This is a genomic window from Kribbella solani (assembly GCF_014205295.1).
GTDB lineage: Bacteria > Actinomycetota > Actinomycetes > Propionibacteriales > Kribbellaceae > Kribbella > Kribbella solani.
The window spans coordinates 4,180,670-4,294,541 of record NZ_JACHNF010000001.1; the positions used below are offsets into that span (position 1 = coordinate 4,180,670).

The window sequence follows — 113,872 nt, forward strand, 5'->3', positions numbered from 1 at the left end:
ACGAACGCCTCGATCAGGCCGGTGACCAGCAGCACTGCCGCGAGGCCGATCGCCATCCCGATCGTGGCGCGTCCGGTCTGGGCAAGCGCCTGCATACGCGTACGCGCGCCAGGTACCACCCAGGACCAGCCCAGCCGCAGACCGGCCGCGGTAGCGATGAAGACCGCGGTCAGTTCGAGCAGACCGTGTGGAGTGATCAGGCTGAAGAACAGACCGCCCTTGTCGTGACTGATCATCAGACCGGCACTCAGACCGAGGTTGAGCGCGTTGTCCCACAGGATGAGGATGGACGGGATGATCAGGATGCCCAGCGCGAGTACCGCGGCGCTGATCGTCGCATTGTTGATCCAGACGCGCAGTGCGAAGTCCTGCGCCGGGTTGTCGGAGTAGTACGACTCGAAGTCGTGGTTGACGAGCTGCTTCACCTGGTCCGGCGTGGCGATCGAGTCGACCACCTCTGGATGCGCCAGCACCCGCCAGGCGGTCCAGGCGGCGACCAGGTAGAACAGCAGGCCGATGGCGAGCCACCAGCGTCTGGACACGTACAGCGCGGCCGGGAAGCTGACCAGGAAGTACTTGGAGATGTCCCGCCAGACCGGCGCCTGCGCACCCGTCACCGCGCCCCGGGCGTCAGCGATCAGTCCGGAGAGCCGACCGATCGACACCGGGTCCGCTCCGGCCGCCCTGAGCGCGGCCAGGTGCGTACCGACGCGCTGGTACAGCGTGACGAGCTCATCGGCCTCCGCACCGGACAGACGGCGCTGGCGACGCGTCAGGTACGCCAGGCGATCCCACTGCGGCTGGTGCACGGAAACGAACGCTTCGACGTCCACTGGTACACCTCCGCTGCCCGGCTGGCTCCTTGCGCTGGCAGACTAGCCGGACCGAGTGTCTGCGCAGGAGGGGGGCGACGTCGTGTCTCAGCTGGTCACCGGTGAAGCAGTCGTTCTCCAGGTACGGATCGCCCGGATGCCGACGCGGGCGCTGGCGTGTGCGATCGACATGATCCTGCAGGGAATCGTACTGGTCGTACTGATCTCGCTACTGGCCGGATTCCTGCTCGGTGGCGAGTCCAGTGAGGCACTGGCGTTCGCGTTGATCTTCATCGTCGTGCTGGTCGTGGTGATCGGCTACCGGGTAGTGATGGAGACACTGACGCGTGGGCGGACGCTGGGGAAGATGGTGCTCGGGCTGAAGGTCGTACGGGACGACGGCAGCTCGATCCGGTTCCGGCACGCGCTGGTGCGTACGCTGCTGTGGTTCTTTGTGGACTTCGCGCCGTGGTTCGCGGCTAGCCCTGGGATCGTGGCCAGCCTGATGAACAAGCAAGGGAAGCGGATCGGGGACATGGTCGCCGGTACGGTCGTCATCCGCGAACGGCATCAGGCGATGGCGTCGCCGCCGCTGTTCGTACCTGGTCACCTGGTGCAGTGGGCGCAGTCGCTTGAGCTGTCGCGGCTGTCGGATGAGTTGGCGAACGCGACACGTGACTACCTGGCGCGGTACACCGAGCTGCTGCCGGGCGCGCAGATCGCGCTCGGTGAGGCGCTGGCGGCGCGGGTCGCTGCTGTAACCGCACCAGCGCCGCCGGCGCAGCTGATCGCGCCGGCCTACCTGTCCGCGGTCCTGGCCGAACGCCGCCGCCGCGAACTCCACCGCCTCTCCACCCAACGCCCCCTCCACACCGGCCCCTTCGCCCCACCCGCCACCTTCACGCCGTACGCCCCGCCGCCCAACGCACCCGCAGCGCCGTACGCCCCGCCCAACGCCCTCGCCGCGCCGTACACGATCCCCGCCGGCCCGTTCGCCCCGCCCAGCCCGTACGGGGCGCAGCTGCCCCCTCCGCCCGCTCCAGCCCCCTTCCCGCCGCCCGCTACGCCCGGGCAGCAGAGCCGGCCTGTCACCGTGAACGCGCAAGGCTGGGCTGCCCCGGGCAGCGGTGACTCCGGCCAGTGGTGACTCCGGCCAGTGGTCCTAGCGCCCACCACCTGAACTATTCTTGCGACCATGTCGCAGATAGCGTGGAGTGACTGGCTGAACCGGTGGGATGACCAGCAGGCCGGTTACCTGCCGGACCGGGACGAGCAGTTCGAGCTGATGCTCACGATCGTCGAGAAGCTCACCGGCGTACCCAACAGATTCGTCGACCTCGCCTGCGGCCCAGGCTCGATCTCCGCGCGCACCCTGCGGCGATTCCCCGGCACCGAGGTGATCGGCGTCGACCTGGACCCGTTCCTGCTGGAGATCGCGCGCAACGCCGTGCCCGGCGCCTGGTTCGCCGAAGCAGACCTGCGCACCGCCGACTGGGACGCGGTACTAGGCGACGCCCCGGTGGACGCGGTCTGCTCCGCGACGGCACTGCACTGGCTGGACCCCGCCGACCTCGAAAACCTGGCGCGTACGCTCGCGCGCCGCATCCGCCCAGGTGGCGTCTTCCTCAACGCGGACACCATGCGCCTGGGCCCGGCCGAGGTACCACGCCTGGACGCGCTCGCCGTCGACCTGCGCAATCAGATCTGGTCGGACTCGCACGCGAACGGCGTCGAGGACTGGGAAACCTGGTGGTCCGCGGCCGCCGCCGAGCCCGCGTTCACGGACCTCCTGGCCGTACGCGCCGAGCGCTTCGCCGACCGCGCGACCACCCGCGACATCACCCTCACCGACACCCTGGAGTCCTTCCGCAAGGCAGGCTTCCAAGAGGTCGCGGTCCTGGGCCAGGTAGCCGACAAACACCTGATCGCCGCCATCCGCTGACGCCAGCGCCCCGGCAACCCGTCGTAAGGCCAACCCGCCGCAACGCGAAACCGCCCCACCAACGGGTGGGGCGCCAGGTCGCGAGTACTCAGTAGCGGTAGTGCTCAGCCTTGTACGGGCCCTCAACCGGCACGCCCAGGTAGTTGGCCTGCTCCTTCGTCAGCTCCGTCAGCTTCACGCCGAGCGAGTCGAGGTGCAGCCGGGCGACCATCTCGTCCAGGTGCTTCGGCAGGACGTACACCTCGGTCGGGTACTCCGCCGTGCGCACGAACAGTTCGATCTGCGCGAGTACCTGGTTGGTGAACGAGTTCGACATCACGAACGACGGGTGCCCGGTCGCGTTGCCGAGGTTCAGCAGTCGCCCCTCGGACAGAATGATGATCGTGTGACCGTCGGCGCTCTGCGATTTGCTCGCCTCCGGCGGAAAGCGGAACTCGTCGACCTGCGGCTTGATGTTGATCCGCTCGATCCCCGGCGTCTTGTACAGCCCGGCCATGTCGATCTCGTTGTCGAAGTGGCCGATGTTGCCGACGATCGCCTGGTGCTTCATCGCGGCCATGTGGTCGGCGGTGATGACGTCCTTGTTGCCGGTGGTGGTGACGAAGATGTCGGCGATCCCGACCACGTCGTCCACGGTCGACACCTGGTACCCGTCCATCGCCGCCTGCAGCGCGCAGATCGGGTCGATCTCGGTGACGATCACCCGGGCGCCCTGACCGCGCAGCGACTCGGCGCAGCCCTTGCCGACGTCGCCGTACCCGCAGACGACCGCGACCTTGCCACCGATCAGTACGTCGGTGGCGCGGTTGATGCCGTCGATCAGCGAGTGCCGGCAGCCGTACTTGTTGTCGAACTTCGACTTGGTCACCGAGTCGTTGACGTTGATCGCCGGGAACAGCAGCGCGCCGGCCTTGTGCATCTCGTACAGCCGGTGCACGCCGGTGGTGGTCTCCTCGGTGACACCCTTGATGCCCTGACCGATGGTGGTCCACTTCGACGACGACTCCGCCAGCGAGCGGGTGAGCAGCTTGAGGACGACGCCGTACTCCTCGGAGTCAGCGGTCGACGGGTCCGGTACGGCGCCCGCCTTCTCGAACTCGGTGCCCTTGTGGACGAGCATGGTCGCGTCGCCACCGTCGTCCAGGATCATGTTCGGGCCTTCGCCCGGCCAGGTCAGCGCCTGCTCGGTGCACCACCAGTACTCCTCCAGCGTCTCGCCCTTCCAGGCGAACACAGGGACACCGGCCGGCGACTCGGCGGTACCCTCCGGGCCGACGACGACCGCGGCGGCCGCGTGGTCCTGGGTGGAGAAGATGTTGCAGGACACCCAGCGCACCTCGGCGCCGAGTGCCACCAGGGTCTCGATCAGTACCGCGGTCTGGATCGTCATGTGCAGCGAACCCATGATCCGGGCGCCGGCCAGCGGCTTGCTCTCGCCGTACTGCGCACGCATCGCCATCAGGCCGGGCATCTCGTGCTCGGCCAGCCGGATCTCCTTGCGCCCGAACTCGGCCAGGCCGAGATCCGCCACCTTGTAGTCGAACGTCATGCCGCTCCCCTGAAGACTTTGCCTGAAACTGTGATTGACACGCACCTGAGCGTAGAGGGCCGAGCCACGCGGTTTGATCGCTCCAGGCGCGTTTTTGACACCGAAATGTCAAGATTGATGCTATGCGCATCACCGAGGCCGCTCGCCAGCTGGGTACCACTCCGCGCATGCTGCGCTACCGGGAGGCGCTCGGGCTGCTGCCACGGTCCCGGTCGGAGCACACCGCCCAGCGCCAGTACGACGAGCGCGACCTGGCCGCGGTCCAGCTCGCGCTCGATCTGGAACGCCGGTACGACGTGACGCCGGCCGCGCTCGCCTTCGCCCTGCGCGCGCTCGCCGAGCCGTCGGTCGCGGCCGATATCCGCAACCTCGGCTACCGCACCGGACGGCTGTCCGCACCGCCGACTCAGTCGGAGATCGACCGCGAGCGCGCCCTCAGGTGGCTGGGGCGCTCGGGTGTACTGCCGCCGAAACCGCGCTGATCCGAAGAGGGAAAGGAAAGCAGGGGCAGCGCGTTGGTGCGCCGGGGGCCGTAGGCGAGCCGGGGGCGTCAGTGGGACGGGGCCTCGGGGACGGCTGGGCGGTCTTCGCGGACGTAGTTCTCCACGTAGATGTCCGGCTCGAGGTAGATGTGCTGACTCATCGGCTCGGCCTCGCGGATCGCGTGCTCGGCGTCGTTGATGATCCGGGCCACGACGGCAGCATCCGAGGTCGGCTCGACCGCGACCTTGGCCGCGACCAGTACCTCTTCCGGGCCGAGGTGGAGGGTCCGGATGTGGATCATCCGCTGCACGCCGACGGTGTTCTCGATCGCCGCCACGATCCGCTGCTGCGACTCGCGGGTCGCGGACTCGCCGAGCAGCAGCGACTTCATCTCGATCGCCAGGAAGATCGCCACGCAGACCAGCAGCGCGCCGATCGCCATCGAGCCCAGGCCGTCGAACACACCGTTGCCGGTAGCAAGGGTCAGGACGACGCCGATCAGCGCCAGCACCAGACCGGTGAGCGCCGCGAAGTCCTCCAGCAGGATCACCGGCAGCTCCGGGGCGCGGGCGTTCCGGACGAACTTCACCCACGGAACCTTGCCGCGGACCTTGTTCGCCTCGACGATCGCGGTCCGGAACGAGAAGCTCTCCATCACGATGGCGAGCACCAGCACCACGACCGGTACCCATTTCCAGCTGTCGATCCCGTGCGGGTCGTGCACCTTGTGATAGCCCTCGTACAGCGCGAACAGACCGCCGACGCTGAACAGCACGATCGACACGATGAACGAGTACACGTACCGTTCCCGGCCGAAACCGAACTGGTGCAGCTCGTCGGCCGCGCGCTTGGCCCGCTTGCCGCCGACCAGCAGCAGCACCTGGTTGCCCGCGTCGGCGAGCGAGTGGATCGCCTCGGCCAGCATCGAGGCCGACAGCGTCAGTCCCCAGGCGGCGAACTTGGTGATCGCGATCCCGGTGTTCGCCAGCAAAGCCGCGACTACGGCCTTGTTCCCGCCACCAGCCATGGTGTTCTGTTCCTCCGGTAATCAGCGTGCGGACACGACGAACGCCGTGCCGGAACCACGCAAGATACAGGGTCCTTCGGGTCCGGAAGCGAACCCGGACTGGCCCGCGGACAAGCTCTCAGCAGATTCTTGGCCGAGCACCTCGACAGCCCCGTCGACGCAGGCGATGATCCGCGGCCCGGCGCCGTCGACCGCCCGCTCGGCACCCGCCAGATCCACCCGCTGAACGGCGAAGTACTCGCACCCGGTCTCGTAGAAACCGGCGTCCGTCGCGGTCAGTACCGGGTCCTCGAGCGGCTCGAAATCCACCACCGAGACCAGCTCGGGTACGTCGACGTGCTTGCTGGTCAGTCCACCACGCAACACGTTGTCCGAGTTGGCCATGACTTCGAAACCGAGCCCGTGCAAGTACGCGTGCACGTTCCCGGCCGGCAGGTACACCGCGTCGAACCGCTCCAGGCGGACGCGGTTCAGCAACAGCGCGGCGAGTACGCCGGGATCGTCCGGGAAGTCCGCGCACAGCTTCGCGAGCGTCTCGCGCTCCAGGGCGAACGCATCCCCGGTGTACTGCGCGACCGCCTCGCCGAGCGCGCCGACCAATGGCCGGATGGTGTCCCGGTCGGTGCTCATGAAGTCCGTGAACGCCTGACGGAGCTTCCCGTCGCGGAGCTGGTTCGTCAGCTCGGTGAACCCGGTCGGTGCCAGCGCGTCGAGCAGCGCCACCGTACGCTCCAGCGGCCGGAAACCGACCAGTGCGTCGAACGGCTCGAGCGCGATCAGGATCTCCGGCTTCGGCCAGGCGTCCTTGTAGTTGCGGTCCGCCGCGTTCCGGGGAATCCCGTCCGCCTCGTCCCGCGCGTACCCGTCGATCGCCTGGTCGCGGGACGGGTGCGCCTGGATCGACAACGGCTGCCCGGCCGCCAGCAGCTTCGCGAGGAACGGGAACCGGCCGTCGAACCGCTCGGCGGTCTCCTCCCCCAGCACCGCGGCCGGGTCGGCGGACACCACGTCGTACAGCGTGTCACCGTTCGGCAGCACCGACGGCGCCGACTCGTGCGCGCCCATCCACAGCTCGGCCTGCGGCTTGCCGTCCGGCTCCACCCCGAGCAGCTCAGGTAACGCGGTCCGCGATCCCCAGGCGTAGTCGCGGAGGGTGTTCTGCAGCCGGACTACCACGCTGGGTCCTCCGACGGGTTCCCCTGCTCGAACGGGTCGCTGTCGGTCGCCGTACCGTACCGGCCGAGTCCCAGACCCAGGTACGCCGCGGCGTACCGGCCGTGCTGCGTCAACGCCGCGTACCGCGCGATGTCAGTGCCATTGGCCTGCGTCACGGTGTGTACGCGGACGTCATGCGCTTGTGCCTTCGACTCCAGCTTCCGGCGCTGCTCGGCCACCTCCTCCACGCCGTCGTCCAGGATGACCAGAGCGGGCCGCAGCTCCTCCGGCTTGTCGAACGGGTCGGCGAACAGGTCACGAGGCGGCTGGTTCAGTACGGGCAGCAGGTGGCCGGCGTCCGCGGCCAGAGCCGGACGGCCACTGGCCAACCGGATTGCCTCGACCACCCGGCGTGCTGCACGCGCGGCCAGCACCGAACCGCCCCAGACCAAAGGCAGTGCGTCAGCCAATACCAGAGCCAGGTCCTTGGCCGGGTTGGACGCTACGTCGTTGTTGGGCGAGCACTCGATGGCTACGTCGTCCAGCACCGCGGCGACCGACTTGTGGTCCACCTCCGGCCCCAGCTCCATCTGGTGCAGTGCCTGGAGCACGGCTACTGCTGCGGCGAGCTGGTCGTCGGACTGGGACGGCAGCCGGATAGCGTGCCGCAGACCGGCCGAGGCGATCACTACCGGCGAGTCAGGTGGTGCAGCCACCATCAGGCCACAACCACGTCGCACCGCTTCGCCGGTCGCGGAGATCGCGTCCAAGTCCTCGGACGCGCCACCGAGTACGACAACCAGGTCCAGCGGCCCGGTCCAGCCGGGCAGCCCCGGACCGGGCCAGGCGAGGAACGGAACCGGACAGACCGGCTCCAGCACCGCCCGGACCAGCCGGGCGTCACGGCCAACGGCCACCACCGCGCGCGGACGGAAGCCGTCCGACGTCAGCCCGGACAGTACGTCCGCGGATGCTTCCAGCTCGGCCCGCACCCGCGCACCGGCCATCGCCAGCCGCCGGAGCAGGTGATCCGCCGCCTGCAGTGCGCCCGGGTCATCCAACCGCGTGTCGTCGAACAAACTCATCAGTTCTCCGTCGCGGCGGGTTCCCTGGTGTCCCGGGCCTCGTCGATCAGCAGCACCGGGATGTCGTCACGCACCGGATACGCCAGCGCGCAGGCGGCGTTCGTACAGATCAGCTCGTTCGCCTCGTTGTCCACCCGGAACTCCGAGCGGCACTTCGGGCAGACCAGGATGCTCAGCAGGTCCGGGTCCAGATTGACTGCCATTCAGTTCTCCTCCACCGATGCACCGGTGATCAGGGCCAGTACTTCGTCGCGGACACGTTCCATCGTGGCCCGGTCCGCGGCCTCGACGTTCAGTCGCAGCAGCGGTTCGGTGTTCGACGCACGGACGTTGAACCACCACTGTCCCGCCGAGACGGTCAGACCGTCCAGGTGGTCGACGCTGATTCCGTCGCCGCCAGCGTAAGTGTCCTCGATCGCCGCGACCGTAGCGGCCTGGTCGGCGACCGTGTTGTTGAGCTCGCCGGACGCCACGTACCGCTCGTACTCGGCGAACCGCTCGCTGGCCGGGCGGTCCTGTTCACCCAGTGCGGCCAGCACGTGCAGCGCGGCCAGCATGCCGGTGTCGGCCCGCCAGAAGTCGCGGAAGTAGTAGTGCGCCGAGTGCTCGCCGCCGAACACCGCGTCGGTCTCGGCCATCTTCTGCTTGATGTTGGAGTGCCCGACCCGGGTCCGGACCGGGACGCCACCGTGCTCGCTGACCAGCTCCGGCACTGCCTTGGAGGTGATCAGGTTGTGCAGGATGGTCGAGCCGGGGTGCTTGGCCAGCTCGCGGACCGCGACCGCGCCGGTGATCGCGCTCGGCGAGATCGGCTCGCCCTGCTCGTCGACCACGAAACAGCGATCGGCGTCACCGTCGAAGGCGAGGCCGAGATCGGCGCCGGTCTCGCGGACCTTCGCCTGCAGGTCGACCAGGTTCTTCGGGTCCAGCGGGTTCGCCTCGTGGTTCGGGAAGTTGCCGTCCAGCTCGAAGTACAGCGGGATGATCGTCACCGGGCCGTCCGCGAAGACCGCCGGAACGGTGTGACCGCCCATCCCGTTGCCGGCATCCACGACCACGGTGAGCGGCCGGATGCCGCTCAGGTCCACCAGGTCGTGCAGGTGGTCGGCGTACGCCGTGAGCAGGTCCTTGCGGGTCACGTGCCCGGAGGCGGAGCCGGTCGCCGGGCCTTCGGTCAGCGCCTTGGCGACCAGGTCGGCGATGTCCCGCAGCCCCGAGTCGGCGCCGACCGGGGCAGCCGCCGCGCGGCACAGCTTGATCCCGTTGTACTTGGCCGGGTTGTGGCTGGCGGTGAACATCGCGCCGGGCAGGTCGAGCCGCCCGGACGCGAAGTACAGCTGGTCGGTGGAGGCCAGACCGATGTCGATCACATCGGCACCGGTACTGGTCACTCCCTCGGCGAAGGCGGCTGCCAGCGCGGGGCTGGACGGCCGCATGTCGTACCCGACCACGACCGCCCCAGGTCCGGCGAGCACGTCCAGGACCTCGACGAACGCGGCACCGGTCGCCCGGGCCACCGACTCGTCCAGCTGGTCCGGGACTACCCCCCGTACGTCATACGCCTTGAAGATCGCCGCAACGTCAACCATGCGTGGACCCTATCCGGCCCACCCCAGCCACTGTGTTGCAGACACCCTCCTTAGGCCCTTTCGAACCAGCCGGTGTCCTTGCGGTGGTGGACCGTCGGCAGCTGGCGCGGGACGACCGGCGCGGCCCAGCGGGTCGCGTTGGCGAGCACCTGCTGGATCTCCGGCTGGTGGTACGTCGGGTACTCCTGGTCGCCCGGGCGGAAGTAGAAGACCCGGCCCTGACCGCGGCGGTAGCAGCAGCCGGAGCGGAACACCTCGCCGCCGGAGAACGAGCTGACGAAGACCAGCTCGTCCGGCTGCGGGATGTCGAACAGCTCGCCGTACATCTCCTCCCGTTCGATCACCAGCGGGTGCGGGATGCCCTGGGCGATCGGGTGCCCGGCGGCGACCGTCCAGATCAGCTCCCGGTCGTTCTCGGCGCGCCAGTCGAGCGAGCAGGTAGTACCCATCAGCTTGATGAAGATCTTGCTGAAGTGCGCCGAGTGCAGCGCGATCAGGCCCATCCCGGAGAGCACATGCTGCTGTACGCGCTCGACCACCGCGTCGTCGACGTCACCGTGCGCGGCGTGACCCCACCAGGTGAGTACGTCGGTGTCGGCCAGCACCTCCTCGGTCAGACCGTGCTCCGGGTCCTGCAGCGTGGCGGTCCGGACCACCACGTCGGCGCCGAGCTTGTCCCGGAGCGCGGCCGCGATGGTGCCGTGCATGGTGTCCGGGTAGACCTTGCGGACGGTCTCGTCGCGACCCTCGTGGACGTTTTCGCCCCAGACCGTGACGCGGATCGGTTCAGTCATGGAGTACAACCTCTCGTCCCGCCTTCGCCGAGGCGTAGCAGGCGTCGATGATCTCGGTCCGGAGCAGCGCCTCGGACCCGTTCTGGCCTTCCCACTCACCGCTGCGGACGATCCGGACGAACTCCCGGACCACCGCGCGGTGACCGAGCCCGGCGCCGGTCGCGGGCTTCACCTCGGCCGGTACGCCGGCCACGTCGGTGAAGATCCGCAGTGTGTCCTCGGTGGTGTAGTTCTGGACGTCGATCTTGGCGCCGCCCTCAGTACCGAACAGTTCGATCCCGAAGTTGTCGCCCGGCGCCCGGTACGTGGCCCAGCTGGTCTCCAGCTGCAGAGCGCCGCCACCCTTCAGGCGCAGGTACGCGGTGGCCAGGTCCTCCACCTCGAACTTCGACCCGAGCGTGTCGACGGTCGGTCGATCCGGCGTGGTCGCGCTGCCCTTGCCCTGCGGCCCGAGCTCCGCGAACGTGTCCGCGGACACCGTACTGATCCGCGGCTCACCCATCAGGTGCAGTGCCATGTCCAGGATGTGTACGCCCAGGTCGATCAGCGGACCGCCACCGGACAGCTCCCGGTTGGTGAACCAGCCACCCATGCCCGGGATGCCGTTGCGACGCATCCAGTGCGCCTTCGCGTAGTAGATCCGGCCCAGCCGGCCCTCGTCGATCTGGTGCTTCAGCGCCGCGACGTCACCGCGCTCCCGGTGGTTGAACACCACCTTGAGCACCCGGCCGGCCTGCTTCGACGCCTCGACCATCGCGGTGCCTTCCGCCACCGTACGGGCCAGCGGCTTCTCGGACAGGACGTGCAGCCCCTTCGCCAGCGCCGCCAGCGCGATCGGGGCGTGCAGCTGCGTCGGCGTACCGATGCTGACCGCGTCCAGCCCCGGCGTCGCGAGCAGGTCCTCCCACTTCTCGTACAGATGCGGTACGCCGTGCTTCTCGCCCAGGCTGGTGAGCGTGTCCTTCTCCAGCCCGGCCAGCGCGATCACCTCGACGTCCGGCAGCTCGGAGAACGCCTCCAGCGCGGTCCGCCCGGCGAACCCCAGACCGACAACTCCGACCCGCAGTTTTTGATCGTTCACAGACACGATCCTCTCCCGATGACAACGAAGGTCACAAACCTGTTCCCACACTACGGAACACGTTCGGACACAGGATTGCCCGAGTTATAACAGATCGGTCACGGCGACCGCCGAGGCGCGAGCTCAGTCGTCGTCGGTGTCGAAGTCCGGGTCGATCTGCTCCGGGGAGAGCGCCAGCACGTCGGCCAGCTCGAGCACGAGCGCGGAGCGGACCAGCCACGCGAGGGCGGCGCCGGAGCGTTCGGCGCGGAGCTCGATCGGGCGGCGGAAGACGACGATCCGGTACGGCTCGTGCGACGTGCCGCCGGTGGCATGGGTGAGCGGGATCTCGGTGGCGTCCAGGTCCAGGTTGGGGACGTCCTCGATCGCGAACTCGACCCGGGCGACCACCTGCGGCAGCCGCTTCTCCAGCCGGGTCACCTCGATCGCGACCACCTCGTCGAACTGGGCAGCGGCCGAGCGCTGCAGCGGCAGACCCCGCGGCGCGAACTTGCTCGGCCGGCTGATCGGGCCGAGCATGCCGCGGCCGTGGCGGTCGATGTGCCTGCGATGACGGCGAGCCTCGGTCACGCGCTCAGCCTAGTGGGGGTAACGTCTGTGCGTGAGCATCGCCAGGACCTGTTCGCGCGCCGGATGTCAGAAGCCGGCTGTTTCGACGCTCACCTACGTCTATGCGGACTCGACTTGTGTACTCGGTCCACTCGCGACGTACGCCGAGCCGCACTGCTACGACCTGTGCGCCGACCATGCCGACCGCCTGACCGCGCCGAACGGATGGGAAGTCATCCGGCTCGCTCCGGACCCCGCCGCGGCCGGACCGTCCTCGGACGATCTGGAAGCGCTGGCGAACGCGGTGCGCGAGGCCGCTCGCCCGCTGCCACCCCGCGAACCGCGGGCCGGCACTCCGGGCGCACCGGTCGAGGTAGCTCGCCGGGGCCATCTGCGCATGTTGCAGGACCCCGGCGCCAACACCTCCGAAGGCTGAACCAACTACTCAGCTAGCTAGCGCAGTGCGGCGCTGACGTCCGGCTGGGCGCCCAGCTGCGCGCGGAACACCAGTGAGGTGTTCAACGGCCACGCCGCGACCTCTGCCGTACTGTCCGAGTCAGGCTTCGCGGCAGGCATCAGCGTGACACCGGCCACCACGGTCCCCCGCGTCTGCTGCACCATCAGGTACGTCGCACGCGGCTGCGACGCGAACGCGATCTGCGTCGTCGCTCCACCCACTACGTCCAGCGCCCGCGTACTAAGCACCCGTCCGACCGCGTCCCGCAGCTCGAACTTCACGCTGCCGGTCTTCCCCGGTGCGGTCACCTGCAGTACGGCCGGCTGCTGATGCGCCGGCAGCACCAGGTACGCCGGCCCGGTCAGTGCCTCGGCCGAGCCGATGGACGCGAAGTCGGTCTTCTTCGCATCGGACATCCGCATCGAGGCGGTGACCGGCTGGTCCGACGTGATGGTGACGGCACTGGCGTCGCCGTGCAGGGTCGGGTCCATCACGAACGTACGCACCGAACCGGCTTCGATCAGCTCGGTCTCCAGGCCGGCGGGCTTGAACGACCCGTTCGGCCCGTTCACCGTCAGGCTGACCGTTGCCTGCAGGTCGCTGGGGTTCGCCACGGACAGAATGCGCAGCCCGGCGCCCGGTGCGGCCGCAGGTACGAACACCTTGGTCGCGGGCGGTGCGGACGGGTTCAGCCAGTCCACACCGGCCGGCTGAGTCCCGTTCGAAGCGTTGGAGCGTACTGCGGCTGCCACTCGTCCACCGGTCGACACCACGTGCAGGGCGACGTCCCGCAGGTTCGGCGTGACCTCCTTGAGGAACACCTCCGCGGTCCCGCGGGCAGGCACGACGATGCCGCGCGTCGCGGGCAGGTCCTGCGCACCGGTGCGCGCGTACACACTGACGTTGACCTCGGCGTTGATGCTGTCCAGGTTGGTCAGCACCAGTACGTCGCGCCGGTCACTCGCACCGGACGCACCGACAAACCAGAAGTCCGCACCGGGCATCTGGCACGGGACGCTGGCCATACCGGCGTTCACCCCGTCCTTGGCGGTCGTCGTGGCCGTACCGACCGTGCCCGCGGCCAGCGGACCAGCACCTTGGATGGAGAGCGGTAGTGGCGCCTGGGTCGGCGTAGTCGAACCGATCTTGCCGCGTACGAGTAACGAGCCGGCTGGGGCGGAGGTGGTGGGCAGTGGCGTGATGGACAACGGCTGCGAGGTACCGGAGGCACTTGGCGTGTCGTCGGGCAGCGTCGGCGACACCGCGTTCACCACGCTGGCCATCTTGCCGCCGGGAGCGAGCACTGGGCAGGCCAGCGCGGTCCGGTTCACGACAGTGCGCGATGGCTCGGTCACCGCGGCCTGGGCACGAGTGTCGGGTGACGCCGGGTCAGTGACTACGCCGAGGCCGGCCAGCGCGGCCATGGCGACGACAACGGCTCCGATGCGGAGCCGCGGGTCGGACAGCAACCGGCTCACCGCGGGTCCCTCCTAGCGTGCGTGCCTTGCGGTACGGCGACGGTACGGCGGACTGTCGGCAGGCAGAACACCAGCGCGATGATCCACGCGAGCAGCCCGAAGAAGCGCCAGACCGAATGCGTCTGATCGACCAGTGGGGTCTTGCCCTCGATCTTCGACCGGTCCACCAGCCAGGACGCGTCACCGTCGTCGGCGCTGGCCCTGGTCAGACCGGGCAGTGAGTCGAGCGTGGCCTGCAGCGTCGGGTCCACCGGACCGGGCAGGTACACGTAGTCGATGGCCAGACCGGCCAGCTGCCGGCCCTCCTCACCACTACCGCCACCACCGAGGGTTGCCAGTACGTCAGTGATCGGCTTGCTCTGGGCCGAGGTCGGCGCCGCCTCGAGTGACCCCATCCGCGGTCCGCCGTCCTTGACCAGCGAGAACCGCATCTGCCCACCTGGCGACTTGCGCACCACCAGGATGGACTGGTCGTCCGGTGGGTCCTGCGCGGACACCAGGTACGCGGGGAGGTCCTGCGCGGGACCACGCCACAGCGGACCGTCCGTGCCACGCACCAGCCAGAACCCAGCTGTCACCACACTGGTCAGCAGCACGATCCCCAGCACGCCCTGGACGATGATCTCGGTGGACTTGCCTACCGAGTCCCAGGCAACTGCCACCGCGATGACCCAGCCGGCTGTCATCAGGAACATCAACGGACCGCTGCCGCCACCCAGCCGGCTGGAGATCAGCGTCCCGGTCAGACCGGCCAGTGCGGCGAACCAACCCAGCAGCTCGTACCGCTGCCGCGACGAGCGCAACAGACTCAGCAGAGCGACCAGGATCAGCGGTACGGCGAACCACCACGGCGTCGGCGCACCGATCGGCGTACCGGTCAGCAGGTGCGGCAGGCTGTCGCCCGGCCCGATCGCGGTGGTCGGCGGACCACCCGCCTCCCGCCCCAGCTTCCACGGATGCCGTGCCAGGTCGATCGTCCACGGCAGAACCAGCAGCAGACCCAGCACGACGGAGAACACCAGCTGGCGCCCTTGCCGGCGCCACCCGAGCCCGAAGACGCCACCAACAGCCAGGATGACCGCAACCAGCAGCCCGAGCGCCGGAGTGAATGCAATCAGCACGGCTAGGCAGATCCCGGCGAACCACGCGGCCCGCCAGCTGCCCTGCACGACCACGCGCCGCCGCCTTGCCACGGTATGCACGGCCGCACCGAGCAGCGGCAGCACAATCGCCGCCACACACGTCCCGAGCCGCCCCTGCGTGATCGCACCGTTCGTGAAGACAGCGAGCCCGTACGCCGTGGCGCCCCATGCCCGTGCCATCCGGTCGACGACGAAGGCACGGAGCAACGCCCAAGCAGCCAGCCCGGCCAGTGGAACCGCTCCGAGCAGGAGGATGTTCGTTGCACCGGTCGGTCCGAACAGCACGGCGGAGAACGCCCAGAACTGCGCCAGCCAAGCAGGCGGCGTCACACCGGGCGGAGCGGCCGCCGCGGCATGCCAGAGCGCAGACAGGTTCTCGTGTGCCGGTAGCAGCAGCTGCGACCGCAGCACGCCGCCACCGATCAGGTCGCGAGCCGAGATGACCGCACCGATCGCCAGCACGACCCACGCGACCAGGAACGGCCGACGGATCAGCTGACGCCGCCAGCGTGGCTGGTCGACCGCTACCCGCGCAGTGGACTTGGCCCGGCGCGCGGTGGTGACGACCTGCTCTTCCGGCTCGTCCGCCCAGGCCTCACGGATCCGCTCCGAGATGGTGCTGGTCGTTTCCTCCAGGTTGTGCCGCAATGCGTGCACGGACCGGGAGAACAGTCCCTTGATGTCCTCGTACGGAACCTTGTCCAGTTTGCGGCGGTTCTTGCGCGCCTGGGTCCAGCCACCGGCCAGCAGAGTGCCCAGCAGCGCGGTCCACTCGTCGACGGCACCGGACGGTGTCTTGCCGAGCAGGAACCACACCGACCGCATCAGCGTGCCGAGCAGGAACCGCAACATCAGCAACGGCAGCAGCTTGCCAGGTGCGTTCGCCAGAACGGTGTAGTACGCGTGTGCGCGGTCCAGTTGGTACGCGTGCCGCCTGGTGCCGGCCAGCGCGCGCTCGCCGGTGGCTGCGGCCTGGGCATGGTAGACGACCGCGTCCGGCGCGACGCCCACCTGGTACCCGGCGCGGCTGGCACGCCAGCCGAAGTCGATGTCATCGCGGAACATCGGCAGCCGTGGGTCGAAACCGCGCAGCGCCTCCCAGACGTCGCGACGGACCAGCATGCCGGCGGAGCTGACCGCGAGCACGTTCCGCGGCTGGTCGTGCTGACCCTGGTCGAGCTCGCCGTTCTCGATCCCGGTGTCGCGGCGGCCGCCGAGCGAAGTCGTCACTCCGACTTCGAGCAGCTCCCGGTCCCGCGGCCAGAGCCGCAGCTTCGGGCCCCAGACTCCGGTCTTCGGCGACATAGTGGCCTGGAGCAACAACTGCTCCAGCGCCCGCGGCGCCGGCGCGCAGTCGTCGTGCAGCAGCCACAGCCACTCCACCACCGGCATGTGCCCGTCGTCACCGTACGGACCGACGGCACTCGGGATCGGCGCGAAACCGTGCGTTTCCAGGCCGCGCGCGACCGCGACGCCGAAGCCGGTCCGGGCCGAGACACTGACCACCGGCTCGACGCCCGGCATCGCGGCCAGCAGCTCGGCGGTCTCGTCGGTGGATCCGGTGTCGACCGCGATCAGCCGGTCCGGGCGTGGGTTCAGCGCCCACAGTGCCTCGGACAGCCGCGGCAGCCAGGCCGCGCCCTCGTGCCCCACCACCACCGCGGTGACGACATGCCGGACCCGCGGTCGACCCATCGGGTCGTCGATGTGGTCGGTCGGGAAATCGACGGAGTCGAAGAATTCCCAGCCGGCCGGGGCTTCTTGTTCCATGCGGAGCTGTGACACCTCGATGCTTGCGGACGGTCACCGTGACCGCAGGTCCCGGCGAGGAATCACCATACAGCCGCCGCCGGAGCGGTGGAAAAGCCGCGGGCCCCGGACGACTGATCGTCCAGGGCCTCGCGGAAGTCTGCGTTGTGGATTGTGTCGGTGACCGTCCGTCAGACGGCCTTCTTCTTCAGCTTCCGGCGCTCCCGCTCCGACAGGCCGCCCCAGATCCCGAAGCGCTCGTCGTTCTGCAACGCGTACTCGAGGCACTCGCCCCGGACGTCACAGCCGAGGCAAACTTTCTTCGCCTCGCGGGTGGAACCGCCCTTCTCCGGGAAGAAAGCCTCTGGATCGGTCTGGGCACACAGCGCCCTTTCCTGCCAGTTCGGCTCCTCCTCGATCGCCTCACCGTCGACAATCGCCATCAGCTCTGTCACGGTACGACCTCCTCGACCCTGTTCGTTCCCCTGTACATGTGGGTTTGCGGTCCACATGCCTGACCTCGTCCGTCCTGCGCTCTGCAACGGTCCCCGATACCGAGTGTCCAACGAACGACACGGTTGAAATTACATTCCTGCAATCCACGAAAGTCAAGCCGTGCTCTGCTATTGGGATCATCCGCAACATGCCCGCAAAAGAACGAGAGGCCTGTAGATACAGGCCTCTCGCGCTGCGTGCCCACCCTCAAACCCGGTGCCGCCGGAATTTTCCCGACGGCCACGGTAAAGGCTTGCTACTCGTGAAGTTGCCTTGTCAGGAAGGCTGGGACCACCAGCCCTGCTGACCCTGACCCGGCTGATTCGGGTCATTCTTGTCCTGGTCGGCGCGCTGGTCGACCCGGGTCTCGTCAGCCGATTCACCCTGCTGCTGCACGGGTTCCGCGGCCGGCTGCTGCTGCTCGGCTGCCGGAGTCTCCTCCTGCGGCCAGGCCTGCTCCTGCTGCTGGGCCTGCTGGGCCTGCTGGCCGTACTCCTGGCCATGCTGTTCGGCCTGAGCGGGCTGCTGAGCCTGCTGGTCGTACTCCTGGCCGCTCCACTGCTGCTGGCCCTGGTCGGCGCCCCACTGCTGCTCCTGCGGCCACTGCTGGGCCTGCTGGCCATGCTGCCCCGGCTGACCCTGCTGGGCCGCGTCCTGGCCACCCCACTGCTGCTGGCCTTCGGAGCTCCACGCCTGCGTCGGCTCAGTGCCCTGACCCTCGGCGGACCAGGCCTGCTGACCCTGATCAGCGCCCTGCGAAGCGGCGTGCTGACCGGAGTGCTCGTTCTCGGCCGCACCAGCGGACCACGCCTGCTGCTGGCCCTGGTCGCCCCACTGCTGTTCCTGCGGCCACTGCTGCTGGTCGCCCTGACCCGCCGCGTACCCGCCGGCCGCACCAGCCGCCGCGTACCCGCCGTATTGGCCCTGACCCTGCTCGTACTGGCCGCCGTACTGCTGGCCCTGCTGGCCGTAGCCCTGCTGACCCTGCTGACCGTAGCCCTGCTGGCCCTGCGCATAGCCCTGCTGCTGACCGTACGGAGCGGTCTGGCCGTACTGCTCGCCCGACTGGCCGTGCTGTCCCTGCTGCTGGAACTGACCCGGCTTCGGCGCCCGCACCGGCGCCGGCAGCGCCTGGAAGGTCTTCAGGATGTACAGACCGGCCGCGCCGTACAGTGCCAGGCCACCGATCGAGTAGATGAACCCGACGATCTTCATACCGGCGGTGCTGCTCTCGTTGAAACCGGCGAACGCGGCGATCAGCCCGACCAGCGCGGTCACACCGGTGATGACGAGGGCGGCGAGCGCGACGGTCCGCGCGTTCGGGGTCCGCTCCCCTTCGTTCACCAGCCAGACGGAGCCGACCAGCGCTAGGACGATCACCAGGCCCGACACCGTGGTCGGGGTGATGACGCCTTGGACGATGCTGGCCGCGGCGGTGAATCCGGCACCGCCGACGAACAGCCGGATCAGCGAGGCCAGTGCGAGCAGGCCGGCGAATGCGAGCAAGATGTACGCGACCGGCTCTTTGAGCTTCTTGGTTGCGTCGGTGACCACGAGGGCTCCTCGGATGTTGGGGGGCCGTACAACTGAGCTGTGCGGATGCTTCTGACCCACCGCAGCATAGTCGTGCGGTGGTCCGCCTCATTGACGACTCGTGCAGACTCTTCCCATGCGATGCACAGTGCTTGCCGGCGGTATCGGCGGTTCCAGCTTCCTCCGCGGCCTGATCAAGGCCCGGCCGGACGCCGAGATCACGGTCGTGGGGAACACCGCGGACGACATCACCCTGTTCGGTCTGCGGGTCTGCCCGGACCTCGACACCGTGATGTACACGCTCGGTGGCGGGATCTCCGAGGAACGGAAATGGGGCCGGGAGGACGAGACCTGGGTGATCAAGGAGGAGCTCGCCGAGTACGGCGTGGAGCCGACCTGGTTCGGGCTCGGCGACCGGGACGTGGCCACCCACCTGGTCCGTACGCAGATGCTGGACGCCGGCTACAGCCTCAGCGCGGTCACCGAGGCCCTTTGCAGCCGCTGGAAGCTGCCGGTCCGGCTGCTGCCGATGAGTGACGACCGGATCGAGACGCACGTAGTAGTGGACGACCCGGAACAGCCCGGGAAGCGGAAGGCCATTCACTTCCAGGAGTACTGGGTCCGGTACCACGCCGAGGTCCCGGCGCATCAGATCGTTGCCGTTGGTCAGGACAAGGCCAAGCCGGCGCCTGGCGTACTGGAGGCGATCGCTGACTGCGACGTACTGATCGTGCCGCCGTCCAACCCGGTCGTGTCGGTCGGCACGATCCTCGGCGTACCAGGGGTGCGCGACGCCGTACGCGAAACGGCCGCACCGGTGATCGGACTGTCACCGATCATCGGCACCGGACCGGTCCGCGGCATGGCCGACAAGGTGCTCGCCACCGTCGGAGTGGCCGCCACCGCGTCGGCAGTGGCCCGGTACTACGGTTCGCGCGCGTCCGGTGGCGTACTGGACGGCTGGCTGATCGACAGTTCGGACGCGATGCAGGCGGATTCGATCGCCGGTGCCGGAATTCACGTCCAGGCGGTGCCGTTGTGGATGACGGACGAGACCACCACCGCCGCGATGGCTGACGCGGCACTGACCCTCGCGGAGGCCGTGCGGCGATGAGGAAACACCTGGAGATCTTCCCGGTGACGGGACTGCCCGAAGTAGTGGCCGGCCAGGACCTGGCCGCGCTGATCGCGGACGGTACCGACCTGCGCGACGGCGACGTCGTCTCGGTGACCTCGAAGATCGTCAGCAAGGCCGAGGGCAGGCTGACGTACGGGACCCGTCGCGAAGCCGTCGACGCCGAGCTCGTCCGGGTCGTCGCGCACCGCGGCGACACCCGGATCGTGCAGACCCGGCACGGCCTGGTGATGGCGGCCGCCGGGACCGATACGTCGAACACCGCGCCCGGAACGGTCCTGCTGCTGCCGGTCGACCCGGACGCGTCCGCGCGGCAACTGCGCGCGGCGCTGAAGGAGCGGTACGACGTCAACGTCGGCATCGTCATCACCGACACCCTCGGCCGGCCGTGGCGCAACGGCCAGACGGACCTGGCGATCGGCGCCGCGGGCGTACGCGTCGTCGAGGACCTGCGCGGTACGACGGACAGCCACGGCAACGTACTTTCCGTCACCGAGCCCGCGCTCGCGGACGAGATCGCCAGCGCCAGTGAACTCGTCAAGGGCAAGGCCGATGGCGTACCGGTTGCCGTACTGCGCGGTCTTGACGACGCGGTGCTTGCGGTCGGCGAACACGGTCCGGGCGCTCGGGCGCTCGTACGCGACGCCGAGCGCGACATGTTCAGTTTGGGTACGCGGGAGGCGGCGCGGGCCGCCGTACTGGCCCGGAAGGCACCGGATGGGCCGCGGGAGGCCGATCCGGCGCTCTGGTCCGGGTTGCTGAACGAGGTCGAAGGGGTTCGGTTGTCGGTTGTTGACAACGCTGTCTCGGTGTTCGGCGACGAACCCGTCACGGTTGGGGTGGTGGCGGAGAAGCTGGCGGTGCTGCTGCACGCGGAGGGGTACGGCGTGACCGTACGGACCGGGCCGGGCAATGAGGCGACGGTCACGTTCGGCTCACGGTCTGCCCGGTAGCAAGTAGTTTTCTAGGCAACTTCTTAGGGTCGCCTCGTACACTGCCTTCGCACGGCGGCGCGGTGGCCGCCCTTAGCCGGGAAGACCAACACTGTGGGTAAAGCGTCGTCGCAGAAGCAGTCGCGCCGCGAAATGATCGAGAAGATGCAGCGTGAACAGGTCCGCGCGGACCGCCGCCGCACGATCCTGATCGTGGTGTGCTCCATCGTGGTCGGCCTGGCCATCATCGCCTACCCGGCGATCAAGCTGATCCAGGATTCCCGGACCAAGAACCAGGCGCTCACCGACTTCGGCGTCGCGGCCGGTTCGGCGTCCTGCGACCCGGTCACCAACGACGAGGGCGGCGGCACCCAGGACCACCGGCCCGACGGCGAGAAGATCGCGTACGCGGTGTCGCCGCCGTCGTCCGGCCCGCACTACGCGGTCTGGGCGCCGTTCGACAAGAAGTTCTACTCGATGAGCGATCGCCCGGCGGTGGAGAACCTGGTCCACAACCTCGAGCACGGGTACACGATCCTCTGGTACAAGGACACCCTGCCGCAGGACCAGATCGACCAGATCGAGAAGATCTCCAAGTCGAAGCTGCCCGACACGTCGATCGGCAAGTTCATCGCGGCACCGTTCAAGCAGGACGAAGGCAAGGGCTGGCCGGACGGCAAGAACATCGCCTTCGCCCACTGGAGCGCCCCCGACTCCGCCCAGAAGTCCTTCGGCCACCGCCAGTTCTGCGGCTCGGTCAGCGGCGACGCCCTCAAACAGTTCATGGAAAAGTACCCGGCCGCAGACGCCCAGGAACCCAACGGCGGCTGACCCTGGCCGGCGCAGCAGAACGCCGGCGTAGCTTCGCGTGGGGGGCTCAGATGTAGTTGGCGTGGTCTGACTGGACTTGGGCTACCAGGTCTTTTACGCGTTCGCCGTCTGACAGTGGGCAGACCATCGTGACGTCCTGGGTGTGGACGATGATGTGGCTTCGTAGGCCGACGGCTGCCACCAGGTGGTCGGGGTCGTCCGTGACGATGATGTTGTCATGGGAGTCGAGCAAGCAGCTCAGCGTGCTGCTGTCGGTGCGGTTCCCGTCCGGATCCGCCTCGTACGTGTCAGCGAGCGCCGCCCAGGAACCGACATCGAGCCAATGCACGGGCATCGGGACGACCACCACATCAGCGTCCACTTTGCCCTGCGAAGCCGGCTCCATCACCGCGTAGTCGACGCTGATCTTGCGCAGGTTCGGGTAGATCTCCGCCAGCGTCGCATCGCGCGCCGGCGTGTCCCAAACAGCCGCGACCTCGCGCAGCTTGGCGGCCGACTCCGGCAACAGTGTGTCGAGTACGTTCAGCACCGTCGACGCCCGCCAAACGAACATCCCGGAGTTCCACCAGAACCGCCCAGTGGCCAGGTACTCCTCGGCCGTCGCCCGGTCCGGCTTCTCGCGGAAACGGTCCACGACGAAGGCGTTCGTACCCTCGATCGCCGCGCCCCGCTCGATGTATCCGAGTCCGGTATGCGGATGCGTCGGCTCGATGCCGAACGTCACGAGCGACTGCCCGCGCGCCTCCACCACCTCGAAGCCGTGCTCGATCGCCGCCCGGAACTCGTCCTCGGGGCTGATCAGGTGATCCGAACCGACGAACGCCACCACCGCGTCCGGATCGTTGCGGGCAACCACCGCGGACGCCAGGCCGACCGCGTTCGCGGTGTCGCGCCGGGCCGGTTCGCCGATGATGTTGTGCGCACCCAGCTCGGGCAGCTCCTTGCGGACGACATCCGTGTACGCGCCGACCGTGCACACGTAGATGTTGTCCGGGTCGACCAGACCGCTCAGGCGGTTGTACGCCACCCGAAGCAGCGACTGTCCTGCTGCCAGCGGTAGCACCTGCTTCGGCCGGTCGTCCCGCGACATCGGCCACAGCCGCGTACCCGAACCACCCGCCAGGATCACCACGTTTCGCATGAGCACAAACCCTACCGGCGCGCTTGCCCCCGCCACGACAGGGTTGCCCCCTGAAAATTCGAGGGGACAACCCTGCGGCTCCGGGGATGCCCCTTCAAACGGAGGGTTCGGCGGCGACAGCGGATCGGCGAGCGGGGCGGGTGCGTGGGGGTGTTCGGGTCAGGTGGGGCGGGTGGCGGTGATGATGGGGTCGGTTTCGTCGTCGAACTCGCCGATTACTTCCTCGAGGAGGTCTTCGAGGGCTACTACGCCGATCGCGGTGCCGTCGCCGCAGACGACCGCGAGTTGGGAGCGCTCCTCGCGCATGGTGCGGATCGCGGTTGCGACCGGGGTGCGCTCGCCGAGTTCGAGGGCCGGCATCATCAGGTCGGACGCGCGGCTGGTGGTGTCGCCGGCGGTCGTCACCCGGGCCGCGTCGCGTACGTGCACGATCCCGCAGATCACCTTCGGCAGCGCGTCGCCGGCAACCGTGGCTCCGCCGGGCGGCCCGGCCGGCTCCCCGGTTCGAACCACGGCGAGCCGGGAGTGACCTTCCCGGCGGCTGGTCAGCTCGACTTCCCGGGCCGTCGCGGCCACGGGGACCGTTGACAGCTGGGCGATCGGCGTCATCACCTGGCCGACCGTGGTGTTCTGCAGGGCGAGCATGGCGGTGAGGAGCTCGTGTTCGGGTTCCTCCAGCGTGCCGTGTTCGCGGGACGACTCGATCAGCAACCGGAGCTCGTCGGGCCCGTGGGCGTTGGCGATCTCGTTCTGCGGGGTGACGCCGACCAGCCGGATGCACAGGTTGGCGATCCAGTTGAGCATGCTGAGCAACGGCCGGAACACGTACGTGAACCCGCGGAACGGCATCGCGAGGATCAGCGCCGAACGTTCCGGGTTGCTGATCGCCCAGGACTTCGGCGCCATCTCGCCGAGGAGTACGTGCAGCAGACCGATACCGCCGACCGCGATGATCAGCGCGATCACATGGCCGACGCCCTCCGGGATGTGCGCGAGCTCGAACAGCGGGTGCAACAGGTGCGCGATCGCGGGCTCGCTCAGCGAACCCAGGCCCAGCGTGCACAGCGTGATGCCGAGCTGCGCGCCCGCGAGCATCAGCGACAGTTCGCTGACGCCGGCGATCGCGGATCGCGCCGACCGGCTGCCGGACGCGGCCAGTTCTTCCAGCCGGTGCCGTTTGGACGCGACCAGCGCGAACTCGGCCGCGACGAAGAACCCGTTCAGCGCCAGCAGTACGACGGAAATGATCAATGCCAGCGTCGTACTCATGCGATCCGCTCCATCAGGACGATCTCGGGTACGCGGCGTTCGATGCTCTGTACGGTCAACCGGACGAACTCTTCGGGCACCGGCCTGCCGTCGTGATCGATCCGCGACGGGAGGTCCACGACAAGCGTGTCGCCGATCACCGGGATGCGGCCGAGTCGCGCCATCACCAGCCCGGACACGGTTTCGTAGTCGTCGCTTTCCGGCAGCTGCACCCCGGTCGCCTCCGCGACCTCGTCGAGCCGCCATCTGGCGGGTACGACCCACGAACCGTCGCCGCCCTGCACCAGACCGGTTTCGGGCAGATCGTCCTCGTCGCGGATCTCGCCGACCAGTTCCTCGGCGATGTCCTCCAGCGACACGATCCCGGCGAATCCGCCGTACTCGTCGACGACGATCGCGAGCTGCCGGCGCGCGGTCCGGAGCCGTTCCAGTACGCCGGGCAGCGGCAACGTCGTCGGTACGGCGACCGGCGGCGACGCCAACGTACCGACCGAGATGGACGCCCGGTCGGCGGGTTCGAGCTCGACCACGTCGCCGATCGCGACCACGCCGATCACCTCGTCCACCGAGTCCCCGATCACCGGGAACCGGGAGTGCCCGGTGTCCTGCAGCTCGACCACCCGGGTCAGCGGCTCGTCGCGGTGCATGGTGATCACGTCGACGCGCGGAACCATCGCCTCACCGGCAGTCCGGCCGCGGAAGTCCAGGCCGCGGTCGAGCAGCCGCATCGTGTCCTGGTCCAGCAGTCCTTGTTCGTAGGAGGTCTCGATGATCCGGTCCAGCTCCTGCGGCGTCGCGCCCTGGGGCAGTTCCTCGACCGGCTCGATCCCGACCCGGCGCAGGATCCGGTTCGACGCCGAGTCGAACAGGTGGATCAGCGGACCGGCGATGGTCAGGTACCAGAGGGTCGAGCGAGCCAGCCAGAGCGCGACCGCCTCGGCCCTCGCGATCGACAGGTTCTTCGGGGCCAGCTCACCGAACACCATCTGGATGATTGTTGCCAGCAGCAACGCCAGGACCACCGAAACCGACCTGCTGACGGCTTCGGGCACCCCGGCGCCACCCATCAGGTGCTCCAGGCCTTCACCGAGGTACGGCTCGGCGAAGTAGCCGGCCAGCAGCGCGGTGACGGTGATACCGACCTGCGCGCCGGACAGCATGAACGACAGCCGGGCGGTCACCTTCAGCGCGCGGGCGGCCGCGGCGTTCCCCTCCTCGGCGAGGGTCCGCAACCGGCTTCGGTCGACGGCGACGTAGGCGAATTCTTGCGAGACGAAGTAGCCAGTGGCAACGGTCAGCACCAGGATCAGGCCCAGGCCGGCCAGGATCAACATGATCAAACCCTATGAGAACTCCAGCGCCTGCAGTACGGCGGGGTCGGTCGCGTCCAGTCCCTGCTCGGTCGCCTGGGTGTACCACTTCATCCGCTCCGCGTCCCCGCGCTCGGCCGTCGCGCCGGCGATCCAGTACGCGACCGTGTGCAGATCGTCACGGCCCACCCTGAGCTCGCCGGCCAGGTACGGGCGGATCGCGCGAACCACACCGGCCTCGGCCGCGCACCATGCCTGCAATCGTCCGGGCGGCCGCCGGTACGCGCGAACGGCCTGCTCCAGGACACTGCCCGGACCGGTGACCGGCGGTGCATGTACCCAGTGCACGTCGCCCTTGACCAGCGCCTGCTCGGCCGGTGACTCGGCCTGCAAGATGACGGTCGACGGTACGTCGAGGGTGTCGACGATGCTCGCGATCGCCGGGAGCGAGGTGGAGTCGCCGATCAGCAGGTGGTGGTCCACGTCGCCGGCGTGGAACTCGCGGCGGATTCCGAACAGTACGAGGGTGTCGCCGGGGCGGGTGTGGTTCAGCCAGGTGATCGCCGGGCCGGTGCCGTGGTGGGCGACGTCGAAGCTGAGGCGGCGGGTGGATGGGTCGAACGCGCGGACGGTGAAGGCGCGCATCAGCGGTGCCGGTCGGTCCTGCGGCCAGACCGGTGCTCCGGTCGGTGCGATCTTGGGCATGCGTACGCTGCCGGTGCCGGTGGGCGGGATGACCAGTTTGAACGCGTCGGCCGGGCGGATCGTGCGGTACGCGGCCAGGCCGTCGCCCTGTACGGTCACGCGGCTGAAATGCGCGGTCAGCGGTTCGACTGCCTCGACCCGGACCGGGCAGATCACCCGGGAGTCGCCGGAGCGGGTCAGCCGTCTGATCTCACCGCGGATCGTCGTTCCCGTCACGAAAGTTAGGCTAACCTAACCAACGACGGGTGACGAGGCCCTTACCGAGGCGTGGACGCCTCCGGCGGTTCCGCCCCGGATTGCACTGGCGGAGCGGGCGGCGCCGACTGAACCGGCCGATCCTGAACGGGTGCCTGGGGCTGAACCGACTGGGGCTGAACCGGCTGGGGCTGAACCGGCCGGGGCTGGACCGACTGCTGGACCGGCTGCGATTGCGGCTTTGATTGCGGCTGTGATTGCGGCTGGGCCGCCTGCATCGGCTGGGTTTGTGCTGTTACCTGGGCGGGCTGCTCGTCGTCGTCGCCGTTGCGGGCTTTTTCGAACTCCTTCATCGCCCGGGCCGCGTTCTTGGTCAGTTCGGGCAGTTTCTTCGCGCCGAACAGCAGGATCACGATGACCAGGATGACGATCCATTCGCCGCCTTCGGGCAGCGCGAGCTGTACCACCATGACAAGCCTTCTTCCGAGCGGATTCACTTTCCACGGTACGCCGCGCCCGGAACCGTAGGGTGGGCCATATGTCACGAATCCTGCCCGAGCTGTTCGCGGCCGCGGTCCGGCGCGACGGCGGCGCCCCGTTCCTGACCCACTACGACGACGCGAGCGGCGAACGGATCGAGCTGAGCGCGGTCACCACCGCGAACTGGGTCGCCAAGACCGCGAACCTGCTGGTCGACGAGTACGACCTGGAGACCGGCGAAACGGTCGCGATCGGCCTCCCACCGCACTGGCTGGGCGTCGTCTGGGCGCTGTCCGCCTGGTCGGCCGGCGCGGGCCTGACCAGCGGTACGGGCACGCTGGCGATCACCGGCCCGGACGTCGCGATCCGTGGCGAACGCGAGACGATCGCCTCGGCGCTGCTCCCGCTCGGCGGCCGCTTCCGGGATCCGTTGCCGGACGGCGTGCACGACTTCGGCGCGGAGGTCTACAACCATCCCGACCTGTTCGTCCCGTTCGACCCACCGACGCCCACCTCACCCGCGTACGACGAACTCACCCACGAGGATCTGATCGGTACGGCGGAACCCGTCCGGGACCGAATCCTGGTCACCCGGACGCTGACCGACCGGGACGGTCTCGCGCTGCTGGTCGGCGTGATCTCCGGAGGTGGTTCGATCGTGCTCTGCCGCAATCTGGACACCAGCAAGCTGGAGCGCCGGGTCGCGGACGAGAAGGTCGATCGGGTGCTCAGTCAACTGACGGAGGGGTAGCGTGCGGCGGTTCGAGGGGAAGGTCGCGCTGGTCACGGCGGCCGCGCAGGGGATCGGGGCGGCGGTCGCGCGGCGGCTCGCGGACGAGGGCGCGGCCGTGGTGGTCACGGATCCGCAGGAGGACAAGCTCGGCGCGCTCGCGGCCGAGATCGGTACGGAGGCGCTCGCCGTCCGGGTGGACGTGACGAGCCGGGACGACGTGGACGCCGCGGTCGCGGCAGCGGTCGAGCGGTTCGGCCGGCTGGACGTGGTGGTGAACAACGCCGGCGGGTGCCTGATCGCGCCGTCGCCCGAGGACACGCCCGACGAGCTCTGGCAGGCCCAGCTGGACCTGACGCTGATCGGCGCCTCGCGCTGCATCCAGGCCGCGCTGCCGCAACTGGTGAAGCATCGCGGCAACGTGGTGACGATCAGTTCGGTGAACGCGATCGGTGCCTTCGGCAACATCGAGTACTCCGCCGCCAAGGCCGGCCAGATCGCGATGAGCGTCAACTACGCGGCCCGGTACGGCGAGCTCGGCGTCCGCTTCAATGTCGTTGCCCCGGGCACCATTCGGACGCCGATCTGGGATCACCAGCCGGGGACCCTGGAGCGGTTCTCGAAGCTGTACCCGCTCGGCCGGGTCGGCGAGCCCGCGGACATCGCCGCCGCGGTCGCGTTCCTGGCCTCCGCCGACGCGTCCTGGATCACCGGCCACACGCTGCCGGTCGAAGGTGGCGTTCTCACCGGCCCGGGCGGGCTGGACCTCGGAACGTCCGGCTACTTCAAGAAGGAGTACTGACTTCCGAAGCAGACCGGCCGGCTCAGGACGGCGTACCGGCCGGCCAGGCTTCCCATGCGGTGGCGAACATCTGGTCGACCGTGTACGTGTTCTTCCAGTCCAGGTCGCGGGCGGCCAGGTCGCCGTTCGCGACCACCCGGGACGGGTCGCCCGGCCGGCGCGGGCCTTCGCCCGGCGTGAAGTCGATCCCGGTCACCCGGCGCGCGGCGTCCATGATCTCGCGGACCGACGTACCGGTGCCGCTGCCCAGGTTGTACACCGGCTCCAGCGCCGTACCGGCCTCCAGCGCGCGGGCGGCGGCGACGTGCGCCCGCGCCAGGTCGGCCACGTGCACGTAGTCCTTCACCGACGTACCGTCCGGGGTCGGGTGGTCGGTGCCGTAGATCTGCGGCACCTTCCCCTGGGTCAGCAGGTTGCAGACGATCGGGAACAGGTTGTACGGGCTCGCGTCGTACACCGCCGGATCGCCGGAGCCGACCACGTTGAAGTACCGCAGCGCGGTGTGGTGCAGCTCCGAAGCGGCGGCCTGGTCGCGGAGCAGCCACTCCCCGATCAGCTTCGACTCACCGTACGGGGACTCCGGCGCGGGCCGGGTCGATTCGGTCACCACTTCTTCGGTCGGCGTCCCGTACACGCCGGCGCTGGAGGAGAAGACGATGTTGCGTACGCCCTTCTCCCCCATCGCCTCCAGCAACGACACCATCGCCGTCACGTTCTGCGTGTACGTGTGCAGCGGCCGCTCCACCGACACCCCGGCGTACTTGAAGCCGGCCAGGTGCACGACGCCCGTGACACCGTCGAGCGCCTGCCGGACAGCCGCGCCGTCCAGCAGGTTCGCCCGGACGAACGGCACGCCGTCCGGTACGAACTCCGCCTTGCCGCTCGACAGGTCGTCGATCACGACCACGTCGATCCCGCTGTCGCGGAACGCCCGCACCACATGCGCCCCGATATACCCCGCACCACCGGTCACAAGCCAAGTCATGGCAACGATCCTGCCATCCCGGGCCAGCCGTACCGGCCCGGGCGGGCCGAATCCGTACCAGACCTACTGCCGCACGGCCTGCCGGATCTTGGGTGTCAGCAGGAACGCACCGGCGTAGAGCACGGCGGCGATGATCAGCAGGCCGTGGAAGCCGATGACCAGGGCCGCGTACTCCAGACAGCCGCCGAGCATCGCGCCGAGCAGGTTCGCGCCGAACGACGCGGTGCCGTCAGCCGTGTCGGTGAAGCGTTTCGCGAAGATCACGTTCGCGGCGAAGATCGGCAGGAACGCGATCAGTACCGCGACGAGCGCCCGCAACCCGACCGGCATCCCGAGCAGCCAGCTGTCCGGGAACACCCAGGACAGTGCCAGCCCGCCGAACAGCACCGCGAACATCACCTTGATCGGTGGTGTCTTGAACCGCCTCGTCACTTCGACCGCGGCGAGCACCGCCACCAGTACGCCGGCGAACACGATCGCGTTGACCACCCAGGTCGTGCCGAACAGCAGCGCGAAGCCGGTGATGCTCTTCGTCTCCAGCAGCATGAAGCCCGCGCCGAGCAGGAACAGGTCCGCGTACGGGCGCATCCGCCGGTACGAGCCGCCGCCGCCCGCGACGCCGACCGCAACCAGACCGGCAGCCAGGATCAGCCCGATGGTGATCAGGTACAGGCTGGGAATCCGGTCCGTGAACAAGTAGAGGAACGGCCGGTTGTCGGTGGCCGGCGGCGGGGTGTTCGCGGACGCGCCGGCCCAGGCCGCCCCACAGGTCTGGTCCTGCTCGGTCAGTCCGACCGTCACCACGGCCTGCTGCAGACCGTCGCCGATCTTGTCCACGCACGGCTTGTGCCCGAACGCGGACTGGGCCGTCGAGGCGAGCCGGTCGATCAGCCAGCCTTCGCGGTAGTAGTTGTACATCGCGAACGCGCCGCCCGGGTTCAGGTGCTCCTTCGCGGACTCGAACGCCTGCTTGGTGAACAGGTAGCTCTCCAGCCGCAGCGAACTCGCGCCGTTCACCAGCGTCAGCGAGTCCGGCAGCGCCAGCAGGATCAGGTCGTACTTCTTGTCCGTCCGGGACAGGTACGCGCGACCGTCGTCGATGTGCGAGGTCACCCGCGGGTCCTGGTACGGGTGGTCCGGGTGCAGCGCCTTGCCGATGTCACGGATCCGCGGATCGATCTCGACCGCGTCCACATGCGTCGCGCCCTTCTTCAGCGCGATCGCCACGTCCGAACCCGAACCGGCACCGATGATCAGGACGTTCTTCGGCTGCTTGCCGGCGTTCGCCCGCTCGTACGGCAGGCCGTACTGCGGCTCCCACTTCAGTCGCGCGTCCGCTGGGATCGCCTGCTGGTGCGGTACGCCGTTCACCTTGATCGTCAGCAGCGGCACGCCTTCCCAGGTGTACTGCTGCGTCTGCACCTTGTAGTACGGCGACCAGCTGTTCTCCGGGCGGGTCGACTCGTGGAACAGGATGCCCAGCATCACGATGAGCGGCGACAGCACCATCGCGGCGCTCAGTCCGACTGCAACCGCACGGCGACCCACGGCCGGAATCATCAACAGACCGAACACCGCGGTGACGACCAGGCCCCACCAGATCGGCGGCGCGCCCAGGAACGACAGCGCGGTGAACGACGCGATCCCGATCAGGCTGCCGACCAGGTCGAACCGGTACGCGGTCAGTCGAGGCAGTTCGGCGAAGCACCGGCCGACCAGCTCGGCCGGACCGGCCAGCACCACCGCGGCCGCGACGAAGATGATCGGCAGGATCACCCAGACCGGCGGCCCGGTGGTGTTCAGGCTGGTGAAGTAGATGACGCTGGACGAACTGCCCCGATCGACGGTGACCGGCTTCCAGGCGATCACCAGTACCAGCAGGCCGAGCATGATCGGCGAGTAGTACGGCAACCGCTTCGCGCGGCCGGACCGGAGGACACCGATGCCGATACCGAGGAACGAGCCGAGCAGGACGAAGTTCGAGAAGTAGCTCAGGTGGACGACGTTGGAACCGGTCCAGCGGATCAGCGCGAGCTCGGTGAAGAGCATCAGTGCACTGGCCGCGATCAGCCGCGTCCGTACTCCGAACGGGCTCGGCCAACTGGTCGGTACAACGCGGTCAGTAGCGGAGTCGACAGCCATGCGGCCGGACGTTACCGGAACCGAGTGCGGCACGTCACACCGTTGACCTCACGGAGCCGTTACTCCACTACAGACCGTTATTTTTGCAGGCTCAGCGGCGCCCGGCCGGCTTGGGCAACTGGCAACCGGCCTTGTTTAAATCGATTGAACGAGTAGTGGTCAAACAGGTGTACAACCACCAGGTCTGCTGGCCGTACGCGGCGCCCTGCTCGACCGTGACGTTGCCGTTGGCATCGACTTCACACGGGTTGTTCACCGTGCACCGCTCGCCGTCCTCGTTGCCGGTGTTGTTCACCCCGATCACCTCACCGGTGACAGTACTCACCACGGGTGATCCGGACGTACCCCCGATCGTCTCGCACCCCGGCTGCCGGTACTTGATCGAACTCTGCCAAGTCCAGTCGCCCTCCCGCAGTTGCGGAATCGTCGCCTGCACCGAACACGTGTAGATCCGCTTCCAGTACCCGGACACGACCGCCATCCCGGCGCCGTCCGCCGGACCCTGCTTGGCGAGCGTCAGCGGCGCGACGTTCAGGCGCGTCTTGATCGAGGCGTACGTCTCGTTGACCTGGTACACGATCATGTCGGTCTTGGTCATCGTGCCGAACAGGATCTTCTCGGCACGCACCGTACCGGCCCGGCTCGCATCGGGTTTGAGCAACGTGATCGACCGTGACGACGCCGTGTTCACCAGTACCTGGCCGGGTTGCAGGAACCCGCCTTCGTAACAGTGCCCGTTGGTGAGTACCAGGGCCTTGTCGGTGGCGGCGGACTCGGCGTACCGGACCAGGGACGCGGAGCAGTTGCTGAGCGCGGCGATCCCGGTGAAGTCGGCGCCTGGCGCGGCCGCCGGTTTGACGTCGGCGACCGGCGCGGCCTGGGCGGTGGTGCTGCCGAGGAGGGTGGTGGACGCGACCGCGGCGGCGGCCAGCAGCGTACTGAAGAGTTTCATGGGGGCGGTTTCCTCACTGTTTGTACGTGCAGCACTTCGTAACGCATTCACCCCACGGCCACCATCACAACTCGATCAAAGCGGCCGTACCCAGGGTCAGTGCAGGGGTTTTCCTGCGCTCCGTGCCCGGACTGCTACTCTTCGTCTCCGAATCCGCCTCCGCCCGAACCATCTCCCCGCCCGGCACGTCGTACCGGATGACGGTGCGGGACAAGGTACGGTCGGCATGAGCCCGCCGGTGGAGAACGGAAGGATGTCATGCCGCAGGAGAAGCCAGACCTGCGCAATCTCCGCGAACCGGTTCGGTTCAAGCGGGCGCTGACGCTGCTGTTGATGACGCTGGTCCTGCCCGGATCGGCCCAGATCGTGGCCGGGAGCAAACGGGCCGGCCGGTGGGCCTGGCGGGTCGTCGCCGGCCTGGTCGCGATCATCGTCTTCCTGGTCGTCCTGGCCCTGATCTGGCGGGCCGGCACGATCAACTTCCTGGCCCGGCCGGGCACGCTGCGGCTGGTGCAGATCATCCTGATCCTGCTCGCGGTCGGCTGGGCCGCGCTGTTCATCGACGCGTACCGGATCGCGCAGCCGCTGACGCTGGAGCGCAACCACCGGCTGATGACCAGCATCCTCGACGGCGCGCTGATCTTCGTCGTCGTCAGCGCGCTGATCTACGCCAGCGTGTTCGTGAACACCCAGCGTGACTTCGTCGCCAGCGTGTTCGGCAGCGGGCACTCGTCGAAGGCCGAGAAGGGCCGCTACAACGTGCTGCTGATGGGCGGCGACTCCGGCGCGGACCGGGTCGGCACGCGCCCGGACAGCATGACGGTGGCAAGTATCAACGCCGACACCGGCCGTACGGTCCTGATCGGACTGCCCCGGAACCTCTCGAAAGTGCCGTTCCCGGAAGGTACGGCGATGGCGAAGCAGTTCCCGGACGGCTTCCAGTGGAAGAACTGCACCCCGAACTGCTGGCTGAACGGCGTGTACACGTACGCGACCGGCCACAAGGACCTGTTCCCCGGCGATCCGAATCCCGGTGAAACGGCGACCGCGCAGGCGATCGAGGCGACCACCGGGCTGAAGATCAACTACTTCGTACTGATCGACCTGGCCGGCTTCCGCGACCTGCTGAACGCGGTCGGCGGCATCACCCTGGACATCGGCGTCCGGGTGCCGATCGGCGGCGGCAGTTCGCCGATCAAGGGCTACATCGAGGCCGGCAAGAACCAGCACCTGGACGGGTACCACGCGCTCTGGTTCGCCCGGTCCCGGGCCGACTCCTCGGACTACGCGCGGATGGCACGGCAGAAGTGCGTGATGTCGGCGATGCTGAACCAGCTCTCGCCACAGACCGTGATCACCAAGTTCCAGGGCATCGCTTCGGCCAGCAAAGAAGTGGTCAAGACCGATATCCCGGCCGGTCAGCTCGGTACCTTCACCGACCTCGCGCTGGACGCGAAGAAGCTGCCGGTGTCAAGCTTCTCCGCGGTCCCACCGCTGATCCACACCAGCAACCCGGACTTCGCGGTGATCCGGGCCAAGGTCGCGGAGGCGATTGCAAAGTCGGAAGCGCTGGACAAGGGCGGCTCGGGAGGAGACGGTAAGACCTCGAACACTCCGAGTAGCACCGCCAGCCACCCGAGCAGCAGTACGAGCAAGAAGCCGAGCAGCACCAAGAAGCCCTCGGCCACACCGACAACACCCGCCGCCGGCGTCGACGACGTCGCCTCGATCTGTAAGGCCTGACCTGATATGCCGCTGTCCCCCTGGCCACCCGTCTCCGTCGTGATGCCCGTGCTGAACGAGGAACGACACCTCGAAGAGGCGGTCGGCCGTGTCCTCGAGCAGGACTACCCGGGTGAGCTCGAAGTCGTGCTGGCGATCGGCCCGAGCAAGGACCGGACCGAGGAGATCGCGGCCAAGCTGGCCGAGAAGGACCACCGGATCACCATCGTGCCGAACCCGACCGGCAAGACGCCGGCCGCGCTGAACGTCGGCATCGCGCACGCCCGGCACGACATCCTGGTCCGGGTGGACGGGCACGGCGCGCTCACCGACGGGTACATCACCCGCGCGGTCGAGGTGCTCCAGGAAAGCGGCGCCGACAACGTCGGTGGCGTGATGGCGGCCGAAGGCCGGACGCCGACCGAAATGGCGGTCGCCTGCGCGTACCGCTCCCGGCTCGGGCTCGGCGCGTCGACGTTCCACCAGGGCGGCAAGGCCGGGCCGGCCGACACCGTGTACCTGGGCGTCTTCCGGCGGGCCGCGCTGGAACGCGTCGGCGGTTTCGACGAGACCATGCACCGGGCGCAGGACTGGGAGCTGAACTACCGCATCCGGAAGACCGGCGGCCTGATCTGGTTCAGTCCGGATCTGTCCGTCACGTACCGGCCGCGGTCGTCGCTGTCAGCCGTCGCCAAGCAGTTCTTCCACACCGGCCAGTGGCGCCGCGAGGTAATCCGCCGCCACCCCGAAACCGCCAGCAAGCGGTACCTCGCACCGCCGGTCGCGGTCATCGGCCTGGTAGTAGGCACCATCCTGGGCATCATCGGCCTGGCCACCGGCATCAGCTGGCTGGACCTCGGCTTCGTGGCCCCCCTCGGCTACGCCCTCCTCCTCATCTTCGGCTCCGCCATGGAAGGCCGCTACCTCCCCTGGAAAGCCCTCTTCTGGATGCCCCTCGTCTGCGCCACCATGCACATCTCCTGGGGCCTGGGCTTCCTCATCGGCCTCCGAGAACACCCCCAACCCACCTGACCCGCCTGCCGCTCGGCACCCTCCACACAAGAGTGGATATCCACCGTTGTTGTGGGTTCTCCACCGGTATGCGAGTGGAGAACCCACAGCAAGAGTGGAGAAGCTCCTCAGCGGCGGCGGTTGAGGACGCGGAGCATGTTGGTGGCCAGCTGGGCGGGGTGATCGAAGTCGGTCCAGTCGGTGCGGATGACGATGAGGCCGAGTGCGCGGAGGCGGTCCTCGCGCCGCTTCTCGCGGATCAGTACCTCGGGCGACCCATCGCCGTACTTCAATGCGCCGTCGAACTCGACAGCCGTGTCGTACCCCTCGAAGTCGAAGTCGACCCGGCCGATGAGTCCGAACCGATCGCGGTACTCGGTCTGCAATCGTGGTCGCGGCAGCCCATGCTCGTACATCAGCACCCGCATGCGTGACTCGCCAACCGACTCGGACAGACCGTTTCCGAAGCTCAGCGCTTTCCGGGCGGCGGCGGAACCAGGCCAGTACGCGATCACGGATCGCAGTCGTCGTACCTCGTCCTCGCCGAGCCCGCCGGTACGAAGCGCGGCGTCGACGCCGATGACGCCCACGTCGAACGACGCCGTACACGCGGACTCGAGGCTCGCACGCGCGACGCTCGTCACGAGCAGGCCGTCAACCACGCTCAGGTCCGCGTCGGTCAGCACACCGAGGTGATGCTGTACGCCGGCCACGACCCCACCGGATCGCCCGTCCAGGCAGGCCTAGCCGGTGCGGGTGGAGGCGATGTAGGCGGCGACTACCTCGTCTACCGGGCCGTCTTGTTTCAGGGTGCCGGCGTCCAGCCAGAGGGCTCGGTTGCAGGTTTCCTGGACTACGTCGAGGCTGTGGCTGACCAGGAAGACGGTGCCGGCCTGATCGCGGAGTTCCTTGATCTTGCGTTCCGAGCGGACCCGGAACTCGGCGTCGCCGGTTGCCAGGGCCTCGTCGACGAGCAGGATGTCATGGGTCTTCGCGGACGCGATCGCGAACTTCAGCCGGGCCTGCATACCGGACGAGTACGTCGACATCGGCAGGTCGATGAAGTCGCCGATCCCGGAGAACTCGACGATCTCGTCGTACCGGCGGTCGACCTCGGCCGCGGACATGCCCATCGCGAGGCAGCCGAGCACCACGTTCCGGTCGCCGGTCAGGTCGTTCATCATCGCGGCGTTGACGCCCAGCAACGACGGCCGCCCACCGGTGTACACGGCGCCGGACGCCGGCGGCAGCAGACCGGCGATCGCCCGCAGCATGGTCGACTTGCCGGAGCCGTTGCGGCCGATGACGCCGATCGCGTCACCTTTGTACGCCGTGAAGCTCACGTTCTTCACCGCGTGCACCTCGCGGATCGTCGGCCGGTCCTGACGTTTGATGATCCGCCGCAGCGCGGTCGCCGCCGTACCTTTGCCGCCCTGCCCGGCGATCACCTTGTAGATGATGTCCAGCTTGTCGGCGATGACTGTTGGTTCAGCCGCGTCCATACCGGTCCTCCGCCCGCCAGAAGTACACGAACCCGACGACGAGCATCAGGAACGACCAGACGATCGCGATCGTCCACGCGTGCGGGAGCTGGTTCTTCTGGTGCTCCTGCAGCAGCGACCGCCGGATGATGTCGATGTACGCCGAGATCGGGTTGAACGCCAGCACCTGGACAACCCAGCCCGGCGCGTGCAGCTGGGACAGCTTGTACGGCAGCGAGAAGAAGATCCCGGACGCGTACAGCCAGGTCCGCGTGATGAACGGCAGCAGCTGACTGATGTCCGACACGAACGTACCGATCCGGGCGAAGACCAGCGTGATGCCGATGTTGAACATCACCTGCAGCAGCATCGCCGGTACCACCATGAACCAGCGCCAGGCCGGCCCGTCGGTGAACCCGACCACGGCGAACAGGATCGCCATCGAGACCATCATCTGGTTCAGCTCGTTCAGCACGTACGCGAGTGGGAGCGTCGCGCGCGGGAAGTGCAGGGTCCGGATCAGCGACAGGTTCAGCGCGAGCGAACGGGAACCTTCGGTCATGCAGCGCTGGGTGAACGTGAACACGAAGATCCCGCTGAGCAGGAACGCGACGTAGTTGTCGATCCCGTTCCGGGTGCCCAGCAGCACCCCGAAGGCCAGGTAGTAGACCGCCGCGTTGAGCAACGGTGTCAGCACCTGCCAGACCGAGCCCAGCCGGGCGCCGGCGTACATGGCGTAGGTGCGTGCGGTGGCGTAGCTGAGGACGAACTGACGACGGCTCCACAGCTCACTCAGGTACGTACTGAGCGACGGGCGGATCGAGCTCTTGGAGAGTCCGTAACGTTCGGCCAGCGCTGCCGGCTGTGCGGGGTTGGCCACCCCGGTCGGCTCTGCGGCGGTCGGCATTGCGCCAATCTACTGCGCACCGTGATCCCCCCATGACCGAGGTCAGCCCACTAAGCACTCTCTCAGCTTCCTGAGGTCCGTCAGCGGTCCTGCGGGCGGTCGGGGTTGGGGCCTGGGTTGTAGGGCTGGGACGGGAAGTTTTGCCCGGGGTTCGGGGGCTGGGGATGAGTAGGAAAGGTGCTGCCCGGGCGGTTGCGGCGGTGGTTGCGGATCAGGCTGATGACGAGGAAGACCACGCCGAGGCCGACGAAGATCAGGAACGAGAGGATCGTCGCGAGGATCGACACGACGAAGGCGACCACCGAGGAGCGGGGACCGGCGGCGTACGTGGCGCTGCTCTCGGTGTCCTTGCAGGAGATGGTGTAGTCGCCGGCCGGTACCGGACGGACCGAGCGGGCGACCACGTACCAGGAGTCGCCGTTGATCGTGATCGTCTCCGAGCCGCTCGGCCCCTTCAGCGGGACATCGTTACCGGCCGCGTCCTTCGCTTCGCAGGGTGGGCGGAGCGCCGGCACGGACGCGTACACGGTCAGACCTTCCTTCTTCAGGTGCACCGTGCCGCCCGCGATCGGTTGTGGTGATCGCGGCGCGGTGACGACGATCCGCCAGGCGAAGAACCCGGTCACGATCACCGCGAGCGCGAAACAGGCGATGGCGATCCAGGTAAGGGTCTTCTTCGGCGCGGCAGGCTGCCCCGGGTACGTGCTCATGCCCGCACGTTATCGCTCCGACGGGTACCAACGACCGCCCCGCGAGCGACGGGTCACGTTCTCCGGCTCACGCTCTACGGCTCATGCGCTACGGAACGCCGAGGAGGCGTAGTACGGCCGCGGTTGCCGCCGCGCCGACGACGATCAGGACGAACGGCACCTTCCGCCACGCAAGGATCCCACCGACCAGTACGCCCGCCGGCCGCGCGATCCCGGCCGGACCATGACCCGCGGTCAGCGCGGCGGTGGCAACCAACGCGGTCAGCAGCACGATCGCGGCCGCCGCCAGCAGCTTCTGCGCCCGCTCCGGCACCTCGACCCGGCTCCGCAACGCCGGTCCGGCGAACCGCATCGAAAAGGTGCCTACGGCAAGCACCCCGATACCGGCCAACAGCAAAGGCGTGTTCGTCACGACGTCACCTCTTCCAGCGCGGGCTTCTCGGCGCGATAGAACAACATTCCGACGAGCGCAAGCAGAACCGGCAACCCGGCCGGCAAGAACGGTGTCGCGGCCAGCGCGATCACCACGCCGACCAGTGCCGCCGTACGCGTCGAGCGATCGCGCAACGCCGGCAGCACGAGCGCCAGCAGAACCGCCGGGAACGCCGCGTCCAGCCCGAACGCATCGGTATCGGTGATCACCGACCCGGCCAGGCCACCAACCACGACACCCAGGTTCCAGCTGACAAAGATGCCGGTCCCGCACGCCCAGTACGCCGCGCGCTTCTGCCGCAACTCGTCCTGCCCCATCGCGAACGCCACGTTCTCGTCCGTCATCAGGTGACTGCCCGCCCACCGGCGCCAGCCGCCGCCGATCACGTCACTCACCGCGAGACCGAAAGCGATGTGCCGGCTGTTCACCAGCAGCCCGGCGATCATCGCCGCGATCGGGCTGCCGCCGGCGGCGACGATCCCGACGAACAGGAATTGCGAGGCGCCGGCGAACACGATCAGCGACAGCACGATCGGTACCCACAACGGCAGCCCGCCGCCGACGCTGATCGCGCCGTACGAGAGCCCGACCACACCGTCGGCCAGACATACCAGGGCGATGTCCCGGGCCAGTCCCCGGTCGAGTGTTCGCCAGATCGAACGCATGGGCATTATGATGAACAACGCGACACCTGTTCGTCAAGCCGAACGACCATACCGATGGAGCGAACACCGATGGACAGCAAGGCACCACTGGACGTGATCGCCAGTTCCCTGCGCCGGCACCGGGCCCGGTCCGGCCTGTCGCTGACCGAGGTCGCGAAGCGGGCCGGGGTGGCCAAGTCCACGCTCTCCCAGCTCGAGTCCGGCACCGGCAACCCCAGCGTGGAGACGCTCTGGGCACTCGCGGTCGCGCTGGACACGCCGTTCGCCGCGCTGGTCGATCCGCCCCGGCCGAAAGTCCAGATCATCCGCGCCGGCGACGGCCCCGCGATCTACTCCGAGCGGTCCGACTACAGCGCCACCCTGGTCGCCTCCTGCCCACCGAACGCCCGCCGCGACATCTACCGCATCGTCGCCTCCCCCGGACCCGGCCGGAAGGCCGACCCGCACATGCCCGGCGTCGTCGAGCACGTCATCCTCGGCTCCGGCCGCGCTCTGGTCGGCCCGAGCGACGACCCGGTCGAGCTCCGCCCCGGCGACTACATCGCGTACCCGGGCGACCAGGCGCATGTCTTCCAGGCGCTCGAGGACGGTACGGCGGCAACCCTCGTCTCCGAGCACATCTGAAACAAACAGTTGCCCGGAGCAACGTACGCTCCGGGCAACTATCAGATCAGGAGAGTCAGAGCTTGCGGCCGACCGCGCCGACGATGCACTCCTCGACCTGGTTCAGCGGCTTGAGCCGCGGGCCGTCCGGCCACCAGTCGTCGCACAGCACCATGCCCGGCGCGACCAGCTCCTGGCCGGGGAAGAACTCCATCAGCTCCTTGCGGGTGCGGAACCGGCCGCTGCCCATCGGGCTGTGGATGAACTTGTCCTCCATCTTCTGGGCGACCGCGGAGTGCTCCGGCGTCTCCGGGTCGTAGAAGTGCGAGATCACCGTGTACGACCCGGGCACCACCGCGTCGACGTACTTCTGCATGATCTCGGCGCCCTCGGTGCCGATGTAGTGGTGCAGCGTGCCGGCCTGCATCACGGCGATCGGCTGGCTGAAGTCGAGGAACTCGCGCACCTCGGGATGGCTCAGCACCTCGTCCGGGTCGAAGATGTCGGCGCTGACGAACAGCGTGTTCTCGTTCTCCTCGAGCAGCGCGCGGCCGTGCGCGAGCACCACCGGGTCGTTGTCGATGTAGAGCACCTTGGCCTCGGGCTGGATCCGCTGCACGACCTGGTGGGTGTTCTCGGCGGTCGGCAGGCCGGAGCCGCAGTCCAGGTACTGCGTGATCCCCGCCTGGCCGGCGAGGAAGCGGCAGGAACGGATCAGGAAGTTCCGGTTCGACCAGGCCAGGTCCTGGGCCTGCGGCGCGGCGGCCTGGACACCACGTAAGACCTCGCGGTCGACCTCGAAGTTGTCCTTGCCGCCCAGGAAGGCGTCGTACACCCGGGCAATGCTGGCCCGGCTGGTGTCGACGCCGACCGGGATCGAGCTTGGCGCGTTGGCAGCATCGACCATTGGTGAACCTCGCAGAGAGTGATCGGGAGTTCTGTTTGCCCGACTCTACTGACTGTGAGGTGCGCTGAACACACCGCGTGTCCGGGTGATCATGCACTGGTTCCTGATTCGTTGTGGAATGATCAACTGTTACCTGGGCATGCGTCGGGACAAGCTGTGGGAGGCGAGACGTGACCGAGCCAGGCGCTTACGGCGGTCCGACCGCCTTGCGCATCATGCTCGGAGTCCACCTGCGGCGGCTCCGGGAGGACGCCGGTGTCACCCGTAGCGACGCCGGCTGGGCGATCCGTGGCTCGGAGTCGAAGATCAGCCGGCTGGAGCTCGGGCGGGTCGGCTTCAAGGTTCGCGACGTCGACGACCTGCTGACGCTCTACAAGCTCGACGACCCCGAGGAGCGCGACCGGCTGCTGACGCTGGCCCGCGAGGCGAACAACCCGGGCTGGTGGCAGCGGTACGACGACCTGACGCCGGCGTGGTTCCATTCCTACCTCGGCCTGGAGATGGCGGCCGACCTGATCCGTACGTTCGAGCTCCAGTTCGTACCCGGCCTGCTGCAGACACCCGAGTACGCGCGGGCGGTCGTCCAGCTCGGCCAGCAGGATCAGCCGTTGTCACGCGCCGAGCAGGACCGTCTCATCTCGCTGCGGATGAGCCGCCAGGAAGTGCTGACCCGGCAACGGCCGGCCCGGCTCTGGGCAGTCGTCGACGAATCCGTGCTGCGCCGTCCGATCGGCGGGGTCAAGGTACTGCGCGCGCAACTGGAGTTCCTGCTCGAAGCATCGCGCCGGCACAACGTGACACTGCAGATCATCCCGTTCGAGAAGGGCGGGTACACGTCAACCGGCGGCGCGTTCACCCTGCTCCGCTTCAACGACGCGGACCTGCCGGACATTGTGTACATCGAACATCTGACCAGCGCGGTCTACCTGGACAAGCGCGAGGAACTGGACACGTACGCGGTGACAATGGACGCGGTATCGATCACAGCCGCCCAACCACGTGAAACAGAAACCCTGATCCGCCGCGCCATCGAAGCCACCGACAACTACTAACGGCGGAGTACGCACCGCCCGCACGATTCCGCTGACACCGGGCGCACGGTTCCGCTGACGCCGGGCTGCAGTTGCGCCGACGCCAGCGCGCGGTTCTGCTGACGTCGGGGTGCGGGTCTACTGGCGGCGCTCGGCGCCGGGGCCGGGGAGCATGGCTACCTCGCGCGGTGCCGGTTCGTGGCCGGCCTCGCAGTGCATGGTGACGGTGACGCGTTCACCGCATTCGCCGCGGTGCCGGGGCTCGATCGGCGGGCCGGCCGCGAGTGGCAGGTACTGGTCGCCCCACTGGATCATCGCGACCAGCACCGGGTAGAGATCCAGCCCGGCGGTGGTCAGCCGGTACTCGGACCGCTCCCGCTGACCGGCCAGCCGGTACGGATGCCGGCGGATCAGACCGCGCTCGATCAACCCGGCGAGCCGCTCGGTCAGCATCTGCCGCGGAATCCCGGCCCGGGACCGAATGTCCTCGAACCGGCGAACACCGACGAACAACTCGCGCAGAACGTGAAAAGTCCACTTGTCACCGAGGATCTCCATGATCCGGGAAATCGTGCAGTTCTCCGTCGACCAGTTCATCGCCTCCGGAACCTGCTCGTCCAGTACCGTGCCCATCTCACCAGGATAAGTCCGCTTGACAGACTCAGCCAACCCAGCAACGCTGAATCCGTGAACCAGACTCAGACGGACCCGCCAGCCGTCCGCCGCACCGGTGAACCCGACATCCGCCGCACCGGTGAACCCGACATCCGCCGCGCCGGTGAATCCGACGCGGACCAGCTGGCCACGATGCTGATGACGCTGACCGACCTCAGCCGCTACTTCCGGTTCCAAACCGCGATCGGCCACCCACCCCGCCCCGCCGTACTGCTTCGAATGCTCTGCCCAGCCGGCGCCGCCTTCGTCGCCACCCGAGGCAACACCATCGTCGGCCACACCATGTGGGCCTGGACCCACAGCAACACGACCAACACAAGCGGCGCGAGCAGCACGAGCGGTGCGTGTCATGCAAGTTATGCGGGTGGAGCTGGTGGAGCGAACAGCGCGGGCGGAGCGAGCAGCGCAAACGGTGCAGGCGAAGCGAGCAATGCGGGTGGAGCGAGCAGCGCGGGCGGCGCAAACGGTGCGGGCGAAGCGGGCAGCGCAAACGGTGCGGGCGAAGCGGGCGGCGCCGGTGACGCGAGTGGCGCAGGTGGGGCGGGTGGAGCGAACAGCGCGGGCGATGCGGGTGGAGCGAGCAGCGCGGGCGGCGCAAACGGTGCGGGTGAAGCGGGCAGCGCAAACGGTGCGGGCGAAGCGGGCGGCGCCGGTGACGCGGGTGGCGCAGGTGGGGCGGGTGGAGCGAGCAGCGCGGGCGATGCGGGTGGAGCGAGCAGCGCGGGCGATGCGAGTTGCGTGGGTGGAGCGAGCAGAGCGGGCGTACCGGGCGGCGCGCGTGACGTGGGTGGTGCGGGTGGAGTGAGCAGTGCGGGTGATTTGGGTGATGCGGGTGATTTGGGCGGAGCGAGCGGTGCGGGTGATTTGGGTGGGGTGGGTGGTCGGGTGGTTGTTGAGCTTGCGGCGGTGATCGGGGAGGACGAGCAGCGGCGCGGGCTCGGTGTACGGATGCTGTCGATCGCCGCCGCGGATGCGATCGCCGCCGGCGCGACGCACTTCCTCTTCGTCGTCAGCGCCGCCAACGAACGCTCGATCCGCATGATCCGCCGCCGCTGGCCGAACGCCACCGTCGAACGCGACGGCACCCTCCTCAACCTCCTCGCCCCAGCCCAAGTACCAGCCAAAACACCACCCCACCAACCGAACCACCCAACAAAACCCGCACCAACACCCCCGGCCCCGGCCCCGGCCCCGACACAACCCGCGTCAACACCCACCGCGCCAACAGAACCCGCGCGAACAGCCCTCGCCCCGTCCGCACCCGCCCCAAACCCGGCCGCGCCATTTGAGAGGTTCACCTCTGAAGTGGTGCGTTGACACCCGGCATGCGGGAGGTGAAGCGGCCACCTCAGCGGTGAACCCCTCCCGTTGCCGGAGTGGCGATGCCGGGTCGGACGGCATCTCCCGGGGCGTACGCGGGGAATACCGGCGCGGCTGCTGGTGGTTGCCGGATGGCATGATCCTTGTGACGGGCGCCGGTGGGAACGTTGGACGTGAGCTGACCGGCCTGCTCCCGGATGCCAGGCCGCTTGATCGTGGCACGGGTGCTGATCTCGCGAAGCCGGACACCCTCGACGCCGCGCTGCGAGAGGCCGACGCGGTCTTTCTGGTCTGGCCTTTCCTGACCAGGGCTGGTGGCACGGCGGTGCTGGAGAGGATCGCCCAGTACGCGCGGCGGGTCGTCTATTTGTCGTCGTCGGCCGTGCGGTTCGGCGCGGACACCGATCCGATTACCCGGCTGCATGCCGGTCTGGAGGCGGCTGTGCGTGAGTCCGGGGTCGAGTGGACGATTCTGCGGGCTGACACGTTCGCGTCCAACGCGCTCGGCTGGGCCGGGCAGCTCCGGTCCGGTGACGTCGTGCGTGGGCCGGACAGCGCAGCCACCGCGGTGATCGACCCGGTGGACATCGCGGCCGTAGCGGCTGAAGTGCTGCGCGAGCCGGCCCCCGGCACAACCCTCACGTTGACCGGACCGGAGGTGGTCAGCCGGTCGGATCAGGTGCGGATTCTCGGCGCCGCGCTCGGCCGGGAGCTCACGTTCGAGCCGACCCCGTTCGAAGCGGCTCGCGCCCAACTACTCGCGGACGGCAGACCGCCGGAGCTGGTCGAGGCACTCATCGGCAGCGCTCAGAACCGCCCGGCATCCGACCTGATCACAACCACCGTCCAGGCCCACACCGGCCGCCCCGCCAGCACCTTCCACACCTGGTCCACCCGAAACGCCCCCGCCTTCCCCTGACCAGCCCCGAACCTGCACCACTCACCAACCTCGCACACGACGAGGAACTGAGGCCCGAGCAAGCGCCGCACCCGGCAACCGGCGCCGGTTGGTGAGTGGCGCACGTCCGCCCCAGTCAGTCCTCCACACCAAGCCAACTTCGCCCGAGCGGTCCTTCAAACCCAGCCAGCTTCGCCTGGCCGGTCCAGCGGGCCTGGCTGTTCTCGGCTGGGGGGTTTCTGTGGGGCGGAGTCAGAGGTTGTGGGGTCGCTCGTGCAGGGGTTCGTACAGGCCGACGGTGCCGCCGCCGGGGAGCCGGAATGCGGTGAGTACGCCCCAGCGCTGCTGCTGGAGCGGCTGGATGAACTGCACGCCCAGGTCGGTCAGCTCGCTCATCGTTCGGTCGAGGTCGTCGCACATCAGCAGCAGCTCGTGCGACGCGGCGTCGGCGGGGTGTACTGCCACTTCGGCCGGCGGGAGCTTGAAGATGAGCCATCCGTGGCCCGCGTCCACCGACGGATACCGCAGGACATCCCGGAAGAACGCCCGGTCCGCCTCGGCGTCCGTGCTGTAGATGATCACGTGCGCTCCGTTGATCACCTACAGCACTCTAGACATGACGACTCTTGGCGTCGACGCTTGTGCCCTGGTCGACGCCGCGGAACAGGCCGAGCATCCGTGCAGTCCGTCGCGGTCAGTCCTCCACGACGATGGCCAGTGCCGGGCAGACCGCGGCGGCCTGGTGGACGTCGGCGGAGAGGTCCTCGGACGGGTTGTCGGTGAGGAGGACGACGACACCGTCCTCGTCACGCTGGTCGAAGACGTCGGCGGCCGCGGTCACGCACTGGCCGGAGGCGACGCATTTGTCCTGGTCCACGATGATCTTCATGCGAGTGTCCTTTCACCAGGTCACGGGGAGCGAGTAGACGCCGTACACGGCGCCGTCGTGCTTGAACGGGATCTCGTCCAGTCCGACGGCGCGGCGCAGTGCCGGGATGCGGCGGTAGAGCGTGCCGTACACGACCTGCAGCTCCATCCGCGCCAACGGTTGCCCAAGGCATTGATGTACGCCGAACCCGAACGCGATGTGATGCCGCGCGTCGCGGCTGACGTCCAACCGGTCCGGGTCCGGGAAGGCGTCCGCGTCCCGGTTGCCGAGGTCGTTCGGGAAGATCACCCCGTCACCGGCCTTCAGCACCTCACCGGCGAACTCGATGTCCTCCAGTACGGCCCGCCGCCGCCCGTTGTGGGTGATGTTCAGGTACCGCAGCAGTTCCTCGACCGCGCCGGCGACCAGCTTCGGGTCCTCCGACTCCCGCAGTACGGCGAGCTGATCCGGATGCTCCAGCAGGGCGAGCGTACCGAGCGCGATCATGTTCGCGGTCGTCTCGTGACCGGCGATCAGTAGCAGTACGCCGATCCCGGCCGCGTCCCGCCGGGTGAGTTCACCGGCCTTCACCCGCTCGGCCAGCCCGGACAGCAGGTCGTCCTCCGGGTTCGCCAGCTTCGCACCCATCAGCTCGTTCAGGTACCGGCCGATGTTGTTCCGCGCCTCGGTCCGCTCCTCGATCGACGCGCTGGTACGGATCAACGTCTTGCTGTTCTGCTGAAAGAAATCATGGTCCTCGTACGGAACACCGAGCAACCGGCAGATCACCAGCGAAGGCACCGGCAACGCGAACGCCGTAACCAGGTCGACCGGCTTCGGACCGGCGAGCATGTCATCAATCAGATTGTCGACAATCTCCTGTACCTGTGGGCGCATCGCCTCGACCCGCTTGATCATGAACGGCGCCGTCACCATCCGCCGCAGCCGCGAGTGTTCCGGATCGTCCATCAGGATGAACCCGATCCCGGTGTCCTCGTCGGACTGCACCGGCCGGGCGACAGAGTTCGGGTACCCCGGTTTGCCGACGTCGGAGCTCAGCCGTCGATCGGCGAGCAGCTTGCGCTGGTCCGCGTACCGCGTCACCATCCACGCGGTCCGGTCGAAGACCCGCACCTTGACCAGCGGCGCCTCGCCCTGCAGGTCACGCAGCTGCGGCGGCGGATCGAACGGACACCCTGTTGCCCGGGTCATCGGATAAACAGGAACACTCATTGCGATTCCTTCCCCAGAGATGTGTGCGTCACGCCGGCCCGAGGTGCTGCCCCCGGTGCAGGCGAGTCTGTTTCGGCAGGTTCCAGCCGAGCACCGCGACGACCCGGCCGCCCCGCCGGTAGTGCGCCACGAAACGCCCGTCCTCCAAGTTGCCCTCAGCAACCACCACCTCGGCATCAGCGGCAGGCCGGCCGTGTACTTGGAGTTTCGCGGCGAACTGGTCGGTCCAGAAGTACGGCACCGGTGCGTACGGGCGATCCGCGCCGAGGAAGTTGTCCGCGACACACAGCGCTTGTTCGGTCGCGTTCGTCCGGTTCTCCAGGCGGATCAGCACGTCCTCGTACGGCCAGCGCGCGACATCACCGACCGCGTACACACCATCGGCCGCCCGGCAGCACGCATCGCAAACCACGCCGTTGTCGATGACAAGACCACTGCCTGAAAGCCATTCGGTCGCCGGTGTAGCACCCAGAGCGACCACCACGACCTCGGCCGGGAGTACGTTGCCGTCGGCAAGTTGTACGCCGCTCACCCGGCCGTCGCGATCGGTCAGACCGATCACCGCTGTACCCAACCGGAGCTCGACGCCCTCCGACCGATGCAACTCGGCAAGCAGGCCACCGATCATCGGACCAAGCTGGCTCTCCAACGGCACCGTCTGCGGCCCGGCCATCGTCACCGCAAGGCCCATTTTCCTTGCCGTAGCGGCGATCTCGGCACCAAGCACGCCGTCACCCACCACGACGAGACGCTTCGCCGCCGCGAAGTCCTTCCGCAGCGCGGCGGCATCATCGAGCGTACGCAGGACATGTACGCCGTCGGGCTGTACTCCCGGCAGCCGGCGTGGCGTGAGGCCGGTCGCGATCACCACCGCGTCAGCCGTCAGCGTCCGTCCGGAAGCCGTCGTCACCGTACGCGAACCGGAATCGAACGCGACCGCAGAGTCACCAAGGACAAACGAGGCGTCCAGCGCCGACAACATCGCCTCCGGCCGCAGCCGGGTCCGGTCCTCGTCCCAGTCCCCGCGGAGGAACTGCTTCGACAACGGCGGCCGGTCGTACGGCGGATGCCACTCCGCGCCGAGCACCGTGACCTGGTCCCGGAATCCCTTGCGCCGCAGGGCTTCTACGGTCGTCAACCCGGCCGCGGACGCACCGACCACGAGTACGCTCATCCGGTTACCGGTGCGGTCAGTAGGCCGACGATTCCGTCGATCAGGCCGTCTGCCATCTCCTGCCAGCTGGCGCGTGCGGTCGGGCGGCCCTCGGCCAGTGCTCGCTCGAACTCGGCAGTCATCTGGATGATCAGGTGCCGGGCCATGTCGCCACGCTCGATCCGGACCGCCGGCGGCAGCTCGGCGAGATGCTCGCCCAGGCCTTCGACGACCTGCTGCAGCATCGGTGCGCTGAGGGACTCCTGCTGCTGGATCTCGCGCAGTGACGGGTCGTTCATCAGCTGCGCGCTGAACCGGGCCAGCCAGCTCGGCGTACCCAGGCTGTCCATGTGGTCGGTCGCCGACCGGACCAGGATCGTCACCCAGTCGCGTACGTCCGGCTCGGCGCCGAGCTCGGCGATCAGCTCCCGCCGCCGTTCCTCGACCGGTACGGCGTGTTTGTGCACGATCGCCCGGACCAGATCGGTCTTGGTGCCGAAGTGGTACCCGACCGCGGTGTTGTTGCCCTGCCCGGCCGCCTCGCCGATCTGCCGGTTGGACACCTCGTGCACGCCACGCTCGGCGAACAGCCGCTCCGCCGTGCTCAGGATCAGGTCGCGGGTCGCGTTCACCCGCGCCGACCGCTCCGGCCGCTCCGTTTTCGCCATCATCACCTTGATTACCTCCAAACCACTGGTACTTCCCGCAATCCGCCGACAAGCAGCCCTTCGACCAGCGGAAGGTCCGCTGCCGGACCAGCCAGTGCCAGCGTCGGCAGGCGCCGGAGCAGGACCTCCAGCACTACCTGCAGTTCCGTCCGGGCCAGCGACTGACCGATGCAGGAGTGCGGTCCGGCGCCGAAGGACAGGTGCACGTTCGGGCTGCGCGTCAGGTCCATCTCAGCAGGCTCGGCAAAGATCCGCTCGTCCCGGTTGGCCGAGGCCATGCTGCAGATCGCGGTGGTTCCCGCGGGCAGCACGCCATCCGACAGTTCGAGCTCCTCGGATACGTACCGGATCATGCCGAAGCCGGCGTTCGCGTCGTACCGAAGCGATTCCTCGACGGCCGTCCGTACCAAGCCGCGGTCGGCGACGAGCCGCTCCCATCGGTCCCGGTCGGCGAGCAGCATCGCCATCATCTTGCCGATCATGTTGGTGGTCGTCTCGTGCCCGGCGATCAGCAGACCGGTGCCGGTCGACACAAGCGCGTCATCGCTCAGCGACTCCCCCGCCGAATCGGTGCCGGTGATCAGGTCGCTCAACAAGTCGGTGCCCGGGTTCGCCCGCTTCGCTTCGACATGCCCAGCCATGTACGCCCTGAACGCGGACTGTGCCGCATCCATCTCGGCCGCCGAGTAGCGACTCAAGTTCAGGAACGTGTCGGACCAGTGGGAGAACCGGTCGCGGTCCGAGGCCGGTACGCCGAGGAGCTCGCAGATCACCCACACCGGCAACGGAAAGCCCAAGCTCGCCTTCAGGTCGGCCGGCTGCCCGTGCGCGATCATCTCGTCGACCAATTGGTCGGCCATCGCCTCGATCGACGGCCGCATCGCGGCCATCCGCTTGGCGGTGAACCACTTGGTCATCCGCCGCCGCCAGCGCTGGTGCCCCTCCCCGGACCGCGGTACGTCGGCCCGGCGCTGGTCGAAGATGCCGGAGCCCTCCGCCGACACCCGCGCCGCCCCTTCGGCGTTCCGGGTGAACCGTGGATCGGAAAGCACCTGCCGGACGTCGTCGTACCGCGTCAGCAGCGCGGCCTGGTCGCCACTCGGGAGCCGAACGTGCGCAACAGGGCACTGCTCCCGCAGGCGCTCCCACTCGGGCGGCGGCTCGAGCGCATCGACGGGCGGGATCGGGTACTCGGCGAGCTGATCACTATCGGTCACAGATCATCACCTCCGTGTGTTCTTTTCCCCAGCTTGCCTCGCGGACTTGTTTAAGTCAACTGCCTGACTTAACGTATGGTTGCAGAAACCAACTATCTATCTCCGCCTCGGAGGCAACTGATGTCCGCAGCTCCACCCGTGCGTACCGGCGCCGTCGTGCCGGTGCTCGCCTCGGCCGGTATCACGGTCGCGCTGATGCAGACCCTGGTGATCCCGCTGGTCCCCGAGCTGCCCCGGCTACTGAACGCCTCGGCCGCCGGCACCGCGTGGGCGATCACCGCCACGTTGCTCGCGGCCGCGGTCGCGACGCCGATCATGGGCCGGCTCGGCGACATGTACGGCAAACGCCGGATGCTGCTGATCAGCGTCGGCATGCTGGTCGCCGGTTCGGTCGTCGCCGCGCTGAGCAGCTCATTGGTGCCGATGATCGCCGGCCGCGCGCTGCAGGGCCTGGCCGCCGGCGTGATCCCGCTCGGCATCAGCATCATGCGCGACGAACTCCCCAGCGAGAAGCTGGGCACCGCGACCGCGCAGATGAGCGCCTCACTCGGCGTCGGCGGCGCGCTCGGCCTGCCCGCCGCGGCGCTGCTCGCGGAGAACTTCAACTGGCACACGCTGTTCTGGCTGTCGGCCGGGCTCGGCGTGGTCGTCTTCGCGCTGATCCTGCGCTTCGTACCGGAATCGTCGGTCCGCTCCGGCGGCCGGTTCGACCTGCTCGGCGGAGCCGGGCTGTCGGTCGGCCTGATTTCGTTGCTGCTGGCAATCTCTCAGGGCGCGAGCTGGGGCTGGACCGGTGGACGTACGCTCGGCCTGTTCGCGCTCGCGGTGATCGCGCTGCTGGCCTGGGGCTGGTGGGAGACCCGGATCGACGAGCCGCTCGTCGACCTGCGGATCACGGCCCGCCCGCAGGTACTGCTGACGAACCTGGCGTCGATGGTGTTCGGCTTCGCGATGTTCGCGATGTCGTTGGTACTGCCACAGCTGTTGCAGATGCCGAAGGCAACCGGTTTCGGACTCGGTCAGTCGATGCTCGCGTCCGGTCTGGTGATGGGCCCGTCCGGGTTGATCATGCTGATCACGGCACCGTTCTCGGCCAAGATCTCCAAGGCCCGTGGGCCGAAGGTGACGCTGATGCTCGGCGTGGTCGTGGTCGCGGCCGGGTACGGAGTGGGCAGCGTGCTGATGGGTTCGGTCTGGGAGCTCGTCCTGGTCTCGCTGCTGATCGGCGCCGGCATCGGCCTGGCGTACGGCGCCATGCCGGCCTTGATCATGGCCGCCGTCCCGGTCTCCGAGACCGCCGCCGCCAACAGCTTCAACACCCTGATGCGCTCAATCGGCACCTCGGTCTCAAGCGCCGTAGCCGGCGTAATCCTCGCCAACCTGACCATCTCCCTTGGCGGCTACACCCTGCCCTCCCAATCCGGCTTCCGCACCGTCCTCCTGATCGGCGCCGGCGCCGCCCTGGCCGCCCTGGCCATCGCCGCCTTCATCCCCCGTGGTCGGCAGCTCGACAGTACGTATACGCCCACTGCCGAGACGACCACGCCTGAACGCGTCGCCAACCGGGCCTAGTGGACGTATACGTACTGTCCTTACGCAAGAAAGTCGAGGGTGCGCTGGAGGAGGAGCTTGGCGGCCGGCTCGTCGTAGCCAGGGAGGGACGAGTCGGCGAAGAGGTGCGCCTTGCCGGGGTAGAGGAACAGTTCGGCTGACGGGACGGCGGCGGTCAGGGCGCGGGCGGCGTCCAGGTCGCCGCCTTCCTCGGTGAAGAACGGGTCCTGATCCATCCCGTGCACCTGCACCGGTACGCCATCGGGCCAGCTGCCGAACTCCTCCACCGGCAGGCACGAGTAGTAGAACAGCGCGCCGGTCGCGCCCGGGCGGGTCTGGGTCAGCTTCTGCGCGGGCATCACACCGAGCGAGAACCCGGCGTACACGACCTGCTCCGGCAGGCCCTGCGCCGCCTGCACTCCGCGCTCCAGGATCACCCCGAAACCGGTACTGCTCGCGTACTCGATGCCCTCCTCGAGGGTCACGTACGTGTTGCCCTCGTAGAGGTCCGGCGTGTGCACGGTGTGACCCGCCTGCCGGAGTTCCTCGGCGAACGCCTTCACCCCGTCGGTCAGTCCCTGCGCGTGGTGGTACAGCACAACCTCGGCCATCGTCAGCTCCAATGATCCAAATATCTCGAACAATCGGCGATGTTAGTCTAATCGGACCATGCCGATCAATCCTTCAGTGCCCGACTACGAGCTCGCGGAGACGGTCGAGCTGACCACCGTCGAGCAGGTGCGGGCGATCAGCGACCCGTTGCGGACGACGATTCTCGGGCTACTGCACGAGCGGGCCGCGACCGTCACCGAACTGGCCACCGCGGTCGGGCGGCCGAAGAGCACGGTCGCGCACCACGTCAAGGTGCTCGCCGACGCGGGCATCCTGCAGGTGGTCCGGACCCGCCGGGTGCGGGCGATCGAGGAACGGTTCTACGGGCGCGCGGCGCGGATGTTCTACGTCGGGCTCGGCCGGCAGGACGGGCAGTTGCCGCCGGACTTCAACGACTTCGAGGTCGCGGCCGGGGAGTCCAAACCGGCGTACGACGCGGGGCAGCTGCGGTCGTTCATCCGCCATGCACGGATTCCGGAGGAGCGCGCGGCGGAGTTCTGGCAGCGGGTGGACCAACTGATCCACGAGTTCGACCGGCTACCGCGGGCCGGCGACACGACGTACGGCTTCACCGTCGGCCTCTACCCGATGACCGGCTACCCAACCTTGCCCCCAGCCGAAGACGAGGACCAAGCCCCACCGCCCCCGGCCTAACCGGCTCCCGCCTAACCGCCGGCTCCGGCCGCGTCGGTTCCGGCTGCATCGGCGGCCTCGGTGTTGGCTTCGGTGGTTTCGGTGGCGTAGCGGTCCAGGACGGCGGCGACCCGGGCGAGTACGTCACGCGCCACCGCGTACTCCTCCGGGCCGAACTCCGCCGCGAACCGCCGTTCGAGCTGGATCAGGTACCCGAACCCGTCCCCCGCCACTTCCAGCCCGTGCTCGGAGTAGGTGACCACCTTCGCGCGCCCGTCGTTCGGGTCCTCGCGCATCTCCAGCAGATCGAGCCCGACCATGTCGCGGATCACCTCACCCATCGACTGCCGGGTGATCCCGGCCCGGGTCGCCATCTCCGCGGCCCGCGCCCCCTCGGCATGCAACGTGCCGAAGACCGAGTTGTGCGCCATCTTCACCTCGGTGTGCCCGTCCGCGTGCGCACGGCGAACCATGTCGGCCTGCAGCGCCCGATGGGCCCGGTCGACCAGCGCGATCAGCGGGCGTTCGTCCGGTCGGGGGAGCTCAGCCCTTGACATGTCGTAAGGATACCTTCCAATATTTTGACAGGAATCCTTACGGTATCAGGGAGGGACCGATGGATGCCAAGGAGCTTCACCCAGTAGTGGCCGGGCTGTTCGCCCGGGGCGGCCGGACGGTACGGGTCGCGATCGAGCAGGAGTACGTCGTCGCCGGCGCGGATGGGGGCGTGGTGCCGATCGGTACGGTCCGGCGGGCGGCAGCGGATGCGCTCGCGGCGCGGTACATCAGCTTCGAGCCGGGCGGGCAACTCGAGTTGAGCCTGCCGCCATCGGCCGAACCAGTACGCGATCTGCGCGCGCTGGCGGCCGACCTTCGCAGTCGATTGGCGGCGTACGGGATCACGCTGCACGAGACGCCCGTCGATCGGCGGCCGGACGTACCTTTGCAACTGACCTCGCCGCGGTACGTCGCGATGCAGCAGCACCTCGACCGGATCGGACCGGCCGGTCGCCGGATGATGCGCCGGACCGCGTCCACACAGGTCTGCCTGGATTGGTGGCCCGGTCCGGACGGCATCGAGCAATGGCGCGTACTCAACCTGGCCGGTCCGCTTCTGGCCGCGCGTTTCACTCGCGATCGTGAGCGGCTGGCGATCTGGCTGGCGGTCGATCCGGCGCGTACGGGGTTCGACGATCGACTGCTGCGCGGTACCGATCCGGTCGCCCCGTACGCCGCCTTCGCCGCGGGCGCCGAGGTCTTTGTGGAGGGCGGCCCGGCGGAGCATGTAAGTACGCTCTTCCCGCCCGTCCGGCCGCGCGGTCGCTACCTTGAGGTCCGTTTCCTCGACGCCCAACCGCCGGAAGCGCTCGATGAGGTCGTGGGCGCGCTCGAGCGGTTGATGTACGACGACGCGCATCGGCGCAACGTACTCCGGTCGCTGGAAACGGCTTCCTTGCGGGAGTCGTGGGGTGCGCTGGATCGGGTGGTGGCGGCATGAACGGGCCGGCTCGGTTTGTGGAGGGCACCGCTCCCCGACGACCCGCAACGCGAGCTCGTGGTGCGCTGTTCGTCATCGATCCGCTGGCCGGGTTGCAGGCCGAGGTCGACGCGAGCATCGGCTTGATGAGCGCGACGCAGGACCTCGGGCTGGAGGTCTGGTGCTGCGAGCCGGAGGAGCTGGCGTTCGCCAACGGGCAGGTCCAGGCGTACGCGCGGCGAATCCGCCTCCGGCCACGATCCGCGCGGCGCGGCCCACACCTCGGCAACCAGGGCGGTGATCATCGCTGGGTTGTTGATGCGACCTGGTGGGATGAGCTCGAGCGTGTGGTCGTGGAGGTCTCGTCGTTCGGGCTCGTGCACTTGCGGATCGATCCGCCGGTCGACGCGCGGTACCTACACACGACGTATTTGCTCGACCTCGTGGAAGGCCCGCGGGTGATCAATCGGCCGGAGGGGATTCGGGCGATGCACGAGAAGCTTGTCGCGCTGCGGTTTCCGGAGCTGTGCCCGGCGACGTACGTCGGGGCCGATCCGGTTGCGCTGCGATCGTTCGTCGCGGCCGTCGGTACGGCGGTGGTGAAGCCGGTCGACGGGTTCGCGGGGCACGACGTCTGGCTCGTACCGGACGATCGCGGCGCCACGGCTTTGTTGCAGTCGGCAACCCAGGGTGGGCGCCAGGTGATTGCCCAGGAGTACCTGTCTTCGGTTGCTGCTGGCAACAAACGGTTGTTCTTGCTGGACGGCGAGATCGTCGGCGCGGTGCTGCGGCGGCCGTGCGCCGACGACTTCCGGATCGGTCCACCGGTGGCGGCGGCCGAGATCGACGAGCAGGACCGCGCGATCGCCGCCGCCCTCGGGCCGGTCCTGCGCGGGTACGGCCTGGTGATCGCCGGCGCCGACGTGATCGACGGCCGGCTGATCGAGGTCAACGTCACCTGTCCCGGCGGTATGCACAAGACCGACGCGCTGCTCGGGACGCGACTCAGTCACACCATCGTGAGCAGTTTGTTCGAAGGAGCACTCGCATGAACCTCAGTACAGTCACCGTGATCAGCATCGCCCTGCTGGGCATTCTCTTGTTCGTACTCGGCGCCAACGTGACTCGCAATCGTGCGTTACGCGGAACCGGCAACCAGCTCCCGACCGACCCGAGCGACCGGCTGCTGATCGCGGTACGCGCACATGGCAACGCGGCCGAGTACATCCCCACCATGATCGTGCTGCTACTGGTTTGCTCGGCGTTGTCGGACAGCCCGGCAATCGGCGTACTCGCGGTGGCCGCCGTCGTCGTCCGCTACGTCCACGCCGTCGGCATGCTCACCTCGTCGACCCTTGCCAGCCACGGACCGATCCGGGACATCGGTGCCGTCGGCACCTACCTCGTCGGCATCGCCCTCGGCGTCACCGCGATCGTGACGCTCTGAACGCGGTCGGCGTAGTGCCGGTGTGCTGCCGGAACACCCGCGCGAAACGCTGGCTGGAGCTGAACCCGAGGCTGATCGCGAGCGCCGTGATCGCGATATCACTCGCCTCCAGCAACTGTCGCGCGCGGTCGATGCGGCGTTCGCCGAGGTACCGGTGCGGCGGCCGGCCGAGCTCGCCGGCGAACAGCTCGGCCAGGTACACCGGCGCGAGCGGCGAGCGGCGAGCGGCGAGCTCGCGGAGCGTCCAATGCTCGTGGAACTCCTGGTCCAGCAGGCGTTTGACGGTACGCACCGCCGGATGGAAGCCGCCGGGTGGGGTGGCGCAGGTTGGCTGGCATACCGATCGCCAGTACTGGCAGTCGTGCAGCTCGGACGACATGCTGACCGCGTGGGTCGGGTTCCACGATGTCGACGAGGTCAACGGGGCCGTCGCGTTCCTCCCAGGCAGCCATCGCTGGGACATCACCGGCCTGGACTTCCTCTCCCAGGACGCCGCCGCGCTGGAGGCGTCGATCGTCGCGCAAGGGTTCGATCCGGCGCCGTTCGTACCGCGAATGAAGCGCGGCCAGGTCAGCTTCCACAACTGCCGCACCGTCCACGGCAGCTCCCCCAACCTGAGCTCCACACCACGCCGCTCGATCGTCATCCACCTACAACCCACCACCAACCACTGGCGCCCCGGCCCCGCCCACCCCAACGACACCCTCGTCCCCCACAACCCCACCCCCGACTACACCGACCCCACCATCCAGCCCCACCTCTGGCCAACCCCGCAGTAACCCCGCTCCCTACCCCAGCCCATCACCCCCTCCCCGGCCTCCGCCCGCCGGGCGCGGGGCGCGACGGCCACCGTCGGTGATTAGGATCTGGTTTGAAACCGACGCCGATCGAGGAGCCGTGGATGACTGCTGATCCGACCATCGCCCGGATTGGTGAAGGTGTCGATCTTCATCATCGGCAAGGAAAACGGGACGCGGCGCGGGAGCTGTTCGCGCGACTCTGGACGGACATCGGCGCCGAACAAGGCGAACCGCTGCACGTTTGCGTCCTCGCACATTCGATGGCCGACGTACAGGACGAGGTCGCCGAAGAACTCGCGTGGGACTTGAAGGCGCTGGCCGCGGCGGAGCGGATCACCGATGAGGAGGTGGCCCAGGCCGGCGTACCGCTGTCGGTGGCCGGCTTGTATCCGTCACTGCACCTCAACGTCGGCGAATGCTACCGCAAACTCGGAGACCTCGACCGCGCCCGTGAACACCTCCAACATGCCCGCGACACCATCGACAACCTCGCCGACGACGACTACGGCCGCCTGATCCGCACCGGCCTCACCGACCTCACCAACCGCCTGCAGGAAGCCGGCTAGGCAGGCACGGCAATCAGCCGTTCAGTACGGCGAGTACTGCCGCGGCGACGTCCTTTGCGGAGGCTGGGTTTTGGCCGGTGACCAGGTGGCCGTCGGTGATGGTGTGGGGTTCGAAGTTCGGGGCGCCGGTGTGGGTCGCGCCTAGGGACTCCAGGCGGGATTGGAGCAGGAACGGGACCACGTCAGCCAGCCCGACGGCTGCTTCCTCGGCGTTCGTGAAGGCCGCGACTTGCTTGCCCTCGACAACTGGCCGGCCGTCGACGCCGTACAGGCCGACCAGCGCCGCCGGACCATGGCAAACCGCCGCCAGCACCCCGCCGGCCGAGTAGATCTCGACCGCGACGCGAGCCAGGTCGGGGTCGTTCGGAAAGTCCCACATCGTCCCGTGCCCACCGGCGAACAGGATCGCGTCATAGTCCGCCGCCTGTACGTCCGCGAACCGCGGCGTCGCCAGCGTCTTCGCCGCCATCTCCACATCTTCGGTGTACTCACGCTGCACCGGATCGTTCAGATCGGCACCATCCACCGGCGGCTCACCACCCGCGACGCTCGCCAGGTCCACCGTGTACCCGGCCGCCGTGAACACCTTCCAAGGATGCGCCACCTCCGGCAGGTAGTACCCCGTCTTCCGCACCCCGCCCAGGTCGTCGTGGCTAGTGAGCCCGATCAAGATCCGCCGTGTCGCCGTACGTTGCATCGTCGTCCTTTCGGTCCAGCCGCCATCCGGCAGCAGGGCCAACCTTCGCGGACCACGATCACCACCCACCAATAGCCAAACCGACATCGAACCATCGGAAAGCTGATGACTACAGACCGTATAGTCACTGAATGGCCGTCTCCCTGGATCTGCTGAAGACCTTCCTGGCCGTCCATCGAGCCGGCACCGTCACCGGCGCCGCCGAGGTACTCGGCCTGTCGCAACCGACCGTGACAACACATCTGAAGAGCCTCGAACGACTCCTCGGCCGGCCCTTGTTCGTCCGCCAGGCCCGCGGCGTACGACCGACCAGCGCCGGCGACGAACTCGCCCGCCGGATCGGCGAATCGATCGACGCGCTCCAAGGCCTGATGGACGACGAACTCGACGCCCCGGCCGTCGCGACCGTCCATCTCGGCGGCCCGGCCGACTTCCTGTGTACGAAGGTCGTGCCCGCGCTCGCCCCGCGCCTGTCCAAGGGCCTGCAGGTACGAACGACTTTCGGCATGCCCGACGACCTCCTGGACCTGCTCCTCGATCGAAGCCTCGATCTGGTCGTCAGCTCAACCCGTCCACGCCGTGCGGGTCTCCACGTGACACCTTGCTACGACGAGTTGTTCGCCCTGGTCGCCGCGCCGCAATGGTCCGTCGGCAAACCAGCGACCACACCGGAACCGCTGCGCGGCATTCCCCTGGTCGCGTACGCCGAGTCCGCGCCGATCATCCGCCGGTACTGGCGCAGCGTGTTCAACACCCGCTTGACCCGGACCGCCGATCTCGTGCTCCCGGATCTTCGCGGCATCCTCACCGCCGTACGCGCCGGTGCCGGAGCGACCGTACTTCCCACCTACCTGTGCGGCGACAGCCTTGCCAGTGGCGAACTGATCCTGCTGGCAGACCCGGAACTGCCGCCGCTCAACACGCTCTACCTGGCCACCCGCGCCGACTCCGGCCCCCGCAGCGCCGCCGTCCTGGTCCGCGACCGCCTGCTCCGCGTGCTCTGAAAGACAGCGTCGCGCCCGAGCCGAAGCTCGGGCGGGACGGCTAGCACATCAGATAGCTCAGTGCTGTCGGCTTGCGCGTCGTTTCCGGCTGACAAGCAGGAGAACGGCGCCCGCGGCGAGGAGGAACCCGCCGAGGATCAGGAAGATCGGCGGCACGTCCGCGCCCGTGGCGGCCAGCGAACCGCCTGGCTCCTTCGGCGGACTTGACGGCGATTGTGACGACGTCGGCGACGCGGTCGGGGTGGCCGAGGGCGTCGTCGACGGGGTGACCGTCGGCGACGGTGTCGGCGAGGCCGTCGGTGTCGTCGGCGGCGGCGTGGACGGGGGCGTCGGCAGCGGGATGTAGACGCCGGCGTCGATGGTGTGATCGACCCCGCCCGCCACTGCCGGCGCGGTCACCGGGGCGTACCCCTTGCAGAGCTGCCCGCTGGTCGGTGGCGTGACGTTCGAGTCGTGCGCGCGATCACTACCCGCGACCGGGAGCGTGAACCGAAGGTCAGTGGCAGCCGGTGTTCGCGGCACGTTGCTCGTGTCGGCAGTACACACGTTGAACTCGACCGTGTACTTGGCGCCGCGCGTCAGCTCGTACTCCGCGCCGACGCCACCGAAGTAGTACTCGCCCGCGGCGTCCGTCTTCGTGGTCGCGACCTGCTTGCCGTCGGCATCCAACAGGTTGACGGTCGCGTCCTTCAGCGGCACCTCGTCCTCGTGGTACGGGTCCTGGATACCGTTGTGATCACCGTCGAACCAGACGATGTTGCCGATCTGGATCGGCGCGTTCGCGGCCGCGTACGCGATGTCGCCGAGTCCGCCCGCCTTGCCGAAACTGTTGGTCGGACCGACGAACTGGTACCCGTGCGCCGGGGTGTCGTGCCCCGGGCCGACCCCGGTGTCCACGTTGTACCAGCCGGTGCCGTTCGAGCTGACGTCCCGGGCCGGGTCCAGCTCGGTGCTGATCACCCATTGCTGCTGCGGGATGTAGGCGACCGATCCCTGCGAGCCCTCCTGGTGCAGCCCGTTGCCGGAACGGTTCGGGTCGAAGAAGTCGCCGTGGAAGTACTCCTTGACATCGCCCACCTCCCGGCCGTTGGTCTCGAACGTCCCGTGGTTCGGGCAGATTCCGGTACCTTCCCAGTCGTACCCGCCACCCGGCTTCGCACAGGCCATGTTGATGTCACCGCCGGACATGCCGGCCTGGATCGTGTTGTTGCCCGGCCGCGGGTCCATCCCGTTGCCGATGACATCCATGAACCGGTCCCGGAAGCCCAGGATCATCGACCCGTTGCGGCTGAAGGCCAGAGTGGCCAGCTCCGGCTGCGGGTTGACGTACAGGGTGGGGTTGATCGAGCGGCTCTCCCAGTTCAGCAGGCTGCTGTCCCACGGGTTCCAGTGGTTGGTGGTCTGCGTGGTCCAGCCCTGCAGGACCTGGCCGCGCTCGAATCCGAGACCTTGCGTGAGGACCGGCGTGAACGTCGTGCCGTCGTAGCTGTAGACGACCGCCTTCAGATCACTACGCTGCTTGGTGCTTTCGGCGGAACAGACGCCACCCACGTACAGCTTGCCGTCGTGGGCCGTCAGCGCGAACGGCCGCCAGTCGCCCGCGAACGCGCACCCCGGGTCGGGAATGCGGACGGACTTCGCCGGGCGCGCGGAGTCGCCGGTCGCGTCGAAACTGACCAGGCGCCGGGTCAGCAGGTTCACCGCGTACAGCGTCTCGCCGTCCTCGGACAGAGCCAGCCCGCCGATACTTTCCTTGCCCGGGGCATCGATGAACCCCGGGTCCTTGCGCATGTCGCCAGGACCGTGCGGAGTCAGCGCGACGCCAGGCACCTTCGCGAACAGCGTCGGCGCGCTCGAGCCGTCCAGAGCGGTCGTGTAGATCGCGCCGGCGCCTTCCGGACCGTACTCGGTGAAGCGTTTCGCGAACGCTGCCTGGAAGATGCGCTTGCGGTACTTGTCGTACGCGAGGCCCCAAGTCGTACCGACCTGTGCCTGGGTGTTGATCACCTTCGGGCAGGCCAGCTGGTCCGGGCACGTACCGCGCGCGTCCTGGCCGAACGACACCAGAGCCCGCAGGTTCGGGTCCGGCGCGGAGCCGTCGGTGTTGACTGCCGGACTCTGCACCGGCACGTAGTACTTGGAGTCGGGCAAGGTGTAGTCGGCCGGGTTCCAGACCGCGGTGATGACCGAGTCGTCCTTGCCGTTGCGTACGTCGACGAACGACGTGAAGCTGTCGAAGTGGTTGTCGGCCGTCGACGCCGGCGCCGCCCGCAAGTACCCGTCGTACGGCGTGGGGATCGAAACGTCCACCCGGTACTGCCCGCCGATCAGCGTGGCCGTCGGCGCGACGACCACCTTGCCGGTCGAGTCTGTCGTACCCCGGACGTGATGGCCGGCCGTGTCGGTGACCTCGACGACCATGCCCTGCTGTGGTGTGTCCATCGCGGCGTTGATCACGCCGGTCCCGAAGAAGTCGCGCAGCACCTGGACCGTCAGCGTTCCGTCGGCGGTCGCGGCGCCGGCCGCGCCGCTGGTCGCGACCATCGTGCCCGCGGCGCTGCCGGTCAGCAACAGGCCTGCCAATACCGCCCGCAGCACCCGCCGATCCCCCGGTCTGCCGCGCCGTGTTCTACCGGCTCTGCTCATATTTGCCGATGTCCCCTTTAAGTTCCATGCGCTCAGCGTGGTCGGCCGATCGCAATCAGCTTCTAAAACGCCTCAGCCAACCAGAACACTGAGTAACAAAGACCTACACGCCGGGTGAAATGCTGGGTGAATCTGACCGCCTGTTAGCGTCCGGCGCCATGCGAAACCTGAATCCGCGAAACCTCACCCGCCGGAGCCGATGGCTGGTCGCGGCCGGTGTAACTGCCGGAGCAACTGCCGTCGCAGTGGTCGCCGGGTTGCTATTCCTCGATTCAGGCTCCGGTCCGGACAAAGCCCGCGCATTGACCGCTGACGAAGCGAACCGGCTCGCCATCACCCGGTTCCGTAATTACGAGAGCGGTGGGCGGTCGGTGCGGATCACCGTCCCCGATGTCGCGGGCGGGCTCGTGGTCACCGCGTCGGTCGATTTCCGGGCCAAGCTCGCGTACGGGGTGATCCGGGGCGAGGGGCGTAATTCGTCGAGCGACGGGCTGGTGCAGTGGTCGCCGACGGTTGTCTCCGTCGCACCGCTGGCGGATGCGCCGGATCAGGCGCCGGTGACGCCGCCCACGACCGGGTGGAGCAGCCGGCCGTTGCAGGCGAACGGCAGCGCGCTGGACAGCGCGTTACGGATCGCACTGGGGTTGGGCAACGACCGGCCCGACAACGCGCAGTTGCTGCCACAGAACGGTGCGAGCTGGCTCGGGCAGGAGACGCTGAACGGGCACGAGGTCGTACGAATGAGCGGCCCTGGCGCCCGGGACCGGCCCGACACGAAGGACACCGTCCACTACTGGATCGGCACGGACGGCACGATGTACCGCGTACAGGTAACCGTCGCGTCCGATCCACAGCCGGTGGTCATCGACTTCGACACGCAGCCGTTCACCCCCGTCAAGCCAATCCCACACGCCGGCTAACCGGCGCGCCGCAGGGCACACCAGCCAGCTCGGCGACCACGGCCTCCGCGGCGTCCACGGCGTCCACGGCGTCCACGGCGTGCGCCGGGAAGGCCTGCCGGCCTGCATGGCGTGGACCAGGCGCGGTTGGCGGGCCTACTTGGTGTGGGCCAGGGCTTGGTTGGTGAGGAGGGTGGGGGCGGGGATCGCCAGTTGGGTGAGGCTTGGCAGGGTGGGGGTTGCGGGGACGGTTGTGGCGCCGGTGGTTGTGGCGGCTGGGTACTGCGGTTGTGCTGGTGGGGCGACGACCTCGGTGAATGGGATGCCGCGGGGCGGGATCGGGCCCTTCCAGGCACCGGACGGGGAAACCACCCGGCCGCCCGACGCACCGGACGACGGGTTGGACGGTGTGCCGGACGACGGGTTGGACGATGGGTTCGATGGCTCGCCGGACGGCTGGCTGGATGGGGTGTCTGGGCAGGGGGTGGTGGTTGTGAGGTTGGTGGGAATGGTTCGGGTGGTTGGGCCGGATAGGCAGTTGTCGTGGCCCTTGGTGGTGGTTGGGAAGGTCCAGCCGACGTCCAGCGCGTTGCCGGTGAAGGTGTTGTTCTGGATTCGGTTGTTGTTCGGTGGAAGGTCCTGGGTCGCGGTGAGAACCACGCCCGCGTTCACATTGCCGCTGATCCGATTGTTGACAATCTGATTGCCGCTGCCCCCATCGATCCCGACGCCGATCCCCCACCCGCCGTCGGCCTGCTCCGGCGTGGCGGATTGCTGATTGTCTGCAATCAGATTGCCCGCAACCACCGCGCCCACCTGGGGCAGCAGCTTCTCCTGGTGATCCGATCCGGTGGTCAGGCCGACCCGATTGCCGACAATACGATTGCGGACGAAATACATCTCCCCGCTCGCATTCGTACCCTCGATGCCGACCGCGTTGTACTCGGCCACGTTGTCGCGCACCACCACGTGACAGGGCTTGCACTGACCGACGTAGATCCCCGAATCAGCGCCACCGGACGCGTACGACTGCTCGATCACCCCGTTCCGCGCGGAGAACGCGTAGATGCCGTACAAACCGTTACGGGTTGCGGTCACATGCGACACCAGGAACGACTCCAGGAAGCGCACCGGCTCGTCGCCGGTGTCGTACCCGCCATCGCCCGGCTGGCCATCCGCCGCCTTCACCGAACCGGTGACGAGTACGCCGTTCTGGGTGTTGCCGCGAACGGTCAGGTTCTCGACCGCGACACCGGGTGCCGTGACCACGATGCCGTTCGGCTGCTGCAGTTGGCCGTCGATGATGACCTTGTCGCGCGATTCGCCGCGGACGGTGACCTTCGGCGTCGTGATCCGCACCGTCTCGTGGTACGTGCCGGGTGCCACCAGGACCAGATCTCCTTGCTGGGCAACGGATACCGCTGCCGAGATGGTCGGGGCGTCGGCGGGCACCCGGATGGTGACCTTCTCGCCCGGCGGCCGCCGCGCCGATCCGGATTGCTGACCCGAGCCAGAGCCAGCTCCCGAACCGGATCCCTGGTCCTGTGACTGGCCGGCTCCCCCGCCGCACCCCGCCAATGTGATGACACTGAGTACCACGATCAACACCCCACGCACACGTGACATGGCGGCAGTGTGGCACGATCCCCGATTCGCCCGTACCGCGGGTGATGTGGCACTCTCACTCCGTGCTCGCCGACAGGACGCCGTCCGCGCAGAAGCTCCGAGCAGACCGCCCGTCGCGCCGTACGCTGCTCGGCGCCGCGACCGCGGCCGTCCTCACCGCGGGCTGCGACACGACCACCGACCAGCCCCAACCCGCGCAATCCGAGCCGTCCGCGCAGTCGCAGCCATCCGGGCAGACACAGTCGTCCGCGCAGTCACAGTCGTCCGCGCAGTCACAGTCGTCCGCGCAGTCACAGTCGTCCGCGCAATCCGAGTCGTCCGGGCAATCGCAGTCGCCGGCAGAGTCAGCGTCCGCACCGTCGGCCGTCCCGCCGACCGGCAAGTACCAGGCCGGCGTCACGACCCCGCGAGCTCCACAGCCGAACCTGCTCGCCGTCGTCGCCGATGTGACCCCGTCCACCCCCATCGGCCCGCTACTGGCCGGCCTCGGCGACACCATCCGCGCCCTCACCGCCGGAACCGCCCCACGCCTGGCCGGCCTGGCCCCAGGCGACCTCACCGTCACAGTCGGCATCGGCCCACGCCTGGTACGCACCTCCGGCACCGCGCTGCCCGGCGCGACCGACCTGCCACGGTTCGCGAACGAGCGGATCGACCCAACCGCACGCGGCGGCGACGTACTGCTCCAGATCTGCGCGACCGACGCGCTCCTGCTCTCCGTCGTAGCCGCCGCGCTTCTGGACCACCCCGGACTCAAGGAACGCTGGCGCCAATCAGCCCGCCGCGGCCCGTCCGTACCGGTCGCCGAGAATCTCACCGCGCCCCGCAACCAACTAGGTTTCGTCGACGGAATCATTGGTCCACACACCGAATCCGAGCAGGACCGCAACCTCTGGCTGGCCGGACCCAAACAAGTTGCCGGCGGCACCATTGCCGTCGTCCGCCGGATGGAACTCGACCTGCGCCGCTTCACCGCGCTGTCCAAGGCGGACCAGGAAGCGGTCATGGGCAGGCACCGCGACACCGGCGCCCCACTCTCCGGCGGAAAGATTGCCGACGGCCCCGACCTCGGCGCCAAAACCCCCGACGGCCGCTACCTGGTTCCGGCCGGCGCCCACGCCCGCCGCGCGCATGCCACCGCGATCGGCGTCGGCCTGATGCTGCGCCGTTCGTACAGCATCGACGACCCCGCGCCCGGCCTGCTGTTCATCAGCTTCCAGAACGAGCTCCGTACGTTCACCGCGACCCTGACCCACATGGAAAGCGGCGACGCCCTGCTCCCGTTCACCAAAACCACCGCCGGCGGAACGTTCCTCATCCTGCCCGGCTTCGACGACCAGCATCCCCTCGGCAGCACGCTGTTCTAGAGCAATCCGAGCTCGTACGCGCGCATCAACGCATCCTCACGACTCGACGCCCCGAGCTTCCGATAGACGCTTTTCACCTGCGTACGCACCGTGTTGACCGATACAACCAGCTTCCCGGCAATCTCCGGCGTACTCCCACCCGCGTCCAACTGGCTCAGCACGGCGTGCTCCCGCGTGGTCAACTCCACCAAGTTCAACCGGTCAGGAAACACTTCGCGCGCTTTCGAAAGCCGCTCCCGCGCCTCGTCGGTCAGCGGAAAGTCCTTGATTTCCAGCAGATCCGCCCGATCGGCCGGTGACAGCGCGGCCAGTGAAAGCACCTCGTCCGGCGTACGCAACCGCCCGGCCAGGTCGGCGGCCTCGCGCGCCTCGCTCCGATCGCCCATCCGCAACGCGGCGATTGCCTTGAGCAACAACAGTTGCCGCAGATCCCGGTGCGACGTCACGGTCCCCCAGGACAATCGCGACGCGAGCGCGCGGACGGATTCGTACTCACCCTTGCACAACCGGATTCGTGCGGTCGGCAGGGTGAGCCACGGTTCCTGGGCGCCGGCTTCCTTGATCAGCCGCAACGCGCGCGTGCCGTGACCGTTCGCGATGAGCAGATCGATCCACGCCCGCCGCAGCACCTGCGACGCGGTCTTCAGCTCGGTCAGCTCGGGCGCGTGGCTGAGCCGGAGCGTGCTGAGGTGTACGAGCGCCGACGCCTGGTCACCGCGGTACACCGCGTTCGCGAAGACCAGCGCGGCGACGAACGGCCAGACCTCAACCCGTTTCGTGCCGTCGCCGATGAGGTCCAGGGAACGCGTCACTGCCGCGTCGTCGTACCGGTCGAGGGCGTCCCATCCTTCGGCGATCGATCCGCCGACGGTGAGCAGGTACCGGACTCGCTGGGACGGCGCTTCGACTTCCCGCATCCGATCCAGCCATTGCCGCGCGTACGCGCCGTGGCCGAGGTTCGCGAAGATCATCGCGAGGTTCGCGGCGGCGTTCAGCGCGGCGGCGGCGGTCATCGGTTCGGCGGCCGCGAGCTCGTACGCGTGCCGGTACTGCTCTACCGCGGTCGGCAAGTCATCCATCAACGTCCGGGTAAGTCCACGCTGCAAGGGCAACCAGCCCGGCCGCCAGACACCGTCCGCGCCGGGCAGCGGGCTGAGTTGCGCCGCCCGGTTGGTGAGCCGCTGCCCCAGCTCCTCCGCTTCGGCGCACTTTCCCTGGGCGCGCAACGCGATCATCGCCGCGACGCCGACGGTCGTCAGCGTCGCGACCGACGTTTCCCGATCGACGTCCATCGACGCGACCAGGCGCGTACCGAGCTCCATGTAGTGCCGGAGGTACGGCCGCAGCTCGCCGGCGTCCGGCTGGGTGGCCGCGTAGTACGCGCTGGTCCACGACAACATCAACCGAGGTCGCGCGCGCAACTCCTCGTCCGGCACCTGCGTCAGCACGGCCAGCAACTGCCCGGCCAGCTCACCCTCCACCGCCAGCAAGTGCTGATCACACAGCGCCTGCAGCGCATCCCAGTCCCGCTCCGCCGCCACCCGCGTCAACTCGGCCGGCAGCTCCGCCACCCGCGCGAGCCGGCCACCCCCCACGTCCAAATCCAGGTCCTCCCACCGCCAGATGTAACCCAGCGATCATATTCGCTCTCAGTGAGTAAAGGTCTTGGTCGGCATGTCTCGCGAAAATATGTAGACTGGTCTATATTCAACACATGAGCCCCACGGAGCCAGTACGCAAGGGAGCAGTACGCAAGGGAGATGCGGTCAAGAGCCGGATGGCCGTCTCGATGCTCGAGCTGATCCAACGGCAGGGGTACGCGGGCACCGGGCTGAACGCCGTCCTGGAACACGCGGGCGCGCCGAAAGGCTCGCTGTACTTCCACTTCCCCGGCGGTAAGGAACAGCTCGGCGTACAGGCCATCGCCCTCGCCGCCGACCAGTTCACCGCCCTGATCCGCGAATGCCTGACCACCGACCCGGCCACGGAGCTCGGCGAAGCGATCGAGTCGGCGATCGACGCGCTGGCCGAGCTGATGGCCGCCAGCGACTACACGTTGGGCTGCCCGGTTTCGGTGGTGACGCTGGAGATGGGCAACGCGAGCGAGGCCCTGCGCACGGCCTGCACCGACGCGTACGACTCGTGGGCCGCGCTGGTCGAGGAGTTCCTGGTCGCGCGGAAGGTTGCACCGGCCGAGGCGAAGCTGCTCGGCTCGGCGGCGGTGAGCCTGATCGAGGGCGCGCTGATCATTTCGCGGGCCCGGCGATCACCGCGGCCGTTGCGTGATGCGGGCGCGAGTTTGCGTTCGCTGGCCGGGGCGGCCGCGACGCCGAAGGAGTCACGATGACCACCGGGCCAGTGTCAGCAGCCGAAGCGGCAGTCGCGGAGCGATCCTCGCGGCGTACGGCACTGGTCTTCGGATCGACCGGCTTCATCGGGCGCTGGTTGGTGGTCGAGCTGGTGGCGCAAGGTGTGCCGGTGATCGCAGCGGTACGTACCCAGGCGTCCGGCGAGACCCTCCGGCGCTGGCTCGGCGCACACGGCGTCGACACTGGTGTCGAGTTCATCGAAGCCGATTTCCAGGCGGCCGATCTCGGGGTGGACGACGCTGCGCTGGCCGGTACGACCGAGATCCACAATCTGGCCGGCGCCTTTCGGTTCGGGATGCCGGAGCAGGAGGCGTACGACGGCAACGTGGTGACCGGCCGGCGGATCGTCGAACTCGCTGCCCGGCTACCGCGGCGGCCGCGCGTCGTACACGTCTCGGGGTATCGCGTCGGCAGTCACGGCGACACGGTGCTGACCGGCGAGGCGCGGGCGGCGGCGTACCGGCGGCTGGGCGCGTACGAGGCATCGAAGATCGAGGCCGACGGTGTCGTCAAGCAGACCGCGACCGAGCTCGGCGTCCCGTACACGATCGTCAATCCGTCGACGGTGAGCGGCCATTCAGGCACTGGTGAATCCGAGCAGCAGATCGGGCTGGCGGCGACCGTACGCGACCTGTGGCAGGGCCGTTTGGCCGCGCTGCCGGGGAACGCGGAAACGTTCGTGCCGGTGGTCACGATCGACTATCTGGCCAAGTTCATGGCGCTCGTGCCGACCCTCGACGAAACCCGCGGCAAGTCGTACTGGGTACTGGACGACGACACACCGGGACTGCGGGAAATGCTGACGCTGATCGGAAGGCACTACCGCGTACGCGAGCCGAGGTTGTCGCTGCCGGTCGGGGTCATCCGGAAGCTTCCGCGAGGGCTGACAAAGGCCGACCCGGAGACGTTGAGCTTCCTGGACAGCGCCCGGTATCCGACCGCCGAAGCCCAGGAGCTCGCGGTTCGGCACGGGCTCGTACAGCCGGAAACAGTTCCGGCGCTGCTGCGCTGGGCCGACTATTTGGCCGCGCACCGATTCGGTGCGGTCCGCCCAGGTGATCCCGTACGCCGCTTCATCGACGTCGCCGGTACGCGTACGTTCAGTCTCGGCAATCCGGACGCCGACACCGTCGTACTGCCTCCGCTGCCGCTCAACGCGGACAGCTGGGCCGAGATCGCGAACGCGTTTCCGGACGACTTGCAGGTGGTCGACCTGCCCGGTCTCGGTCTGAGTTCGGGCGATGTCTCCAACTGGACCCGCTGGCTTGAGGACTTGCTGGCACATCGTCCGAGCGTCCATCTCATCGGTCATTCGATCGGCGCCGCGTACGCGCTCGAGTACGCCGCCAATCACCCGGACAAGCTCAGCCGACTCACCTTGGTAGCACCGGCGTTCTTGCAGCCACGCGCCGGAGCACTCGCGCGTTCCCGCCTCGTGGCGACCCTCTGGCTCCGCCGCACCAGCCCCGAATCCCTTGCAGCACGCCTGTTGGGCGACAAGGACCTGGCTCCCAAACTCACGTCATCCGTCCAGGACCTGCGCCGCCCCACGACCGCGCGCCGAATCGCCAACCTCCTCCACCACGGCGCCAACCCAACCCGCCGCGCCGCACTGGCCCAAACCCTCGCCACCTATCCCGGCCGAGTCCACCTAATCACCGGCGAACAAGACCCCCTAACCCCCGCAGCCACCGCCGCCTTCCAAAACACCCTCACCACCATCCCGAACGCCGGCCACTACCCCCAACTCACCCACCCCACCGAGCTCCTCCGCCACCTGACCTCAGCAACCGCAGCGCTCTGACGTCAGCTGGTTGTAGCGAAGGTGGTGGGTGGGACGGTGGGGTCGGCCAGCAGGGTGGGGTCGACTGGGTGGTGGCTGCGGATCAGGTCCTCGATTGGTTCGAGGCCGGATTCCCAGAGGTTTACGTGGAGGCCGGCGACCACCTTGTCATCGGTCAGCCAGAAGGCCTGGAAGGACTCGGCTGAGATGTCGCCTCGGATGACGACGCGGTCGTAGCCCTCCGGGCCGATGCGGCCGGTGAACTCCATTTCGGCCTCGTACTGTTCGGTGCTGAAGTACGGCAGCCGGTCGTACCCGACGTGCCGGCCAAGCATGGACTGGGCGACGACCGGGGCGCAGTGCAGGGCGTTCGACCAGTGTTCGGTCCGCAGATGCCGTTGGTAGAAAGGGCTGTACGAACTCGCGACCTCGCCGATGGCGTAGATGTCCGGGTCCTCCGTACGCAGCGCCTCGTCGACCAGCACGCCGTCGTCGCACGCCAGGCCGGCGCGTTGGGCCAGCTCGACGTTGGGTACGGCGCGCGCCGCCACGATCACCGCATCCGCCGCGAACTCACCGCCGTCGTCGGTCAGTACGCTGCTCACCTCGGACGTTCCGCCGAAGCCGCGTACGGTCCGGCCGAGTTGTAAATCGACGCCGTGGCGAGAGTGCAGGCCCGCGAAGTACGCGCCCATTTCGGTGCCCAGGGCATCGTCCAGCAAGGTCCGGCGGGAGTCGACGATCGTGACGTCACAGCCGTACTCACGCGCCGCGGCCGCGGTTTCCAGGCCGGTCCAGCCGGCGCCGACGACGACGATCCGGCCGCCGTCGAGGATGGTCTCCCGCAGCCGATCGGAATCCGCCGCCCAGCGCAGGTCGTGCACGCCGTCCAGGTCCGCCCCGGGCAGGCCGACCCGCCGCGGCGACGCGCCGGTCGCCAGCAGCAGCTTGGTGTACGCGATCCGCTCACCGGTGGAAAGCTCCACCTCATGCGCGGCGCGGTCGATCGACACCACGCGCTCACCGAGCCGCAGCTCGACCTCACGGGCGACGTGCCAGCGCCGCTCGTGGACGAAGACCTTGGTGCGCTCGTCCTTCCCCAGCAAGTACCCGTTCGACAAGGCCGGCCGCTCGTACGGGCCGGTGGTCTCGTCGCCGATCAGAACGATCCGGCCGGCGAAGCCGTGTTCGCGCAGAGCCTGAGCCGCTCTGGCGCCCGGCAGACCCGCACCGGCGATGACGTAAGTGGCTCTCATTCGCGTGTCACCTTCCAACCGAAGCCGCGGTGTCCTGGGGGGCGAGTGAGCTGGCGGCGTTTTCCGAGTGTCGCAAGCACCGCCAGGTGACAACCACACGACTGTTGCCCAAAACTGGTACTCAGATAGCGCGCCCCAGCTGTCGGCGGATGACCGAGTACGCGCGGGCGACGAGAGGATCACGCGATGAAGCCGCGGCACGAACAACCAGGGATCATCCCGTACGGGATCACGTTCAGCTGCTTCATGCTGCGCCAGGAGTCGTTCGACTTCGCCTGGCAGTTCCACGAGGAGTACGAGCTGGCGTTGATAACGAAAGGCACGGGCACCCGCTATGTGGGTACCACAGTTGCCCCGTACCACCCCGGCGATCTGTTGCTGCTGGGGCCCGATCTGCCGCACACCTTCACGTCGGCGGCGGACCCGGACCGGCCGGCCGAGGCCGCCGTCATCCAGTTCCACCAGGACTTCCTCGGCGCGGGATTCTTCGACCTGCCCCAGTTCTACGAGATCGCCAGATTGCTCGCCGGCGCGTCGCACGGTCTGCTGTTCAGCCCCGCGCCCAGGGTCGCGCGAGACATCCTGACCGCGCTCCCACAGCTCGACAGCGCGGCCGCGCAGACCGTCCGGCTGCTGGAGGTCCTGCACGTGCTCTCCCGCTGCCGGGACGCCCTACCCATCACCGGGCCCGGCTACACCCCGGCCCCCGACGCGTCCGTGCGTGAGCGCATCGACAAGGTCTGCAGCCACTTGGAAGACGTACACACCAGGCACGTCGAACTGGCCGAGATCGCGGCCCTGGTACACATGTCGCCGACGTCGTTCAGCCGCTTCTTCAGCCACGCCATGGGCCGCACCCTGACCGACTACATCAACCAGCTACGGATCGACACCGCTTGCCGGCTGCTGACGAACAGCAACTCGCCGGTCACCGAAATCGCGGCCCGCAGCGGCTTCGTCAACCTCTCCAACTTCAACCGGCGCTTCCGCGAACTCGTCGGCACGTCCCCCCGCGAGTACCGCAACGCACACCTCCGTAGCTGAGCCGACCGACCGGTCGGCCCAGCTGACAACGTAGGCGTCAGGAGCCGGTCAGCAGGTCTGCCGCCGCGTCCAGTAGGTCCGCGCTGATCCCCCGGGTACGGACCGTTGCCGACTGCCCAGGAGCCGGCCAGCCGGTCTCGACCGTGACGGCGCCGGAGCGCTCCGCAGCGGCGCTCAGCAGATGCTGCTGCCACGGGTGCCGGTGTGGATCGCGGGTCACCACCACTACGGACAGCGTCGACGCGCGGAGCTCATGAGCGGCCGCGGTCGCGGTTGCCTCGTCGTCGACCTTGATCAGCGTCACGTCCGCGCCACGCTTCGCCAACGGCCGCGCCAGCGACCACTCGACCTCGCCGACCGCGAGGTTGTGCGGGCTGTGGCATTCGACCACCAGCAGCTTCTTCCCGAGCCTGAGCTCGGGCGACCGCTCGATACTCCGGGCCGCGGCCGACGCGACCAGGTGGTCGGCGGCCGGTTCGGCGTGTGCCCCGTCGAGCGTCGCCAGCGCCGCGGTCCGCGCGGCCGCGTCGCGCAACCGCTCCACCGACAGCCGCCCGAGCACAACGGCGTTGTACACGGCGGTCGGGATCGCCTTGAGCACGTCCACGTGTTCTTCGAAGCCGAGCTCGATCGTGTCGGTCCCGGCGATCAGCGCCTCGACCGTCCCCTCGACGATGCCGAGCCCACCGGACAGCGGACGCATCTCCATCGCGTCACTGACGATCGTCCCCTCGAACCCGAGCCGCTGCCGCAGCAGCGCCTGGTTCACCACTGGGCTGATCGTCGTGAAGAGCTCCGCATCCAACGCCGGTACGGCGAGATGACCGGTCATGATCGCCCGCGCCCCGGCCTCGATGCCGGCCTCGAACGGCGGCAGCTCGTACCGCTCCAGGTGATCGAGATCGGCGGCGATCGTGGGCAGGTCGTAGTGCGAGTCGAGCGACGTGTCGCCGTGTCCGGGGAAGTGCTTCACGCAGGCCGCGACACCGGCTCGCTGCAAACCACGGACGGCCGCGCGTACGTGCCGCGCGACGAGCGCACTGTCCGCGCCGAACGAGCGGACACCGATCACCGGGTTGTGCGGGTTCGAGTTCACGTCCGCCACCGGCGCGAGGTTCATGGTGATCCCGCACCGGACGAGTCGTTCGCCGATGCTCGCGTACACCTGCTCGGTCGTCTCGACGTCGTCGAGGTACCCCAGCGCCGCCTGGCCCGGGCTGTTGCCGGCCGGCAGCCGCGGCAACCGGGTGACTTCGCCGCCTTCCTCGTCGAGCGCGATCACGATCGGCCGCCCGGCCGCGGTCCGCAGCTGGTCGGTCATCGCCCGCGTGTACGCGTCGTCGGCGGCCAGGTTGGACTCGAACAGCACGACACCGCCGAGACCGTCGCCCAGCAGGCGCTCGATCCAGTACGGGATGGACGGCCCTTCCCAGGACGCCAGTACGCACCCGAGCGCCAGCCTGCGGATCTCCGCCTCGTTGACGCGGATCGGTGGAGGTGTCATGGAGTTCCCTTCCCGGAAGTGGCTGCGGTACGGCGGATCGCGTCGACGAGAGCCAAGGTCCCGGCCGCGTCGCCGGCCAGCTGGTGGCGAGGAGCGGTCGTACCTGCCAGGACCGCGTGGATATGGTCGAGCTGATCGCTGAACAACGGACGGTTGCTGCCCAGTCGCTCGACGCGTGGTTCCTGTCCGGCGACCAGGATTTCGAGCTTGTCCTCCGGGTCGGTCGCGTACGGGCCGGAGACGCGTAGTTCGCCGAGCTCACCGACAATACGGGCAGCCGGCGCGTACTCCGTACTGAAACTGGCCTCGAAGAAGAGGCGTGCGCCGCCGGCGAAATCGACCTCGGCCGACGACGCGAGGTCGAGCCCGGACGAGGTCAGCTGCTGACTGGCCCGGACGACCGAGAAGTCGGAACCGAGCAGCAACCGGGCGAGCCGCAGCGGGTAGACGCCGACGTCGAGCAACGCGCCGCCGGCCAGGGTGGGGTCGTTGCGGATCGTGCCGGTGTCGTCGTTCGGCGAGTGATAGACCCCGTGTACCTCGCGGATCGCGCCGATCGTGCCCTGCTCCACGAGCTCCAGGACGCGCCGGGTCTGCGGGTGGTACAGGAACGCGAACGCCTCCCACGCGTACCCGCCGGTCCGCTCGGCGACCGACGTGACCGTATGCGCCTCGGCCAGGCTGGTCGCGAACGGTTTCTCGCACAGCACCGCCTTGCCGGCCCGGAGCGCGGCGATCGTCCATTCCGCATGCAGCGTGTTCGGCAGCGGGATGTAGATCGCGTCGATGTCCGGATCGTCCACCGCCTGCTGATAGCCCGCGGCGTACCGGTCGATGCCGTACTCCGCCGCGAAGTCCTTCGCGCGTTGCCCGTCACGGGCCGCGATCAGGTGTACCCGCCCACCGCCCACTTCCCACAAGCTCGGAATGAACTCGCCGGACGCGATCTGCGCGGTGCCGAGGATCGCCCACCGCACCACGCTCATGACAACCACCCGGTGTCGCCGGTCGGTACGGCGCCGACGAGACGCTGCGTGTACGCGTGCCGTGGCTGATCGAGAACGGCATTCGTCGTACCCGCCTCGACGATCGTGCCCTGTTCGAGTACGACGATGTCTTCGGTCATCTGGCGTACGACGGCCAGGTCATGAGTGATGAACAAGAGTTGAGTTCCCCCTTCACTGACTTCACGTAGGACCTGCAGTACCTGTCCTTGAACTGATACGTCGAGAGCCGCGACCGGCTCGTCACAGAGCAGAACCTTCGGCGCGACCGCGAGCGCACGGGCGATCGCGACGCGCTGACGCTGACCACCGGACAACGCCACCGGCCGGCGGGTGGCGTAGTGCGCGCCCAGTCCGACCCGTTCGAGCAGTTCCTCGGCGCTCGGCGCCGGCCCCGCGGTCGCCGCGCGACGGCTCAGGGCCTCGCGCAGGATGAACCCGATCGTGTGCGAACGATTCAGCGACGAGTACGGGTCCTGGAAGACACACTGGATCTGCCCGTGGATCTCACGCAACTGCTTACGACCCAGACCGCGATAGCTGGTGATGTCGGTGCCGAGCAGCTCGATCATGCCGTCGGTCGGCTCCTCAAGCCCGAGCAGACACCGCGCGAGCGTCGTCTTGCCGGAGCCCGATTCACCGACGATGCCCAGGCTCCTGCCCTCGCGTAGCGTGAAGTCGATCCCTTTCAGGGCCCAGCTGGACCGGTCACGCTGATAGCTCTTGCGCAGCCCGCTCACCCGCAGGATCTCGGCACCGGTCAGATCGTCGTCGGCCGGTTCCGCGTCCGCCGCCTTGGTTTCCTTGAGTGCGGTACGCAACTCATGCGCGATCTGATCTTGCCGACGGCAAGCACTCGCATGTGTGTCGGTCACCGGAAGCAAAGCCGGTTTGCCGACCTCACAGTCCGGCGTGGCCCAGGCACATCGGGCCGCGAACGCGCACTGATCGAGGACGGTCTCCACAGCCGGTACCTGACCCGGGATGCCGTCGAGCTGCTTACGCCGCCGATCGGTCGGCGGTTCGGCACTGAGCAGACCGACCGTGTACGGGTGCGCGGGACTGTCCGTGAACTCGGTCGGACGTGCTTGCTCGACGACACTGCCCGCGTACATCACGTACACCCGATCGCTGATCGAGAACGCGACGCGCAGGTCGTGGGTGATCAGCAGCACGCCCATACCCCGCGCTTGCTGGACCGAGCGCAGCAATCGCAACACTTCGCGCTGCGTAGTGGCGTCCAGCGCGGTCGTCGGCTCGTCGGCGATCAGCAGCGCGGGATCTTTCGCCAGCGCGCACGCCAGCGCGACCCGTTGCCGCATCCCGCCGGAGAGCTCGAACGGGTACCGGTCGCCGACCGCTGGATCGTCAATGCCGACCTCGGCCAGCCGGCGCGCCACCTCGTCGGCCGCCTGAGTCCGGCTGAGGCTCCGGCCAGTTGCCGAGCGCAACGTTTCGATCAGGTGCGTACGGGTGCGGGTGAGCGGATTGAGAATGGTGAACGGGTCCTGCAACAGCATGGCGACGCCGCCACCACGCAATGAGCGGGCCGACTCCTCGTCCATGCCGACCAGGTCCGAGCCCTGGAAGCGCACCTCACCGGAAACGTGCAGGCCAGGCGGTACGAGCTTGATGGCCGCGCGCGCCGTCAGCGATTTGCCGGCGCCGGATTCCCCTACCAGCGCGACGGTTTCGCCGCGCAGCAGTTCGAGATCCAGGCCGGTGACCAAAGGCGGGCCCTTGATCCCGCGGGTGATCCGCAGGTCGTGCATCGACAACAACGGCGTACCGTTCGCCAACTCACCGTCGGCAGGAGAGTGGAGCACTGCGGGATCAGTCATGGGTGATCGCTTCCTCACTCACGCGGTCATAGGCCCAGTCACCGAGCAGCGTCACCGCGGCCGCGGTCGCCATGATCAGCACGGCCGGAACGAGCGCCGCGTTCGGGTTGTCCGCCAGCAGCACCCGGTTGTCGGCCAGCATCCGGCCCCATTCCGGCGATCCGGCCTCGGCGCCCAGCCCCAGGTAGGACAGCGACGACAAGGCGATCAGCCCGTACACGAAGTCGAGCAGCAGGATCGCCATCGCGGTCGGCATCACGTTGGGCAGGATGTGCACCGCCATGATCCGGCGGCGGGACAGGCCGAGCGTCTTGCAGGCCTCGATGTACGGCAGATGACGTTCGGAGAGCACCGCCGCCCGGACCACTCTGGTGTCCGCGGGGACGGACAGCAGGATGATCACCCCGACCGCGAGGTAGTAGCCACCGCCGAGGACGCCGACCACCACGATCGACACCAGGATCGCCGGCACCGAGTACATCAGGTCGCCGACCCGCATCACGATCGCCTCGATGATCCCGCCGCGGTACCCGGAGATGATGCCGAACAGCAGGCTGAAGAAGGTGGTGACGACCGCGATCAGCGCCGGGCCGACGATCGCGTCCCGGGCACCGGCCATCACCCGGGACAGGATGTCGCGGCCGAGGTGATCCGTACCGAGCAGATGCTCGCCGCCGGGACCGACGACTCCGGTCTGCAACGACTGCGCGGCCGGGTCGTGCGGGGCCAGCAGCGAACCGAAGAGCGCCAGCACGATCACGACCAGCGCGAAGGCGGCCGCCAGCAGTACGCTGACCGGCGGCAGTTTCCGGCGCCGCCGGCCGCTCGTCGTACCAGCTTCGAGGCTGATCGCGGCACTCATCCGATCACTTCCTTGCGCAGCCGGGGATCGATGGCGAGATTGATCAGGTCCACCCCGAGGTTGACCAGCGTCACGGTCACCGCCGCGAACGCCACCAGGCCCTGGACGACCGGAATGTCCTTGCTCTGAACCGCTTGCAGCATCAGCGAACCGAGTCCTTCGCGAGAGAACGTCACCTCGACCAGCACCGCGCCGGCCAGGGTGTACGCGAGCAGCAGGCCGCTCGCGGTGACGATCGGGAGACTGCTGTTCAGCAGCGCGTACCGGCGCCAGATCAGCGATCGGCCGAGACCACGCGAACGCGCGAACGTCACGTAGTCCTGGCCGTACACGCTGAGCGCCGCGGCCCGCGTCTGCCTGGTCACGTAGGCGATCTGGGTGACCGCCAGCGCGATCGCCGGCAGGACCAGGTGCTGCAGCTGGCCGCCGAACCCTTCACCGTTGCCGAACACCGGGAACCAGGCGAGCGCGACGCCGAACACGTACAGCAGGAGCACACCGACCGCGAAGGTCGGCGCGCTCATGCCCAGCAAGGTGAGCATGCTGACCAGCCGGTCGCCCACCTTGTTGCGTTTGGCCGCGGCGTACATGCCGGCCGGAACCGCGATGATCATCGTCAGCACCAGACCGGCCACCGACAGCGCCAGCGTCGGCAGGCTCCGCTCCGCCAGCACCGTGGTCACCGGCTGGTCCGTGACGATCGACTCGCCGAAGTTGAACCGGATCGCCTCCAGGAACCAGCGGAAGTACTGGACCAGGAACGGATCGTCCAGGCTGTACTTCGCGCGGATCGCGGCCATGATCTCCGGCGTCGCCGGGCGGCCACCCAGCAGGATCTGCTCGGGCCGCCCGGGACTGATGTACAGCAGGCTGAACACGAAGAACGACGCGATCACCAGGAGCAGCGCGCCGACGCCGAGCCGCCGCAGTACGTACCAGCCGAGCCTCACGACTAGGACCCCGCAATCCGGACCCGGGTGGGCCAGTTCGCGAACGACCAGATGCTGAACTCGCCGTCGATCGTGTACTTCCGGTTCAGCGCGATCGGGAACGGCAGGAAGTTGATCCCGATGTACGCGGCATCCTCGGCCGCCAGCTTCACCAGATCGGCACCCGCCCGGACCCGCTTCTGCAGATCAGGATCGGTTTCCTGTACGCGCATCAGCTTCTCGGACTCATCGGTGTAGAAGTTCGCGAAGTTGAACGCGTTGGGTACGGCCTGGCTCTTGGCCATCATGTAGAACGTGTACGTGAACGGGTCCGGGTACGTGGCGCCGAAGTAGAACAGCTGCATCCCGAGCTTCTGGTGCCGGTACAGCTCCGCGAAGTACTGCGTGTCCGGAAGACTGCGGTACTTCAGGTTGATGTTCAGCTGCTTCAGGTTCTGCTGCACGGTGGCGAGGATGTCGCGGTCGACCGTCTGCGACGCCTGGAACGGCATGTCGATGGTCAGTCCGCCGTTCGGGTACTTGGACTTCGCCAGCTCGGCCTTCGCCTTGTTCAGGTCGTAGTCGTACACCGGCACCGAGTTGTACCACTTGTCGGTCTCTTCCTTACCGAAGAAGACCTCGAAGATCTCCGGCGGGATCACCCCGCGGGCCGGCTTGGCGGTTCCGTTGAAGACCGACTTGGCGATGCCTTCGCGGTCGATCGCGTGGGCGATCGCGCGGCGCAGGTGGATGTCGTTGAACGGCGCCGACTTCGTGTCGAAGCTGAAGATCTTGGTGTTGCCGCCGGAGCCGTACGCGACCCGGGTGTTCGGGATCTGGTCCCAGGTCTTCGCCTGCTCGAGCGGTACGTCCAGGGTGGCGTCGATGGCGCCGGACTGCAGCGCCAGCCGGCGCGACTCCGGATCGGGGATGACCGAGAACTCGAGGCTCTGGACCGCGGGCTTCTCACCCCAGTAGTGCGGGTTCTGGACCAGGGTGCCGCCGGAGGCCGGCGAGTAGCTCTTCGGCAGGTACGGTCCGGTGCCGATCGGGATCGCCGTCGGCGTACCCAGGTCCTTCGCGTGCGCGAGGGCGAACTTCTTCTGGATCACCGTCGTGGCGATCGCGCTCGCGTACCGCCAGTACGGGTCGGGGCGCTTCAGCTTGACCGTGATCTCGTTCGGCCCGGTCGCGGTGACCTTGTCGAAGGCGGTGTAGTAGACCCCGTACGGGCTTGCCACCGCGGGATCGACGTTGCGGTTCATCGAGTAGATGACGTCCTCGGTGGTGAGTGGCGTCCCGTCCCAGAACTTCACGCCGTCACGCAGTTCGTAGACGTACGTCGTCGGCGACGTCTCCTTCCAGGACTTCGCCAGCGACGGAACCAGCTCCCCCTTGCTGTTCCAGGCCAGCAGCGCGTCGTACGAGTTGACGACGATGGCACTCGAGGTGGCCAGCAGGACGTCGTAGCGGCCCTGCCCGGAGGCGAGCCCGATCTTCAAGGTCGCGATGTCACCCGACGTGGCCGGCGGGAAGTCGGCGCCGAGCGTCTTGCTGCCGCTGGACTTGCTCGCTCCGGTGGGTGAACAGGCCGCGATCAGCAAACACGCGAGCGCCGGGGCGAGGTAGCGGATCGTCCAGCTGCGCTTCGAGCGGGTCGAGCGCGCCGAGGAATGGGTCATGACGCCTCCAGGTAAGGGGGTCCCGGCTCCGGGACCTGACCGGCCACTCAGGTGGCCTAGGCCACCTATAACTTGGCAAACGCCGAACGAGCTGTCAATACTTGGGAAAACAGAAAGTGGACTGGGCCACCTGTGATACGTTTCCGCGCATTCACCACCACGAGAGGCAGCCGACGATGTCCCAACAACACTTGCTCGAAGCCCACCGGGTCGTCTTTCCGGACCGCGGCCAGGTCGAACTGGAGCAGTTCGACGTACCCGCGGCCGGGCCGGGACAGGTCCGGCTGCGCACCGAGTTCTCGCTGATCAGCACCGGCACCGAGACGACCGCGTTGAGCGGCTCCTTCGAGCCCGGGTCACACTGGGATTCCTACGTGCAGTACCCGTTCCTGCCCGGGTACACGGCGACCGCGGTGGTCGAGGAGCTCGGCGCGGACGTCGACGGCCTGCAGGTCGGCGACCGGGTGATGTCCCGGATTCCGCACGCGTCGCACGCGGTCGTGGACGCCGTCGAGTGCTTCCCGATCCCGGCCGCGATCCCGTCCGAGGTAGCGCCGTGGGCAACCCTCGCCCAGGTGGCGTACGTGGGCGCGGTCGCCGCCGAGCACCGGCTCCGGGACAGCGTGCTGGTGATCGGCGCGGGCCCGATCGGGCAGATGTCGGTACGGTGGGCGGCGGCCGCGGGCGTCGAGAGCATCGTGGTCGCGGACATCGCCCCCCGCCGCCTCGAACTGGCCCAGTGGGGTGGCGCGACGGCGATCGTGACCGGCGACCCGGCGGACCACGCCGAGCAGATCGTCGAGGCCTGTTTCGGGGAGTCGCCCCGGGTCGTGATCGACACCACCGGCCGGTCGGAGATGCTGCCGAAGGCACTCGGCCTGGTCCGTGACCGCGGCACCGTCGTACTGCTCGGCGACCCCGGCAGCCCGTCGGAGCAGCACCTGACCATGGACGTGATCACCCGCGGCCTGCAGATTCGCGGCGCGCACGGCCCGCTCCTGCTGGACGTCGAAGCCGAAACGTACCGGTCGTTCTTCGGCCTGAACATCTCCGGCCGGCTGTCCCTCGACGGGCTGAACACGCACCGGTTCGCACCGAAGGACTGCGCCGAGGCGTACCGGCTGGTCAGCACCCAGCGCGGGGAGACGATGGGCGTGATCTTCGACTGGACCGACTGAGATGACCACCTGGTCGCGGCGCCGGCGGCCGTCCTCGTACACGCGCGGCGCCGCCCCGCGGTGCCGCCGACCGGTAGATTGAGGGCCGCCATGCGACGATCCGCGAATTCCTGTCCGAACGGTGGCTGTCCCCGATGAGCCGCGCCCGCTCCAAACCGGTCGCCGGTCTGATGCCGGAGAGCCTCACCGGCGGCACGTCCAAGGGCCGCGAGCTGCGCCGGCTGCTGGAGGAACTCGTCGGCACGCTCGAGCCCGGCTCGCTGCTCCCGTCCGAGCGCGTCCTCGCCAGCCGGTTCGGCGTCGCCCGGCAGACCGTCCGCGGCGAGCTCGAACGAATGAGCGCCGAAGGCTTCACCTACCGCGTCCAGGGCAGCGGCACCTTCGTCGCCGACCGCACCGTCAGCGTCGCGCAGGCCGCGGCCGTCGCCTCGTTCTCGGACGAGATGCGCAGCCGCGGCATGCGCCCCGGCGCCGAGGTCCTCAGCAACAGCGTCGTCCCCGCCATCGGGGTGATCGCCCGCCAGCTCAAGATCCCCGTCGACGCCCCCATCGTCCAGATCGACCGCGTCCGCACCGGCGACGACATCCCGATGGCCCTGGAACGCGCCTACCTCCCGGCGGACCGCTTCCCCGGCCTGGAAGACGAAGACCTCACCGACACCTCTTTGTACGAGGTCCTCGAAACCCGTTGGGGCGTCCAACTATGGGAGGCCGACCAGCGCATCGTCGCCGTCCTCCTCGACGACTTCCACGCCCGCCTCCTGGAACTGGGCGCCGGCGACGCCGCCCTCCGCTTCCGCACCACCGGCCTGGACGAACTGGGCAACGTAGTCCACTACACCGACGCCGTCTACCGAGGCGACCGCTACGAAGCCCACCTCCACCAGGACCGCAACGCCTAACCACCGCCCCAACACCGCATCTCAGCCGTCCCGACGCATTCAGTCGTGACCTGTAGCGCTGTGTAGTCTGCACAGGTCGTTTGCGATAACGCCGGCGCAGGGTCAGCGCCGCTTGCGCGGACGACGAAACTGCTCGTTGGCGCGCCAAGCTTGGAGGGCATCGTGGCCGATAAAGCCGAGGGAGGCCGCTCGGGTAACGGCGACGGATTCTGCGGGATCAACCCGGTCACCCTGGACGGTGTGATCAAGGACCTGGCCGCGGTCGAGGCGGCGATCACAGCCGAGGTACCACGGTTCAAAGCCGAGTTCGACAAGGTCGGAGTACCGACCGGGCCGGTCACGGATCTCGCCGGGGTTGCTCGTTGGCTGCACGAGCAACTTCCCATGCTGCGCCGGCGCCAAGCTGCCGCTGCCTTGCTGGCCTCCCAAGGGCTGAGCTTCACACCGAACACCAGCCTCCTGTCCATCCCTGAGGACTCGGACGCCGCGATCGAGCAAGCGGCCGACCTTGCGGCTCAACATACAAAGGCGAGGCTGGACGGCAAGCCCGACGGCCACAACGGAATGATTTCCGCTGTCACCGCGATCGAGCGAATCTCCAATACCAAGGGCCTGCTCAGCCCGGACGATGTTCTGTTCCTCCACGCGTATTACGGGCGCCTCGGCAAGGACGTGTACAAGCTGCCCGGTTACCTCAGAGATGACAACAACTGGGCCGCGCCGACCCGGACGAGTTACTCCCTCGGCGAGGTGATACGAACCAGCCTGGACGCCAAGGCCCGGGACCGGCTGGCGGCAGCAACCGTCAGCGGTTTGCTGGCGCTGTCGGACGAGCGCCGAGGTGGCAACTGGAACCGTCTCCCGGACTACGTCCGCAAGGCCGCCGCGGACAAGCTCACCTTTAGCGTGATGCCAGACAAGGGAACTGTCCAAGGCAGCGGTTTCGATGCCCAGGACCTGGCGAAATTCCTGGCGGACCCAGCTGTCTCCGATCGCGCCGGCCTTGTCTTCAGCAAGCGGCTCGCGATCACAGCAGCGCAGTCTGTCAACGCGTACCGGCTGATCCGTGAATCCTCCCCGTCGACGTCGCCGATCGATGACGAGACTTCGCTGACGTTCTTGCAGGTCGCCAGTCGCAACGAGCAGGCAATGCGCGACCTGCTCACCGGGAAGGGTATGGAGCAGCCCGCGGGCGTCTCGACCCGTGTCTATGACGGATACAAGCATCCGGAGGACTTCCTGGTACCCATCACCACCAACTTCTGGAGCGACGACGGTAAGGCCGCATCCGAAACCATCGGATGGATCGCTGATGCCGAGCGGTCCACAAACCCGGTCCGCCACCAACTCGCCTTGGAAGCGTGGCAGGGGCTCATCAAGACGATCACCGATCCGGCTGTCCTTCAAGCAGAGCTGGACGTCGTGACACGCAAGATAGCGGGCACCATCGTCCCCACGGGGCCTGAGCTGGGCGTCGTCAATCCGATGATCACGCGCGCGCTCGCCCGCAACGCCGCGGGTCTGCTGACCGCGCTGGGCGGCGAGAACGAGGAATTGTCCACCGCTCGGCTGTTCACTCTCATCGGGACGGACACCGAGTCCGCCGAAGCGCTGGCCGGCGCAATCTATCTTCACAATTTGGCAGGCATCCACAGCAGTCTCAAGGATCCGAACCGGGTACTCAGGGACGCGGACCCCGCCGGCCGCCTCCAAGGGCTCCTCGATGCGGCATTTCACAATGTCGCAGTTGAGCGCAATGAAGATGTTGCCCAAGCACAGGAGAATGCCGACAAAATCCGCGGACAAGTCCTCGGCATCGCTTCAGCGATCATCACGAGAGGCTGGAAGGATGCTCTCGACAAAGAGCTCCCGGACTTCCCCGGGCTGGATCCCGTCGACCTGCTGGACAGACTACTCGGCCGCCTTTTGTCAAAGCAGAATGAGAACGTCGAGCCGTACGCCGTGGTCGTTGCCGGCGTCAACCCGGCAGGCTCTACCGGCGGGCCGACACTCGTCCGGTACAACTTCACCAAGGCCCTGCTCGACTCCGGGCAACTGACGCTCAACGACCTACCCAAGGCACTGTGGGCGTCGGGCAACCCGCCGCAGCTTCTGTCTCCCGCCGATGTCTCCGACCTGCAATGGCCCGGCCTGCAGGATCTCTACAACAAAGCCGTGGAGCAGGTTCCTGGCGCCCGGCCGAAGTTGGAGGAATACGTCATCACGTACACGCGGACCGCGCTAGCCGCATCGAACAGTCACCGTGCGCGTGATCGGAACGAGTTGCACGAGAACTTCCTCGAACCCAAGAACGGCAACTGATTTGCTTACGTCGAAGTGGAAGCAGTACTGCAGAACAGCCATCGCCGCGCTGCTCTTGCCGGCGGTCGCGGGGTGTTCCGGGTCCAATGGCAACAATTCTCAGTCAGTGCCGACAGGGCTTCCACAGTCGTGGATCTGGGCGACTTCACCCGGCGTGGTGATCGATTCGCAGAATGCTCGGACCGTTCGTGGATGGGTTGAGTCCTATGCGCTCTTTCGGAATTCCCAGGTCTCCTACCCAGGATTCCCGCAGGCAACGTCAACGGACCTGCTCACTGAGATGATGGACCGTAACAGCAGCGACCAGGCCGGCGGGACCGAGCGTCTCCTCGTCCGATCGATCACCGTGACCGGCAATGAGTTACGCGCGAGCCTCTGCTCTGACGGCTGGGACGTGTTCTACTTTGCAGCCGACGGAACCTACCACGGCGAACAGAGCGAGCTCGCGCTCCGAACACTCGTGATGCGCAAGAGCGGACCTGTTACCACCCCAGATACATCCACCAGCCACACACGACCAGCTGCACAAGAGTTGGTCGCGGACACCAAGCCATCACCCAGCCTGGCTGGCCGCACGCCGTACGACATTTGGCTCAAGGGCCCTCGGGACAACGTCTTCAACAACTGGATCGCCACCAGTTGGGATGTCAGCAGCCGACCCCCGAACGACTGCGTCACCTGGTTCAAGCAAAATCACCCGACTGTGCGGTATCCGTCGGACTACGCGTACGGGCAGCGGCCGAACCACCCCGTATCACCGCCGCCACCAACCCTGCCGAACGACCCCGGCTGGTAGCCCGCCGCACCCCGACCCGTTGAGTACCACGAGTCCGGCTACACCCGGGTGGACGGTTGGATCGAATCTTCACATCTTTCCGCGGTTGGGCGGTGGATGTGAATGCGGGTTTCGGGCCTGCACCGGAGGCGCCGAAGGGACTGTCGCCGCCGGAGGCGGTGTCCTTTGGGTTAGGCGAGGCCTTTTAGGAGTTGGCGGGCCATTACGATGCGTTGGACCTGGTTGGTGCCTTCGTAAATTTGGGTGATTTTGGCGAGGCTCACGCGCTCAACCGTGACAACAAGCCCAACCACAACCTGACCTGCGGTTTCACTCTTCAACAGTTGCCACCCCTAACCACCGCTTGGTTGTGTCTGACTTGCCAAGTTGTCGTACTGATGGCCGAATCTTCCCGTGACCTGCGGAAACGTCTGTGAGAATGTTGCTGTTACTTCGCAGTCTCAGTCGCTGCCTCCGCTCATTCCGGTCAGCTAAGCGGTCAGTGGATGGTGGCTGGACCCAGTGAGGTCAGGGGTTATTGCCCGACGTCAAGTCATGCGATGCCTCCACACCCGCCAAGGCAGAGGATGAATCTCAACCGGGCCCGAGCGAGGGACCCGGTGGGTGCGGCGAGGGATGTCGCCGCATCACAGGCGTTGACTACTTTCCGCGACCACTGAACCGCGGGATGGGAGTTCCTGCCTTTCTGTTCCACCTGTCGGACCGCGGGCGTATGTTGTTGGGCATGTGAGTCCGGTACACCGGGCCCCGACCTTTTCTGGAGGTGCGCGGTGCGCATCCTGCCTCCGGTCATTCCGACCGCAGAGCAACTGTCCATCCTGGCCGAACACCGACCGGGTCATGTCCTGATCAAGGGCGCCGCAGGCAGCGGCAAGACGACCACTGCCCTGCTGCGTCTGGAGCACCTGACGCAGCAGTGGCTGAGCCGCCGTGGCCGTCTGGGTCTCCACGACCCAGTCCGCGTGCTGGTCCTGACCTACAACCGGACCCTTGAGGGCTACATCTGGGAACTCGCTCGCCAGAAGGTTCCCGATACGCCGGGCCTGATCCTGGAGGTGTCAACGTTCGGTAAGTGGGCCCGCAGCCTCGTCGATGTAGAGGCCGCCAACGAACTCGACCCGGACACGGCCCAGGTTCAGCTGAAGAGGCTGGCTAGGAAGCTACCATTGGACACCAATTTCGTCGTGGACGAGGTCGAGTATCTGCTGGGCCGGTTCGCGCCGGGCGAGCACGACGAATACCTGACCGTACGCCGCGACGGCCGTGGGACGTCGCCGCGGATCGAGCGACCGATGAAGGAACGTTTGCTGGCCGAGGTTGTCGAGCCCTATCTGGACCATAAGCAGCAGCATGGTCTGATGGACTGGAACGATCTGGCCGCAGAGGTGATCGATACCGCGCCCGACGTGCGCTGGGACGTCGCGATCATCGATGAGGCGCAGGACTTCTCAGCCAACCAGGTGCGGGCGGTCCTGACACGACTCGCCGAGCCGTTCTCGTTGACGTTCGTAATGGATGCGACTCAGCGGATCTATCCGCGCTTCTTCACCTGGAAGGAGGCTGGCGTCGACAAGTTCACTAAGGTCCACACGCTGAAGACGAACTACCGCAACACTCGCCAGATCGCAGCGTTCGCACGAAGCCTGGTGGAGGACCTGTCGGTCGACGAGAACGGTGCGCTGCCCGACTTCGACGCGTGCAAGACCAACGGCGCGCTGCCGGTACTGGTACCCGGCCGGTACAGCACCCAGGTGAACTACGCGCTGAAGCGGCTGTGCGGGATCGACCTCGAGAACGACTCGGTCGTGTTTCTTAAACCAAAGGGCGGGGCCTGGTTCGCGGAACTAAAGAAACGCTTGACTGAAGAGGGCGTCGACTACGAGGTCTTGACTCGGTCGAGCACCTGGCCGACCGGATCGAAGACGGTGGCACTGTGCACACTGCATTCGGTCAAGGGCCTGGAATTCGACCACGTGTTTATGCTCGGCCTCAATCAGGAAGTCACCCCCCACGGCAACGAAGACGGCGATGCGCACCTCGAGGCGCTGCAGCGCCTGATCGCGATGGGCGTGGGACGTGCCCGTAAGTCCGTTGTCGTCGGCTACAAGCCTGATGACCCGTCGACCATCGTCGATCTGTTCGACCCATCTACCTATGAGGTGGTGCGGCCGTGACGACTGCACCTGCGATCGACACCGAGATCGCCGCCTTCACTCTGGCGCGCTCGATCACCGACGTCTTGCACTTCACCACTCACCAAGGGCTGCTCGGGATCTTGGCGACCGGTTTGCTGAAGTGCCGCGACGAACTAAGCGAGGATGAGTACCTGGAACACATCTACACGCCGAACTGCTCAGACAGACTCAAGGACGCGGATTGGACCGGTTACGTGAACCTGTCCATCAGCCGGGTCAACGCGGACATGTTCAAGTCATCCAAGAAGTGGCACCTGGACGACGATGGTGTGTGGTGGGCAATCCTGGTCTTCGACGCGACCTTGCTTGCTCACGCCGGCATCACCTTTGCCACCACGAACAACGTCTACCCCGTGGTGCAGCGCGGTACCGGGCTGGCTGGTCTGCAGGCCCTGTTCAACGATGTGGTGCCATGGGGCTACTACGGAAGCAAGAAGTACCGCTCTGCTCAGCTGCCGGATCACTACACGACCGATCCTCAGGCAGAAGTGCTTTATCCGCGAGCGTTGCCGGTGGAGTCGCTACGCGCGATCTATGTCTACGAAGAGGAGGACGTCGACGCCGTGGAAGCCTTGCTGGGGATGTTTCCTGTCGGACCCCAGGTGAACGTCGAGCATCGGCCAGAGGTGTTCCAGTGACGCCCGCATCCCGGCGTGACCGGGAGGTCACGGCGCGAGTCCGCAGTTCAATGCTTTGGTCTGCATGGGCCGACGCACTGGGCTTCATCACCGAACTCACCGACGAACGCGGAGTGAAGCGCCGCGCTGGGGCACCGGTAGTAGCCGAGGCGATCGCCTGGAAACGTCGTGTAGGCGGCAGGTTCGGCGTACAGATGCCGCTGCCGGCAGGCTGCTACTCCGATGACACCCAGCTGCGCCTAGCCGTTGCCCGGGCAATCACGCCCCGCGGGTTTGATGTCGAGGCATTCGCGCGGGTCGAGCTGACGGTATGGCCGGCGTACGCTCTCGGCGGCGGCCGCGCAAGCAAAGCCGCGGCGGCGAACCTAACGAAGGTGAGCACGCCCTGGTTCGGAAACTTCTTCGACGGATGGCACGCGGCCGGTGGGAACGGTGCGGCGATGCGGATCCAGCCGCACGTGTGGGCTGCGGCGCGACCGGATCGAGCAGATGCGCATTTGCTGGAGGTGATCGCCGACGCCGTGACCACCCATGGGCATCCACGAGCGCTCGTCGGTGCTGTGTTCCATGCGTTGTGCTTGGGGCACGCTCTGCGACATGGAGAGGTTCCCCAGCCCGAAGTGTGGCCAGCTCTGCTGGACTCCACCGATCATGCCGTCAAACTGATCGACGAGCACCCGCAGCTCGCATCGGTGTGGCGGCCCACGTGGGAGCAAACCACCGGTAGCCCACTCGACCTGGCATGGCGGGAAACAGTCGAGGAGTGCCGTGAACTGCTGGAGCCGGCTCGGGCGGTCAGTATCGATCTGGGGCTGTGCAGCGGCGACCGGGAGGCTGCTCGCGAGGTCTACGCGGCGTTTGCCCGCCAGACAGGGCTGGCCGATCCGGCGACCCGCGGCAGCGGAACCGCAACCGTCTGCGCTGCGCTCGCTCTGGCAGCGGGCTTCAGGGGCGACCCGAAGGGTTGCGCGATCGTGGCGGCTAACGAGCTCGGCACGGACACCGACACGATCGCTACCATGGCCGCTGCGCTAGTTGGTGCGGCCTCGGCGTCGCCCTTCACTGAAACAGCCCTCGACACGCCCTACCTCGAGCACGTGGCGGCACGGCTGGCCGACATCGCATGCGGGGGAAGCGGCGAAGATGGATTCGGCTATCCCGACCTGTTGGAGTGGACGCCACCTCGCGCTCAACTCGATGCTGTCGGATTAGTTAACGGGCAGCTTGGTCTGGCTGGCATCGCGCTACTGGACGTCGCCCCAGATGTGGTCTCGGACGGCCGCGGGGGCTACTGGCGCTGGACCCACAGCAGCCTCGGGGCCTCGTTCTTGGTGAAGCATCGTGACCAGCCGAAGCCCCTGGCTGACAGTCAGCGACCAGTCGATCCGGGCCGACGCCTGCAGCCGATCAAGATTTCATCGAAGCGACGCGCCACCAGCCCCGAAAACAGTGACAGTCAGCCAATGCTGTACGAGACTGACAAGGTGAGCGCCGCACAGACCGCTACGCCTGAAGCAGACCACGTTGCGGACGGGTCCATGTCCGGTTTGCCATTGGGAGACCGGTCGATGCGCGGCGGCAGTCCGGTTGATGTCGACCAAATCCTCAACTGGGTGGTAGCCCACGGCAACGACAAGGACCAGGTCGTTCGAGACCAGGCTTTGGGCTATGCAGTAAGGCGGATCATCGAGACTGGCACGCTCGAGCAATTGATCGCGTTCACGACCGCACTACGCAACCGACACACGCATCGTTAAGGTCCGCCGCTCGCTCGATGCCAGCCCCGGTTTCAGGTCTACTTCACCCCAACTTCCGGCTCCGGCTGAACCTGGTCGAGGTGTGGTTCTCAGTCATCGAGAAACAGACTATCCATCGCGGCGCCTTCGGCTCCGTCAAAGTCAACAACGCCAAGGTCCGGGCCTTCATCACCGGCTGGAACGACCGCTGCCACCCCTTCGTCAGGACCAAGCAACCAGACGAGATACTCAAGAAAGCGACCGCCCACAGCCCTCAGAAAGGGGCCACTAGAACGGTGCAAGTAGAGCTATATTCATACTCTTGTCGATTATACGATCACGCAGGCCCGTTGTAGATGCAGTCCCATTTAGATCATCCATGATCAAGACGAGCATTGTCCTCTTGTCGATGTTTGCGTGACTAACGATAGCTGCCGCCGTATTCCGGTTCTCCATATCACCGGCGATGCCCTGACTGGCAAGTAGAAGTCCATCGCTGGTCGCACCGAGGCGCATTTTCCAGTCAAACCATGAAGCAAGAAGCCAGCGTCGCTGCGACCGTAGCCGGCGGCACTACATGCCGGCGGATGCAAGCCTTCGCGCCGCTGCGGAACAGAAAAATCGTGGCCATGGACCCGGAAAAGCCTGGTCTCTGAGCGGTACCCGCTGTTGGTCAGATCGTGATCTCGGTCGGCACGCCGATCTGCTGGGCGACCGGTGACCAGATGTCGACGTCTTCCCGAGGGGTTTGGATCGACACGACCAAGGCGTACCGGGCGCCGTTGTCGCTGCGGTCACGCGTCGGGTTCTCCTTCCACCAGCCCGTGACCGGAAAGACTGCCAAGGCACCGCGCTGAGCGAGGTCGGCTGCGTTACCCGTCCAGATGTCCGTGTGCAGGGACTCCGGCGCGCGCTGCTGATCGCTGCCAAACAACCATTTTCCTGACTCGCCGATCGAGGCGGGACGTCGTTCCTCCTCGGCCACGGCCTTCTGGTTGATCCGCTTCTCGAAGTCCGCGTTCGATTCGGCTGCTCGTCGTACGTCGAAGCGCAGACCGTGGGATGCGTAGCTGTAGCGCCGTTGCCATCCGCGCCGCCCGGGGTTCGGCTCAATGAAGTAGGACAGCGTGACTCTGAGACGGACCTGGGTTGAGCCCAGGTCCGCCAGGATGTCGCAGGGCCACGGCAGGTTGTGGAAGTGGATCTCGCGCATCTTGCCGCTCGTGAAGGGGTGAATGACATCATGTGTGATCAGCGTCAGCGCATCGCCTGCGCTGCGAGCCGCTCGGGCAAGACTTGGAACTCCCATGCCGTAGCGTTGTAGAAGTGCCGCCCGGCCTCGCTTCCGGGACTCGTCATGGAAACGGCTCAGCATGGCGGGGGTCCATTCGGCCGAGTGCACGACCAAGGCTCTGACCGCCTCAGGCCACAGGCTCGGGTAGTCGGACTGAACACCAGCAGCGAGTGCGGCACCTTGTGCGGTTGCCGCGCTGGTAGCTGCGGTGACTGTGAGTAGCCGGTTTCGTCGCAGCGGAGCTGAAGTAGTCAGCAGTTGCAGGTTGGGTGGCGTATCGAAGTCGGTACCGTCGGGGGAGCGCGCGAGGTTGCCACCTTCCAGCACCACGTCGGGCTTGACCGGCCACATCCGGCTGAAGGGCACAGACGTTCGACTGAACGGCGACAGCTCACCCCGCGCTGCGACGGGCGCCCAGCCAGCGAACCCTGAGGGTGCCTCGACCATGGTGTCGAGCTCCGTGTAGGCGCCGACGGTGAGCGCGTTCCAGGCCTGCGCCGGATCCTGCACCGCTGAGAGGTCGCTGCGCGTCAGATGATCTGACTCCCATCTGTGGATGTTGCCCGCAGATACCACGAACAGTCGGCGGGCAGCGTCCGCGCCGTCATCGAGAAGAACGAGGCCCTTGTCGTCGGTGATGACGCTTCGGCCAGCCGCGAGAGCATCCAGCGTCGCAGACCAAGCGGTCGGGCTGACCGAATGCTGCTCCTCGCGATTCAGGATTCTCGGTCGTCGGCGCTGTCACGGCAAGCGAGAACACGCGTGACCGGAATGGCGCCTCGATCTCGACAGTGCTTGCTGCCGCCGCGGTCAGAGCGCCGTACAGGTCGGGTGCGTTCTCGCCAGGCGGCGGAGGGAGGAGCTTGGCCGACTCGAGCCGATGGCGCAGATGAATCTGCTGCTGGGAGGCGAGGGCTTCGCCCAGGTCGTCGTACAGCGCCAGGCCAGCCATCTCCGTACCATGCCCGCGATCGTCGTGAACCGGCCACGAGGCGTCGGCAGCGTGGCAGTCGCTCGGGCTCAAGGATCCCTCGATGAGCGGATGCTCGCGGAACACGCCACTGTCGACGACGCAGACTGCAGGCGCGTCCGCACCGGCGGGGTTCAACCGGCTCGCCAGCTCGGCCACCCACTCCTCCTGCTCGCGGGCATCACAGCCGGTGAGGAACTGCGCGGGTCGCGACGGACGCCGGAGCTCGGCAAGATCGTCGAGTACGTCGATCGCTACGCTCAGCTGCTCTCGGGTCGCCTCCAGGAGCGTCACGGTGCGATCGCCGAAACCGAGGCTTTGACGACCCGTCCTGAGGTCGGACGCAGCCGCGAACTCCTGTAGACGTTGAGCTTCTTGCCCATCACGCTTGCGCAGCCACACCTCCCACCACACCAGTTCGCCCGCGCCGGGGAAGTCGGCTGGTGGGTCGGTCCACAAAGCTGCGATCGTCGCCGTTTGAACCGACTGGATCGAGTCGACGAGCTTCCGGTTCTTGGGGCTCGTCTCGTCAGCTGTCTCGAGGTAGGAAGTCACTCGACGGAGGAAGTAGTCGATAGTGCCCCGGGGTATGAACACAGTCGCTCGTTCGGTCGTCGAACCGTCTGCGGCCCGCGACTCGTGGACCGACATGAGCTCTGGATGCGTCGCGCCCTGACGTGGGTCGAGGCTCTCCAGCGCGAGTCGGACGCCCGGGAAACTCTCGAAGGTCGCGTAGACGCCTTCTACCGCTCCCTCGATCGAGATCGGGCGCTCCTGCCGATCCGCTGCTCGCTCGACCAGCTCAAGCTCGTCTCGCAGGCGGCTCCCGTGTCCGTGACGGTCCGCGGGAACTACGGAAGTGGTTGGTTGCACCGCTCGGCTGGGCGGTTGGTACTCGGTCGACTGGGCAGGACGCTGGATGATCAGGTGTGGCTTGTCGCGATCCAGCATCGAGTCCTCGGTCGGTCAGGTCATGGCATCGACACGACGCCCCAGCAGGGCGTCGATCAGGGTCGCGGTGGAGACCTGACCCTGATCGCCAAGGATAGCTTCCTTTGCCGCGACCTCTGTAGCAGCTGTGATTTCGTCGTGGCTCAAACCTGAGGCTGCTTCGACGATCTTCGGCCAGGTCAGCCGGCCGGTGGAAACACCAGCAAGCCGGTTCCGGATCACGGTTCGGATGACCTCGTCGTTCGGCAGCGGATATTCGATGAGGGAATCGAACCGCCGAAAGACAGCCCGGTCGAGTAGTTGCGGATGATTTGTCGCGGCGACGATCAGACTGTCGGAGTCGTCCAGCTCCAGGAACTGCAGGTACGAGTTCAACACCCGGCGGATCTCGCCGACATCGTTGGCGGCTGCGCGTTCTCCGGCCAAGGCGTCGACCTCGTCGAACAGGTAGACGCCGCGAGTCTCCGACAGTGCCTCGAAAACCAGACGCAGCTTGGCGGCCGTCTCGCCCATGAACTTCGTGATCAGGCCATCGAGACGGATGACGAAGAGCGGGAGCCGGAGCTCACCGGCCAGCATGTGGGCCGACAAGGTCTTACCGGTCCCAGGCGGTCCGACGAGCAATAGCCGCCGAAGTGGGGAGAAACCGCGAGACCGCAGCAGGTCACCTTGGCGTTGCTCCAACAGCACTCTTTGGAGACGCGCCCGAACGCTCTCGTCCAAGGACAAGTCGGTGAGCAGGTTGTCCGGGTAGACCACAGTGAGCAGCTGAGAAAGCTCACCGCGAGGTTGTGCCACGGGTACGACGCGCCCGGCAGGGCCTGAACCTTGTCGTGATCGCAGATCGTCTACCAGATCGCGGAGGTCCTGCGCGAAGCGATTCTGCCCGTTGCGAGCCGCGCCGGCGGCAACCTGGAGCGCGACGCCGTAGAACCTGGTGTCGTCACCATCGGCATGGCTCTTCACCAGTGCCTTGACTTGATCGGCCGTTGCCATGCGTCGTCACCTCCCTCGCGGACGCGGACGTGCTTCCATAATTGACGATAACCGTCTGGCGGGGGCTCCCCCACCCCTTCGACGGCGGTTCCTCATCACACCCGTCTCACAAGGACGTCGTGTCCCGCGAAAACGGCCACTTCGGGCCGACCTGCGGAGTCGGTGGGGGCGCGGAGTGAACCAGATTTCCACTTTTATCGTCATGTCGCTCCACTCTTCTCCGGTCCAGAAACGGCCGGTGCCCGGCATGTATTGCGCATCTGGGTCCGCGTACCAGCCCGTGGGAGGAGCCTCGGTGGTCCAAGGCGTAGCGCAGAGTGGATCATGCAGGGTCGCAAACGGCCTGCTGCTAGGCCACTCGCTCCGAGCGAAGCGGTCGCTCAGCTAGGGAGGAGCCTGGCAATCATCCAGACGCACGAGGCGGTCCGAGGCACAACCCGGACCACCTCTTGGAACAACCACTCTCAAGGCCGTCGAGAACGGAGTTCACTTGGGCTGCCCCCTCTGGGCGATGGAGATGCTGCAGGCGCGATGGGTGCCTGGGACGTCGTTGGATGCGCCGATCTTTGCGAACTCCAAGGGTGGATTCCGGGATCCTTGCGAGTGCTTACAAACTCAGCCGGCCGGATCGGACCGGTCTGCTGGACCTCGCGGAGCTGGCTGGACTGCGGTCCTTGGCGGACGATCTCGACTTGGTGACCGCGCACTCGATGCGGAAGTCGACGGCGACGATTCTTGAGGATGCCGGACAGACGCCGCGACAGGTCGCGGATCAGCTTGGCCATGCGCAGACATCGACGACGGTGGACGACTACTTCGGCGGCGTCGGCGCAATCCGGAGGGCGCTCAGCATCTTGAGGATGCGCTTCGGGATGTGCACGAGCGGTTTCCGGGGCGGCAAGAACCAGAGCTGTGAGCGCGGCTGAGAAGTGCTGCGATCTAGCCCCGTCATCGAGTGCTGCGGTGCTAAACCTTGAGTATTGGCCGCCGGGATCATAAGCAGACGCTTATGTTATCTGGCCTTGGAGTCGACGAGGGTGTTCCGACGAAGGGACTCGAACCCGTTGCCGTTGGAGAAGGTCGACGGCGACCCGCACACCGTCAAGCTGCTCTTCCGTTGGACGGACGACAAACACATCCGGGCGCGGAACTACGACGAGCTCGCGTGGAATCCGGCCCTGTTCCACGCCCGCGTCATCCGCGAGCCGACGAGGGATGCTCGTGGACGGAAGCAGTACGCCACTCGTCGAGAGAACGGCATGCACGGGCTGCGGCACTACTACGCGAGCATCACTCTCGCTGATGGGGTCAACATCAAGAACTCGCCGAATACCTCGGCCACGGAGACCCAGGCTTCACCCTCCGGATCTACACCCACATGCTGCCGTCATCGCACGAGCGGGCGCGGAAGGCTGTCGAATCCAGTCTGGCCCGTCTCGTCTCCTTCAGATCTCACGAAGCAGTGACGGAGCAGGCCGCCGCGCGCTCCCGTAGTACCCGGTGGGAGCCGGACAGCAACCTGCCTGCTGAAGGCCTCAAATCAGCCTCTGACCTGCGAGAACACTGCTCAGTTGAGGCCTTTCAGTAATTGGCGGGCCATTACGATGCGTTGGACCTGGTTGGTGCCTTCGTAGATTTGGGTGATTTTGGCGTCTCGCATCATGCGTTCTACTGGGTAGTCGTGGGTGTAGCCGTAGCCGCCGAGGAGTTGGACGGCGTCGGTGGTTACGGCCATGGCCACGTCGGAGGCGAAGCATTTGGCGGCGGCGCCGAAGTAGGTGAGGTCGGGGGCGTTGCGTTCGGAGCGGGCGGCGGCGGCGTACGTGAGTTGGCGGGCCGCTTCGATCTTCATGCCCATGTCCGCGAGCATGAACTGCAGGCCCTGGAACTCGGCGATCGCCTTGCCGAACTGCTTGCGTTCCTGGACGTACCCGAGCGCGTAGTCCAGTGCGCCCTGGGCGATACCGAGGGCCTGGGCGGCGATCGTCACGCGGGTGTGGTCGAGGGTCTGCATCGCGGTCGCGAAACCGGTGCCCGCAGGCCCGATCAGCCGGCCGGCCGGGAGCCGGACGTTGTCGAAGTACACCTCGCGGGTCGGCGAGCCCTTGATGCCGAGCTTCTTCTCCGGCGCGCCGAAGGACACGCCCTCGTCGGACTTCTCGACCACGAAGGCGGAGATGCCACGGGACCGGGCGTCCGGGTCGGTGACCGCGAAGACGGTGTAGAAGTCGCTGACGCCGGCATTGGTGATCCACCGCTTCACGCCGTTCAGCACGTACCCGTCGCCGTCGGCGACCGCGCGGGTCTTCATCGCCGCGGCGTCCGATCCGGCTTCGGGCTCGGACAGGCAGTACGAGAACATCGCGTCGCCGGCGGCCACCGGCGGCAGGTACTGCTGCTTCACCTCGTCGGACGCGGCCAGCAGCAGTGGGAGTGAGCCGAGCTTGTTCACGGCCGGGATCAGGGAGCTCGACGCGCAGGCGCGGGCGACCTCCTCGATCACGATCACCGTCGCGAGCGCGTCCGCGCCGGCGCCGCCGTACTGCTCCGGGATGTGCGGCGCGTGGAAGTCGGCCGCCTTCAGCGCGTCGTACGACGCCTTCGGGAACTCGGCCTGCTCGTCCACGTCACCGGCGTGCGGGGCGACCTTCGCGTCGCAGACGTCGCGGACGGCCGCGCGGATCGCCTGGTGCTCTTCGGGCAGCTCGTACAGCTCGAATGAGTTACTCACGAGTCACATGGTACGACGAACTTCCCCGCGATGGGGTGCGTCGTACGCCGGAAGTGAGCAACCGGACATGAGCCGGTCACCGAGTGATAACCACGATGGGTAGAGTCCCGGCCATGAGTGAAGCGACGTCCCGACCGCTCCGGATCGCCGTGATCGGCACCAACTACCTCGGCGCGAACACCGCCGCGGGGATGGCCGAGTTCGGTTTCGACGTGATCGGGGTCGAGATCGACGAGCACCGGCTGAAGCTGCTGAACGACGGCAAGGCCCCGCTGTACGAACCTGGGCTGGACCCGCTGCTGAAGAAGCACGTGGATTCCGGCCGGCTGCGGTTCAGCAAGGACTACACCGAGATCGCGGACTGGGCGGACGTGCATTTCGTCTGCGTGGGTACGCCGCAACTCGAGGGCAGCGAGGCCGCCGACCTGTCCCAGGTGCATTCGGTGGTCGACATGCTCGCGCCGCTGCTGACCAAGCCGGCGCTGGTGGTCGGCCGGTCGACGGTCCCGGTGGGTACGTCGACCGTGGTCGAGCAGCGCTTCCACAACGAAGCCCCGGCCGGTACGGCGGTGGAGATCGCCTGGCAGCCGGAGTTCCTCCGCGAAGCGCACGGCGTGGAGGACACGCTGCACCCGGACCGGCTGGTCTTCGGCGTGCAGTCGGACAAGGCCGAGGCCCGGTTGCGTGAGGTGTTCGCGACCCCGATCGGCGAGGGTACGCCGGTGGTGGTCTGCAACCTGCCTACCGCCGAGCTGGTCAAGGGCGGCGCGAACGCCTTCCTGGCCACGAAGATCTCGTTCATCAACGCGCTCGCCGAGATGGCCGACGCGACCGGCGCGGACGTCACCCAGCTGGCCGAGGCGCTCGGGTACGACAAGCGGATCGGCCGCGGCGCGCTGAACGCCGGGCCCGGGTACGGCGGTGGCTGCCTGCCGAAGGACCTGCGCGCGTTCATGCACCGCGCCGGCGAGCTCGGCGTCGAAGAGGTGATCACGCTGCTCCGCGAGGTCGACGACATCAACCAGCACCGCCGCGCCGGGATCGTGGACCTGACCCACGAAATGCTCGGCGGCGAGTGGTCCGGGAAGAACGTGACAGTCCTCGGTGCCGCCTTCAAGGCCGGTACGGACGATGTCCGTGACTCGCCCGCCCTGGATGTGGCCGGCCGAATCCATCTGCACGGCGCGAACGTCACCGTGTACGACCCGGAGGCGATGGAGAACGCGCGCCGGGTGCGCCCGACACTGCGGTACGCGTCGAGCGTGCTGGAGGCCTGCCGGGACGCGCACGCGGTGCTGCACCTGACCGAGTGGCCGGAGTTCCGTGAGCTCGACCCGAACACGTTGAAGGACGTCGTCGCAACCCCGGTGGTGGTCGACGCCCGGCTGACCCTGGACGCGGCCGTGTGGCGCGCCGCGGGCTGGACCTACCGCGCCCCAGGCAAGCCCTGAACGGTCAGGAGACCGTCGCCGCCCTGAGCACTGGACGGGTCAGGAAACTGTCGCCGACCGCAGCACCGGGCGGGTGAGTACGACGAAACCGGTGAGTGCCGAGGCCACTGAGATGGCCAGGCACACACCGGTGATCCCGACGCTGCCCACGTCGGACAGGCTGCCGAGGATCGGGTTCATCACCACCAGCGCGATGCTCTGGCAGAGCACCACGATGGACTGCAGCCGCGACTGGAACTCACGCTCCACCGAGTTCATCAGCAGCGGCAGTACGTGGCCAGTGAACGTACCGACGCCGATCCCGCTCAGTACGCCCGCCGCGAACGTGAGCGGCAGCGGATCGAAGACCGAGAGCCCGAACAGACCGACCGCCGCCACGAGTAGACCGACGGCGGCGAAGATGCCCGGCCGCGGAAACGCGCCGCGCATCAGGATCCGCAGCGCGATCACGCCGACGCCGAGACTGCGGCTCGCGACCAGCAGACCGGCGGTCGAGGCACTCCAGCCGTGCGAACGGGCGAGCAGCGGGAACAGCAACGCGTCGAGCGGCATCAACAGACCGGCCGCGACCGTCATCGTGATCAGCAGCGCGCGGGTCAACGGACGGCCGAAGGCGACCTGAATCCCGGCGACGATCGACCGGATCATCCCGGTCGGCATCCGTCCGGGTGGCGCGATCGTCTTCCGGAGCAGGACGAGTACGACGATCATCGCGCCGAACGTCAGCGCGTCGAACCCGGCCGCCGCGGCCAGGCCGGACCACGCCACCAGTACGCCACCGACCGCGGTACCGCTGACGGCGAAGACGACGCCGGTGACCTGGAAACTCGCGAGCGCTCGCGGTACCTGCTCCGGCGGTACGAGCAGCCGCGGCATCGACCGCGACGACGGCAGGAAGAACGCGTCGATCACGCCCACGACCAGCGCGAGTACGAGCAGCAGTCCGACCGGTTCGCCGATCGCCAACGTGGTCGGGACGAGTGCCGCGGTGACGGCGAACATCGCCGCGCAACTGGCCATCAGCACCCGCGGCGCACCGAACCGGTCGCCGACCGCGCCGCCGACGAGCAGCAGCGCCGCCCGGGGCGCGGCAGCAAGCAGCAGAACCAGGCCGGCCACCCGGCCGCCGTGCTGACTGGCCGACCATCCGATCCCGAACGTCATCGTCAGGTCGCCGAGCAGCGACACCGCCGCGCCGAACAACCAGATCCAGTAGCGGACCGGTATGCGCTGCGTATCCGGATCAGTGGGCGGAGTCACGATCGACGACCTTAGACGACAACCAATGGGATCTCACGACTACCCGCCCCCGTCCTGTGGAAACCCGAGCCGCGCTCAGCCTTTACGGAGCTCTGCCGCGCCGTCACGCACCGTGCTGCCCTTGCCGCGGGCCAGCTCGGCCAGGGATTCCTGGAAGGCGACCATCCGGTCCCGAAGACCGTCGTCGGAAGCCGCCAGGATCCGGACCGCGAGCAGGCCCGCGTTCCGAGCGTTCCCGATCGAGACGGTCGCAACCGGAACTCCGGCCGGCATCTGCACGATCGAGAGCAGCGAGTCCATCCCGTCCAGGTACTTCAGTGCTACCGGTACCCCGATCACCGGCAGCGGAGTCACCGACGCGAGCATCCCGGGCAGGTGCGCGGCGCCGCCGGCACCCGCGATCAGTACCTTCAGGCCGCGCGCGTGCGCTGACCGTCCGTAGTCGATCATCTCGGTCGGCATCCGGTGCGCCGACACCACATCTGCCTCAAAGGGCACGTCGAACTCGGTACACACCTCGGCCGCGGCCTTCATCGTCGGCCAGTCCGAGTCCGACCCCATCACGATGCCAATCATCAACAGTCCTATTCGTCGATCGTGCCGGTCAGGTACGCGGCCGCGTGCCGGGCGCGTTCGCGGGTCTCGTCCAGATCAGCGCCGTACGCGGTGACGTGGCCAACCTTGCGCCCGGGCTGCACCGACTTCCCGTAGAAGTGCACCTTGAGCTCCGGGTCGCGCGCCATGCAGTGCAGCAGCCCGCGGTGCATGTCCTCGACGTCACCACCGAGCACGTTCACCATTACCGTGTACGGCGCCCGCGCGGCCGGCGAACCGAGTGGCAGGTCGAGCACCGCGCGCAGGTGGTTCTCGAACTGGGACGTGACCGCGCCGTCGATCGACCAGTGCCCGGTGTTGTGCGGGCGCATCGCCAGCTCGTTGACCAGCAGCCGGCCGTCCCGCGCCTCGAACATCTCGACCGCGAGAATGCCGACGACGCCGAGCTCACCGGCGATCCGGAGCGCGGTCTGCTGGGCCAGCGCGGCCCGCTCCGGCGCGAGGCCGGGGGCCGGCGCGGTGACCTCGACGCAGATCCCGTCCCGCTGCACCGATTCGACGATCGGGTACGCGACCGCCTGCCCGTGTGGCGAGCGGGCCACGATCGCGGACAGCTCGCGGACGAAGTCGACCTTCTCCTCGGCCAGGATCGGAACGCCGGACCCGAACGCCGCCGCGACCGCCGCGTCGTCCGGTCCGTCGACGAACCACACGCCCTTGCCGTCGTACCCGCCGCGGGTGGTCTTCAGGATGATCGGGAACCCGCCGACGCGTTTGGCGAAGTCCGCGACGTCGGCCGGGGTCTCGACCACCTGGTGAGCCGGGGACGGCGCGTCGAAGCTGTCCAGCCGGGCCCGCATCACGGCCTTGTCCTGGGCGTGCACGAGCGCGTCCGGACCAGGCCGCACGGCGATCCCGTCCGCCTCGAGCGAGTGCAGCAGGTCCGTCGGTACGTGCTCGTGGTCGAACGTGACCACATCACAACCGGCCGCGAACCGCCGCACCGTCTCCGGGTCCTTGTAGTCGCCGACGGGGGCATCCGCGACCGCCTGGGCGGCCGACACCGTAGGTCCTTCGGCGAGCACCCGGAGCTGGATGCCGAGCGCGACGGCCGTTTCCTGGGTCATCCGGGCCAGCTGACCCCCACCCACCATGCCGACCACGGGCGTACCGACGGGCAGATCTTCTCGATCGAACTTCACAACCCGGAGCCTAATGTCCATACATCATGAGCCAGACGGCGGCCACCGCGGCGCGCGGGGGATTTCGGGGTAGGACCGGTCGCCGGGTACCGTGGGAGGCTGACCCCGTTGTCGCTGTCCGATCACAGAAAGTTCCGAACCCCGTTGAAGCTCGTCACCACGCTGTACCGCCAGTTCCAGCACCTGGTGCACGAAGTGGCAAAGTTCGGACTCGTCGGTCTGCTCGGTCTGGTCGTCGACCTGCCGATCTACAACTGGCTGGTCTTCAACAACCCGCTGGTGCTCGCCGACTCCGGTGAGGGCATGCTGCACCACAAGCCGCTGACCGCGAAGCTGATCTCGACCACGGTCGCCACCGTCGCCACGTACTTCGGCAACCGGTACTGGACCTGGCGGCACCGGGAGCGCAGCGGCCTCCGCCGGGAGTACGTGCTGTTCTTCGTACTGAACGGGATCGGGCTGCTGATCGCGGCCGGCTGTCTGGCCTTCTCGCGGTACGTGCTGGACCTGCACACCTGGCTGTCCGACAACATCGCGGCGAACTTCGTCGGCCTCGGACTCGGCACGTTGTTCCGCTTCTGGTCGTACCGGAAGTTCGTCTTCCGCGAGGAGATAGCGCTCGACGAGGTCGAACACACCCCGGCACCGGACTCGCCGGCCGAGCTCGACCCGGACACCGGGGATCTGCCCACCGTTCGCTGATTCTCCCCACCTCACCACGCATATGTGAGGATGCGGAGGTGAGTGAGATCGAGATACGTACCGCGCAGGCGAGCGAATACGAGACCTTCCGGACCGTGTTCGCCGCGGCGATGATGTTCGAACCGTCCTTCGACGAACTCTCGGCCGAGTTGTTCGAGCCGGAGCGGGCACTGGTGGCGACCGACGACGGCAAGGTCATCGGTACGACGCGGGTGCTGACGCGGGATCTGTCCGTCCCCGGCGCGGTGGTCGACGCGGCGCACGTGACCAGTGTCGGCGTACTGCCGACGCACCGGCGGCGCGGCGTGATGTCCGGGCTGATCGGGCGGCAGCTGCGCGAAGTACCAGAGGCGATCGCGGTGCTGTGGGCCAGCGAGCCGGCCATCTACGGCCGGTTCGGGTACGCGACCTCGTCCTGGAAGGTCGGCTATGAAGCGGACCTGCATCGTGTTGGTCCACCCAACGATCGGCTGCGGCCCGGTGAGCTCGGTGAGCTGACCACCGAGGACGCGCTCAAGGAGCTGCCGCCGATCCTGCGCCGGCTGCAGGAGCAGCGGCCGGGCGTGTCCAGCCGGACCGAGCCGGCCTGGCGGAAGCACCTCGAGGACAAGCCGGAGGACCGCCACGGCTGGAACGCCCTCCGCATCCTCGTGCACCGCGACGAGAGCGGCACCATCGACGGGTACGCGCTTTGGCGCGGCAAGATGAACTGGACCCAGACCGGTCCGTTGAACGAGGTACTGCTGGAAGAGCTCGCCGCGCCCGAACCGGCCGCGTACAAGGCGATCTGGCAGTACTTGCTGACGATGGACCTGAGCGGCAAGCTCGGCTACGGCTTCGCCAGCGTCGACGAGGCACTGGTGCACCTGGTGGCCACGCCGACCGCGCTGGATCGGCGGCTGGGCGAGGGGTTGTGGGTGCGCGTCACCGATGTACCACGGGCGCTGAGCCAGCGACGGTACTCCGTACCGCTCGATGTCGTGCTCGAAGTGACCGACGACCTGATCGCGGCGAACACCGGGCGGTTCCGGCTCACCGCTGACGGCGCGGCGGTGACCTGTGTACGTACGGAGGACGCGGCCGATCTGAGTTTGTCGGTGACCGAGCTCGGCGCGACGTACTTGGGCGCTCGGTCGCTGGCCGAGTTCGTACCGACCGGACGGGTGGTCGAGCACACGCCGGGCGCGCTCAGCCAGGTGAGCGCCGCGTTCCGCTGGGCGGTCGCGCCAGTCAGCCTGGAGATCTTCTGATCGTCAGCGACGGTCGTCGTCGTCTGAGCTGAAGATCGTTTCGCCGTCGTCCGCTGAGCGTGGCCGTTGCTGCTGGGCCTGCTCCGGGCGGCGGCGCATGTGCTCCGGCGGCTCCTCGTCGTCCAGAATGCCGTCGCCCATCTTGCCGTCCGGGCCGCCGAAGAGCAGGTCGGACATCTGCAGGTGGACGTGCTCGACGTGCGGCACGTCCGGCAGCTCCACCTGACCGCGTTCGCCGGCCGACTCGATGTGCAGCGTGCCGCAGCCGAGGATGCGGTCGATCAGGCCGTGCTCGTACGAGACGTCGTTGACCCGCATCAGCGGGATGTCCCGCCCGGTCCGGGTCAGGATGCCGTGCCGGGTGATCAGCCGCCGGTTCGTCACGGTGTACGTGGAGAAGTACCAGTTCAGGACCGGCTTCAGCGCGAACGCCGCCAGCAGCACCACCCCGACCGCGAGGATCGCGATCCGGGCCGGCGTCTGCAACGAGCCCGACGGCACGATCGCGGCCAGGAACCCGCCCGCGCCGGCCACCACCAGCAGCAGGAAGACCGGCCCGATCAGCGCCTTCCAGTGCGTCCGGGTGCTGACGACGATGTACTCGTCCTCACCCAACAACTTCGCCGAGATCGCCATACCCCCAGTCTCACAGGTGCCGGGTTCGGTTGTCCTGTCCCGACACGAACCCGTCCGAAGCGGTTCAACTCTTCACAAGATGCATACAGTGAGCAATGATGCGCGAGGGGTTACCAGCCGAGGGAGCCGGGATGGCCGTCTTGCCGATACTCGACCGCGAGCACACCGTCGCACCACCGGGTTACAGCCGCTGGCTGATCCCGCCGGCCGCGCTGGCCGTACACCTCTGCATCGGGCAGGCGTACGCGACCAGCGTCTACAAGACCTCGATGGTCAAGCACTTCGGCAGCAGCCAGACCGCGGTCGGCGTGGTGTTCAGCATCGCGATCGTGATGCTCGGTCTGTCCGCCGCGATCGGCGGCACCTGGGTCGAACGCAACGGCCCGCGGAAGGCAATGTTCGTCGCCGCCTGCTTCTGGTCGGCCGGATTCCTGGTCGGTGCCCTCGGCATCGGTACCGGTCAGCTCTGGCTGGTCTACCTCGGGTACGGCGTGATCGGCGGGATCGGCCTCGGCATCGGGTACATCTCCCCCGTCTCCACGCTGATCAAGTGGTTCCCGGACCGGCCCGGGCTCGCGACCGGCCTGGCGATCATGGGCTTCGGCGGCGGCGCCCTCGTCGCCAGCCCGCTGTCCCGGCAGTTGCTCGGGCTGTACGACTCCGGTTACGACCCGAACGTGAGTACGTCGGTCGCGGGCGGCGGCGCGCTGGCCGGGCTGTTCCTCACCCTCGGCATCGGCTACTTCGCGATCATGATGTTCGGCGTCTTCACCATCCGGGTCCCCGCCGACGGCTGGACACCGGACGGTTTCGACTCGGCCGCGGTACGCCAGAAGACCCTCGTCACCAGCGCGAACGTGTCCGCGGCGAACGCGATCCGGACACCGCAGTTCTGGTTGCTGTGGATCGTGCTGTTCTGCAACGTGACCGCGGGTATCGGCATCCTCGAACAGGCCAGCCCGATGATCCAGGACTTCTTCCGCGGCCAGGACGGTATGTCAAGCGTCGCGGTCGCGGCGGCCGCCGGGTTCGTCGGGCTGCTGTCGATCTTCAACATGGGCGGCCGGTTCGGCTGGTCGTCCACCTCGGACGTGATCGGCCGGAAGCCGATCTACGCGCTGTACCTGGGCATCGGCATCATCGCGTACACGTTGCTCGCCACGGTCGGGCACACCAGTACGGCGGTGTTCGTACTGCTCGCGGCGGTGATCATCTCGTTCTACGGCGGCGGATTCGCGACCGCGCCCGCGTACCTGCGGGACCTCTTCGGTACGTATCAGGTCGGCGCGATCCACGGCCGGCTGCTGACCGCGTGGTCGGCGGCCGGGATCGCCGGGCCGCTGATCGTGAACGGCTTCCTCGACCGGGAGGGCAAACCCGGCACGCTGACGGCATCGGCGTACCGGCCGGCGCTGTTCACGATGGTCGGCGTACTGGCGGTGGGATTCGTCGCCAACCTGCTGATCCGCGCGGTCGCCGACCGGTTCCACGAACAGCCCGCGAGTACGACGGAGGCAGCCCGATGAACCAGACCGCACGCCTGGTGATCTCGTGGCTCCTGGTCGCCGTACTGCTCGGCTACGGGATCGTCGAAACCCTGATCACCGCGGCGAAGATCTTCACCGCGTAGCACGCGGGTGCGTCACGTCGCCGGCGGCGTCGTGCGCAGGTGGGTCACGTCGCCGGCGGCGAGCTGGTGTACGCCGTCGCGGGTGTCGACGATCAGCCGGCCGTCATCGGCCAGGTCACGGGCGGTACCGGTCAGGAACGTACCGTCCGGAAGCTCGACGCGTACCTGCTGACCGAGGGTCGCGGACAGCTCGCGGTACTCGGGCAGGATGACGCCCGGGTCACCGTTCGCCTCGACCCACGACCGATAGCGATTGGCGAGCTGCCTCAGGACCGCCGCCAGTACGGTCGCGCGGTCGGTGGTGGCCGCCTGCTCCAACGCCAGTGAGGTAGCAGCCTCATGCGGCTTCTCCGACTCGCGGAGCGTCACGTTCAGACCGATCCCGATCACGGCGGCCGGCCCTCCGACAGGTCCTCCGGCCGGTCCTTCGACGCGTTCGAGGAGGATGCCGGCCAGCTTGCGATTCTCGACCAGTACGTCGTTCGGCCACTTCACCTGCGCTGGGATCTCCGCGACCTCACGGACAGCCGCAGCCACAGCTAGTGGCACCAGCAGGCCAAGCCACGGCCAGCGGGACGCTTCCACCGCTGTCGGTCGCAGCAGAACAGACATGAGCACAGCTGACTGCGCCGGTGTCGTCCATGTCCGGCCCAGTCGGCCACGACCGGACGACTGGTACTCAGCAGTGACTACCAGCCCCTCTGGCTGACCGGCAGTGGCCGCGGCTGCCACGACCGCATTGGTCGACGGTGTCTCGGCCAGTACATCGATCTGCGTCCACAGCGAACCGGGACGCACCAACCGGCCCCGCAGGAACTTCTCGTCCAGCGGGGGCCGGTCCAGGTCGTTGAACATCAGCCGGTGTTCTGCAGGCCGGCTGCAACACCCGAAACGGTCAGCAACAACAGCCGTCGGGTACGGATGACCTGCTCCTCGTCCAGTGAGTCATCGGTACGCAGCGTCCGGAGCGCCCGCAGTTGCAGGTAGCTGAGCGCATCGACGTACGGGTTGCGCAGCTCGACCGCACGGCCCAGTACACGCCGCCCCTGCAGCAGCCGCTCCTGGCCAAGCACCTTCAGCACCCACTCGGTAGTAAGTGCATGCTCGTCCAGCATCTGCTGCGTCAGCTCCGGCCGGTCACCCAGCTCGAGGTACCGGCCGAGGATGCGCCGATCCGTCTTCGCCAGCGACATCTCCGCGTTCTCCAGCATCACCTGGAACAACGGCCAGTTCTGGTTCGCCTCCTGCAGCAGAGGTACGTCACCAACTGCAGAGAGCGCTGTGCCCAGCCCGTACCAGCCTGGTGCGTTGACGCGCGCCTGCGACCAGGCGAACACCCACGGGATCGCCCGCAGGTCCTCCAGCGACGAAACCGCCACACCACGCCGGGCCGGACGTGAACCCAGTGGCAGCTGCCCCAGCTCCTCCAGCGGAGTCACCGTACTGAACCACTCCGCGAACCCGTCCGCCTTCACCAGCCGGTGGTACGCCGTCCGCGCAGCCTCGTCGAGCGTCTTCTCCATCACCGCGAACCGCTCCGCGGCCACAGTGGCCCGCTCCTCGATCGCAGGGGTCGACGCCAGCAGCGTCGCCGCAGTGACCTGCTCGATGTGCCGCTGCGCGATCGGAGCGTTCCCGTACCGAGCCGGAATCGCCTCACCCTGTTCAGTGAGCTTGAACCGACCAGCAACCGAGCCAGGAGCCTGTGCAAGTACTGCGCGGTTGGCCGGGCCACCACCACGGCCCAGTGCACCACCACGACCGTGGAACAGCGTGAGCCGGATGGCATTGCGCTGCGCCCAGGCAGTGATCCGCGCCTGCGCGTCGTACAGCGCCAGCGTCGCCGACACCGGTCCGACGTCCTTGGCGGAGTCGGAGTAGCCCAGCATCACCTCGAAGCGCCGGTCGTTCGCAGTGAGCCGATGGCGTACGCGGGTGAGCTGGATGGCGTTGTCCAGCACCTCCACCGAGTTCTGCAGGTCTTCACCGGTTTCGAACAGCGGCACGACATCCAGCTCGATCGGACGGCCGTCAAGCGCGGCGTCCGCCAGCTCGTACACAGCTGCGAGGTCACCGGCGTTGCGGGTGAACGACACGACGTACCGACGGCAGGCCTCCGGGCCGAAGCGCTGCTGGATCTGTGCGATCACCCGCAGCGTCGCCAGCACCTCTTCGGTCTTGTCCGACAGCTCACCGCCGCCCAGCACCTCCTCCAGCGCCTTGGCGTGGACGGAGGAGTGCTGGCGGATCTCCAGCTCGGCCAAGTGGAAGCCGAACGAGTTCACCTGCCAGATGAGTTGCTGCAGCTCGCCGTACGCCTGGCGTGGCGCACCAGCGGTCACCAGGGAGTCCTGCAGCACCTTCAGCTCGTGCAGGAAGTCAGCGGAGCGCGGGTAGCCGAAGTCAGCGTCCCGGGACCGAGTGGCCGCCAACCGGCGCGCCGCGAGCAGCAGCAGCTGCCGGTGTGGCTCGGAGGGCGAACGGGACTCGATGTCCCCGATCAGCTCCGGGTTCACCGCACGGGCGTCCTCCAGCAGCCGACGGACCGGCGCGGACGGCGGCGTGGTCGCGGCGTCCAGCGTCAGCGAACGGCCGAGTTGCTCAGTGGCCCGCTCCAGCGCCCGGAGCACGTGGTCGGCCTGGATCTGCATCGCCTCGCGCGTGATCGCGGCGGTCACGTTCGGGTTGCCGTCGCGGTCACCACCGATCCACGACCCCAGATGCACGAACGGGGCCACCACCGGCGTACGCGTCCCGGCCGCGTCTCCGGCCAGCGCGTCGTCGAGCCGCCGGTACACGTTGCCGACGACATCGAACAGCGTCTCCTCGAAGACCGCCATCGCCGACCGGACCTCGTCCAGCGGAGTCGGGCGGCTGGTGCGGAGCTGGGACGTACGCCAGAGGACGTCGACCTGCTCGACCAGCCGGCGACGGTTCCCGGCCAGGTCGCTGTCACCGGCACGCGGGTCGTGCCGCTCGTCCAGCAACGACGAGATGCGGCGGATCGTCGCCAGTACGGCACGGCGCCGCGCTTCGGTCGGATGCGCCGTCAGCACCGGGCGGAACTCCAGGCCGTTCAGCAACGCCCGCGCCTGCTGCTCGCCGCTCTCCTTGGTGATCTGCTCGACCGCCTGGGCCAGCTCCGAAACCACCGCCTCGCTGCCGGCCCGATCACGCTCACGCAGCACGCGCGCGCGATGCAGCTCCTCGCTGAGGTTCGTCAGATGGAAATAGCAGGTGAAGGCACGGGCCACGTCCTCGGCACGCTCGTGCGGCCAGGAGGCCACCAGCGCCTCGGCCGCGGCACCGTCGCCGGCGATGGTCAGCTCACGCAGCTTCTCGACGTCGTCGAGCAGCGGCTGACCGGCATACTCGACCAGAACTTTGCCGAGGATCTCGCCGAGCAGGCGGACGTCGGCCCTGAGTTCCTCAGGCACCTCGAACCGCGCGCGGGTACGGGTCTCACTTCCGGTCTCGCTCACGTTCGCCCACCCTATCGGCGGACGCGCGTCGCCGCCGCCGAGTCCATCCACTGGAAGCCGATCGTGACCGACTGCTCAGCTACCCCACAGTTTTGACCACTCTGCGTCACCGGTCCGCGCATTCGTCAGTACTTGACAAAGCCACGGCCACATAGGAAATTCCTACGGTCTGGTAGGGAAGCTGCCGCGGGGGTGGTCGATGACCGAACGAGGCAGTGCCGGCTGGCTGGAGTCCGAGGGTGTCGCCGCCCTGGACGCGAGCGAGCTGGCCCGACTGGTCGACCGGACGTCGGAGCGGGAGCTTCGGCATCGACTCATCGGGGGAGTACGAGAGATCGCGTTGCGCGAGATCTTTCGCCGGATGCCGGAGTACCTCCGACCCGCCCGGGCCGCCGGATTCGAAGCTGTCATCAGCTGGCAGATCACCGGCGCGGGCGGGTCCGCCCGGCCCGAAGCCGTCACCGAGTACTGCCTGCACATCCACGACGGCCACTGCACCCTGAAACCACCCGGCGGCGCCGCGGACATCTCCATCCGCACCGACCCCACCACCCTGCTCCGAGTAGTCACCGGCAACGAGGACCCGATCACCGCCGTCCTCAAACAACACCTCACCGTCCAAGGCGACCTGGTCCGAGCCGCCCGCCTAACCAAACTATTCGCCGCCGGCCCCAGCTAACAGCCGGCGCTCGGAGTCAGCCGGCTCGGATGGTCGGTGGGCTGAACAGACGGGGGATGGTGGATGGTCAGCGGGCTGGTGGTTCGGTGGAGCGGCCGGTCGCGGGGCCCGAGTTCGGGCCGCCGGAGCGTCCGTCCCCGCCCTCCCCCTGCCGAACCCGCACCGCCTCCGAAGCCGGCAACTGAGCCCCGAACGCCGCCCGCAGGTTCACATCATGTTCTTGGTCTTGGTCCGGCCACCCACCCGTCTGCTGATGGCCACGCTGTTCCTGCCGCCCCCGGCTCTGTTGCTGCTGTTGCTCGGGACCGGAGCCGTAGTACGCCTCGGCGCTGCGAACGATGTCCATCGCGAAGTCTGCGAGCTCCATACCTGTCTGCCTGGAGACCGACCGGCGATTGACCGCGGGATCGGCGTTGTCCTTCAGCTCCATCAGCCCGGCGAACCCATGGTGAATCTCCCCGGCAAGCTCCTCCCGAATCGCCTCCTGCTCCTTGACCGGCACGAGATTCGGCAGCTGCGACGCATCGAACAACAGATCCGCCGCCACCCACGGCTTTCCGTCGCGCTGCTGCCCGGCCATCTGCCGCAACACCTCGTCACCGTCGAGACCGGTCTCGATCCCGACCTGGTCGGCGAACGCGCGGGCGGCGGGCTCCCACGCGGGGTACGAGTGCGGCCCACGCTGTTTCTGCACCGCCAGCACGCCCTCGACCAGAGCTCGGGGCAGGACCTGACGGGCGACCCGGTCGACCACGGCCTGACTCCAGGCCTCGGTGACCCCTTCCTCGATCGCCTTGGATTCGGGCACCTTCATGGCTTCGAGCCGATCGCGGTGCTTGACGCCCTTCGGCGCCAGCAAATGCGTGTACTCGTGGATGACGGTCTTGAGCGCGTTCCGGAACCGTATCCAGTCCCGTACGGTCGCCCCTTGCCCGCCGGTCGCGAACATCCTCTGCAGGGGCTCGATGACCGAGTCCTGATCGAAGCTGATCCGGCCGGCCGGATCGGCCCTGCCCCGCAAGCCTGGCTGGTCGGTGTAGCCGATCCAGCCGTTCCACAACGACTGGGCGGCGCCGGACTCCCGCAGGACCGCCTGCTGGATCCGTTCGAAGAGCCCGTTGCCGATATCCGGAACCGGGCTGTCGTGCCGTCTGCGGAGGGCCATCTCAAACCTCGGTTTCCAGCTCGATGATCTCGGCCAGTGACTCGTTCAGCTCCAGCACGGCAGCACATTCGGCAGGCGTGGGTGCGACCCGCGCGATCCGGTTGATTTCGGCCATCGCGGTCGCCGCGCGAACCCGGCGTTCGACCGGCGTACCGTCCGGGGCGAGGGCACGGAGCAGTACGTTCGAGGCTGCTCGCAAGGACTCACTCTCTGGGGTACGGGCCTCGATGACGAGGTTGTCGAGGGTGGTCAGGTAGCGGCGTGCCTTCGCCCGCTCCGCGTCGTCCCGGATCGTCTCGGCATCCGCCCGCAACCGCTCCACGGCGGCCGCCAAAGCTTCCGGCTCAACGAGCTCCCGGCCCCAGGAGCGCAACACCCGGCGTCGCGCAGCGTCGAACTCCACGTACTCCACGTGAGCATCATTCCATCGGCGAACGCACTCCAGCCCGCAGCCGCGCGGAGCCGACGCTCCGAATCCCCCCAACCCACCGGGTCCACCAGCACGCCGGACACCCCGGCTCGGATACCAGGTACGCACCGGGTGCCGAGTACGAGCCAGGTCCCGGGTACGCGCCAGGCGCCGGGGGCGAGCGCGGCGGTCGCGTCACGTGCCTCGACGACGACCGGGTGATGGGCGCCGGGTGATGGGTGATGGGTGCGAGCCCGGTGTTGGGTGCGAGCCGGGTGCCGAGCCGGACCGGGGCGGGTGGCTTCTCAGAACTCGCGGCCTGGTGCCTTCGGTGTGCTGCCGGTGGTCGGCCGGGCCGGGGCGGCGCCGGAGCGTTGCCCGGGAAATTGTCCTGGCCGGCGCAGTGCCGGGTCGTTGGCGAAACCCGCGGTCCGATCGTCGACGCCGGTCTCCTCGACGCCGGACTCGCCGACGCCGGAATCACTGATGCCGGACTCGCCGACGCCGGATCCGTCGACGGCGGACCGTGGCGCGATGATGGAGGGGCCGTCGGCCGCCCTGGCGACGCCTGGGCCGGCTTCGGGCTGATCGCCTTCGGCGTCCAGGAGGTCGAGGGTCTCGGCCAGCGTTTCGATGTGTTCGAGGGCGGCGTCGTGCTCCTCTTGGGTCGGAGCGGTGGCCGCGATCCGGGTGATCTCGGCGATCCCCTCCTCGGCACGGAGGCGGCGCTCGGCAGCCGTACCAATGGGTGCGACCGCCCGCTGCATCGCATCGGAGGCCCGCTGGACGGTCTCACTGCCGGGAGTACGTGCCGCGTCCACCAGAGCGTCCAGCGTCTCGAGGTAACGGTCAGCTTTGAGCCGATCTTGTTGACCAGGGATAGTCGCTGCCTGCCGGCGCAGGTTTTCGACCATCGTGCGCAGTACGGCCGGGTCGGTGATCTCCTCACCCCAGGCGTTGGTGATCCGGCGGCGTTCGGCGTCGAACTCGGCGTACTCCACGTGCCTAGTTTGGCATCCTCGGTGTCAGCGGTCGTGGATTTGGCCGGGCTTGTTCGGCGAGCCCTTCCCGGGTACCGCCCGCGAATCCTCCGTCCCGGCACCAGGCCCACCCGCCGCACTCCCCGGCGGCCGAAGCGCCGGATCACGCCCCGGCACAAACCGAGTCAACTCACCATCAACACCAGCCCCCTCCCCCACCTGCTCCGTCCGGTCAGCCTGCTCCGCCAGAACGACCTGTTCTGCCGGAGGTGGCTGAGGGGTGTGGGCTGCTTGCTCGGTGGCTAGGAACCAGGCTTCGTCTTCGAGTTGATCTGGGGGTACCAGGCCCTCCGTGGCCGCGTCGTGGGCCTCGGCGAGCAGGCGTTGCTCGATGGCGCGTTCCTCCTCGGCGATCTGTTCGGCGAGGGCGGCTGCCTCCTGTTCGGCGCGGGCGGCTGCCTCGGCCGCGCGGGCTTCTACGTGGGTTTCGACGATCTGGTTGGCGAGGCGGCCGGTCTGATGTCCGTACCGGAAAGGATCGGCAACGGACTGGTCGTGGACGAACGTCTGCTCACCGCCGGCCCACCGATCCAATTCGCCGGGCAGCGCGTCGAACCTCTGGTCGATCTGCTCCGCGATCTCGTCGGCAACGCGCAACCGCTCGGTCGGCTCGAGCCACGGCTCGACCAAGGGCCCGGTCACCAGCGCGTCCGCCACCGTCTCGCTCATCCGGATCCGGTCCTGCCCGGTCATCAGCCGCAGCGTCTCGCCGTCCTGCCGCCGGGCGGCGACATCGATCGCGCTGGCAAACCCGCGCGCCGCTGGTGCAAGCCGCTGATCCGCTGCCGGCGCCTCGCGTACCTGCCGCGCCTGCTCCGACGGCAACGACAGGTCGACGATCTTCGCGTAGTTGTCCTCCGCGAACGCCTGACCGACCGCCTGGTCGATCACCGTGTACCGCGGCGCGAACTCGACCGCCGCCGCCTCGAGCGTGGAACTGTAGTCATCCGGCACCGCCATCCGCGCGTACGAAGCGGCCACCACCTGGAGCGCTTCCCGCGCGGTCGCCGCCTGCTCCGTGGTCAGCGGGTGCTCCGAACTGCTTTCCATCAACGCGCTCAGGGCCATGATCTGCGTCGCGCTCAATCGAAGCGTGGCGTCGGGAGCCTGGCCAAGCTCAATCTGGATCCGGCCGTTCCACCGGGACCCCGGCGCCTCGGAGAGTTCACCGACAACGTCCTGGACCTGCCGGCACAGCGCGTCGACCGACTTCGGCCGCGGTTCCTCGGGCCAGCCGAATTCGTCGAAGCTGCGGTACAGGTCCGACATCGTCTCGTTGCCGAGCTTGCTGGCGGTGGTGATCGCGTCCGCGCCAAGGTTCGCCGCTGCCCGCCTGGCCCGGAAGTTGGCCACCACGTCGGTACCCGGCCGCTGCCGCTCCGCGCGCTCGAACTGGGACTCGATCTGGTGCGCGAGGTCTTCGACGAGCGTGTCCCGTTGCCGCGCCGGCAGCGCCTGGTACTGGTCCCGTGGTTCGAGCAGCATCCGCGCGGCCGCCGGTGCGACCGCGCTCCGGCCGGCCGCGACCAGGTCCCGCAGTACTTCCCGCTCGCTGCCTTCGGTGCGCGCGATGATCGACACCACCACCGCCCGCGCGGCGAGTACGTCGCCCTCGTGCTGCCGCGGTTCGAACTTGCCGAGGTACGCCGCCTGTCCCTCCGGCAGCAGCTGCGCCATCAGCCGCGGCATCGCGGACTCGGCGTACGCCCGGCTGATCCCGGCCTCGAAGCGGTCCCGGCCCAGGTCGTAGATCTCACCGAGCGGCCGCTCGCGGGCCACCAGTACTCCGGCGCAGGCCGCGACCGTCTCGGTCAAGGCCTCCCGAAGCGCTGGACGTACGTCCACCTGCCCCAGCGCCGGTCTCAGCTGGTCCGGGTGGTGCAGGTTGTCCGCGAGCGGTCGTAGGTAACGCTCGATGGTCCTCGTCACCCGGTCGGCGATCTGCTCGCCGACGGCGAGTGAGCGGGTTCCGGTGTCGGCGACCACGAGCTCGTTGATTCTCTGGACCAGAGCACTGACCGTCGCGTCTGCCATCACCGCAACCTACCGCCGCGGAGGGTTGCCGACCGGTC

At 67.9% G+C, this 113,872-nt stretch carries 109 protein-coding genes and 1 pseudogene (1 of these 110 only partly in view); 45 read left to right on the forward strand and 65 right to left on the reverse strand.

What is annotated here, in order from left to right:
* A protein-coding gene (locus tag HDA44_RS18965) for a stage II sporulation protein M (protein ID WP_184836256.1) crosses the window boundary here: on the reverse strand, nucleotides 1–833 show its 5' portion. It extends 163 nt beyond the left edge of the window; the window shows 833 of its 996 coding nt (coding positions 1–833); its start codon is at nucleotides 831–833; the stop codon falls past the left edge of the window.
* Between the two features lie 82 nt (nucleotides 834–915).
* Here HDA44_RS18965 and HDA44_RS18970 point away from each other — a divergent pair, with 82 nt between their 5' ends.
* Nucleotides 916–1,959, forward strand: a complete 1,044-nt coding sequence (locus HDA44_RS18970; RefSeq protein WP_337906135.1) for an RDD family protein — start codon at nucleotides 916–918, stop codon at nucleotides 1,957–1,959.
* A 48-nt stretch (nucleotides 1,960–2,007) separates the two neighbouring features.
* A complete protein-coding gene (locus HDA44_RS18975) occupies nucleotides 2,008–2,754 on the forward strand; it encodes a class I SAM-dependent methyltransferase (RefSeq protein WP_184836258.1) in 747 nt (248 codons plus the stop codon).
* Nucleotides 2,755–2,842: 88 nt separating this feature from the next.
* On the opposite strand, the gene ahcY is transcribed toward HDA44_RS18975, so the two are convergent.
* Nucleotides 2,843–4,303, reverse strand: coding sequence for an adenosylhomocysteinase (gene ahcY, locus HDA44_RS18980; RefSeq protein WP_184836260.1), 1,461 nt, complete (start codon nucleotides 4,301–4,303; stop codon nucleotides 2,843–2,845).
* Between the two features lie 122 nt (nucleotides 4,304–4,425).
* Here ahcY and HDA44_RS18985 point away from each other — a divergent pair, with 122 nt between their 5' ends.
* Nucleotides 4,426–4,785 (forward strand): MerR family transcriptional regulator, encoded by a 360-nt coding sequence (locus tag HDA44_RS18985; RefSeq protein ID WP_184836262.1) that lies wholly within the window; start codon nucleotides 4,426–4,428, stop codon nucleotides 4,783–4,785.
* Nucleotides 4,786–4,853: 68 nt separating this feature from the next.
* On the opposite strand, the gene HDA44_RS18990 is transcribed toward HDA44_RS18985, so the two are convergent.
* The 8 genes from HDA44_RS18990 to HDA44_RS19025 form a co-directional block, all read right to left on the reverse strand.
* A complete protein-coding gene (locus HDA44_RS18990; protein ID WP_184836264.1) occupies nucleotides 4,854–5,813 on the reverse strand; it encodes a cation diffusion facilitator family transporter in 960 nt (319 codons plus the stop codon).
* A 21-nt stretch (nucleotides 5,814–5,834) separates the two neighbouring features.
* Entirely contained in the window at nucleotides 5,835–6,989 is a 1,155-nt protein-coding gene (manA, locus tag HDA44_RS18995) for a mannose-6-phosphate isomerase, class I (protein WP_184836266.1), read from the reverse strand.
* Complete coding sequence (locus tag HDA44_RS19000; protein WP_184836268.1) at nucleotides 6,983–8,053, reverse strand: SIS domain-containing protein; 1,071 nt, start codon at nucleotides 8,051–8,053, stop codon at nucleotides 6,983–6,985. Before HDA44_RS19000 ends, manA begins: the two co-directional genes overlap by 7 nt.
* Nucleotides 8,053–8,256 (reverse strand): Trm112 family protein, encoded by a 204-nt coding sequence (locus HDA44_RS19005; RefSeq protein ID WP_184836269.1) that lies wholly within the window; start codon nucleotides 8,254–8,256, stop codon nucleotides 8,053–8,055. Before HDA44_RS19005 ends, HDA44_RS19000 begins: the two co-directional genes overlap by 1 nt.
* Nucleotides 8,257–9,642: a phosphomannomutase/phosphoglucomutase gene (locus HDA44_RS19010; RefSeq protein ID WP_184836271.1), complete on the reverse strand. Its 1,386-nt coding sequence runs from the start codon at nucleotides 9,640–9,642 to the stop codon at nucleotides 8,257–8,259. It lies immediately after the preceding gene.
* A 50-nt stretch (nucleotides 9,643–9,692) separates the two neighbouring features.
* Entirely contained in the window at nucleotides 9,693–10,436 is a 744-nt protein-coding gene (locus tag HDA44_RS19015; RefSeq protein ID WP_184836273.1) for a ThuA domain-containing protein, read from the reverse strand.
* Nucleotides 10,429–11,517: a Gfo/Idh/MocA family oxidoreductase gene (locus tag HDA44_RS19020; protein WP_184836275.1), complete on the reverse strand. Its 1,089-nt coding sequence runs from the start codon at nucleotides 11,515–11,517 to the stop codon at nucleotides 10,429–10,431. Before HDA44_RS19020 ends, HDA44_RS19015 begins: the two co-directional genes overlap by 8 nt.
* Before the next feature lie 123 nt (nucleotides 11,518–11,640).
* Entirely contained in the window at nucleotides 11,641–12,087 is a 447-nt protein-coding gene (locus HDA44_RS19025; protein WP_337906137.1) for a metallopeptidase family protein, read from the reverse strand.
* A 31-nt stretch (nucleotides 12,088–12,118) separates the two neighbouring features.
* Here HDA44_RS19025 and HDA44_RS19030 point away from each other — a divergent pair, with 31 nt between their 5' ends.
* Nucleotides 12,119–12,502: a DUF3499 domain-containing protein gene (locus HDA44_RS19030; RefSeq protein WP_184836277.1), complete on the forward strand. Its 384-nt coding sequence runs from the start codon at nucleotides 12,119–12,121 to the stop codon at nucleotides 12,500–12,502.
* 17 nt (nucleotides 12,503–12,519) lie between these two features.
* Here HDA44_RS19030 and HDA44_RS19035 read toward each other — a convergent pair whose 3' ends face one another.
* The 4 genes from HDA44_RS19035 to HDA44_RS19050 all read right to left on the reverse strand — a co-directional run bounded on the left by HDA44_RS19035 (nucleotide 12,520) and on the right by HDA44_RS19050 (nucleotide 18,941).
* Nucleotides 12,520–14,001: a DUF5719 family protein gene (locus HDA44_RS19035; protein ID WP_184836279.1), complete on the reverse strand. Its 1,482-nt coding sequence runs from the start codon at nucleotides 13,999–14,001 to the stop codon at nucleotides 12,520–12,522.
* Nucleotides 13,998–16,913, reverse strand: coding sequence for a glycosyltransferase family 2 protein (locus HDA44_RS19040; RefSeq protein WP_184836281.1), 2,916 nt, complete (start codon nucleotides 16,911–16,913; stop codon nucleotides 13,998–14,000). Before HDA44_RS19040 ends, HDA44_RS19035 begins: the two co-directional genes overlap by 4 nt.
* Nucleotides 16,914–17,083: 170 nt before the next feature.
* Nucleotides 17,084–17,335 (reverse strand): WhiB family transcriptional regulator, encoded by a 252-nt coding sequence (locus tag HDA44_RS19045; RefSeq protein ID WP_020389877.1) that lies wholly within the window; start codon nucleotides 17,333–17,335, stop codon nucleotides 17,084–17,086.
* 328 nt (nucleotides 17,336–17,663) lie between these two features.
* Entirely contained in the window at nucleotides 17,664–18,941 is a 1,278-nt protein-coding gene (locus HDA44_RS19050; protein ID WP_184836283.1) for a hypothetical protein, read from the reverse strand.
* Between the two features lie 115 nt (nucleotides 18,942–19,056).
* Between HDA44_RS19050 and cofD the strand changes: the two genes are divergently transcribed.
* The 3 genes from cofD to HDA44_RS19065 all read left to right on the forward strand — a co-directional run bounded on the left by cofD (nucleotide 19,057) and on the right by HDA44_RS19065 (nucleotide 21,818).
* Complete coding sequence (cofD, locus tag HDA44_RS19055; RefSeq protein ID WP_184836285.1) at nucleotides 19,057–20,034, forward strand: 2-phospho-L-lactate transferase; 978 nt, start codon at nucleotides 19,057–19,059, stop codon at nucleotides 20,032–20,034.
* Complete coding sequence (locus HDA44_RS19060; RefSeq protein WP_184836287.1) at nucleotides 20,031–21,008, forward strand: coenzyme F420-0:L-glutamate ligase; 978 nt, start codon at nucleotides 20,031–20,033, stop codon at nucleotides 21,006–21,008. The genes cofD and HDA44_RS19060 overlap by 4 nt, the downstream gene beginning before the upstream one ends.
* Nucleotides 21,009–21,152: 144 nt before the next feature.
* On the forward strand, nucleotides 21,153–21,818 hold the full coding sequence (locus HDA44_RS19065) for a DUF3105 domain-containing protein (protein WP_238352487.1): 666 nt from the start codon (nucleotides 21,153–21,155) through the stop codon (nucleotides 21,816–21,818).
* 46 nt (nucleotides 21,819–21,864) lie between these two features.
* On the opposite strand, the gene HDA44_RS19070 is transcribed toward HDA44_RS19065, so the two are convergent.
* The 5 genes from HDA44_RS19070 to HDA44_RS38115 form a co-directional block, all read right to left on the reverse strand.
* A complete protein-coding gene (locus HDA44_RS19070; protein ID WP_184836292.1) occupies nucleotides 21,865–22,959 on the reverse strand; it encodes a mannose-1-phosphate guanylyltransferase in 1,095 nt (364 codons plus the stop codon).
* Nucleotides 22,960–23,118: 159 nt separating this feature from the next.
* A complete protein-coding gene (locus HDA44_RS19075; protein WP_184836294.1) occupies nucleotides 23,119–24,228 on the reverse strand; it encodes a hemolysin family protein in 1,110 nt (369 codons plus the stop codon).
* A complete protein-coding gene (locus HDA44_RS19080; RefSeq protein WP_184836296.1) occupies nucleotides 24,225–25,562 on the reverse strand; it encodes a hemolysin family protein in 1,338 nt (445 codons plus the stop codon). The genes HDA44_RS19075 and HDA44_RS19080 overlap by 4 nt, the downstream gene beginning before the upstream one ends.
* 9 nt (nucleotides 25,563–25,571) lie before the next feature.
* Nucleotides 25,572–26,459, reverse strand: a complete 888-nt coding sequence (locus tag HDA44_RS19085) for an SIP domain-containing protein (protein ID WP_184836298.1) — start codon at nucleotides 26,457–26,459, stop codon at nucleotides 25,572–25,574.
* A gap of 41 nt (nucleotides 26,460–26,500) precedes the next feature.
* A complete protein-coding gene (locus HDA44_RS38115) occupies nucleotides 26,501–26,908 on the reverse strand; it encodes a twin-arginine translocase TatA/TatE family subunit (protein WP_184836300.1) in 408 nt (135 codons plus the stop codon).
* A 68-nt stretch (nucleotides 26,909–26,976) separates the two neighbouring features.
* Here HDA44_RS38115 and HDA44_RS19095 point away from each other — a divergent pair, with 68 nt between their 5' ends.
* Complete coding sequence (locus HDA44_RS19095) at nucleotides 26,977–27,669, forward strand: TIGR03089 family protein (RefSeq protein ID WP_184836302.1); 693 nt, start codon at nucleotides 26,977–26,979, stop codon at nucleotides 27,667–27,669.
* A 1-nt stretch (nucleotide 27,670) separates the two neighbouring features.
* Nucleotides 27,671–28,450 (forward strand): SDR family oxidoreductase, encoded by a 780-nt coding sequence (locus HDA44_RS19100; RefSeq protein ID WP_184836304.1) that lies wholly within the window; start codon nucleotides 27,671–27,673, stop codon nucleotides 28,448–28,450.
* A gap of 22 nt (nucleotides 28,451–28,472) precedes the next feature.
* Here HDA44_RS19100 and galE read toward each other — a convergent pair whose 3' ends face one another.
* From galE to HDA44_RS19115, 3 genes are all read right to left on the reverse strand, one after another.
* Nucleotides 28,473–29,435 carry a UDP-glucose 4-epimerase GalE gene (galE, locus tag HDA44_RS19105; RefSeq protein ID WP_184836307.1) on the reverse strand — a complete coding sequence of 321 codons (963 nt, stop codon included), beginning with the start codon at nucleotides 29,433–29,435 and terminating at the stop codon, nucleotides 28,473–28,475.
* 63 nt (nucleotides 29,436–29,498) lie between these two features.
* On the reverse strand, nucleotides 29,499–31,577 hold the full coding sequence (locus HDA44_RS19110; protein WP_184836309.1) for a spermine/spermidine synthase domain-containing protein: 2,079 nt from the start codon (nucleotides 31,575–31,577) through the stop codon (nucleotides 29,499–29,501).
* A 91-nt stretch (nucleotides 31,578–31,668) separates the two neighbouring features.
* Entirely contained in the window at nucleotides 31,669–32,529 is an 861-nt protein-coding gene (locus HDA44_RS19115) for a S1 family peptidase (RefSeq protein ID WP_184836311.1), read from the reverse strand.
* 258 nt (nucleotides 32,530–32,787) lie between these two features.
* Between HDA44_RS19115 and HDA44_RS19120 the strand changes: the two genes are divergently transcribed.
* On the forward strand, nucleotides 32,788–34,272 hold the full coding sequence (locus HDA44_RS19120; RefSeq protein ID WP_184836313.1) for an LCP family protein: 1,485 nt from the start codon (nucleotides 32,788–32,790) through the stop codon (nucleotides 34,270–34,272).
* 6 nt (nucleotides 34,273–34,278) lie between these two features.
* Complete coding sequence (locus HDA44_RS19125) at nucleotides 34,279–35,283, forward strand: glycosyltransferase family 2 protein (protein WP_184836315.1); 1,005 nt, start codon at nucleotides 34,279–34,281, stop codon at nucleotides 35,281–35,283.
* A gap of 107 nt (nucleotides 35,284–35,390) precedes the next feature.
* On the opposite strand, the gene HDA44_RS19130 is transcribed toward HDA44_RS19125, so the two are convergent.
* The 6 genes from HDA44_RS19130 to HDA44_RS19155 form a co-directional block, all read right to left on the reverse strand.
* The gene (locus tag HDA44_RS19130; RefSeq protein WP_184836317.1) at nucleotides 35,391–35,975 is read right to left on the reverse strand and encodes a hypothetical protein; all 585 of its coding nucleotides are present in this window, start codon (nucleotides 35,973–35,975) and stop codon (nucleotides 35,391–35,393) included.
* 30 nt (nucleotides 35,976–36,005) lie between these two features.
* Nucleotides 36,006–36,764 carry an ABC transporter ATP-binding protein gene (locus tag HDA44_RS19135; RefSeq protein WP_184836319.1) on the reverse strand — a complete coding sequence of 253 codons (759 nt, stop codon included), beginning with the start codon at nucleotides 36,762–36,764 and terminating at the stop codon, nucleotides 36,006–36,008.
* A complete protein-coding gene (locus tag HDA44_RS19140; protein WP_184836321.1) occupies nucleotides 36,751–37,650 on the reverse strand; it encodes an ABC transporter permease in 900 nt (299 codons plus the stop codon). The genes HDA44_RS19135 and HDA44_RS19140 overlap by 14 nt, the downstream gene beginning before the upstream one ends.
* Nucleotides 37,651–37,730: 80 nt before the next feature.
* Nucleotides 37,731–38,360: a hypothetical protein gene (locus tag HDA44_RS19145; protein ID WP_184836323.1), complete on the reverse strand. Its 630-nt coding sequence runs from the start codon at nucleotides 38,358–38,360 to the stop codon at nucleotides 37,731–37,733.
* 88 nt (nucleotides 38,361–38,448) lie between these two features.
* Entirely contained in the window at nucleotides 38,449–38,772 is a 324-nt protein-coding gene (locus HDA44_RS19150) for an AzlD domain-containing protein (protein ID WP_184836325.1), read from the reverse strand.
* Nucleotides 38,769–39,458, reverse strand: a complete 690-nt coding sequence (locus HDA44_RS19155; RefSeq protein WP_184836327.1) for an AzlC family ABC transporter permease — start codon at nucleotides 39,456–39,458, stop codon at nucleotides 38,769–38,771. Before HDA44_RS19155 ends, HDA44_RS19150 begins: the two co-directional genes overlap by 4 nt.
* Nucleotides 39,459–39,512: 54 nt before the next feature.
* Between HDA44_RS19155 and HDA44_RS19160 the strand changes: the two genes are divergently transcribed.
* Nucleotides 39,513–40,082 carry a helix-turn-helix domain-containing protein gene (locus HDA44_RS19160; protein WP_238352488.1) on the forward strand — a complete coding sequence of 190 codons (570 nt, stop codon included), beginning with the start codon at nucleotides 39,513–39,515 and terminating at the stop codon, nucleotides 40,080–40,082.
* Between the two features lie 55 nt (nucleotides 40,083–40,137).
* On the opposite strand, the gene HDA44_RS19165 is transcribed toward HDA44_RS19160, so the two are convergent.
* Nucleotides 40,138–40,968, reverse strand: a complete 831-nt coding sequence (locus HDA44_RS19165) for an SAM-dependent methyltransferase (protein ID WP_184836329.1) — start codon at nucleotides 40,966–40,968, stop codon at nucleotides 40,138–40,140.
* Nucleotides 40,969–41,138: 170 nt separating this feature from the next.
* On the opposite strand from HDA44_RS19165, the gene HDA44_RS19170 reads away from it, so the two are divergent.
* Entirely contained in the window at nucleotides 41,139–42,020 is an 882-nt protein-coding gene (locus HDA44_RS19170) for a helix-turn-helix domain-containing protein (protein ID WP_337906142.1), read from the forward strand.
* A gap of 117 nt (nucleotides 42,021–42,137) precedes the next feature.
* Here HDA44_RS19170 and HDA44_RS38595 read toward each other — a convergent pair whose 3' ends face one another.
* Nucleotides 42,138–42,953, reverse strand: a complete 816-nt coding sequence (locus HDA44_RS38595; protein ID WP_337906144.1) for a winged helix-turn-helix transcriptional regulator — start codon at nucleotides 42,951–42,953, stop codon at nucleotides 42,138–42,140.
* A 94-nt stretch (nucleotides 42,954–43,047) separates the two neighbouring features.
* Here HDA44_RS38595 and HDA44_RS38120 point away from each other — a divergent pair, with 94 nt between their 5' ends.
* The 3 genes from HDA44_RS38120 to HDA44_RS19190 all read left to right on the forward strand — a co-directional run bounded on the left by HDA44_RS38120 (nucleotide 43,048) and on the right by HDA44_RS19190 (nucleotide 44,913).
* Entirely contained in the window at nucleotides 43,048–43,479 is a 432-nt protein-coding gene (locus HDA44_RS38120; protein WP_184836331.1) for a hypothetical protein, read from the forward strand.
* An 80-nt stretch (nucleotides 43,480–43,559) separates the two neighbouring features.
* A complete protein-coding gene (locus HDA44_RS19185) occupies nucleotides 43,560–43,991 on the forward strand; it encodes a hypothetical protein (RefSeq protein WP_184836333.1) in 432 nt (143 codons plus the stop codon).
* 139 nt (nucleotides 43,992–44,130) lie between these two features.
* Nucleotides 44,131–44,913, forward strand: a complete 783-nt coding sequence (locus HDA44_RS19190) for an NAD(P)H-binding protein (RefSeq protein ID WP_184836335.1) — start codon at nucleotides 44,131–44,133, stop codon at nucleotides 44,911–44,913.
* A gap of 231 nt (nucleotides 44,914–45,144) precedes the next feature.
* On the opposite strand, the gene HDA44_RS19195 is transcribed toward HDA44_RS19190, so the two are convergent.
* The 6 genes from HDA44_RS19195 to HDA44_RS38600 all read right to left on the reverse strand — a co-directional run bounded on the left by HDA44_RS19195 (nucleotide 45,145) and on the right by HDA44_RS38600 (nucleotide 50,031).
* A complete protein-coding gene (locus HDA44_RS19195; RefSeq protein ID WP_184836337.1) occupies nucleotides 45,145–45,492 on the reverse strand; it encodes a VOC family protein in 348 nt (115 codons plus the stop codon).
* 94 nt (nucleotides 45,493–45,586) lie between these two features.
* Entirely contained in the window at nucleotides 45,587–45,781 is a 195-nt protein-coding gene (locus tag HDA44_RS19200) for a ferredoxin (protein WP_184836339.1), read from the reverse strand.
* 12 nt (nucleotides 45,782–45,793) lie between these two features.
* Nucleotides 45,794–46,993 (reverse strand): cytochrome P450, encoded by a 1,200-nt coding sequence (locus tag HDA44_RS19205; protein WP_184836341.1) that lies wholly within the window; start codon nucleotides 46,991–46,993, stop codon nucleotides 45,794–45,796.
* A gap of 28 nt (nucleotides 46,994–47,021) precedes the next feature.
* Nucleotides 47,022–48,167 (reverse strand): NAD(P)/FAD-dependent oxidoreductase, encoded by a 1,146-nt coding sequence (locus HDA44_RS19210; protein ID WP_184836343.1) that lies wholly within the window; start codon nucleotides 48,165–48,167, stop codon nucleotides 47,022–47,024.
* Entirely contained in the window at nucleotides 48,164–48,814 is a 651-nt protein-coding gene (locus tag HDA44_RS19215; RefSeq protein WP_238352489.1) for a TetR/AcrR family transcriptional regulator, read from the reverse strand. The genes HDA44_RS19210 and HDA44_RS19215 overlap by 4 nt, the downstream gene beginning before the upstream one ends.
* An 11-nt stretch (nucleotides 48,815–48,825) precedes the next feature.
* Nucleotides 48,826–50,031: a cytochrome P450 gene (locus HDA44_RS38600; RefSeq protein ID WP_184836347.1), complete on the reverse strand. Its 1,206-nt coding sequence runs from the start codon at nucleotides 50,029–50,031 to the stop codon at nucleotides 48,826–48,828.
* 120 nt (nucleotides 50,032–50,151) lie between these two features.
* Here HDA44_RS38600 and HDA44_RS19225 point away from each other — a divergent pair, with 120 nt between their 5' ends.
* A complete protein-coding gene (locus HDA44_RS19225; RefSeq protein WP_184836349.1) occupies nucleotides 50,152–51,603 on the forward strand; it encodes an MFS transporter in 1,452 nt (483 codons plus the stop codon).
* Between the two features lie 20 nt (nucleotides 51,604–51,623).
* Here the strand turns inward: HDA44_RS19225 and HDA44_RS19230 are convergent, their stop codons facing one another.
* On the reverse strand, nucleotides 51,624–52,193 hold the full coding sequence (locus HDA44_RS19230; RefSeq protein WP_184836351.1) for a dienelactone hydrolase family protein: 570 nt from the start codon (nucleotides 52,191–52,193) through the stop codon (nucleotides 51,624–51,626).
* 58 nt (nucleotides 52,194–52,251) lie between these two features.
* Here HDA44_RS19230 and HDA44_RS19235 point away from each other — a divergent pair, with 58 nt between their 5' ends.
* Nucleotides 52,252–52,848 (forward strand): ArsR/SmtB family transcription factor, encoded by a 597-nt coding sequence (locus HDA44_RS19235; RefSeq protein WP_184836353.1) that lies wholly within the window; start codon nucleotides 52,252–52,254, stop codon nucleotides 52,846–52,848.
* A gap of 11 nt (nucleotides 52,849–52,859) precedes the next feature.
* On the opposite strand, the gene HDA44_RS19240 is transcribed toward HDA44_RS19235, so the two are convergent.
* Nucleotides 52,860–53,384: a MarR family winged helix-turn-helix transcriptional regulator gene (locus HDA44_RS19240; RefSeq protein ID WP_184836355.1), complete on the reverse strand. Its 525-nt coding sequence runs from the start codon at nucleotides 53,382–53,384 to the stop codon at nucleotides 52,860–52,862.
* A gap of 59 nt (nucleotides 53,385–53,443) precedes the next feature.
* On the opposite strand from HDA44_RS19240, the gene HDA44_RS19245 reads away from it, so the two are divergent.
* From HDA44_RS19245 to HDA44_RS19255, 3 genes are read left to right on the forward strand one after another with little or no spacing between them, the layout of a single operon-like run.
* Nucleotides 53,444–54,325, forward strand: coding sequence for a glutamate-cysteine ligase family protein (locus HDA44_RS19245; protein ID WP_184836358.1), 882 nt, complete (start codon nucleotides 53,444–53,446; stop codon nucleotides 54,323–54,325).
* On the forward strand, nucleotides 54,322–55,356 hold the full coding sequence (locus HDA44_RS19250) for an ATP-grasp domain-containing protein (RefSeq protein WP_184836360.1): 1,035 nt from the start codon (nucleotides 54,322–54,324) through the stop codon (nucleotides 55,354–55,356). Before HDA44_RS19245 ends, HDA44_RS19250 begins: the two co-directional genes overlap by 4 nt.
* Nucleotides 55,353–55,751, forward strand: a complete 399-nt coding sequence (locus HDA44_RS19255) for an MAPEG family protein (RefSeq protein ID WP_184836362.1) — start codon at nucleotides 55,353–55,355, stop codon at nucleotides 55,749–55,751. The genes HDA44_RS19250 and HDA44_RS19255 overlap by 4 nt, the downstream gene beginning before the upstream one ends.
* Here the strand turns inward: HDA44_RS19255 and HDA44_RS19260 are convergent.
* Nucleotides 55,729–56,043 carry a helix-turn-helix domain-containing protein gene (locus HDA44_RS19260; RefSeq protein ID WP_184836365.1) on the reverse strand — a complete coding sequence of 105 codons (315 nt, stop codon included), beginning with the start codon at nucleotides 56,041–56,043 and terminating at the stop codon, nucleotides 55,729–55,731. The genes HDA44_RS19255 and HDA44_RS19260 overlap by 23 nt on opposite strands.
* Between HDA44_RS19260 and HDA44_RS19265 the strand changes: the two genes are divergently transcribed.
* Entirely contained in the window at nucleotides 56,030–56,530 is a 501-nt protein-coding gene (locus HDA44_RS19265; RefSeq protein WP_184836367.1) for a phytanoyl-CoA dioxygenase family protein, read from the forward strand. The genes HDA44_RS19260 and HDA44_RS19265 overlap by 14 nt on opposite strands.
* A gap of 122 nt (nucleotides 56,531–56,652) precedes the next feature.
* Complete coding sequence (locus HDA44_RS19270) at nucleotides 56,653–57,117, forward strand: hypothetical protein (RefSeq protein WP_184836369.1); 465 nt, start codon at nucleotides 56,653–56,655, stop codon at nucleotides 57,115–57,117.
* A gap of 13 nt (nucleotides 57,118–57,130) precedes the next feature.
* Here HDA44_RS19270 and HDA44_RS19275 read toward each other — a convergent pair whose 3' ends face one another.
* On the reverse strand, nucleotides 57,131–57,814 hold the full coding sequence (locus HDA44_RS19275) for a type 1 glutamine amidotransferase domain-containing protein (RefSeq protein WP_184836371.1): 684 nt from the start codon (nucleotides 57,812–57,814) through the stop codon (nucleotides 57,131–57,133).
* Nucleotides 57,815–57,945: 131 nt separating this feature from the next.
* Here HDA44_RS19275 and HDA44_RS19280 point away from each other — a divergent pair, with 131 nt between their 5' ends.
* Entirely contained in the window at nucleotides 57,946–58,818 is an 873-nt protein-coding gene (locus HDA44_RS19280) for a LysR family transcriptional regulator (protein ID WP_184836373.1), read from the forward strand.
* Nucleotides 58,819–58,875: 57 nt separating this feature from the next.
* Here the strand turns inward: HDA44_RS19280 and HDA44_RS19285 are convergent, their stop codons facing one another.
* Nucleotides 58,876–61,416 (reverse strand): SdrD B-like domain-containing protein, encoded by a 2,541-nt coding sequence (locus tag HDA44_RS19285; protein ID WP_202887433.1) that lies wholly within the window; start codon nucleotides 61,414–61,416, stop codon nucleotides 58,876–58,878.
* Nucleotides 61,417–61,622: 206 nt separating this feature from the next.
* Between HDA44_RS19285 and HDA44_RS19290 the strand changes: the two genes are divergently transcribed.
* Nucleotides 61,623–62,384: a hypothetical protein gene (locus tag HDA44_RS19290; protein ID WP_202887434.1), complete on the forward strand. Its 762-nt coding sequence runs from the start codon at nucleotides 61,623–61,625 to the stop codon at nucleotides 62,382–62,384.
* 135 nt (nucleotides 62,385–62,519) lie between these two features.
* On the opposite strand, the gene HDA44_RS37365 is transcribed toward HDA44_RS19290, so the two are convergent.
* Nucleotides 62,520–63,815, reverse strand: a complete 1,296-nt coding sequence (locus HDA44_RS37365; RefSeq protein ID WP_202887436.1) for a right-handed parallel beta-helix repeat-containing protein — start codon at nucleotides 63,813–63,815, stop codon at nucleotides 62,520–62,522.
* A 236-nt stretch (nucleotides 63,816–64,051) separates the two neighbouring features.
* Here HDA44_RS37365 and HDA44_RS19300 point away from each other — a divergent pair, with 236 nt between their 5' ends.
* A complete protein-coding gene (locus HDA44_RS19300) occupies nucleotides 64,052–65,356 on the forward strand; it encodes a Dyp-type peroxidase (RefSeq protein WP_202887437.1) in 1,305 nt (434 codons plus the stop codon).
* Here the strand turns inward: HDA44_RS19300 and HDA44_RS19305 are convergent.
* A complete protein-coding gene (locus HDA44_RS19305) occupies nucleotides 65,353–66,951 on the reverse strand; it encodes a helix-turn-helix transcriptional regulator (protein ID WP_337906824.1) in 1,599 nt (532 codons plus the stop codon). The genes HDA44_RS19300 and HDA44_RS19305 overlap by 4 nt on opposite strands.
* 119 nt (nucleotides 66,952–67,070) lie before the next feature.
* Between HDA44_RS19305 and HDA44_RS19310 the strand changes: the two genes are divergently transcribed.
* Both HDA44_RS19310 and HDA44_RS19315 read left to right on the forward strand, forming a co-directional pair.
* Entirely contained in the window at nucleotides 67,071–67,703 is a 633-nt protein-coding gene (locus HDA44_RS19310) for a TetR/AcrR family transcriptional regulator (RefSeq protein WP_184836380.1), read from the forward strand.
* A complete protein-coding gene (locus tag HDA44_RS19315; RefSeq protein ID WP_184836382.1) occupies nucleotides 67,700–69,529 on the forward strand; it encodes an alpha/beta fold hydrolase in 1,830 nt (609 codons plus the stop codon). Before HDA44_RS19310 ends, HDA44_RS19315 begins: the two co-directional genes overlap by 4 nt.
* 2 nt (nucleotides 69,530–69,531) lie before the next feature.
* On the opposite strand, the gene HDA44_RS19320 is transcribed toward HDA44_RS19315, so the two are convergent.
* Nucleotides 69,532–70,764, reverse strand: a complete 1,233-nt coding sequence (locus tag HDA44_RS19320) for an NAD(P)/FAD-dependent oxidoreductase (protein ID WP_184836384.1) — start codon at nucleotides 70,762–70,764, stop codon at nucleotides 69,532–69,534.
* A 186-nt stretch (nucleotides 70,765–70,950) separates the two neighbouring features.
* Here HDA44_RS19320 and HDA44_RS19325 point away from each other — a divergent pair, with 186 nt between their 5' ends.
* Complete coding sequence (locus HDA44_RS19325) at nucleotides 70,951–71,808, forward strand: AraC family transcriptional regulator (protein ID WP_184836386.1); 858 nt, start codon at nucleotides 70,951–70,953, stop codon at nucleotides 71,806–71,808.
* A gap of 37 nt (nucleotides 71,809–71,845) precedes the next feature.
* On the opposite strand, the gene HDA44_RS19330 is transcribed toward HDA44_RS19325, so the two are convergent.
* From HDA44_RS19330 to HDA44_RS19355, 6 genes are read right to left on the reverse strand one after another with little or no spacing between them, the layout of a single operon-like run.
* Nucleotides 71,846–73,312 carry a glycoside hydrolase family 3 protein gene (locus HDA44_RS19330; protein WP_184836388.1) on the reverse strand — a complete coding sequence of 489 codons (1,467 nt, stop codon included), beginning with the start codon at nucleotides 73,310–73,312 and terminating at the stop codon, nucleotides 71,846–71,848.
* The gene (locus HDA44_RS19335; protein WP_184836390.1) at nucleotides 73,309–74,298 is read right to left on the reverse strand and encodes a Gfo/Idh/MocA family protein; all 990 of its coding nucleotides are present in this window, start codon (nucleotides 74,296–74,298) and stop codon (nucleotides 73,309–73,311) included. Before HDA44_RS19335 ends, HDA44_RS19330 begins: the two co-directional genes overlap by 4 nt.
* Nucleotides 74,295–76,157, reverse strand: coding sequence for a dipeptide ABC transporter ATP-binding protein (locus tag HDA44_RS19340; RefSeq protein ID WP_184836392.1), 1,863 nt, complete (start codon nucleotides 76,155–76,157; stop codon nucleotides 74,295–74,297). The genes HDA44_RS19335 and HDA44_RS19340 overlap by 4 nt, the downstream gene beginning before the upstream one ends.
* The gene (locus tag HDA44_RS19345; protein WP_184836394.1) at nucleotides 76,150–77,019 is read right to left on the reverse strand and encodes an ABC transporter permease; all 870 of its coding nucleotides are present in this window, start codon (nucleotides 77,017–77,019) and stop codon (nucleotides 76,150–76,152) included. Before HDA44_RS19345 ends, HDA44_RS19340 begins: the two co-directional genes overlap by 8 nt.
* Nucleotides 77,016–77,969 (reverse strand): ABC transporter permease, encoded by a 954-nt coding sequence (locus HDA44_RS19350; protein WP_184836396.1) that lies wholly within the window; start codon nucleotides 77,967–77,969, stop codon nucleotides 77,016–77,018. The genes HDA44_RS19345 and HDA44_RS19350 overlap by 4 nt, the downstream gene beginning before the upstream one ends.
* A 2-nt stretch (nucleotides 77,970–77,971) precedes the next feature.
* Nucleotides 77,972–79,630, reverse strand: coding sequence for an ABC transporter substrate-binding protein (locus HDA44_RS19355; RefSeq protein ID WP_184836398.1), 1,659 nt, complete (start codon nucleotides 79,628–79,630; stop codon nucleotides 77,972–77,974).
* Nucleotides 79,631–79,806: 176 nt separating this feature from the next.
* Between HDA44_RS19355 and HDA44_RS19360 the strand changes: the two genes are divergently transcribed.
* The 8 genes and pseudogenes from HDA44_RS19360 to HDA44_RS38930 all read left to right on the forward strand — a co-directional run.
* Entirely contained in the window at nucleotides 79,807–80,808 is a 1,002-nt protein-coding gene (locus HDA44_RS19360; protein ID WP_184836400.1) for a zinc-dependent alcohol dehydrogenase, read from the forward strand.
* Between the two features lie 134 nt (nucleotides 80,809–80,942).
* On the forward strand, nucleotides 80,943–81,710 hold the full coding sequence (locus HDA44_RS19365) for a GntR family transcriptional regulator (RefSeq protein WP_184836402.1): 768 nt from the start codon (nucleotides 80,943–80,945) through the stop codon (nucleotides 81,708–81,710).
* Between the two features lie 162 nt (nucleotides 81,711–81,872).
* The gene (locus HDA44_RS19370; protein WP_184836404.1) at nucleotides 81,873–84,032 is read left to right on the forward strand and encodes a TPR repeat domain-containing protein; all 2,160 of its coding nucleotides are present in this window, start codon (nucleotides 81,873–81,875) and stop codon (nucleotides 84,030–84,032) included.
* Between the two features lie 157 nt (nucleotides 84,033–84,189).
* Nucleotides 84,190–84,828, forward strand: coding sequence for a hypothetical protein (locus HDA44_RS19375; protein ID WP_184836406.1), 639 nt, complete (start codon nucleotides 84,190–84,192; stop codon nucleotides 84,826–84,828).
* Nucleotides 84,829–85,598: 770 nt separating this feature from the next.
* Nucleotides 85,599–87,002 (forward strand): 3'-5' exonuclease, encoded by a 1,404-nt coding sequence (locus HDA44_RS19380; protein ID WP_184836408.1) that lies wholly within the window; start codon nucleotides 85,599–85,601, stop codon nucleotides 87,000–87,002.
* Nucleotides 86,999–87,661: a DarT ssDNA thymidine ADP-ribosyltransferase family protein gene (locus HDA44_RS19385; protein ID WP_184836410.1), complete on the forward strand. Its 663-nt coding sequence runs from the start codon at nucleotides 86,999–87,001 to the stop codon at nucleotides 87,659–87,661. The genes HDA44_RS19380 and HDA44_RS19385 overlap by 4 nt, the downstream gene beginning before the upstream one ends.
* Nucleotides 87,658–89,418 carry an ADP-ribosylglycohydrolase family protein gene (locus tag HDA44_RS19390; RefSeq protein ID WP_184836412.1) on the forward strand — a complete coding sequence of 587 codons (1,761 nt, stop codon included), beginning with the start codon at nucleotides 87,658–87,660 and terminating at the stop codon, nucleotides 89,416–89,418. The genes HDA44_RS19385 and HDA44_RS19390 overlap by 4 nt, the downstream gene beginning before the upstream one ends.
* A 24-nt stretch (nucleotides 89,419–89,442) precedes the next feature.
* Nucleotides 89,443–89,648: pseudogene (locus HDA44_RS38930) on the forward strand (IS630 family transposase); the annotation flags it as partial.
* A gap of 422 nt (nucleotides 89,649–90,070) precedes the next feature.
* On the opposite strand, the gene HDA44_RS38125 reads toward HDA44_RS38930, so the two are convergent.
* Genes HDA44_RS38125 through HDA44_RS38935 form a run of 4 tightly spaced genes read right to left on the reverse strand, consistent with a single transcriptional unit; the run spans nucleotide 90,071 to nucleotide 93,992 of the window.
* Nucleotides 90,071–91,267 (reverse strand): S8 family serine peptidase, encoded by a 1,197-nt coding sequence (locus HDA44_RS38125; protein ID WP_202887441.1) that lies wholly within the window; start codon nucleotides 91,265–91,267, stop codon nucleotides 90,071–90,073.
* A gap of 28 nt (nucleotides 91,268–91,295) precedes the next feature.
* On the reverse strand, nucleotides 91,296–92,612 hold the full coding sequence (locus HDA44_RS38130; protein ID WP_202887442.1) for a S8 family serine peptidase: 1,317 nt from the start codon (nucleotides 92,610–92,612) through the stop codon (nucleotides 91,296–91,298).
* A gap of 15 nt (nucleotides 92,613–92,627) precedes the next feature.
* Nucleotides 92,628–93,608 (reverse strand): AAA family ATPase, encoded by a 981-nt coding sequence (locus tag HDA44_RS38135; protein ID WP_184836414.1) that lies wholly within the window; start codon nucleotides 93,606–93,608, stop codon nucleotides 92,628–92,630.
* A gap of 6 nt (nucleotides 93,609–93,614) precedes the next feature.
* Nucleotides 93,615–93,992: a DUF2510 domain-containing protein gene (locus HDA44_RS38935; RefSeq protein ID WP_420488553.1), complete on the reverse strand. Its 378-nt coding sequence runs from the start codon at nucleotides 93,990–93,992 to the stop codon at nucleotides 93,615–93,617.
* A gap of 197 nt (nucleotides 93,993–94,189) precedes the next feature.
* On the opposite strand from HDA44_RS38935, the gene HDA44_RS19405 reads away from it, so the two are divergent.
* Together HDA44_RS19405 and HDA44_RS19410 are read left to right on the forward strand one after the other, a co-directional pair.
* A complete protein-coding gene (locus tag HDA44_RS19405) occupies nucleotides 94,190–94,534 on the forward strand; it encodes a site-specific integrase (RefSeq protein WP_184836416.1) in 345 nt (114 codons plus the stop codon).
* A gap of 111 nt (nucleotides 94,535–94,645) precedes the next feature.
* Nucleotides 94,646–95,074 carry a hypothetical protein gene (locus tag HDA44_RS19410; protein WP_184844917.1) on the forward strand — a complete coding sequence of 143 codons (429 nt, stop codon included), beginning with the start codon at nucleotides 94,646–94,648 and terminating at the stop codon, nucleotides 95,072–95,074.
* A gap of 101 nt (nucleotides 95,075–95,175) precedes the next feature.
* Here the strand turns inward: HDA44_RS19410 and HDA44_RS19415 are convergent, their stop codons facing one another.
* Entirely contained in the window at nucleotides 95,176–96,339 is a 1,164-nt protein-coding gene (locus HDA44_RS19415; protein ID WP_184836418.1) for an acyl-CoA dehydrogenase family protein, read from the reverse strand.
* A 113-nt stretch (nucleotides 96,340–96,452) separates the two neighbouring features.
* On the opposite strand from HDA44_RS19415, the gene HDA44_RS19420 reads away from it, so the two are divergent.
* Nucleotides 96,453–97,790, forward strand: coding sequence for a UDP-glucose dehydrogenase family protein (locus HDA44_RS19420; protein ID WP_184836420.1), 1,338 nt, complete (start codon nucleotides 96,453–96,455; stop codon nucleotides 97,788–97,790).
* A 39-nt stretch (nucleotides 97,791–97,829) separates the two neighbouring features.
* Here the strand turns inward: HDA44_RS19420 and HDA44_RS19425 are convergent, their stop codons facing one another.
* The 3 genes from HDA44_RS19425 to HDA44_RS19435 all read right to left on the reverse strand — a co-directional run bounded on the left by HDA44_RS19425 (nucleotide 97,830) and on the right by HDA44_RS19435 (nucleotide 100,759).
* Nucleotides 97,830–99,050 (reverse strand): MFS transporter, encoded by a 1,221-nt coding sequence (locus tag HDA44_RS19425; protein ID WP_184836422.1) that lies wholly within the window; start codon nucleotides 99,048–99,050, stop codon nucleotides 97,830–97,832.
* A gap of 75 nt (nucleotides 99,051–99,125) precedes the next feature.
* Nucleotides 99,126–99,626: a 5-(carboxyamino)imidazole ribonucleotide mutase gene (gene purE / locus HDA44_RS19430; protein ID WP_184836424.1), complete on the reverse strand. Its 501-nt coding sequence runs from the start codon at nucleotides 99,624–99,626 to the stop codon at nucleotides 99,126–99,128.
* A gap of 8 nt (nucleotides 99,627–99,634) precedes the next feature.
* Nucleotides 99,635–100,759, reverse strand: coding sequence for a 5-(carboxyamino)imidazole ribonucleotide synthase (locus HDA44_RS19435; RefSeq protein WP_238353173.1), 1,125 nt, complete (start codon nucleotides 100,757–100,759; stop codon nucleotides 99,635–99,637).
* A 192-nt stretch (nucleotides 100,760–100,951) separates the two neighbouring features.
* Here HDA44_RS19435 and HDA44_RS19440 point away from each other — a divergent pair, with 192 nt between their 5' ends.
* Complete coding sequence (locus HDA44_RS19440; RefSeq protein ID WP_184836428.1) at nucleotides 100,952–101,509, forward strand: GtrA family protein; 558 nt, start codon at nucleotides 100,952–100,954, stop codon at nucleotides 101,507–101,509.
* A 38-nt stretch (nucleotides 101,510–101,547) separates the two neighbouring features.
* The gene (locus HDA44_RS19445; protein WP_184836430.1) at nucleotides 101,548–102,759 is read left to right on the forward strand and encodes a GNAT family N-acetyltransferase; all 1,212 of its coding nucleotides are present in this window, start codon (nucleotides 101,548–101,550) and stop codon (nucleotides 102,757–102,759) included.
* A gap of 3 nt (nucleotides 102,760–102,762) precedes the next feature.
* On the opposite strand, the gene HDA44_RS19450 is transcribed toward HDA44_RS19445, so the two are convergent.
* Nucleotides 102,763–103,395, reverse strand: a complete 633-nt coding sequence (locus tag HDA44_RS19450) for a PH domain-containing protein (RefSeq protein WP_184836432.1) — start codon at nucleotides 103,393–103,395, stop codon at nucleotides 102,763–102,765.
* Nucleotides 103,396–103,526: 131 nt separating this feature from the next.
* On the opposite strand from HDA44_RS19450, the gene HDA44_RS19455 reads away from it, so the two are divergent.
* Nucleotides 103,527–104,921 carry an OFA family MFS transporter gene (locus tag HDA44_RS19455; RefSeq protein ID WP_184836434.1) on the forward strand — a complete coding sequence of 465 codons (1,395 nt, stop codon included), beginning with the start codon at nucleotides 103,527–103,529 and terminating at the stop codon, nucleotides 104,919–104,921.
* Nucleotides 104,918–105,025 (forward strand): MFS transporter small subunit, encoded by a 108-nt coding sequence (locus tag HDA44_RS38940; protein ID WP_420488533.1) that lies wholly within the window; start codon nucleotides 104,918–104,920, stop codon nucleotides 105,023–105,025. The genes HDA44_RS19455 and HDA44_RS38940 overlap by 4 nt, the downstream gene beginning before the upstream one ends.
* Nucleotides 105,026–105,037: 12 nt before the next feature.
* On the opposite strand, the gene HDA44_RS19460 is transcribed toward HDA44_RS38940, so the two are convergent.
* The gene (locus HDA44_RS19460) at nucleotides 105,038–105,880 is read right to left on the reverse strand and encodes a biotin--[acetyl-CoA-carboxylase] ligase (protein ID WP_184836436.1); all 843 of its coding nucleotides are present in this window, start codon (nucleotides 105,878–105,880) and stop codon (nucleotides 105,038–105,040) included.
* On the reverse strand, nucleotides 105,880–108,507 hold the full coding sequence (locus HDA44_RS19465) for a phosphoenolpyruvate carboxylase (protein ID WP_184836438.1): 2,628 nt from the start codon (nucleotides 108,505–108,507) through the stop codon (nucleotides 105,880–105,882). The genes HDA44_RS19460 and HDA44_RS19465 overlap by 1 nt, the downstream gene beginning before the upstream one ends.
* A gap of 199 nt (nucleotides 108,508–108,706) precedes the next feature.
* Between HDA44_RS19465 and HDA44_RS19470 the strand changes: the two genes are divergently transcribed.
* Complete coding sequence (locus tag HDA44_RS19470) at nucleotides 108,707–109,186, forward strand: SCP2 sterol-binding domain-containing protein (protein WP_184836440.1); 480 nt, start codon at nucleotides 108,707–108,709, stop codon at nucleotides 109,184–109,186.
* Nucleotides 109,187–109,253: 67 nt separating this feature from the next.
* Here the strand turns inward: HDA44_RS19470 and HDA44_RS19475 are convergent, their stop codons facing one another.
* The 4 genes from HDA44_RS19475 to HDA44_RS19490 form a co-directional block, all read right to left on the reverse strand.
* The gene (locus tag HDA44_RS19475; protein WP_184836442.1) at nucleotides 109,254–110,351 is read right to left on the reverse strand and encodes a hypothetical protein; all 1,098 of its coding nucleotides are present in this window, start codon (nucleotides 110,349–110,351) and stop codon (nucleotides 109,254–109,256) included.
* Nucleotide 110,352: 1 nt separating this feature from the next.
* Entirely contained in the window at nucleotides 110,353–110,763 is a 411-nt protein-coding gene (locus HDA44_RS19480; RefSeq protein WP_184836444.1) for a hypothetical protein, read from the reverse strand.
* Nucleotides 110,764–111,065: 302 nt separating this feature from the next.
* Entirely contained in the window at nucleotides 111,066–111,761 is a 696-nt protein-coding gene (locus HDA44_RS19485; protein WP_184836446.1) for a hypothetical protein, read from the reverse strand.
* 24 nt (nucleotides 111,762–111,785) lie between these two features.
* Nucleotides 111,786–113,834 (reverse strand): hypothetical protein, encoded by a 2,049-nt coding sequence (locus tag HDA44_RS19490; RefSeq protein ID WP_184836448.1) that lies wholly within the window; start codon nucleotides 113,832–113,834, stop codon nucleotides 111,786–111,788.
* Nucleotides 113,835–113,872: the final 38 nt, after the last annotated feature.

Bases quoted from the DNA above. Each gene is read 5' to 3' on its own strand.
- HDA44_RS19470 (WP_184836440.1), top strand. From the start codon at position 108,707: ATGACCGAACGAGGCAGTGCCGGCTGGCTGGAGTCCGAGGGTGTCGCC.
- HDA44_RS19335 (WP_184836390.1), bottom strand. From the start codon at position 74,298: ATGAGCGTGGTGCGGTGGGCGATCCTCGGCACCGCGCAGATCGCGTCC.
- HDA44_RS38130 (WP_202887442.1), bottom strand. From the start codon at position 92,612: ATGCTGGATCGCGACAAGCCACACCTGATCATCCAGCGTCCTGCCCAG.
- HDA44_RS19275 (WP_184836371.1), bottom strand. From the start codon at position 57,814: ATGCAACGTACGGCGACACGGCGGATCTTGATCGGGCTCACTAGCCAC.
- HDA44_RS19235 (WP_184836353.1), top strand. From the start codon at position 52,252: ATGCCGATCAATCCTTCAGTGCCCGACTACGAGCTCGCGGAGACGGTC.
- HDA44_RS19070 (WP_184836292.1), bottom strand. From the start codon at position 22,959: ATGCGAAACGTGGTGATCCTGGCGGGTGGTTCGGGTACGCGGCTGTGG.
- HDA44_RS19455 (WP_184836434.1), top strand. From the start codon at position 103,527: ATGGCCGTCTTGCCGATACTCGACCGCGAGCACACCGTCGCACCACCG.
- ahcY (WP_184836260.1), bottom strand. From the start codon at position 4,303: ATGACGTTCGACTACAAGGTGGCGGATCTCGGCCTGGCCGAGTTCGGG.
- HDA44_RS19135 (WP_184836319.1), bottom strand. From the start codon at position 36,764: ATGGACGCGGCTGAACCAACAGTCATCGCCGACAAGCTGGACATCATC.
- HDA44_RS19110 (WP_184836309.1), bottom strand. From the start codon at position 31,577: ATGGCTGTCGACTCCGCTACTGACCGCGTTGTACCGACCAGTTGGCCG.
- HDA44_RS19280 (WP_184836373.1), top strand. From the start codon at position 57,946: ATGGCCGTCTCCCTGGATCTGCTGAAGACCTTCCTGGCCGTCCATCGA.
- HDA44_RS38115 (WP_184836300.1), bottom strand. From the start codon at position 26,908: ATGGTGGTACAGCTCGCGCTGCCCGAAGGCGGCGAATGGATCGTCATC.
- HDA44_RS19450 (WP_184836432.1), bottom strand. From the start codon at position 103,395: ATGGCGATCTCGGCGAAGTTGTTGGGTGAGGACGAGTACATCGTCGTC.
- HDA44_RS19120 (WP_184836313.1), top strand. From the start codon at position 32,788: ATGCCGCAGGAGAAGCCAGACCTGCGCAATCTCCGCGAACCGGTTCGG.
- HDA44_RS19190 (WP_184836335.1), top strand. From the start codon at position 44,131: ATGATCCTTGTGACGGGCGCCGGTGGGAACGTTGGACGTGAGCTGACC.
- HDA44_RS19215 (WP_238352489.1), bottom strand. From the start codon at position 48,814: ATGGCGAAAACGGAGCGGCCGGAGCGGTCGGCGCGGGTGAACGCGACC.
- HDA44_RS19160 (WP_238352488.1), top strand. From the start codon at position 39,513: ATGGAGCGAACACCGATGGACAGCAAGGCACCACTGGACGTGATCGCC.
- HDA44_RS19205 (WP_184836341.1), bottom strand. From the start codon at position 46,993: ATGAGTGTTCCTGTTTATCCGATGACCCGGGCAACAGGGTGTCCGTTC.
- HDA44_RS19095 (WP_184836302.1), top strand. From the start codon at position 26,977: ATGTCACGAATCCTGCCCGAGCTGTTCGCGGCCGCGGTCCGGCGCGAC.
- HDA44_RS19240 (WP_184836355.1), bottom strand. From the start codon at position 53,384: ATGTCAAGGGCTGAGCTCCCCCGACCGGACGAACGCCCGCTGATCGCG.
- HDA44_RS19245 (WP_184836358.1), top strand. From the start codon at position 53,444: ATGGATGCCAAGGAGCTTCACCCAGTAGTGGCCGGGCTGTTCGCCCGG.
- HDA44_RS19065 (WP_238352487.1), top strand. From the start codon at position 21,153: ATGCAGCGTGAACAGGTCCGCGCGGACCGCCGCCGCACGATCCTGATC.
- HDA44_RS19015 (WP_184836273.1), bottom strand. From the start codon at position 10,436: ATGACTGAACCGATCCGCGTCACGGTCTGGGGCGAAAACGTCCACGAG.
- HDA44_RS19320 (WP_184836384.1), bottom strand. From the start codon at position 70,764: ATGAGAGCCACTTACGTCATCGCCGGTGCGGGTCTGCCGGGCGCCAGA.
- HDA44_RS19475 (WP_184836442.1), bottom strand. From the start codon at position 110,351: ATGGCCCTCCGCAGACGGCACGACAGCCCGGTTCCGGATATCGGCAAC.
- HDA44_RS19075 (WP_184836294.1), bottom strand. From the start codon at position 24,228: ATGAGTACGACGCTGGCATTGATCATTTCCGTCGTACTGCTGGCGCTG.
- cofD (WP_184836285.1), top strand. From the start codon at position 19,057: ATGCGATGCACAGTGCTTGCCGGCGGTATCGGCGGTTCCAGCTTCCTC.
- HDA44_RS19230 (WP_184836351.1), bottom strand. From the start codon at position 52,193: ATGGCCGAGGTTGTGCTGTACCACCACGCGCAGGGACTGACCGACGGG.
- HDA44_RS19125 (WP_184836315.1), top strand. From the start codon at position 34,279: ATGCCGCTGTCCCCCTGGCCACCCGTCTCCGTCGTGATGCCCGTGCTG.
- HDA44_RS18975 (WP_184836258.1), top strand. From the start codon at position 2,008: ATGTCGCAGATAGCGTGGAGTGACTGGCTGAACCGGTGGGATGACCAG.
- HDA44_RS38940 (WP_420488533.1), top strand. From the start codon at position 104,918: ATGAACCAGACCGCACGCCTGGTGATCTCGTGGCTCCTGGTCGCCGTA.
- HDA44_RS19340 (WP_184836392.1), bottom strand. From the start codon at position 76,157: ATGACTGATCCCGCAGTGCTCCACTCTCCTGCCGACGGTGAGTTGGCG.
- HDA44_RS19155 (WP_184836327.1), bottom strand. From the start codon at position 39,458: ATGCGTTCGATCTGGCGAACACTCGACCGGGGACTGGCCCGGGACATC.
- HDA44_RS19080 (WP_184836296.1), bottom strand. From the start codon at position 25,562: ATGTTGATCCTGGCCGGCCTGGGCCTGATCCTGGTGCTGACCGTTGCC.
- HDA44_RS19210 (WP_184836343.1), bottom strand. From the start codon at position 48,167: ATGAGCGTACTCGTGGTCGGTGCGTCCGCGGCCGGGTTGACGACCGTA.
- HDA44_RS19330 (WP_184836388.1), bottom strand. From the start codon at position 73,312: ATGACACCTCCACCGATCCGCGTCAACGAGGCGGAGATCCGCAGGCTG.
- HDA44_RS19290 (WP_202887434.1), top strand. From the start codon at position 61,623: ATGCGAAACCTGAATCCGCGAAACCTCACCCGCCGGAGCCGATGGCTG.
- HDA44_RS19360 (WP_184836400.1), top strand. From the start codon at position 79,807: ATGTCCCAACAACACTTGCTCGAAGCCCACCGGGTCGTCTTTCCGGAC.
- HDA44_RS19010 (WP_184836271.1), bottom strand. From the start codon at position 9,642: ATGGTTGACGTTGCGGCGATCTTCAAGGCGTATGACGTACGGGGGGTA.
- HDA44_RS19365 (WP_184836402.1), top strand. From the start codon at position 80,943: ATGAGCCGCGCCCGCTCCAAACCGGTCGCCGGTCTGATGCCGGAGAGC.
- HDA44_RS19250 (WP_184836360.1), top strand. From the start codon at position 54,322: ATGAACGGGCCGGCTCGGTTTGTGGAGGGCACCGCTCCCCGACGACCC.
- HDA44_RS19460 (WP_184836436.1), bottom strand. From the start codon at position 105,880: ATGTTCAACGACCTGGACCGGCCCCCGCTGGACGAGAAGTTCCTGCGG.
- HDA44_RS18985 (WP_184836262.1), top strand. From the start codon at position 4,426: ATGCGCATCACCGAGGCCGCTCGCCAGCTGGGTACCACTCCGCGCATG.
- HDA44_RS19000 (WP_184836268.1), bottom strand. From the start codon at position 8,053: ATGAGTTTGTTCGACGACACGCGGTTGGATGACCCGGGCGCACTGCAG.
- HDA44_RS19060 (WP_184836287.1), top strand. From the start codon at position 20,031: ATGAGGAAACACCTGGAGATCTTCCCGGTGACGGGACTGCCCGAAGTA.
- purE (WP_184836424.1), bottom strand. From the start codon at position 99,626: ATGATTGGCATCGTGATGGGGTCGGACTCGGACTGGCCGACGATGAAG.
- HDA44_RS19200 (WP_184836339.1), bottom strand. From the start codon at position 45,781: ATGAAGATCATCGTGGACCAGGACAAATGCGTCGCCTCCGGCCAGTGC.
- HDA44_RS19045 (WP_020389877.1), bottom strand. From the start codon at position 17,335: ATGGCGATTGTCGACGGTGAGGCGATCGAGGAGGAGCCGAACTGGCAG.
- HDA44_RS19145 (WP_184836323.1), bottom strand. From the start codon at position 38,360: ATGAGCACGTACCCGGGGCAGCCTGCCGCGCCGAAGAAGACCCTTACC.
- HDA44_RS19115 (WP_184836311.1), bottom strand. From the start codon at position 32,529: ATGAAACTCTTCAGTACGCTGCTGGCCGCCGCCGCGGTCGCGTCCACC.
- HDA44_RS19315 (WP_184836382.1), top strand. From the start codon at position 67,700: ATGACCACCGGGCCAGTGTCAGCAGCCGAAGCGGCAGTCGCGGAGCGA.
- HDA44_RS38135 (WP_184836414.1), bottom strand. From the start codon at position 93,608: ATGGCAACGGCCGATCAAGTCAAGGCACTGGTGAAGAGCCATGCCGAT.
- HDA44_RS19165 (WP_184836329.1), bottom strand. From the start codon at position 40,968: ATGGTCGATGCTGCCAACGCGCCAAGCTCGATCCCGGTCGGCGTCGAC.
- HDA44_RS19270 (WP_184836369.1), top strand. From the start codon at position 56,653: ATGACTGCTGATCCGACCATCGCCCGGATTGGTGAAGGTGTCGATCTT.
- HDA44_RS19490 (WP_184836448.1), bottom strand. From the start codon at position 113,834: ATGGCAGACGCGACGGTCAGTGCTCTGGTCCAGAGAATCAACGAGCTC.
- HDA44_RS19420 (WP_184836420.1), top strand. From the start codon at position 96,453: ATGAGTGAAGCGACGTCCCGACCGCTCCGGATCGCCGTGATCGGCACC.
- HDA44_RS19310 (WP_184836380.1), top strand. From the start codon at position 67,071: ATGAGCCCCACGGAGCCAGTACGCAAGGGAGCAGTACGCAAGGGAGAT.
- HDA44_RS19255 (WP_184836362.1), top strand. From the start codon at position 55,353: ATGAACCTCAGTACAGTCACCGTGATCAGCATCGCCCTGCTGGGCATT.
- HDA44_RS19225 (WP_184836349.1), top strand. From the start codon at position 50,152: ATGTCCGCAGCTCCACCCGTGCGTACCGGCGCCGTCGTGCCGGTGCTC.
- HDA44_RS19140 (WP_184836321.1), bottom strand. From the start codon at position 37,650: ATGCCGACCGCCGCAGAGCCGACCGGGGTGGCCAACCCCGCACAGCCG.
- HDA44_RS18990 (WP_184836264.1), bottom strand. From the start codon at position 5,813: ATGGCTGGTGGCGGGAACAAGGCCGTAGTCGCGGCTTTGCTGGCGAAC.
- HDA44_RS19040 (WP_184836281.1), bottom strand. From the start codon at position 16,913: ATGGAACAAGAAGCCCCGGCCGGCTGGGAATTCTTCGACTCCGTCGAT.
- HDA44_RS19435 (WP_238353173.1), bottom strand. From the start codon at position 100,759: ATGGTGGGTGGGGGTCAGCTGGCCCGGATGACCCAGGAAACGGCCGTC.
- HDA44_RS19005 (WP_184836269.1), bottom strand. From the start codon at position 8,256: ATGGCAGTCAATCTGGACCCGGACCTGCTGAGCATCCTGGTCTGCCCG.
- HDA44_RS19355 (WP_184836398.1), bottom strand. From the start codon at position 79,630: ATGACCCATTCCTCGGCGCGCTCGACCCGCTCGAAGCGCAGCTGGACG.
- galE (WP_184836307.1), bottom strand. From the start codon at position 29,435: ATGACTTGGCTTGTGACCGGTGGTGCGGGGTATATCGGGGCGCATGTG.
- HDA44_RS19325 (WP_184836386.1), top strand. From the start codon at position 70,951: ATGAAGCCGCGGCACGAACAACCAGGGATCATCCCGTACGGGATCACG.
- HDA44_RS19345 (WP_184836394.1), bottom strand. From the start codon at position 77,019: ATGAGTGCCGCGATCAGCCTCGAAGCTGGTACGACGAGCGGCCGGCGG.